General features: G+C 53.9%; 78 protein-coding genes and 5 tRNA genes (2 of these 83 cut by a window edge). 53 read left to right on the top strand and 30 right to left on the bottom strand.

Annotated features, from left to right (window positions below; translation table 11 throughout):
• Window positions 1–548, bottom strand: the 5' portion of a protein-coding gene (locus FUA23_RS07990) for a M50 family metallopeptidase (RefSeq protein ID WP_147930206.1). 649 nt of this gene lie to the left of the window's left edge; only the first 548 of its 1197 coding nucleotides appear in the window; its start codon is at window positions 546–548; its stop codon lies beyond the left edge, outside the window.
• Between the two features lie 325 nt (window positions 549–873).
• Here FUA23_RS07990 and FUA23_RS07985 point away from each other — a divergent pair, with 325 nt between their 5' ends.
• Window positions 874–2025: a S1C family serine protease gene (locus tag FUA23_RS07985; RefSeq protein ID WP_246144082.1), complete on the top strand. Its 1152-nt coding sequence runs from the start codon at window positions 874–876 to the stop codon at window positions 2023–2025.
• A 184-nt stretch (window positions 2026–2209) separates the two neighbouring features.
• Here FUA23_RS07985 and FUA23_RS07980 read toward each other — a convergent pair whose 3' ends face one another.
• Window positions 2210–3835: a M28 family metallopeptidase gene (locus FUA23_RS07980; protein WP_147930204.1), complete on the bottom strand. Its 1626-nt coding sequence runs from the start codon at window positions 3833–3835 to the stop codon at window positions 2210–2212.
• A 203-nt stretch (window positions 3836–4038) separates the two neighbouring features.
• Between FUA23_RS07980 and FUA23_RS07975 the strand changes: the two genes are divergently transcribed.
• On the top strand, window positions 4039–4893 hold the full coding sequence (locus FUA23_RS07975; RefSeq protein WP_147930203.1) for a hypothetical protein: 855 nt from the start codon (window positions 4039–4041) through the stop codon (window positions 4891–4893).
• Between the two features lie 48 nt (window positions 4894–4941).
• Here FUA23_RS07975 and FUA23_RS07970 read toward each other — a convergent pair whose 3' ends face one another.
• From FUA23_RS07970 to FUA23_RS07955, 4 genes are all read right to left on the bottom strand, one after another.
• Window positions 4942–5454 (bottom strand): GNAT family N-acetyltransferase, encoded by a 513-nt coding sequence (locus tag FUA23_RS07970; protein ID WP_147930202.1) that lies wholly within the window; start codon window positions 5452–5454, stop codon window positions 4942–4944.
• Between the two features lie 108 nt (window positions 5455–5562).
• A complete protein-coding gene (locus tag FUA23_RS07965) occupies window positions 5563–6378 on the bottom strand; it encodes a DUF3050 domain-containing protein (RefSeq protein ID WP_147930201.1) in 816 nt (271 codons plus the stop codon).
• Between the two features lie 88 nt (window positions 6379–6466).
• Complete coding sequence (locus FUA23_RS07960) at window positions 6467–6736, bottom strand: chaperone modulator CbpM (protein ID WP_147930200.1); 270 nt, start codon at window positions 6734–6736, stop codon at window positions 6467–6469.
• 23 nt (window positions 6737–6759) lie between these two features.
• Entirely contained in the window at window positions 6760–7659 is a 900-nt protein-coding gene (locus FUA23_RS07955; RefSeq protein ID WP_147930199.1) for a DnaJ C-terminal domain-containing protein, read from the bottom strand.
• A gap of 133 nt (window positions 7660–7792) precedes the next feature.
• Here FUA23_RS07955 and FUA23_RS07950 point away from each other — a divergent pair, with 133 nt between their 5' ends.
• The 3 genes from FUA23_RS07950 (at window position 7793) to FUA23_RS07940 (ending at window position 9922) form a co-directional block, all read left to right on the top strand.
• Window positions 7793–8185, top strand: coding sequence for a lipoprotein (locus FUA23_RS07950; protein WP_147930198.1), 393 nt, complete (start codon window positions 7793–7795; stop codon window positions 8183–8185).
• A 174-nt stretch (window positions 8186–8359) separates the two neighbouring features.
• Window positions 8360–8740 carry a hypothetical protein gene (locus FUA23_RS07945; RefSeq protein WP_147930197.1) on the top strand — a complete coding sequence of 127 codons (381 nt, stop codon included), beginning with the start codon at window positions 8360–8362 and terminating at the stop codon, window positions 8738–8740.
• Window positions 8741–8857: 117 nt separating this feature from the next.
• Window positions 8858–9922: an isoaspartyl peptidase/L-asparaginase family protein gene (locus FUA23_RS07940; protein ID WP_147930196.1), complete on the top strand. Its 1065-nt coding sequence runs from the start codon at window positions 8858–8860 to the stop codon at window positions 9920–9922.
• A 17-nt stretch (window positions 9923–9939) separates the two neighbouring features.
• On the opposite strand, the gene FUA23_RS07935 is transcribed toward FUA23_RS07940, so the two are convergent.
• Both FUA23_RS07935 and FUA23_RS07930 read right to left on the bottom strand, forming a co-directional pair.
• Window positions 9940–10302 (bottom strand): MmcQ/YjbR family DNA-binding protein, encoded by a 363-nt coding sequence (locus tag FUA23_RS07935; RefSeq protein ID WP_147930195.1) that lies wholly within the window; start codon window positions 10300–10302, stop codon window positions 9940–9942.
• Between the two features lie 435 nt (window positions 10303–10737).
• Window positions 10738–11097 (bottom strand): hypothetical protein, encoded by a 360-nt coding sequence (locus tag FUA23_RS07930; RefSeq protein ID WP_147930194.1) that lies wholly within the window; start codon window positions 11095–11097, stop codon window positions 10738–10740.
• 91 nt (window positions 11098–11188) lie between these two features.
• Between FUA23_RS07930 and FUA23_RS07925 the strand changes: the two genes are divergently transcribed.
• The gene (locus tag FUA23_RS07925) at window positions 11189–12475 is read left to right on the top strand and encodes a metal-dependent hydrolase family protein (protein ID WP_147930193.1); all 1287 of its coding nucleotides are present in this window, start codon (window positions 11189–11191) and stop codon (window positions 12473–12475) included.
• A 142-nt stretch (window positions 12476–12617) separates the two neighbouring features.
• On the opposite strand, the gene ftcD is transcribed toward FUA23_RS07925, so the two are convergent.
• Entirely contained in the window at window positions 12618–13604 is a 987-nt protein-coding gene (ftcD, locus tag FUA23_RS07920) for a glutamate formimidoyltransferase (protein WP_147930192.1), read from the bottom strand.
• Window positions 13605–13635: 31 nt separating this feature from the next.
• On the opposite strand from ftcD, the gene FUA23_RS07915 reads away from it, so the two are divergent.
• The 17 genes from FUA23_RS07915 to FUA23_RS07835 all read left to right on the top strand — a co-directional run bounded on the left by FUA23_RS07915 (window position 13636) and on the right by FUA23_RS07835 (window position 31025).
• Window positions 13636–14745: a tetratricopeptide repeat protein gene (locus FUA23_RS07915; protein WP_147930191.1), complete on the top strand. Its 1110-nt coding sequence runs from the start codon at window positions 13636–13638 to the stop codon at window positions 14743–14745.
• Window positions 14746–14983: 238 nt separating this feature from the next.
• A complete protein-coding gene (locus tag FUA23_RS07910; RefSeq protein ID WP_147930190.1) occupies window positions 14984–15892 on the top strand; it encodes a tyrosine-type recombinase/integrase in 909 nt (302 codons plus the stop codon).
• Window positions 15893–16134: 242 nt separating this feature from the next.
• A tRNA-Thr gene (locus FUA23_RS07905) sits at window positions 16135–16208 on the top strand.
• A gap of 56 nt (window positions 16209–16264) precedes the next feature.
• A tRNA-Tyr gene (locus FUA23_RS07900) sits at window positions 16265–16346 on the top strand.
• A gap of 78 nt (window positions 16347–16424) precedes the next feature.
• A tRNA-Gly gene (locus tag FUA23_RS07895) sits at window positions 16425–16500 on the top strand.
• A 51-nt stretch (window positions 16501–16551) separates the two neighbouring features.
• Window positions 16552–16623: transfer RNA gene (locus tag FUA23_RS07890), tRNA-Thr, on the top strand.
• 189 nt (window positions 16624–16812) lie between these two features.
• Complete coding sequence (gene tuf / locus FUA23_RS07885) at window positions 16813–18006, top strand: elongation factor Tu (RefSeq protein WP_147930189.1); 1194 nt, start codon at window positions 16813–16815, stop codon at window positions 18004–18006.
• A gap of 250 nt (window positions 18007–18256) precedes the next feature.
• Window positions 18257–18329, top strand: a tRNA-Trp gene (locus tag FUA23_RS07880).
• 55 nt (window positions 18330–18384) lie between these two features.
• Window positions 18385–18576, top strand: a complete 192-nt coding sequence (gene secE, locus FUA23_RS07875; RefSeq protein ID WP_147930188.1) for a preprotein translocase subunit SecE — start codon at window positions 18385–18387, stop codon at window positions 18574–18576.
• Between the two features lie 13 nt (window positions 18577–18589).
• The gene (nusG, locus tag FUA23_RS07870; protein WP_147930187.1) at window positions 18590–19135 is read left to right on the top strand and encodes a transcription termination/antitermination protein NusG; all 546 of its coding nucleotides are present in this window, start codon (window positions 18590–18592) and stop codon (window positions 19133–19135) included.
• Window positions 19136–19278: 143 nt separating this feature from the next.
• A complete protein-coding gene (rplK, locus tag FUA23_RS07865) occupies window positions 19279–19725 on the top strand; it encodes a 50S ribosomal protein L11 (RefSeq protein ID WP_147930186.1) in 447 nt (148 codons plus the stop codon).
• Between the two features lie 195 nt (window positions 19726–19920).
• A complete protein-coding gene (rplA, locus tag FUA23_RS07860) occupies window positions 19921–20613 on the top strand; it encodes a 50S ribosomal protein L1 (protein WP_147930185.1) in 693 nt (230 codons plus the stop codon).
• Window positions 20614–20636: 23 nt separating this feature from the next.
• Window positions 20637–21167 carry a 50S ribosomal protein L10 gene (gene rplJ / locus FUA23_RS07855; RefSeq protein WP_147930184.1) on the top strand — a complete coding sequence of 177 codons (531 nt, stop codon included), beginning with the start codon at window positions 20637–20639 and terminating at the stop codon, window positions 21165–21167.
• Between the two features lie 153 nt (window positions 21168–21320).
• Entirely contained in the window at window positions 21321–21698 is a 378-nt protein-coding gene (rplL, locus tag FUA23_RS07850; protein ID WP_147930183.1) for a 50S ribosomal protein L7/L12, read from the top strand.
• A gap of 339 nt (window positions 21699–22037) precedes the next feature.
• Entirely contained in the window at window positions 22038–25862 is a 3825-nt protein-coding gene (gene rpoB, locus FUA23_RS07845) for a DNA-directed RNA polymerase subunit beta (protein WP_147930182.1), read from the top strand.
• A 219-nt stretch (window positions 25863–26081) separates the two neighbouring features.
• A complete protein-coding gene (gene rpoC / locus FUA23_RS07840) occupies window positions 26082–30458 on the top strand; it encodes a DNA-directed RNA polymerase subunit beta' (RefSeq protein WP_147930181.1) in 4377 nt (1458 codons plus the stop codon).
• Window positions 30459–30746: 288 nt separating this feature from the next.
• Window positions 30747–31025, top strand: a complete 279-nt coding sequence (locus FUA23_RS07835; RefSeq protein ID WP_147930180.1) for a transposase — start codon at window positions 30747–30749, stop codon at window positions 31023–31025.
• A gap of 308 nt (window positions 31026–31333) precedes the next feature.
• On the opposite strand, the gene FUA23_RS07830 is transcribed toward FUA23_RS07835, so the two are convergent.
• Window positions 31334–31909 (bottom strand): CvpA family protein, encoded by a 576-nt coding sequence (locus FUA23_RS07830; RefSeq protein WP_147930179.1) that lies wholly within the window; start codon window positions 31907–31909, stop codon window positions 31334–31336.
• A 115-nt stretch (window positions 31910–32024) separates the two neighbouring features.
• Window positions 32025–33452 (bottom strand): TonB-dependent receptor, encoded by a 1428-nt coding sequence (locus FUA23_RS07825; protein WP_147930178.1) that lies wholly within the window; start codon window positions 33450–33452, stop codon window positions 32025–32027.
• Between the two features lie 448 nt (window positions 33453–33900).
• On the opposite strand from FUA23_RS07825, the gene FUA23_RS07820 reads away from it, so the two are divergent.
• Window positions 33901–35091, top strand: a complete 1191-nt coding sequence (locus FUA23_RS07820; protein ID WP_147930177.1) for a flotillin family protein — start codon at window positions 33901–33903, stop codon at window positions 35089–35091.
• 93 nt (window positions 35092–35184) lie between these two features.
• On the opposite strand, the gene FUA23_RS07815 is transcribed toward FUA23_RS07820, so the two are convergent.
• Window positions 35185–36084 (bottom strand): hypothetical protein, encoded by a 900-nt coding sequence (locus FUA23_RS07815; RefSeq protein ID WP_147930176.1) that lies wholly within the window; start codon window positions 36082–36084, stop codon window positions 35185–35187.
• Window positions 36085–36295: 211 nt separating this feature from the next.
• Between FUA23_RS07815 and FUA23_RS07810 the strand changes: the two genes are divergently transcribed.
• The 7 genes from FUA23_RS07810 (at window position 36296) to FUA23_RS07780 (ending at window position 45420) form a co-directional block, all read left to right on the top strand.
• The gene (locus FUA23_RS07810) at window positions 36296–36814 is read left to right on the top strand and encodes an RNA polymerase sigma factor (RefSeq protein ID WP_147930175.1); all 519 of its coding nucleotides are present in this window, start codon (window positions 36296–36298) and stop codon (window positions 36812–36814) included.
• Between the two features lie 255 nt (window positions 36815–37069).
• On the top strand, window positions 37070–38029 hold the full coding sequence (locus FUA23_RS07805) for a FecR domain-containing protein (RefSeq protein ID WP_147930174.1): 960 nt from the start codon (window positions 37070–37072) through the stop codon (window positions 38027–38029).
• A 6-nt stretch (window positions 38030–38035) separates the two neighbouring features.
• On the top strand, window positions 38036–40639 hold the full coding sequence (locus tag FUA23_RS07800; protein ID WP_147930173.1) for a TonB-dependent receptor: 2604 nt from the start codon (window positions 38036–38038) through the stop codon (window positions 40637–40639).
• 81 nt (window positions 40640–40720) lie between these two features.
• Window positions 40721–41419 (top strand): M15 family metallopeptidase, encoded by a 699-nt coding sequence (locus FUA23_RS07795; RefSeq protein ID WP_246144080.1) that lies wholly within the window; start codon window positions 40721–40723, stop codon window positions 41417–41419.
• A 135-nt stretch (window positions 41420–41554) separates the two neighbouring features.
• Entirely contained in the window at window positions 41555–43054 is a 1500-nt protein-coding gene (locus FUA23_RS07790) for a BCCT family transporter (RefSeq protein ID WP_147930172.1), read from the top strand.
• Window positions 43055–43208: 154 nt separating this feature from the next.
• The gene (locus FUA23_RS07785) at window positions 43209–44180 is read left to right on the top strand and encodes an AAA family ATPase (protein WP_147930171.1); all 972 of its coding nucleotides are present in this window, start codon (window positions 43209–43211) and stop codon (window positions 44178–44180) included.
• Between the two features lie 160 nt (window positions 44181–44340).
• Entirely contained in the window at window positions 44341–45420 is a 1080-nt protein-coding gene (locus tag FUA23_RS07780) for a DUF4837 family protein (RefSeq protein WP_147930170.1), read from the top strand.
• A 197-nt stretch (window positions 45421–45617) separates the two neighbouring features.
• On the opposite strand, the gene FUA23_RS07775 is transcribed toward FUA23_RS07780, so the two are convergent.
• Entirely contained in the window at window positions 45618–46553 is a 936-nt protein-coding gene (locus FUA23_RS07775) for a hydrogen peroxide-inducible genes activator (protein WP_147930169.1), read from the bottom strand.
• A 321-nt stretch (window positions 46554–46874) separates the two neighbouring features.
• Here FUA23_RS07775 and katG point away from each other — a divergent pair, with 321 nt between their 5' ends.
• The 3 genes from katG (at window position 46875) to FUA23_RS07760 (ending at window position 53414) form a co-directional block, all read left to right on the top strand.
• Window positions 46875–49106 (top strand): catalase/peroxidase HPI, encoded by a 2232-nt coding sequence (gene katG / locus FUA23_RS07770; protein WP_246144078.1) that lies wholly within the window; start codon window positions 46875–46877, stop codon window positions 49104–49106.
• Between the two features lie 404 nt (window positions 49107–49510).
• Window positions 49511–49810: a T9SS type A sorting domain-containing protein gene (locus tag FUA23_RS07765; protein WP_147930168.1), complete on the top strand. Its 300-nt coding sequence runs from the start codon at window positions 49511–49513 to the stop codon at window positions 49808–49810.
• A gap of 178 nt (window positions 49811–49988) precedes the next feature.
• Window positions 49989–53414 carry a HEAT repeat domain-containing protein gene (locus tag FUA23_RS07760; RefSeq protein ID WP_147930167.1) on the top strand — a complete coding sequence of 1142 codons (3426 nt, stop codon included), beginning with the start codon at window positions 49989–49991 and terminating at the stop codon, window positions 53412–53414.
• Between the two features lie 247 nt (window positions 53415–53661).
• Here FUA23_RS07760 and FUA23_RS07755 read toward each other — a convergent pair whose 3' ends face one another.
• Both FUA23_RS07755 and FUA23_RS23080 read right to left on the bottom strand, forming a co-directional pair.
• Window positions 53662–54015: a TM2 domain-containing protein gene (locus FUA23_RS07755; RefSeq protein ID WP_147930166.1), complete on the bottom strand. Its 354-nt coding sequence runs from the start codon at window positions 54013–54015 to the stop codon at window positions 53662–53664.
• Window positions 53990–54289, bottom strand: a complete 300-nt coding sequence (locus tag FUA23_RS23080; protein ID WP_147930165.1) for a DUF2752 domain-containing protein — start codon at window positions 54287–54289, stop codon at window positions 53990–53992. Before FUA23_RS23080 ends, FUA23_RS07755 begins: the two co-directional genes overlap by 26 nt.
• Before the next feature lie 168 nt (window positions 54290–54457).
• Between FUA23_RS23080 and FUA23_RS07745 the strand changes: the two genes are divergently transcribed.
• From FUA23_RS07745 to FUA23_RS07710, 8 genes are all read left to right on the top strand, one after another.
• The gene (locus tag FUA23_RS07745) at window positions 54458–54973 is read left to right on the top strand and encodes a CIA30 family protein (RefSeq protein WP_246144077.1); all 516 of its coding nucleotides are present in this window, start codon (window positions 54458–54460) and stop codon (window positions 54971–54973) included.
• A gap of 17 nt (window positions 54974–54990) precedes the next feature.
• Entirely contained in the window at window positions 54991–55956 is a 966-nt protein-coding gene (locus FUA23_RS07740) for a nucleoside hydrolase (RefSeq protein ID WP_187270932.1), read from the top strand.
• 39 nt (window positions 55957–55995) lie between these two features.
• Window positions 55996–56514, top strand: coding sequence for a GNAT family N-acetyltransferase (locus tag FUA23_RS07735; protein ID WP_147930162.1), 519 nt, complete (start codon window positions 55996–55998; stop codon window positions 56512–56514).
• Window positions 56515–56601: 87 nt separating this feature from the next.
• Window positions 56602–57063: a low molecular weight protein-tyrosine-phosphatase gene (locus FUA23_RS07730; protein WP_147930161.1), complete on the top strand. Its 462-nt coding sequence runs from the start codon at window positions 56602–56604 to the stop codon at window positions 57061–57063.
• 187 nt (window positions 57064–57250) lie between these two features.
• Window positions 57251–70720, top strand: coding sequence for an HYR domain-containing protein (locus FUA23_RS07725; RefSeq protein WP_147930160.1), 13470 nt, complete (start codon window positions 57251–57253; stop codon window positions 70718–70720).
• A gap of 463 nt (window positions 70721–71183) precedes the next feature.
• On the top strand, window positions 71184–71954 hold the full coding sequence (locus FUA23_RS07720) for an HNH endonuclease (RefSeq protein ID WP_147930159.1): 771 nt from the start codon (window positions 71184–71186) through the stop codon (window positions 71952–71954).
• Window positions 71955–72046: 92 nt separating this feature from the next.
• On the top strand, window positions 72047–72445 hold the full coding sequence (locus FUA23_RS07715; RefSeq protein ID WP_147930158.1) for a (deoxy)nucleoside triphosphate pyrophosphohydrolase: 399 nt from the start codon (window positions 72047–72049) through the stop codon (window positions 72443–72445).
• On the top strand, window positions 72445–75333 hold the full coding sequence (locus tag FUA23_RS07710; RefSeq protein ID WP_147930157.1) for a DUF3427 domain-containing protein: 2889 nt from the start codon (window positions 72445–72447) through the stop codon (window positions 75331–75333). Before FUA23_RS07715 ends, FUA23_RS07710 begins: the two co-directional genes overlap by 1 nt.
• Before the next feature lie 6 nt (window positions 75334–75339).
• Here the strand turns inward: FUA23_RS07710 and FUA23_RS07705 are convergent, their stop codons facing one another.
• Window positions 75340–76764 (bottom strand): amidohydrolase, encoded by a 1425-nt coding sequence (locus tag FUA23_RS07705; RefSeq protein ID WP_147930156.1) that lies wholly within the window; start codon window positions 76762–76764, stop codon window positions 75340–75342.
• 479 nt (window positions 76765–77243) lie between these two features.
• Between FUA23_RS07705 and FUA23_RS07700 the strand changes: the two genes are divergently transcribed.
• The 4 genes from FUA23_RS07700 (at window position 77244) to FUA23_RS07685 (ending at window position 81287) form a co-directional block, all read left to right on the top strand.
• Window positions 77244–78383 (top strand): methionine aminotransferase, encoded by a 1140-nt coding sequence (locus FUA23_RS07700; RefSeq protein ID WP_147930155.1) that lies wholly within the window; start codon window positions 77244–77246, stop codon window positions 78381–78383.
• 50 nt (window positions 78384–78433) lie between these two features.
• Entirely contained in the window at window positions 78434–79216 is a 783-nt protein-coding gene (locus tag FUA23_RS07695) for an amidohydrolase (protein WP_147930154.1), read from the top strand.
• A gap of 334 nt (window positions 79217–79550) precedes the next feature.
• Window positions 79551–80060 carry an RNA polymerase sigma factor gene (locus tag FUA23_RS07690; protein ID WP_147930153.1) on the top strand — a complete coding sequence of 170 codons (510 nt, stop codon included), beginning with the start codon at window positions 79551–79553 and terminating at the stop codon, window positions 80058–80060.
• A gap of 126 nt (window positions 80061–80186) precedes the next feature.
• A complete protein-coding gene (locus FUA23_RS07685; protein ID WP_147930152.1) occupies window positions 80187–81287 on the top strand; it encodes a tryptophan 2,3-dioxygenase family protein in 1101 nt (366 codons plus the stop codon).
• Window positions 81288–81736: 449 nt separating this feature from the next.
• Here FUA23_RS07685 and FUA23_RS07680 read toward each other — a convergent pair whose 3' ends face one another.
• Window positions 81737–83860: a thioredoxin domain-containing protein gene (locus FUA23_RS07680; RefSeq protein WP_147930151.1), complete on the bottom strand. Its 2124-nt coding sequence runs from the start codon at window positions 83858–83860 to the stop codon at window positions 81737–81739.
• Between the two features lie 299 nt (window positions 83861–84159).
• On the opposite strand from FUA23_RS07680, the gene FUA23_RS07675 reads away from it, so the two are divergent.
• On the top strand, window positions 84160–85668 hold the full coding sequence (locus tag FUA23_RS07675; RefSeq protein ID WP_187270931.1) for an alpha-L-fucosidase: 1509 nt from the start codon (window positions 84160–84162) through the stop codon (window positions 85666–85668).
• Window positions 85669–85690: 22 nt separating this feature from the next.
• On the opposite strand, the gene FUA23_RS07670 is transcribed toward FUA23_RS07675, so the two are convergent.
• Window positions 85691–86512, bottom strand: a complete 822-nt coding sequence (locus tag FUA23_RS07670) for an MBL fold metallo-hydrolase (RefSeq protein WP_147930149.1) — start codon at window positions 86510–86512, stop codon at window positions 85691–85693.
• Window positions 86513–87079: 567 nt separating this feature from the next.
• On the opposite strand from FUA23_RS07670, the gene FUA23_RS07665 reads away from it, so the two are divergent.
• Window positions 87080–92659 (top strand): T9SS type B sorting domain-containing protein, encoded by a 5580-nt coding sequence (locus FUA23_RS07665; protein WP_147930148.1) that lies wholly within the window; start codon window positions 87080–87082, stop codon window positions 92657–92659.
• 19 nt (window positions 92660–92678) lie between these two features.
• Here the strand turns inward: FUA23_RS07665 and FUA23_RS07660 are convergent, their stop codons facing one another.
• From FUA23_RS07660 to argE, 7 genes are all read right to left on the bottom strand, one after another.
• A complete protein-coding gene (locus FUA23_RS07660) occupies window positions 92679–93935 on the bottom strand; it encodes a LamG-like jellyroll fold domain-containing protein (RefSeq protein ID WP_147930147.1) in 1257 nt (418 codons plus the stop codon).
• 238 nt (window positions 93936–94173) lie between these two features.
• Entirely contained in the window at window positions 94174–94572 is a 399-nt protein-coding gene (locus FUA23_RS07655) for a thiol-disulfide oxidoreductase DCC family protein (RefSeq protein ID WP_147930146.1), read from the bottom strand.
• Between the two features lie 59 nt (window positions 94573–94631).
• Complete coding sequence (locus FUA23_RS07650) at window positions 94632–95588, bottom strand: ThuA domain-containing protein (protein ID WP_147930145.1); 957 nt, start codon at window positions 95586–95588, stop codon at window positions 94632–94634.
• A 129-nt stretch (window positions 95589–95717) separates the two neighbouring features.
• Window positions 95718–96161 (bottom strand): HIT family protein, encoded by a 444-nt coding sequence (locus FUA23_RS07645; protein WP_147930144.1) that lies wholly within the window; start codon window positions 96159–96161, stop codon window positions 95718–95720.
• 54 nt (window positions 96162–96215) lie between these two features.
• A complete protein-coding gene (locus FUA23_RS07640; RefSeq protein ID WP_147930143.1) occupies window positions 96216–99362 on the bottom strand; it encodes a PVC-type heme-binding CxxCH protein in 3147 nt (1048 codons plus the stop codon).
• A 1134-nt stretch (window positions 99363–100496) separates the two neighbouring features.
• Entirely contained in the window at window positions 100497–100961 is a 465-nt protein-coding gene (locus tag FUA23_RS22250; protein ID WP_187270930.1) for a M23 family metallopeptidase, read from the bottom strand.
• A 418-nt stretch (window positions 100962–101379) separates the two neighbouring features.
• Window positions 101380–102573, bottom strand: a complete 1194-nt coding sequence (argE, locus tag FUA23_RS07630; protein WP_147930141.1) for an acetylornithine deacetylase — start codon at window positions 102571–102573, stop codon at window positions 101380–101382.
• Window positions 102574–102938: 365 nt separating this feature from the next.
• Here argE and FUA23_RS07625 point away from each other — a divergent pair, with 365 nt between their 5' ends.
• Together FUA23_RS07625 and FUA23_RS07620 are read left to right on the top strand one after the other, a co-directional pair.
• A complete protein-coding gene (locus FUA23_RS07625) occupies window positions 102939–103214 on the top strand; it encodes a hypothetical protein (RefSeq protein WP_147930140.1) in 276 nt (91 codons plus the stop codon).
• Between the two features lie 268 nt (window positions 103215–103482).
• Window positions 103483–104064: a hypothetical protein gene (locus tag FUA23_RS07620; protein ID WP_147930139.1), complete on the top strand. Its 582-nt coding sequence runs from the start codon at window positions 103483–103485 to the stop codon at window positions 104062–104064.
• A 172-nt stretch (window positions 104065–104236) separates the two neighbouring features.
• Here FUA23_RS07620 and FUA23_RS07615 read toward each other — a convergent pair whose 3' ends face one another.
• Together FUA23_RS07615 and FUA23_RS07610 are read right to left on the bottom strand one after the other, a co-directional pair.
• A complete protein-coding gene (locus FUA23_RS07615) occupies window positions 104237–105511 on the bottom strand; it encodes a 1-acyl-sn-glycerol-3-phosphate acyltransferase (protein WP_147930138.1) in 1275 nt (424 codons plus the stop codon).
• Between the two features lie 119 nt (window positions 105512–105630).
• Complete coding sequence (locus FUA23_RS07610) at window positions 105631–107151, bottom strand: S8 family serine peptidase (RefSeq protein WP_147930137.1); 1521 nt, start codon at window positions 107149–107151, stop codon at window positions 105631–105633.
• A 355-nt stretch (window positions 107152–107506) separates the two neighbouring features.
• Here FUA23_RS07610 and FUA23_RS07605 point away from each other — a divergent pair, with 355 nt between their 5' ends.
• Entirely contained in the window at window positions 107507–108454 is a 948-nt protein-coding gene (locus FUA23_RS07605; protein WP_147930136.1) for a hypothetical protein, read from the top strand.
• A 227-nt stretch (window positions 108455–108681) separates the two neighbouring features.
• Complete coding sequence (locus FUA23_RS07600; RefSeq protein ID WP_147930135.1) at window positions 108682–110718, top strand: BatA domain-containing protein; 2037 nt, start codon at window positions 108682–108684, stop codon at window positions 110716–110718.
• A 75-nt stretch (window positions 110719–110793) separates the two neighbouring features.
• On the opposite strand, the gene FUA23_RS07595 is transcribed toward FUA23_RS07600, so the two are convergent.
• Genes FUA23_RS07595 through FUA23_RS07585 form a run of 3 tightly spaced genes read right to left on the bottom strand, consistent with a single transcriptional unit; the run spans window position 110794 to window position 114195 of the window.
• On the bottom strand, window positions 110794–111435 hold the full coding sequence (locus FUA23_RS07595) for a class I SAM-dependent methyltransferase (protein ID WP_147930134.1): 642 nt from the start codon (window positions 111433–111435) through the stop codon (window positions 110794–110796).
• Window positions 111436–111440: 5 nt separating this feature from the next.
• Window positions 111441–112667 (bottom strand): DUF3419 family protein, encoded by a 1227-nt coding sequence (locus FUA23_RS07590; RefSeq protein ID WP_147930133.1) that lies wholly within the window; start codon window positions 112665–112667, stop codon window positions 111441–111443.
• Entirely contained in the window at window positions 112642–114195 is a 1554-nt protein-coding gene (locus FUA23_RS07585; RefSeq protein ID WP_147930132.1) for an alkaline phosphatase D family protein, read from the bottom strand. Before FUA23_RS07585 ends, FUA23_RS07590 begins: the two co-directional genes overlap by 26 nt.
• Window positions 114196–114511: 316 nt before the next feature.
• Here FUA23_RS07585 and FUA23_RS07580 point away from each other — a divergent pair, with 316 nt between their 5' ends.
• Window positions 114512–115343: the 5' portion of a DUF547 domain-containing protein gene (locus FUA23_RS07580; protein WP_187270929.1), read on the top strand. The gene runs 827 nt beyond the window's last position; the window shows 832 of its 1659 coding nt (coding positions 1–832); its start codon is at window positions 114512–114514; its stop codon lies beyond the right edge, outside the window.

The following is a 115343-nucleotide window of genomic DNA, read 5'->3' as shown; positions in this document are numbered from 1 at the left end:
GCCAACAGCAGATTTACTCCGAGGGAAATACCCAGTACCTGGTCCAGTATCCCGGGCTGAACAACAATGTTGCCCGAGAGCCGCAGGAAATAAGCAATCAGCAGATCGCCATCGGGCCGCAGCAGCAACGCGATCCAGGCAAGCAGGGCTACAAAAATATTGGCCAGGGGGCCAGCGGCGTACACCAGGACTTCGGCCCAGATTTGTTTGGGCTGTTCGGGGAGATAAGCTCCGCCACCCAGTGGGAAAAGAATGATTTTTTCTGCTTTGACGCCCCGGTCGCGCGCCACCAGCGCGTGGCCGAGTTCGTGGATCAGGATAAAAGTGAAAAGCAGGGTAGCAATGGTACTCCACCAGGCTGCGGCCTGCCAGTTCATCCCGTATCCGGGCGTGTACGCAAAGTATAAAATGGCAGTAGGCACGAAGACAAAAGTCCAGTGCAGATCGGTTGGTACACCGAAGATTTTACCAATGCGCCAGGAGTAATTGATACCGTTAATAGCTTTTAGTAGTTGGGGGATACGGGCTACGGGATGAATAACGTTCACGGCCAAGGGTTTGGTTGTACAAATGCGAGAAAATGCATTTTTGATGGTTGCCCGGGTGAAATTCGTCCATCGGCGCTATCTCTGGTTCCGGCTACCTTCGTCTGCGATGAAGAGTCGGCAGAAGCGACTTTAAGTCGTGTAAAGAACAGGGCGCGTCGTATTCGTTTTGAGGTGGAACTCTTTCATCGGGCACCCCTGTGGCAATCAACAATCACCGAACCTCAACCAAGACCATTGTGTATTCCTCTTAGCGTTGACAGACCACGCGGCTGTAAACTGAAACCGTAGGTAAAAGCGTTATATCGACACCCTAACAGAAATCCCCGTGAAAGCAACAAACTTCCTTTTCTCCCTTCTCATCGTCGTTGCCGCATTTGCTGCCGGTCGCTATGCTTTTCCAACTTCCTCTGCACCTGCGGCCGCGCCCGAGGAAATAGCAGTGAAGACCACCGAAACACCAGTTGTTAGCCGTGCTGACAGCCCGGTCGCCGGCTCCATTTCCGCCGAGGACGCCCTGGCCTACACCCCGTCCGAACTGCATACCATCCGCTTGTTCGAAAACGCCTCTCCTTCGGTCTGCTACATCACTACCAAAACCCAGCGCCGCAGCTTCTGGACCCGTGATGTAAGCGAAGTACCCGCCGGCTCTGGTTCCGGCTTCGTCTGGGACAACCAGGGCCACATCATTACCAATTATCACGTCATCCGCGACGCCAGCCGTGCAATCGTCACCCTCGCCAACGGCGAGGATTACGACGCTAAACTTGTCGGTATCGCTAAAGAGAAAGACCTCGCGGTACTGCGCATCGAAGCGCCCGCCGGTGCCCTGGAGCCCATCCCCGTCGGCACCTCGCAAGACATCCGCGTAGGCCAGGCGGTATACGCCATCGGTAACCCCTTCGGCCTCGACCAGACGCTGACGACCGGTGTCGTCTCCGCCCTCGATCGCGAGATCAATAGCCAGGCAAATGTCCCGATTCGGGGAGTGATTCAGTCGGATGCAGCGATTAACCCTGGTAACTCCGGCGGCCCGCTGCTCGATAGCCGGGGAATGCTCATCGGTGTGAACACCGCTATCTACAGCCCGTCTGGTGCATCGGCAGGAATTGGTTTCAGTATCCCCGTCGATGTGGTCCGCTACGTTGTACCCGACCTGATTCGCTACGGCGAAGTGCGCCGTGCCAGCTTGGGGGTCGACTTCTACCGCTACTGGCGCGGGACAGGATTAGCCATTGAAGAGGTTGTTCCGCAGGGGCCGGCGGGGAGCCGCGGTGTCCGCGGCCTGAGCCAGGACGCCCGTGGCAACTGGGTGTTGGGCGATGTGCTGGTGGGCATCAACGGCAAAGCCATTAAAACGAGCACTGATTATTTCCTCGAAATGGAAAACTTCGAACCCGGCGAACGGGTGACGCTCAACCTGGTTCGTGACGAGCGGAGAATCGAAGTAGAAGTGGAGCTTGGAAGCTCGGTGGAGTAGCTCAACTCGCCAGTCGAGTTGGGCGTCAACCCTACCGAACTCGCCAGGCGAACTTTTTTACTTTAACAATTATGGTGTTTTACGATTAGGCTTCGATCTGTACAGCCCGGAGAAAGTTTGGCTTAAGGTATTCAGGCCAAAGAGAATTCGACTGGCGAGTTCCAGCCCTCCCTGCGGCCGCGGGTTAATCCCGCTTAAACTCAGAACTCTCTTTCCACTTCGGCCACATCTCTCCGTTAGCCAGGCGTAGGCCAACCTGATAAAGTAACTCCCCGTCCTGTACCGCGCCACCCAGTGGCCAGTCGCCTGAGTTGTACTCATCCGCAGGCTGGTGGTAGCGTTTTGCGACGAAGCCGTCGCGCTGTTCCTGGGCGTATTCCTTGCCTTTCGTGGCGTGCTCGTAGCCGCCGGCAGCGTAGAGCGCGGGGACTCCTCCCTTGGCGAAGTTGAAGTGGTCTGACCGGTAGAAGTAGCCTTTTTCTGGCTCAGGATCAGATTGAACGTAGCGCCCTTGCTCTTCAGCGACGGTGGTGGCCAGGTCGTCCATTTCGCTGTGGCCGAGTCCGGTGATGGTGAGGTCTTTTGCTTCGCCGATGGGGTTGATGCCGTCGATGTTGATGTTGGCGACCGTCTTGTCGAGCGGGTAGACCGGATTACGAACGTAGTAATCACTGCCCCATAGACCTTGCTCCTCGGCGGTGACGAAGAGAAAGACGATGGAGCGGGCGGGAGGGGTTTCCAGTTTAGAGTAGGCTTCGGCGATGGAGAGCAATTGAGCGGTGCCGGAGGCATTGTCGAGTGCGCCATTGTAGATCGAGTCGCCATCCACTGCGGGGCCAACGCCGATGTGGTCCCAATGGGCGGTGTAGGCTACATATTCGTCCGGGCGTTCGCTACCGGGCAGGGTTGCGATGATGTTGTAGGATTTGTCGAAGCGGAGGTCGTTATTGACCGTGTTCGTGAAGGTGGTCTTCAGTGGTACGGGCTCGAAGTCTTTGCTGGCGGCGTCGGCGAACCAGCCGGTTCGGTCGGCATCGGTGATGGTGAAGAGTTTCTTGGCGGCGTCGAGCGCGATCCAGCCCGCAATGGCTAGCTTGGGGCTGCCGTCGTCTTCCAGCGTCAGGCGGGTGCCGGACCACGAGCTCTGGACGACGAACCAGGGGTAGCCCGCCGCGCCGGGCTCGTGGATGATGAGGCAGGCTTCGGCTCCCTGGCGGGCGGCTTCCTCAAATTTGTAGGTCCACCGGCCGTAGTAAGTCATCTCCTTGCCCTTGAACATCGTCTCGTCTTCGGTATAGTAGCCAGGATCGTTGACCATCACAACGACGGTTTTGCCCTTCACGTCGAGCCCTTCATAATCGTTCCAGCCGTACTCTGGTGCTACGATGCCGAAGCCGGCGAAGACCATTTCTGAATTACCGACCGAGACGGCTTCGACCGGGCGTTCGGAGTAGGTGACGATTTCTTTTTGCTGGTTCCAGTTCATTTTTTCGTTCCGGCCCAGGCCAATCACGACGGGCGTCGGCTTACCGGTTATTTCCACCATTGGCACTTCCTGGCGGTAGCTACTGCCGTTGCCGGCTGCGAGGCCGAGGGCTTTGAGCTCAGTTTCGAGGTAGTCCAGCGTCAGGGCTTCGCCTTCGCTGAAGGGGAGGCGACCGCCGTATTTATCGGAGGCCAGTTCGGCCAGGTGGCGGTCGATGGTCGCGGAGTCAATCAGTGGCCCCTTTTCGTCGCCAGCGTTTTCGGGGGCGCGGCCGCAGGATGCAAGGGTGAGGATGAAGGAGCAGAGTAAAAGTAGCCTTGGCATGGTGGTGTATTTGAAACCAAGTTACAAATAAAGGCGAAGTGGCTTAGCGACAATGGGCTGAAAGCGAACGTATGCTCTCTGGAAGAACTTAGGCTCTCCGCTTACGGAGGCGACTTGTCAGCTCACAAACTCAAGCCCGTAACTGACACATTGCACCCGCGGCCGCGCCTGATGATGCTCTAAATTGTGTGAAAAGTACGACTATGAAGCTCATCATAATAGCCACCTTTTTCATATTGTCCTATCTGGTTAATCCTACGGTTCCTACACCATTTACGGGGACATACGAATCAACGTCAAAAGAGAATAGCATCTTTAATCCTTACGTTTCCTACGCGTTGGGTGATGGGGTAATTTCGTTTAACCAGGTAGTTGACCTGAATCGTACGACCTGGCAAGGACTTTATACGGTACAGGATAGTTTGATTGAAGTGCTGGTGTTTCGTACGCTTCGCCAGTCACTCAACGCGGGGTTCACTTCCCGGTATGTGCGCCAGCATGAACGGGTGTTGACAATTGGGATGAACGACGGACGCTATTTGTTCGAAGATACCCTGAAGTCTCGTCCGGTTCAGATAGGAGGTCCGGAGTCTGTTTTAAAGCTCTTTGTTCCAGAACCTGTTCAATTTGAAGTCACCGCAGATACCGCTAAGCATAATCGATTTCCTGTAATCAATTGTTTGGGCTACTGTGGGGTAGGTTCAAATGGATTCTTCGCTTCTCAAAGAAGTTGGAAGTCTACACAGGACGCTGAAAACAGAATATTAGGTAAGCTCGCGAAGGAGCTTAACAAGGCTTTTGCCCCTGTTTCCTCCGAACGTTCTACGAATTGCCGAAATCCACACCTCTCGGCCTTAATCCCAACTAAAAATAGTATCCCGTTCAAAAAGCGTAAGGTGATGATCATCGACAATTCCACCTCTTTGAATACCGAAAGGGTAAAGGCTGTACTGCATGAGTTCTATTTGAAACAATCGCTCACCGATGCTCGGCTGCAAGAGTATCTCCTGGTTGAATTGACTGTCGTGGATGGAGAAATTTGTTTGGTATCTCCTTGAGGTAGTTTCCTGTCTCACATGTCAAGATAAATGGAACTCCTCGACCATTTAGACCTCCCACCGCAACAACACCAACTCCTCATCATCCCCCGGTAACTGAATCAACTCCCGCTCCCGTTCAAAACCGAGTTTGCTGAGTAAAGAAAGGCTCGGCTCATTCGTTGGCAGCGTGATGGCCAACAGCTCCTTGTGCCCGTGCGCAACGGCATAGGCCATGTTAGAGATCGATGCTTCGTGAGCAAAGCCCTGGCCGTGGTAGGCTTCCAGGAAAGCGAAGCCGAAATCCGGCGTGTCGAGTCCGGGGCGCCTATACACTCCGGTGTTTCCGATGATGGTACCGTCGCTTTTCAGGGTGCAGAGCATCGGGCCGCAACCTGGTGTATTATAAGCCGGAAGGAGTTTCTCCGTGATGTACCCGCGCGCATCGTCGAGGGTGTGTACGCCCCGGTCTCCGATGTTCTCCAGCCAGCTTTTACTGGTGAGCAACTCAAGGATGAAAGGGGCGTCTTCGGGCGTGACGGGGCGAAGACGGAGGCGTTGGGTGGGGTGAGGGATATCCATATTGTTCGGCAGTCTTCAGGCTGCTATTTAGCAACCTTCAGGTTGCCAGTTTGAGTGTCCTTCAGCCTGAAGGCAGAAGAACAGCAGATTAAAGGCTGCCGAACAAATTTACTCCGCGGTAGCTGGTTCAGCAACCTGGGCCTCACGAATAGCACTGGCGATCCCGTTCCACAGCGCAATGCGCGCCTTCAGCGCATCTTTCGCGACTTTTTCCGCTTCGGCCCATTTTTGCTCGTCCTGGCCACAGAGTTCTTCCACCATCATGAGGCTCAGCGGGCCGTGCTCATCGCCGTCCACTTCAATGTGCCGTTCGATGTAGTAGAGGAATTTAGGGTACTTGGGGCTGCTTTCCCTGCCTTTCGTTTTACCGAGAATAGCAAGGAAAAGATCTGGGATCAGGTCTTCACGGCCGAAAGTAAAGGCCGCCGCAATTTTGTGGTCTTTCCCTTCACGGATGAGACCGAAGGTAAAGTTGAGGAAGTCCCGAACGGCTGGGTAGACTCCGCTGGCCCAGGCTGCCCGATCAATGTCGGCAACGCCTTTCAACTCAGAAAGGAAGTGCTCGATTTTTTCGGTGGGTGCCCCTACTTCGCGCATCGCTTCGAGGTACATCTCGAAATGGCTGGTAGGTTCTCCCTTTTCGTTTACGTCGGATTCTTCGCCCCAAACGATCTCGTTGATAAACCGGGCAAGTGCCGGGTTAGCGGCCGGCCGCCAGGGTAGGGTAGTGGTAGTCAGGCAAGATTGCAAAGATTTGAGCAACGACATGAAATCCCACACTGCAAAAACGTGATAGGTCGAGAAAACGCGGAGGTCTTCGATGCCGTTCAACTCTTCGTACAGGGGGTGTTGCCGTAACTGTTCGCGAAGAGATGCAGTGCTTGCTTCGATACGGTCGAGGTGGATGTTCTGGGGGCTTTCCATCAGTGTAGCAGATTTTAAAGAATAACCCAACCGGCTGCTCAATGATTGGTACGACCGTTTGATTTTACATTTTTAAGACAGAAGCCGATCAGAAATCTTCGACTACCGAAGGCTTCCGCTCTTCTTCCAGCCTGTCCAACAGGTTCAGGATGATATCGATGCCTGCAGCATTAACTCCCAGGTCGGCGTATAGCCGGAGGGCTCGTTCCAGGCGGGGAACCTGGGGGGTAGGAATTACAACAACTTCGTTGCTGCTGTCTGCTTCGCAGATGCCATGGTCGAGGAATTCTTCAATAACGAGGGTGTCGCACTGATGAAAAGTACAGAATTGCTGGATGGTGATGTAAGAAACAGACATGGATCGATGCGTTAGGCGAGGATTTATTTCAATTTTTTAAAAAGTTCGCGTTGCTCGTTGGTCAACGATGTGGGCAGCTGGGCCAGGAGGTCGAGGTAAAGATCGCCGCTGCCGGATGCTTTGTATTTTGGTAGTCCCTTACCCTTCAGGCGGATGCGTTTGCCGTTTTGGCTCAGTTCTGGGATGGGGACATTCACAGCGCCGGTGGGCGTCTGTACCATCACCTTGCCACCGAGAACCATCGTCGCGAGCGGAACGTCCTGCGTTTTGTAGAGGTCGGCTCCCTTACGGTCGTACTCCGGCGGGGTGGTTACCCTGAAGGTGATGTACAGGTCTCCGGCCGGTCCTCCACCCTGGCCGGGGCTTCCCTGGCCACGCAAACGAAGCGTTTGCCCGTCGTCTACCCCCGCAGGGATGGTTACGCGCAGTTGCTTGTCACCAACGGTGATAACCTGCTTATTGTCTTCCAGGATGTCGGTGAAGTTGACGGTGAGGGAAGCCTCGATGTCCTGGCCCTTGAAGGAAGTCCGCCGCTGCCGGCCTCCGAAGGAAGCGCCGCCTCCGGCGCCGCCAAACATCTGGCTGAAGAAATCGGAGAAATCTGCCCCTCCGGCTCCGCCGGAAGTGTAAGTGTAGCCTCCTCCGCCGAACGGATTACCTCCCGCCCGGCCACCGGCCCGCTCGTAGGCTTCGGCGTGTTCCCAGTCTTTGCCGTACTTGTCGTACTTCTTACGCTTTTCGGGGTCGGAGAGTACCTCATTAGCCTCATTGATTTCCTTGAACTTACGTTCAGCAACTTTATCCCCCGGGTTAACATCCGGATGGTATTTGCGGGCAAGTTTGCGGAAGGCTTTTTTAATGGCCTTTGCATCAGCAGATTTGTCTATGCCCAAAGTTTTGTAGTAGTCTATGAAGTTTGCCATACTGTAAATATTACAACCATCAATGCCGGCCGGTTCAGTTCTTCATTCCTTAAAATTGATTTATAATGCCAGGAATACCAACACCAATGGATGGATTTACGACTAACGTGTCGTAAACCCGAAATTCCTTTTTATGAAACAGTTTTTTGTCTTCGCCTGCTTCGTCTTCGCACTAACCTCCTGCCAGGATGATGACGACATGAGCGCCTTTACCTGCATCTCCGATCAGGTCGGGGACACCATCCTGCTGCCCGATGGTTCGGAAGGCCTCACCATCGATGCCATCTACCAGGACAATCGCTGCCCCTGCCTTACGCCCTGCCTCGTTGCCGGAGGTGTCGGAATACGGCTGCTGTCTCCTACCAGTGATACCTTGCTGATTGGGGTAGGAGACAGCACCGCGCCTGACTCAACCCTTACTTACAATGGTTTTAATCTGCGTTTGCGCTCAGTTACCCACCGTGAGGTCTGTGACTATTTGGAACTCACACAGTCCGATTACTGTGCTGAGTTCATCTGGGAATAAGGGCCTTGCTTCAACAACTATTGGTTTGCACCTGCGCTCGCGCCCAAAAACATCGCTTCCGCCAGAGCCGGCACTAAGAGCTTGTTCGGGCTTAACACTTTGTCAGCAATCATCCAGATGGCAAAACCCGAGCAAGCTCGAACAGTTTCGTTATCTTCAGATACAGCCAACACTATGAAATTCCTGACTTACCTGATCTTCTCTTTGCTCTTTCTTTGCTCTGCTTGTAAAACGGATGTAATGGAGATCAACAGTACCTGTGCCGAAGGAGTCCACCTCAATGATCTTGTCCCCCTCCCGGACGGCACTGCGCTACGCGTCATCGAAGTAAACGATAATTATTGCCCCTGCGGTGTGATCTGTATCTGGGCCGGAAACCTGGAAGTAATCGTTCAGGCTGAAGGTGCGAACCGCGGACCTGACACTCTTGGCTGGCAAACCGGCGTTGCCACCTACGGAAACTACACTATCTCTCTGGGCGAAGTCTACAATAAGCCAGAATGCGGAGGGCGCCTCAACCCCGAGGATTTCTGTTTTGAGGTAAGGGTAGAGTAAGGAATGCAGATTTTGATCAAAGGCAGCCTACCTTCGCCTTATTCGTCCTGGCTTCGCGCTGATTGTCCCCAGGTGGCCCGGGCCGTAGTATAGCTTCGGTATTGTACCTTAGTCCCCATGAAAAACATACTTCTTCTCTGCCTTGCTCTCGCACTTTATGCCTGCGGGACCAACGATAATGCCACCATGGACTCTTCCTCTGCTAAAGCTTCCGCTCCTGAAAACAAAGAAGCCCCTGAATACGCGATGGTCATCCACGGCGGAGCCGGAACCATCCTGAAGGAAAACATGACGCCCGAGAAAGAATCCGGCATCCGTGCCGCGATGAACGCTGCCCTCAATGCAGGAGAAGAAGTGCTGAAAGCCGGCGGCTCCGCCGCCGATGCCGTAGAAGCCACCATCTGGGTGATGGAAGACAGCCCGTACTTCAACGCAGGCAAAGGAGCGGTATTCACCAACGCTGGCATCAACGAAATGGACGCGAGCTTCATGACCGGCCACGACCAGAACGCCGGCGCCGTCGGCGGAGTTACGAACCTGAAACACCCCATCAGCGCCGCCCGTGCCGTACTCGAAAAATCGGAACACGTTTTGCTCTCCGGCAAGGGTGCCGAGGAGTTCTCTGTCCTTCAAGGCCTTGAGACCGTTGATCCCAAATATTTCTTCACCGAGTTCCGCTGGACGGGCCTGCAACGTGCCCTCGAAGGGGAACGGGTGGAACAGGAGAATATGGAGGGCAGTCGCGTCATCGAGGAGATCGACCGCAAATACGGTACCGTAGGCTGCGTTGCCCTCGATAAATCCGGTAACATCGCCGCCGGAACTTCTACCGGAGGGATGACGAACAAGCGTTACAACCGCCTTGGCGACAGCCCCATCATCGGCGCCGGTACTTACGCCGACAATGCGACCTGCGGTGTGAGTTGTACCGGCTGGGGTGAATTCTTTATCCGGTATGCAGTTGCGTACGACGTCCACGCCCGCATGGCCTACGGCGATGCTTCCGTTCAGGATGCCGCCGATGCGGTTATCAATAAAACCCTCGTCGAAAAAGGTGGAACCGGCGGACTCATCGCACTCGATGCCAAAGGCAACGTCGCGATGCCATTCAATACCCCTGGAATGTACCGTGGCTACCTGAAAGCCGGGGGAGAGCGGGAAATCCTCTTTTATGAGGAGTAGGTAACCAGTAAAGGGTTCTAAACGTCCAGTCCGTATTCTGCCCGAACTTTCTTCGTCAGGCTTTTTACGACCAATCCGTAGCTGTGGTCAATTAACTCCCGTATCAGGTCATCGCGGAGGTCTCCATCTTCGATGTATACGGTATTCCAGTGTTTCTTATTCATATGCCAGCCCGGTTTGATTTCCTCGTGCCGCTCGCGCAGGTCTACCGCGTAGTCAGGGTCGCACTTCAGGTTTACGCGGAGGTCCGTCTCATCGAGACCAGTAAGAGCGAACATCTTATTGGCTACCTTGAAAACCAGGGTGTCGGGCCCAAAAGGAAGCGTTTCTTCGGTAGCTGGTTTGGCGAGGCAGTATTCGCGCAATTCATCGAGGTGCATAGGCTTGAGCTTTATGGTTTACGGGTAAAGATAAAACGGTCCCCGGCACCATGCCGAAGACCGTTAGCCGAGGCCCGGAGGGCCGTTTCTCGTAGCGAGGGGTGTAGCGTGCGACCTTCAGGTCGACACGCAACCCCTCGTTTTCGTTGTGTCAGGATTGCCCTTAACCCCTCGTTTTCGATGGTTTGGATTGTTTGCACCCTCCTCCAGGGCTGACGCATAGGATTCGATTTTAAGCTTTTAGCTCGAGATCATAGTCACCGCCTAAGAGCTTGCATCCCAAAACGCGTAGCGTTTTCACTAGCCCCTCCCCCGTGGGTTGGGGTTGGGGTGGGGGTTTAACACGGCTTAACTAGCCTATGCGTTAGCCCTGACCCTCCTCCCTCGTTTTCGATGGTTCGGGGCGGCGGCTCACGCCTCGCCTGTCGTTGGAAATCAGTCCGTCACGCCCGAAGTCCCATCCGTCAGCGACGGGTAAAGCAGCGCTGCTCCTGCGTAAAGCAAAGTGTTCAGAATGACCCCAACAACAGGAAACGCCTGCCCTTCGATGAGCCACTGAAAAGCAATGACGCCGCCAAAATAACTGGCGGCAAGGATGATACCCAGTTTACGGGTCTTCGGGATCACCATAGCAGCCACAATCAGGAATTCGATGATGGCCATGATGGGAAGCATACTGATCATACGTTCAGACATGCTGGGTTCGGGCTCCGCAAAGAGTTTACCTGCCCCACTGCCAGCAAGAGCAAAAGCGGCAAGGCCGAGAAGAATCAGTCCGATGGTTTTCTTTTTCATAACGATGTGTTTTGATGAATGGAAGAAGCTTTTCCACTCAAACATACTATTTAATGTAGGTACATCCATATTCTGTGGCTATCTTTTCGGGATGAAGCTGAATAATACCTTACTTTTTGTTCTTTTGCTCTGGTTCATACCCGCCATGATCGGGGCACAGACCACAACGTATCTCCATTGCGGCCGCATCATCGACGGAACCGGCGGTGTGTTAACCGACAAGACGATTGTGGTGATCGACAACAAAATATCTTCCATCCAGGATGGCTTCGTGGGCGCGGCCGCAGGCGCAAAAACGGTTGATCTAAAGGGTAGTACCGTAATGCCCGGGTTTATCGATCTTCATGTTCACGTAGAGTCCGAACTGAATCCGAAGGCCTACAGCGAGAAGTTCACCATGAACCCCGCCGATGTGGCGCTCCGCGCCACCACCTACATGCAGAAAACCCTGATGGCCGGCTTCACGACCGTCCGCGACCTCGGCGGTTCCGGCGTCAACATCTCACTGCGCAACGCGATCAACGCCGGCTACGTCGAAGGACCACGCATTTTTACCGCCGAGAAAGCCATCGCCACCACCGGGGGGCACGCCGATCCCTCCAACGGCCGCAGCAAGGAACTCTCTTTTGATGCCGGCCCCGACGCCGGCGTCATCAACTCTGCCGACGAAGCCTGGAAAGCCGTTCGTACACGCTACAAAAACGGCGCCGACTGCATCAAAATCACCGCCACCGGCGGTGTTCTCTCCGTTGCCAAAGATGGACAGGGCGCCCAGTTTCGTGATGCCGAGTTGGAAGCAATTGTAGCCGCCGCCAAAGAGTACGGCATGCACACCGCTGCCCACGCCCACGGCATCGGCGGAATGCAACGCGCCATCCGCGCCGGCATCACCACCATCGAGCACGGTACCCTGATGGACGAAGAAACCGCCGACCTGATGATCAAGCACGGAACCTACTGGGTACCGACCCTGAGTGCCGGCAGCTACGTAGCCGAAAAGGCCAAAGAACCTGGCTTCTTCCCGCCCATCATCGTCCCCAAAGCCATCAGCATTGGTAGCCAACAGAAGGAAATCTTTACCAAAATGTACAAAAAGGGCGTCAAAATTGCCTTCGGAACCGACTCCGGCGTCTCTCCCCACGGCGACAACGCCAAGGAGTTCGGTTACCTCGTTGAGTGTGGCGTAGCACCGATGGATGCGATTACTTCTGCCACCAGCACCGCCGCGTTCATCCTCGGCCAGGAGAAAACCCTCGGACAACTCAAACCCGGATTCACCGCCGACATCGTTGCGGTAAACGGAAACCCCCTGGAAAAAATCACGCTTCTGGAGCATGTTGGGTTTGTAATGAAGGGTGGTCGGTTAGTCAAAGAGTAGCATCGGGTCGCCGCAGCCTCTGGCTGCAAGCGGTCTGTGCGCTCTCGGAGCGCGCAGCCAACCACGCGCCGCAGGAGGTAAATCTTATTGATTAATATTTTTTATTTGGTAGGCATTGAGTTGGAATGTCGTGAACATCAATTTACGAATTTAGCCTGCCCCTTTCATCTAGTACCCTAACCCGCCAGTCAAAAGGCCCAAGGTCGTTCAACCCAAGCACCGAAACCGCGGCCTCCAATTCCTCCTCCCGATCCCCGCCGAAGCAGAACGACTTACCCGCCCGCCGCAAATACTGCTCAGGAATCAAGCCAATCAACTCCGAGCCGGTAACTTTAGCCCCGAGAGCATCCGCGAGGCTGACTGCGGTGAGGTAGACTTTCGCTAAGTCCGTAGCCTCCGCATCCACCACATTACAACTGATCTGGCAACGGCCGAACTCGGGGATGTGCCAGCCGATGGCCTTGAGGCCGGGAAACAAACCCGGCTTTCCCTTGCGCCCACTACCCCGAAGCTTGGCGGCGAGGTCTTTAGCGACTTCCACCGGCACCTCAGGTGCCAGGTTGATGTTCCAGGCGATGAGGAACGGGCGGGCACCAAGGACGGTAGCACCGAACTTCGGATTTAGTTTGGGGCCATAGTCGGGTTGCCAATCGGGGTTATCAGCGCGGGCGGCGAGGCCTTCGTATTCACCTTTGCGGATGGCGGCCAGGTTTCTCCGGTGCGGAGCCGAGGCACTCTCTTCGTAAAGGAAGACCGGAATGCCCAACTCTGCTCCCAAACGCTCACCCAGCACCTGCGTCCGCGCCACCAAATCCGCCATTTCAATACCACAAATGGGGACGAAGGGACAAACATCCACCGCGCCAATCCGCGGATGCTCCCCCTGGTGCAACTGCATGTCGATCCGCTCCGCAGCAACCTTATATATACGGTAGGCCGCTTCAAAGACCGCCTCCGGCGGTCCGGCAAAGGTGAAAACGGTCCGGTGCGCGCCAGCGCCCGTATCCTGATGCAATAATTTACAGCCGGGAACAGACGTAATTGCTTCGGCAAAAGCCCCCAAAACGGCTTCATCCCGACCTTCTGACACATTCAGGATACATTCAACAAGCGGAGCGACGTTAGACATGGTACTTTTGTGGTGTAATTAAAAAATCCGGATGCTTCACAGCCTTTCGGGCAGAGCCAGCATCCACGCCTGTCACAACTGCCCTGTTTCTTCTTCGGGAGGCTACGGGGACTACAAAGCTAATCACCTTCGCCAAATGATCAGAAGCTCCATCATATCTCTACTGTTACTCTTACTTTATTCCTGCAATGGAGAAGCTCCGCCTTCCGAAGATGTCGTTACGGCTCCCAGCCGGGATCCGGGTATAGCCCGCCTTACCGAAGCCATTAACGCCGATCCGACCAATGCGGACCTGTACGCTCAGCGTGCTTCGATGGAGTACGACAAAAAAAATTACGATGCGGCGATCGCCGATATGGCAAAGGCGCTGTCCATCGACAGCACGAATATCGAGTACCACTACAATCTGGCCGATGTCTATCTCGACTATTACCGCAGTCGTCTGGCTCTACGTACCCTTGAGCGTGCCTCCAGCCTGGAACCCAATAATGTGGAGACGATGCTCCGCCTGGCCGAAACAGAACTAACCCTGAAACAGTACGATGACGCCTTAGTCACTCTAAGCGAAATCTCTAAAATAGACCCCCGGAATCCGGATGTTTTTTATCTGCTGAGCCAGACCTTTCTGGAAACCGGCGATACTGCCCGGGCTATAAATTCGGTAAAAGAGGCCACGGAGATCGATCCGGATTTTACCGATGCTTTTATCAAAACCGGACAACTTCTTTTTGCCAAAGGTCTTCCCCGCGCAGGTCAGTATTTTGATGCAGCCGTGGCCATCGACCCCGAAGACCCCATTGCGCTTCACGCCAAGGCGGATTACCTGCGGGACAATGACCAAATCGGTGAGGCTATCAAAACTTATCGGGCAGCAAGCCTTGCCGACCGGCAGTATGTAGCCGGCTATTTCAACGCTGGCCTGCTGTACCTTGAACAGGACAGCCTGCAACCTGCCCTGAGCGAATTCAACCTCGTGATCAAAAACGACCCGGTCCATATTCGCGGCTTTTTCTTCCGTGGCTATACGCACGAGCAACTTGGCGATCCCGAAGCCGCCTGCAGAGATTATGATGTCGCCCTGCGCTTTGCGCCGGATTACCAACTCGCCATGGATGGCTACGCACGCCTGGGCTGCAAGTAAGTATTGGGCGCGGCAGCCTCAGGCTGCAAGCGGTTGCCGCGACCTTCGGTCGCGGGGGTGAACCGGCTGCTCGTAGCCGGCGGTTACATCAACTTCTCGTAGATAAAGACTTGCTTTTTCAGGGCGCGGCCGCAGGTGCAGGGAAAGGGTAAAAGGGCAAAGTCAGGTGAACCTCAAACGATAACGCCTTAACTTCATACCACGATACCAACGTTCCAACGAACCAAAACACCAACCAGTGCACCATCAGTTTCTTGCCCATCTGACCCATCAGCGTCGCCTTAGCGAGCATACGGTCGCTGCTTACGCGAACGACCTGAAGCAATTTGCTGCCTGGTGCCTCGGGGAGCACGAGATTGCTACTACTTCCGCTGTCACCCGCGACCACGTGAAAGGTTGGCTGGCCAGCCTGATGGCGTCTGGCCTTGCCGCAGCCAGTATTCGTAGAAAGCTGTCGTCTTTGAAAGCCTTCTACAATTACCAGCAGAGTAGGGGACTCCAGCAGGAAAACCCAACTTTACGCATCCCTATTCCCAAGTTGTCTCGTCGTTTACCCGTTGCGGTAGCGGAGAAAGACATCAAACGACTTTTTGATTCCTTCCCCGATCCGCTTACTAACGATCACTTCCCGCTACTAAGAGACCACCTGTTGCTGGCCTTGCTCTATCAGTGCGGAATGCGCCGTGCGGAACTCATTGGGCTGAAACAAACGGATGTAGACCTGAATCACCGCCGCCTCTCGGTATTGGGTAAGGGAGATAAACAGCGCCTGGTACCCTTCGGCCCTAAGCTGGCCGAACTCCTGGAGTGCTACAACGAACTGCGTGCGGGTACATTTCAGGAAGAAGAAGTTGCTGCGCTGCTCCTCACTGACCGGGGGAAGCGGATGTACCCTAAATATGTTTACAATAAAGTCACTGAATACCTGAAAGACTTCAGTACGGAAGAGAAGAAGAGTCCGCACGTACTGCGGCACACTTTCGCTACCCATCTGCTCAGCGAAGGGGCCGACCTGAACGCCGTAAAGGAACTATTAGGCCACGCAAACCTGGCGGCAACGCAGCTTTATACCCATAATAATATTAAGAGGCTACAGGAGGTCTACCGCCAGGCTCACCCGGAAGGAAAGGAGCCTGACGATTCCTGAGTCGGATTTCAGCAGGTCAGCAGCAGCGGGGAGTTGGTCGGGAGTGCAACTTTAAGAAATTTTGATCACGTTATCCTGCCGGAACGCCCGTATTTACTCACCTGGCTAGGCTGATGAGAAATATTTTTAAGAAATTTCTTTAGAGTGTTTTGTGAATTGTAGGAAAGAGCTTACCTTTGCAATCGCTTTGGGAAAATGACCTGAAGGAACATTGAAAATTAGGTTCAGATTACCAGTAATAAGCCGATATAGCTCAGTCTGGTAGAGCAGCTGATTTGTAATCAGCTGGTCGGCGGTTCGAATCCGTCTATCGGCTCACTTTAAACGATTTCCAAGTCGTTACCAAAAGTGGTAATCTGAAAACATGTCACCGGGGGTGCGCTACAGTTGGAGAGGTAGGTTGGACTGTAAATCCAATGTTTCGGCTGAGTAGGTTCGAATCCTACCACCCCCACACGACAGGTTTTAAATATTCAAAGATTAGAATCAGGTTTTCCTGAATTCTGAAATTTGTGTTTTAAAGCCATCATTTGCGGAAGTAGCTCAGTTGGTAGAGCATCAGCCTTCCAAGCTGAGGGTCGCGGGTTCGAGCCTCGTCTTCCGCTCCAACAAGAAAGAATCACAACGGTGGCTTTTTCCATTTCTTGAAATCACCATTTGCCGACGTAGCTCAGGGGTAGAGCACTTCCATGGTAAGGAAGGGGTCGTGAGTTCAAATCTCACCGTTGGCTCAAGTTCGTGATGAACTTGGGAGTGCATTTAGCTATGACTATGTTTCTCAACATGGTCATTTCTTGTTTTTCCCACCTTCATTGCCAACAATTCAAACTCTTCGGGTATCCACCGGAGAAGGGGCGGCCGGGGTGCGGTTCGCACCCATGTCCTAACTCGTTTTTTAATCCCCTAAATACTTACCTGTAATGGCTAAGGAAACATTCCAAAGAACAAAGCCGCACGTTAACATCGGCACCATCGGTCACGTTGACCACGGTAAGACGACCCTGACTGCTGCAATCAGCACTGTTCTCGCTAAAACTTCTGGTGGAGAAGTAAAAGATTACTCTTCTATCGACTCTGCTCCCGAAGAAAAAGAGCGTGGTATCACCATTAACACTGCTCACGTTGAGTACGAAACCGAGAACCGTCACTACGCACACGTTGACTGCCCCGGCCACGCTGACTACGTAAAGAACATGGTAACTGGTGCCGCCCAGATGGACGGTGCTATCCTTGTAGTAGCTGCAACTGACGGCCCTATGCCGCAGACCCGTGAGCACATCCTCCTGGCTCGTCAGGTAGGTGTACCTAACATCGTAGTATTCATGAACAAGGCTGACCTTGTTGATGACGAAGAAATGCTTGAGCTCGTAGAAATGGAAGTTCGCGAACTTCTCTCTTCTTACGAGTACGACGGCGACAACGCCAGCATCATCATCGGTTCCGCTCTTAAGGGCCTCGAAGGTGACGCAGAGGGCGAAAAGCAGATCCTCGAACTCATGGCAGCAGTTGATGCTGACATCCCTGAGCCAGAGCGTCTCGTTGACCTCCCATTCCTGATGCCAGTAGAGGACGTGTTCTCTATCACTGGTCGTGGTACCGTAGCTACGGGCCGTATCGAGCGTGGTGTTGTAAACGTAGGTGATGCTGTTGAAATCATCGGTATGCAGGAGCCAGGACAGAAACTGACTTCTACCATCACTGGTGTAGAAATGTTCCGCAAACTCCTCGATCGTGGTGAAGCTGGTGACAACGCCGGTATGCTTCTCCGTGGTATTGAGAAAACCGCCATCAAGCGTGGTATGGTTATCTGTAAGCCAGGTTCCGTTAAGCCACACACCAAGTTCAAGTGTGAGGTTTACGTTCTCTCTAAAGATGAAGGTGGTCGTCACACACCATTCTTCAACGGCTACCGCCCTCAGTTCTACTTCCGTACCACGGACGTAACTGGTGACGTGAAGCTTCCTGAGAACGTTGAAATGGTAATGCCAGGTGACAACGTGACTCTCGAAGTTACTCTCCTCGCTGAAATCGCAATGGAGAAAGGTCTCCGCTTCGCTATCCGCGAAGGTGGTCGTACCGTAGGTGCCGGTCAGGTTACCGAAATCCTCGAGTAAGAAAAATCTAAAGGCTTAAAAACCTTCCGATTACAACCTTTTGTGAAAGTTAGGTACCCTCTTTTGGGTACTTAACTTTCACTTTCTTAGGATAATGCTTACTTTTGCAGCCGCTTAGGTGAATTTACAAGATGCAACTTAAATCAAATTGCATTCTTTTCAGTACTCACAGCAGCGGTTACGAATTGTAAGATTTAACCAGGGGCTGGGTCCCAAAACCTGAACGAAGGTTTTAAATTTTAATACACACACGGGCGTAGCTCAATTGGTAGAGCACTGGTCTCCAAAACCAGGGGCTGGGAGTTCGAGTCTCTCCGCCCGTGCACAGATCTGAGATTTTTGAGTCGTAGACTCCATCATCTCATTAACTGAATAACAATGAACAAAATAGGACTATACCTGAGGGAAAGTTACAACGAGCTGGTTCACAACGTGACCTGGCCAAGCTACTCTACCCTGCAGACCAACACCATTCTGGTACTCATCGGGTCCGCGCTTTTCGCGTTCACGATCATGGCCATGGATTTTGTCTGGAAAAACCTTGTAGAATTCATTTACAAGTTAGGTTAACCGACAAATAGCAATGGCAGTAACTAAATGGTACTCTCTCCGTGTAATTAGCGGCAAAGAGAAAAAAATCAAGGAACGGATCGAGAAAGAGATCGCGATCAATGGCTGGGAAAACCACGTCATGAAGATCATCGTGCCTACCGAGAAGGTTTATAAAATCCGCGGTGGCAAGAAGGTTATCTCCGACCGTAACATCCTCCCCGGATACATTCTGGTGGAGGCTGATCCGTATGCACTGAACGGTGAAGTCCTTGATTCTATTACCGGACTGCCCAACGTGATTCACTTCCTCGGTAAGAGCGAACCCATCCCGATGCGTGATTCTGAAGCCAACCGCTTGCTCGGTAAGGTTGACGAAAGCCTGGAGGCTGGTGACACGATGATCGAGCCCTTCATCGAAGGAGAAACGGTGAAAATCATCGACGGTCCTTTCAACGAATTCGTCGGCGATATTCAGGAGGTGAACGAAGAAAAGAAAAAGCTCAAAGTCATTGTTAAGATTTTCGGCCGTGGTACTGAAGTTGAACTCAACTTCATGCAGGTTGAAAAGCAAGGATGATCTCAATATGTTTCCGTCGCTCCGGGCCGCTCAAAGGCCGTGGCGAAACATTTTTGAATACTTACCCCAATTAATTTAAAACTAACTGGTCGGAGAGTGACTCAGGTATTTGTCATTCGTCAGTACGACATAAATAAGCTATCATGGCTAAGGAAGTAGAAGTACAAATCAAACTTCAGGTCCGCGGTGGCGGAGCTAACCCAGCTCCTCCCGTCGGTCCCGCACTCGGTGCGAAAGGTGTGAACATCATGGAATTCTGTAAGCGCTTCAACGCGCAGACGCAGGATCAGCAGGGCAAAGTTCTGCCGGTGATCATTTCCGTTTACAAAGACAAGTCGTTCGACTTCGTCATCAAGACACCACCCGCAGCGATCCAGCTGCTGGAAGCCGCTAAGATCAAAAGTGGTTCCAAGGAGTCTAACCGTATTAAGGTTGCAAAAGTGAGCTGGGACCAGGTTCGTACCATTGCTGAGAGCAAAATGGCTGACCTTAACTGCTTCACCGTCGAAAGCGGCATGAAGATGGTTGCCGGTACCGCACGTTCTATGGGCATTACCATCGAAGGCGGCACGTCTCCGTACGACGCGTAACTGACCACTGATCAGGCGCGGCCGCAGGTGCCAGGAACGTTTTTTTAAGGGCTACTTACCGGGATGTTCCTATTTCGGTAACCAGGCTTTTCAACAAACATTGCACCAGCGTTGAGCGCCCTCCTAACATAAATTATCTCGCAGGGAGCACACCTAACCATGGTGTGCGTCATTTACCTCAAACATCATTTTATTATGGCTAAACTTAGCAAAGCGCGCAAAGCTGCCGAAGGTAAGGTCGACGCCGAAAAGCAGTACGCACTCAACGAGGCCATGGCCCTCGTTAAGCAGGTGAATACCGCTAAATTCGACGCTTCTGTAGATGTACACGTACGTCTCGGAATCGACCCCCGTAAAGCTGACCAAGCGCTGCGTGGTACCGTTACTCTGCCTCACGGCACGGGTAAGACCAAGCGTGTACTCGCATTCGTAACCCCGGACAAGGAGCAGGAAGCTCTCGACGCCGGTGCCGATTTCGTCGGTCTCGACGATATGGTATCTAAAGTAACTGAAGGTTGGACCGATTTCGACGTCGTAGTTGCAATGCCCCAAACAATGGCCAAGGTTGGTCGTCTGGGTCGTGTACTCGGCCCTCGTGGTCTCATGCCTAACCCTAAGACAGGTACTGTAACCATGGACGTTGCTCAGGCAATCTCCGACGTGAAGGGCGGTAAAATCGCTTTCCGTGTCGACAAGTTTGGTATCATTCACTCCAGCATCGGCCGCGTAGGTTTCTCTCCCGAGCAGCTGCTGGACAACGCCAACGAACTTCTTGGTACCCTGGTTCGCATGAAGCCTTCCAGCGCCAAAGGCACTTACATGAAGTCGGTTGTTGTCGCTTCTACTATGAGCCCCGGCATCAAGGTCGACCCGAAAACCATTGCTTAAACCGTCCCTAAACTAACTTACAAATGACTAAGACAGATAAAGCGGCGGCCATCGAGGCTCTTAAGGAGCGTTTCGAGAACAATGAGTTCTTCTACATCGCTGATGCCTCCACACTTTCCGCTGAAAAAACAACCGAACTGCGCGGTAAATTCTTTGAAAAAGGAATTTCTATGCAGGTCGTTAAGAACACACTTGCCCGCAAGGCCCTTGAACAGTTGCCCGAAGAAGGTAACTACAAGGCAGTGTTCGACGCACTGAAAGGCCCTACGGCCCTTCTTTTCACTGAGGTAGCAAACGCTCCCGCCAAAGTCATCAAGGAATTCCGCGGTGCTGATGGTGAGCGTCCTATCCTCAAAGCAGCCTATATCGCCAGTGCAGTTTACACCGGTGACGATCAGCTTAACGCACTCGCGAAGCTGAAGTCCCGCGAAGAAATGCTCGCCGATGTACTCACCCTTCTCCAGAGCCCAATGCAGAACCTGCTTGGTGCCCTCAACAGCGGAGGATCTCAGGTGGCAGGGCTGCTTAAGACGCTCGAAGAGCGGGAGGCGTAGCCTCCAAATAGTAAGTAGTGGGTAGAAGGTCGTACCCGTCCACGCATGTGTTGCAGGTACTACCTTCTACTGACTATTAACTACCCACTAATTTGGCTTCCAAGCTGATATACGCGATACTACTCGTAAATCATTTTTAAATACTTTTCTATTATGGCTGATGTAAAAACAATCGCCGAATCGCTCGTTAACCTGACCATCAAGGAGGTAACTGAGCTCGTAACCATCATGAAGGACGAGTACGGCATCGAGCCCGCTGCTGCTGCTGTTGCCGTTGCCGGTGGCGGAGCTGGAGGTGGCGAAGAAGCTGCTGCTGCTAAGACCGACTTCGACATCGAACTGCAATCTGCCGGTGGCAGCAAGCTGAAGGTGGTGAAGGAAGTTAAGAACCTTCTTGGCCTGGGTCTCAAAGAGGCTAAGGAAATGGTTGACGCTGCTCCTACCGTACTTAAGGCCGGTGTGCCGAAAGACGAGGCTGATAGCATCAAAGCCGCTCTCGAAGAGGCAGGTGCTACTGTTGAGCTGAAGTAATTCAGGTCACGTTCACCAACAAAAGACTAAGCAGGGGGCAATGCTCCGGTGTTGCCCCACTGCTTTTTCTTTCATAGCTGCTTTTAACGGCAGCTGGTACCTACAAAAGGCGCAAAGAGCGCTTTTTGCACGGCTTAGCGGACGGCATACGTCTTGCTGGGCTTTTTGCGTATAAAGAATTGCTGACAAAGCAAAACTTTTGGGGATCAAAAACTGTATTAATGATTCGCGATCCCCAATCCCCGCCCGGGTAATAGAACCCGGACCCCTCAAAATCCCCTCAGGGTTCGTTCACCGCGGACGAATGAACACTGGGCCAAATATAAAGGAAAACTGCTAATGACGTCAAACGGCCAGATCCTTAATGCTGAAGAACAACGGGTAAGCTTCGGTAAAATTAAGCTGACTGATCATTCCCCTGATCTACTAGAAATCCAACTCAAATCTTTCCAGGAATTTTTCCAGCTGGAAACAACCCCCGAAAATCGGGCGTTGGAAGGTTTGTACCGGGTATTCCAGGAAAACTTCCCCATCTCCGATACAAGGAGCATTTTTAATCTCGAGTTCCTCGACTACTTCGTCGATCCGCCTCGCTACACCATCCCTGAGTGTATGCAGCGTGGTCTGACCTACAGCGTCCCGCTGAAGGCCAAACTGCGTTTGAGCTGTAACGATGAAGAACACGTGGATTTCCAAACCATCGAACAGGATGTATTCCTCGGAAACATCCCGTACATGACACCTAAAGGAACCTTCGTTATCAACGGAGCCGAACGGGTCATCGTATCTCAGTTGCACCGCTCTCCTGGTGTGTTCTTCGGTCAGAACTTCCACCCCAACGGTACGGCAATTTACTCCGCTCGTGTAATCCCGTTCAAGGGGGCATGGATGGAATTTGCCACCGACATCAACACGGTGATGTATGCATACATCGACCGGAAGAAAAAATTCCCAGTTACGACTCTCCTGCGTGCCATTGGCTTCGACAGTGATAAGTCGATTCTCGACCTCTTCGGCCTTGCCGATGAAGTTGCGAACACCCGGGAAGCCCTCTCTGCTGCAATCGGACGTAAGCTTGCAGCCCGTGTGCTTCGCGCCTGGACGGAAGATTTCGTAGACGAAGATACGGGTGAGCTCGTGATCCTCGAACGTAACGAAATCATCCTCGAGCGTGACACTGTACTCACAGAGGACAACATCGAATTCATTCTGGAAGCCGACGGCATCGAGAACATCATCCTTCAGAAGGAAGATGTAGGAATGGATTACAGCATCATCTATAATACGCTGCAAAAGGATCCGTCCTCCAGCGAAATCGAAGCGGTTCAGTATATCTACCGCCAGCTTCGTGGAAGTGATCCACCCGATGAAGAAACTGCTCGCGGTATCATCGACAAGCTGTTCTTCTCCGACAAGCGCTACAACCTTGGCGAAGTAGGGCGCTACAAGATTAACCGCAAACTCAACGCCGGCACCGACGACGAAATCCTGGTACTTACTAAGGAGGACATCATTGCCATCGTGAAGTACCTCGTTGCTCTGATGAACCAGCGCGCCGAGATTGACGATATCGATCACCTGAGTAACCGCCGTGTTCGTACGGTGGGTGAGCAACTCTACGCTCAGTTCGGTGTAGGTCTGGCCCGGATGGCTCGTACTATCCGTGAGCGTATGAACGTCCGCGATAACGAGGTATTCACGCCGATCGACCTGATCAACGCCCGGACACTCTCCAGCGTAATCAACTCTTTCTTCGGTACCAGCCAGTTGAGCCAGTTCCTGGATCAGACAAACCCACTCTCTGAGATCACGCACAAGCGTCGTATCTCGGCACTCGGACCTGGTGGTCTGAGTCGTGAGCGTGCCGGCTTCGAGGTTCGTGACGTTCACTACAGCCACTACGGCCGCCTGTGTACGATTGAAACCCCGGAGGGGCCGAACATTGGTCTGATCTCCACCCTTTGTGTTCACGCAAAAGTGAACAAAATGGGCTTCCTTGAGACTCCTTACCGTGCTGTCGAAGACAGTAAAGTAGTAATGGACGGTGATCCGATTTACCTCTCCGCAGAAGGAGAAGATTTCAAAAAGATTGCCCAAGCCAACTCCGAGTTGAACGAACAAGGCGCTTTTGTCAATAACGAAGTGAAGGCCCGTGATCACGGTGACTTCCCAGTTCTTGCTCCGGAAGACCTCGAGTTCATGGACGTTGCTCCTAACCAGATTGTAGGTGTTTCTGCGTCTATGATCCCGTTCCTGGAGAACGATGATGCGAACCGTGCCCTCATGGGATCGAACATGCAGCGTCAGGCCGTACCTCTTCTTCGCCCGTCCAGCCCGATTGTTGGTACCGGCCTTGAAGGTAAGGTTGCGCGCGACAGCCGCATGCTTGTAAACGCTGAAGGCGACGGTGTCATCGAATACGTTGATGCCAACGAAATCATCGTCCGGTACGAGCGTTCTGAGGAAGACCGTCTGGTCTCTTTTGAGGATGATCTCGTCACTTATACCCTTATCAAGTTCCTGCGTACTAACCAGGGTACTTGTGTGAACCTCAAGCCGATCGTTAAGCGCGGCCAGAAGGTGAAAAAAGGCCAGATTCTTTGTGACGGTTACGCCACAGAAAAGGGAGAGCTTGCTCTTGGCCAAAACATGAAGGTTGCCTTCATGCCCTGGAAAGGGTACAACTTCGAGGATGCCATCGTATTGAGCGAACGGGTAGTACGCGAAGACGTGTTCACCTCTCTCCACATCGAGCACTTCGAAATGGACGTGCGCGATACGAAACTGGGAGAAGAAGAACTGACCAATGATATCCCCAACGTTTCTGAAGAAGCGACGAAGGACCTCGACGAGAACGGTATTATCCGCGTTGGTGCCTGGGTTAAGGAGGGTGATATCCTGATCGGTAAGATCACACCAAAAGGTGAATCTGATCCTACACCGGAAGAAAAACTCCTCCGCGCCATCTTTGGAGACAAAGCCGGTGATGTAAAGGATGCTTCCATGAAGGCCAGCCCATCGCTGAAAGGTGTCGTTATCGGTAAAGATCTTTTCTCGAAAACGAAGAAAGATCAGGCCCAGAAAGATGCTGAGAAGATCAAACTTCAGAAACTGGAGGATGAGCACAAAATCAACCTCAACAAGCTCAAGACGCTGTTGGTAGACAAACTTGACAAATTGGTACGCGGTCGCGCGAGCCAGGGTGTCAACACCATCTACGGCGAGTCTGTAGTGCCTAAAGGCGAAAAGTTCACCCAGTCTCTGCTGCGTGACCTCGACTACACGAGCATCGATTACAGTGGCTGGACCACCAGCGACGACCTTAACGGACTCATTGCCCGCCTGCTGCACAACTTCAGCATCAAGGTAAACGAGGAAGTTGGTCGTTACAAGCGCGAAAGCTTCAACATCAGTGTTGGTGATGAACTTCCGGCTGGCGTACTGAAACTGGCAAAAGTGTACCTCGCCAAGAAGCGTAAGCTGAAGGTAGGAGACAAGCTTGCCGGTCGTCACGGTAACAAAGGAATTGTATCCCGCATCGTTCGTGATGAGGATATGCCTTTCCTTGAAGACGGAACTCCTGTCGATATCATCCTGAACCCGCTTGGTGTACCATCGCGTATGAACCTTGGCCAGATTTTCGAGACGGTTCTTGGTTGGGCCGGTGAGAAACTCGGTATGAAGTTCGGTACGCCGATCTTCGACGGTGCAAGCCAGGCTGAGATCGAAGAATACATCCAGCAGGCGAAGCTTCCGAGCCTTGGCCAGACTTACCTCTACGATGGTGAAACGGGAGACCGTTTCCACCAGCTCGCGACAGTAGGTGTGATCTACATGCTCAAGCTCAGCCACATGGTTGATGATAAGATGCACGCCCGTTCCATCGGCCCCTACTCCCTCATTACTCAGCAACCGCTGGGTGGTAAGGCTCAGTTCGGTGGTCAGCGTTTCGGGGAGATGGAGGTATGGGCCCTTGAGGCCTTCGGTGCTTCCAACATCCTGCAGGAGCTACTCACCATCAAGTCGGATGACATTCAGGGACGGGCCAAGGCTTACGAGGCCATCGTCAAGGGTGACAACCTTCCGGAGCCGAATATTCCGGAATCGTTCAACGTACTTGTGCACGAGCTTCGCGGCCTGGCGCTTGACGTTAAGTTCGACTAGGGGAACCTCAACCCCGGCCCCTCGCCACAGGAGAGGGGAGAAAATCGCCCTTTCGATGGAAAGAGCGGATTAATTTAAAGACAGCTTTTTTTGGCGCGAACGCAGGTGCCGGGTCCGGTGAAAGGGTTTTCCCCGACGGAATTTGAAGTCAGGACAAAACTCCTCAACCGACTTTGCACCTGCGGCCCCGCCCCAAAAGGCCTCCTTATAAAACGAAATATGGCATTCAAAAAGACTAACAGCATCCAGAAGCAGGACTTTGACGCCATCACCATCAGCCTGAGCTCTCCGGACGAGATCCTGGAGCGCAGCTACGGTGAAGTGTTGAAGCCTGAGACCATCAACTACCGCTCCTACAAGCCGGAGCGTGATGGCCTGTTCTGTGAGCGCATTTTCGGCCCGGTCAAAGACTACGAATGTTACTGTGGTAAGTACAAGCGTATCCGCTACAAGGGGATTGTTTGTGACCGCTGTGGCGTCGAAGTGACCGAGAAGAAGGTACGGCGTGAGCGTATGGGGCATATCCGCCTCGTGGTTCCCGTTGTCCACATCTGGTTCTTCAAGAGCCTGCCTAACAAGATTGCTTACCTGCTCGGTTTTTCTTCGAAGAACCTGGAAAGCATCATTTACTACGAGCGCTACGTCGTGATCAATCCGGGTATCCGGGAAAGCGACGAGATCTTCCACAAAGCCCTCATCACGGAGGAGCAGTACCTCGACCTGCTCGAGACATTGCCACCCGAGAACCAGCAACTGGAAGACGGTCATCCGGATAAGTTCGTCGCCAAAATGGGTGCCGAAGCTATTCGTGATCTGCTCGAAGGTCTTCAGCTCGATTCGCTGTCCGATCAGTTGCGCCACCAGGCGAATACTGAAACGAGCCAGCAGCGTAAGAGCGAAGCACTCAAGCGCCTGCGCGTTGTGGAAGCTTTCCGCGATGCTCAGAAGCACATCGTGAACAAGCCGGAATGGACCATCATTCAGTACCTGCCCGTTGTTCCTCCGGAACTGCGTCCGCTGGTACCACTGGACGGTGGCCGCTTCGCTTCTTCTGACCTCAACGACCTGTACCGCCGGGTGATCATCCGTAACAACCGCCTCAAGCGCTTGTTGGAGATCAAAGCTCCGGAGGTAATCCTTCGTAACGAGAAGCGGATGCTTCAGGAGGCTGTAGACAGTCTCTTCGATAACAGCCGTAAATCCAACGCCGTAAAGGCTGAAGGTGGTCGTGCACTGAAATCGCTTTCTGATATCCTGAAGGGTAAGCAGGGACGTTTCCGTCAGAACCTTCTTGGTAAGCGTGTTGACTACTCTGGTCGTTCGGTGATCGTTGTAGGCCCAACTCTGAAGCTGCACGAATGTGGTATTCCTAAGGGGATGGCCGCCGAGCTCTTCAAGCCGTTTGTGATCCGTAAGCTCATTGAGCGTGGTATCGTGAAAACGGTAAAATCTGCTAAGAAACTTGTTGACCGCAAAGAGCCTGTAATCTGGGAAATCCTGGAGAATATCCTGAAGGGACACCCGGTAATGCTCAACCGTGCACCAACGCTTCACCGACTTTCTATCCAAAGCTTCCAGCCGAAGCTGATCGAAGGAAAAGCGATCCAGCTGCACCCACTCGTTTGTTCGGCGTTCAACGCCGACTTCGATGGTGACCAGATGGCCGTTCACGTTCCCCTGAGTCAGGCTGCGATTCTGGAAGCTCAGGTTCTGATGCTGTCCAGCCACAACATGCTGAACCCTCAGAACGGTACTCCGGTAACCCTTCCTTCGCAGGATATGGTACTGGGTCTTTACTACATCACCAAAGAGCGTACCGGCACTGAAGAGCGCCCCGTTCCTGGTGAAGGAAAGCGCTTCTACAGCCCGGAGGAAGTAATGATTGCCTACAATGAGGGCAAACTCGACCTCCACGCCAAGATCAGCGTTCGCGTTCCCGTTGAAGTATTCGACGAAGAAGGTAATGCTTCCCTGAAAGTTAAGCTTACCGAGACCACTACCGGTCGCGTAATCTTCAACAGCGCAATGCCAACGCAGGTACCATTCCAGAATGTTCTGCTGACCAAGAAGAACCTGAAGAAGGTGATCGGTGATATCATCGATCGCACCAGTTTCGCCGTTACGGCGATTTTCCTTGATAAGATTAAGGATATGGGTTTCCTCTGGGCCTTCAAAGGTGGTCTGTCCTTCAACCTCGGTGACCTGATCACGCCATCCGTTAAGGAAGACGTACTCGTTCAGGCGCGTGCCGATGTTGATGATGTGATGGACAACTACAACATGGGTCTGATCACGAACAATGAGCGGTACAACCAGATCATCGATAAGTGGACGTACGCTGACAACCAGATCACGACTACTCTTATGCAAGAGTTGGCTGAGCACAAGCAAGGTTTTAACTCTGTGTACATGATGCTCCACTCCGGTGCCCGTGGTTCCACGCAGCAGATTAAGCAGCTTTGTGGTCTTCGTGGTCTGATGGCCAAGCCGAAGAAGAGTAACGATGCCGGCCCCGCCGTAATCGAGAACCCGATCCTTTCGAACTTCGTCGACGGACTCTCCGTACTCGAATACTTTATCTCTACGCACGGTGCCCGTAAGGGACTTGCCGATACGGCCTTGAAAACGGCCGATGCCGGTTACCTGACACGTCGACTTGTTGATGTATCTCAGGACGTAGTTGTAATGAAGGAAGATTGTGGTACCCTCCGTGGTATCGACACTTCCGCTCTTAAGGAGAACGACAAAGTCATTGAAAGCCTGGAGAGCCGGATTGCAGGTCGTTTTGCGCTCGAAGACATCCTGCACCCGGTTACCGATGAGGTAATCGTGAAGGAAGATGGTTACATCGACGACAAGACTGCCCGTTACATCGAGCAGGAAGGCATCGAAGAGGTCACTATCCGTTCTGTGCTCACTTGTGAGGTAGAGCGTGGAGTTTGCCGTAAGTGCTACGGTAAGAACCTGGCTACTGGCCGTATGACGGAAGTTGGTGATGCCGTAGGTATCATTGCTGCCCAGTCTATCGGTGAGCCTGGTACCCAGCTTACACTGCGTACGTTCCACGTAGGTGGTACGGCCTCCGTAACCCGGGCAGAAAGCGAACTCGCTTCTAAGTTCAATGGTGAAATTGTCTTCGAAGACATCCGTACCGTTGAAGCGGAAGATGATATGGGCGATAAGAAAAACATCGTACTGTCTCGTTCCGGTGAGGTTCGTATCGTTGATCCCGAAACCCGCAAAGTTTTCACCAGCCAGCACGTTCCGTACGGTGGTACACTGTTCGTGAAGGAAGGCCAGTTGGTGAAGAAAGGTGACCCAATCGTAGAATGGGATCCTTACAACGCCGTTATCGTATCCGAATTCGAGGGTGTTGCTCGCTTTACCGACATTGACGAAGGAGTTACTTTCCGTACAGAGCGTGACGACCAGACCGGCTTCGAAGAGAAGGTAGTTATCGAAACGCGTGATCGGAAGAAGATTCCTACGATTACCGTTGTCGATAAAGACGGTGCTGAACTGCGTAGCTACAACCTTCCGGTTGGCGCCTACATCAGTATTTCCGAAGGAGACGCTGTGAAGGTTGGTCAGCAGATCGTGAAGCTGCCGCGTAAAGGTGGTAAGATTGCCGATATTACCGGTGGTCTGCCGCGGGTAACCGAGCTTTTCGAAGCGCGTAACCCGTCTAACCCGGCCGTTGTATCCGAGATCGACGGTATCGTAACTTTCTCTAAGAAGATCAAGCGCGGTAACCGCGAACTGATCGTTGAGGCCAAAGATGGCCAGAAGCGTAAGTACCTGATCAACCTGAGTAAGCACATTCTCGTACAGGACCAGGATTTCGTTCGCGCAGGTATGCCGCTCTCCGACGGAGCGATTGCGCCGCGTGACATCCTTAACATCAAAGGCCCGTTTGCCGTACAAACCTACCTGGTTAACGGCGTACAGGAAGTTTACCGTTCGCAGGGTATCACGATCAACAACAAGCACATCGAGTCCATCGTCCGCCAGATGATGCGCCGTGTACAGATTGTGGACCAGGGCGATACTACCTTCCTCGAAGGCGAAGCCGTTGAGCGTTACGAGTTCTTCAAGCAGAACGACTGGATCTTCGACAAGAAGGTAATCACCGATGCCGGTGAAAGCGAAACCTTCGCTCCTGGCCGCATCGTGACGATGCGCGAGGTACGTGAGGAAAACAGCCGCCTGAAGCGCGAAGACATGAAGATCATGACCTTCCGCGACGCACAAGCTGCTACCAGCTTCCCGCTGCTGCAGGGTATCACGCGGTCTTCCCTCGGTACGCCGAGCTGGATTTCTGCTGCATCCTTCCAGGAAACAACTAAGGTACTGTCTACGGCCGCCATCGCTGCCAAGCAGGATTACCTGGAGGGCCTGAAAGAGAACGTAATCGTAGGTAAGCGTATTCCGGCTGGTACGGGTATGCGTAAGTACGATCGCCTGTTCGTTACTACACAGGAGGCTCAGGATCAGTGGGAGGCCCGTCAGGCCGCTTTCGCTGAAGAAGAGGCTGCTGCACGTGCTGCCGAAGAAGCTTCAGCACTGAGTGCTGAGACCTCTGGTGAGGTTGAGTAGGCCCCCCGGCCCCCGAAGGGGGAGAGCCCCAACCCCCAAAGGGGAAGTTATATAGGCTATAGGAAACGCCCCGCTGACTTTGGTTGGTGGGGCGTTTTTTGGGGTTGAGCGCCTCTGGCGCGATCGGGGATAGGGCGATATTTTCGAACGTTTACCGTTGTTTCGCTATTGAGAAACATAGAGGCTACGAATTCTAATTCAGAGTAAAGCTGTTGCATTACCCGCGGTCACCTACGAATGAGATGGTCCTGAAATACCGGACAGAAATTTTTTGTAATTTTCAGTCTAATGAAACAAGAAGCGAATACAAAGAAGAAGTACCGAAAGTACGACGGGGCCTTCAAAGCGGAGGCAATCCGTCAGATAGAACAAGGTCGTTCCGTTTCGGAACTAGCCGCCTCCCTGGGTGTAGGTCAAAGTCTACTCCACCGCTGGAAGAAGCGGCCTAAAGGAGGATCCACGGGGCCTTCTACAGAGACTCTACAGCTTCGCAAGGAGATGAAGCGGTTGAAAGAAGAAAATGAGATTTTAAAAAAAGCATTGAGCACTTTCAGCCGTCTCGATTAGACCGCTACCAGTTTATTGAGATGCACGGAAATGCTTACTCGATCTCCTTACTTTGTGAGTTGATGCGGGTCAGCAGGAGGAGTTATTATGACCGTTTCGAACGCGTTTCGGTCACGTCATCACAAGGCGAAATAACCCGTAAATTGATCGCGGCTTTTCACTTTCACAAACGCAGATATGGTACCCGACGTCTGGTTTCGTAGAACCTGCAATACACCTGCGGCCGCGCCGGAGAAGGAAAAGAGGGGGACAAAAAAAGGAGTAAAGAGCACGCGCCCTTTACTCGTTTTTTCCTTTAGTCCTTTTTTTTACTCTTCCAGATCAAAAATAGAATCGCTCTCTCCTTTGTCGACGTTGTCGCGGAGGCGATCCATAGCGTCAACAGACTTATCGTAGAAGTCGCGGAAGATAGGGTAGAGGTCTTTGCCACGTTCCCAGACGGCGAGTCTGATTTGAGTCAGAGGTTTGTAGGTAATACTGCTGGCCCGGACTTCGTCGGTGATGATACGGCTTTGGTCGCCAAAGAAAACCAGGCCGGAAAAGATGAAGGTGAAGAACAGCCCGGAGAGGACACCACCCAGAATCTGATTGATGAAATTGATGTTGATATTTTCCAGGAAACTGGTCAGACCTTTCGCAACGATGCGGAAAAGGACGAGCGTCATAACGAAGACGGCAACAACACCAATAACGAAAGCACCTACGGAAGTGAGTACTGGTGCCCACCCGAAAACAAGGTCGCCCATGATGGGACCAAATTTCATTGCCGCCAGCACACCGAAGATGTAGCTGGTAAGGGACAGAACGGTAGAAATGATGCCTTTGCTGTAGCCGATCCAGAAGCCGTAGGCCAAAAAGATCAGGCAGATGATATCTATTGCCATGCAGCAAAGTTACTACATTTCATGGTGTCCTTTTTATAACATCGACGAATGCTGTTCATTTCAGGACGAGGAGGCAGGGAGGAGGGGCAAAGCTCTGGCGCTGGCACTCAATTCGTTAGTACTCGAAGGCGAGTTTTTCGCTGGGGTATTCAAACAGGTTCTCGGCCTTGATCAGTTTGGCAACCTTATCGGGCACCATTTTTTCCCAACCCTCTTCGCCGGCCTTGATCATACTGAGTACATTGCGGGAGTAAATATGAAGGTTTTCAGGTTGGAAGTTGTTGATGTCTACAATCTGACCACTATCAAGTAGGTGCTTGTAGAGGAACTTTACGCCTTCCGGGATAGGGACGTTTTGGGCCGTTACGAGTTCTTCAGCCCCTTCCTGCTGGGCGGGATAGACGTAGAGATTGACGTTGCGCATGAAAATCTCACCGAAGGCGGCAAGCAGACGACCGTCCTGATTATCGCGGTACTTAGAGGAGATGAGTTCCAGCAGATCGTTGACGCCCAGAACGATTCCGACGGGGCTCACTTTGTACAGGCTCAGGTATTCGATGAGATCCCCGTATTTGTGGTAGTTCGAGATGATCACCGTCTGGCCCAATTCATTGAGGAGGGTTGCACGGTGAAGGAAGTCGCGCTCGTTGAGCTCGGCGGATGACAGGAGGTTGTCCAGGGTGAGCTCGGTGAGGAGAAAAGACTTGGATGGTTCCAGTCCGCTTGATTCCCGGAACTGCTGGTAGCCGGCACGAAGCATGTCTTCGTTTACCAGGGTAATCGGGCGGAAGCTGCCGCGTACGATCATGACCGACTTGCGGTACAGGAACTCTGAAGGGTGAATAGAGCGGCCACGGGGATCGAACATCGTAACTTCCGTAAGACCATGCTTAACGAGCCACAGGCTCAGCAGTCGGTTGTCGAGGTCGGGGAAGTTTGCGCCTTCCAATACGATCATATCGATAGCAACCCGGCCCTTCAGGCCGTCGAGTAAGCTTAGGACGAGCGTTTCGGGGTCGTCATGATAATTGAAGGCGCCGTAAATCATGTTGACGCCGAGGATGCCGATAGCTTGTTGCTGCAGCTGGTTGTCGTTGTCGAGCATCCTGACGTGGAGCAATAGGTCGTTTGAGCTGCCGGATTCAGGTTCGAGTTGAAAGCGAAGCCCCATCCAGCCGTTGCCGGGGATGGTTCGGCTGTAATTGATGGCGGCGATTGTGTCAGCAAAAACGAAGAAGTTGGTGTCGGGCCGGTCGTGCCGGAGGCGATCAACCATCAGTTCGTATTCGTGGTCCACCATTTTATGAATCCGGCTTTCGCAGACGTAGCGTCCACTGGGCTCTACGCCGTAAATCTGGTCGGAGTACACCTTGTCGTAGGCGCTCATTGTTTTGGCAATGGTGCCCGCAGCGGCACCTACCTGGAAAAAGTAGCGGGCAACTTCCTGGCCGGCCCCGATTTCGGCGAAGGTGCCGTATATCTTGGGGTTGAGGTTGATCTCAAGGGCCTTTTGGTCGGTTTCCAGTAACTGTCTTTGTGGCATGGGGCAAAACATTTATTGACGCGAACGCAGGGTGCAAGGTAAGGAATATGGAGCAGAGCCCGCAGCAGGAGAAAACGATGGTGTATCACGAGATGCACTACTATCACGAACTTGCCGCTTGTCACGTCTCCCCTCTCCCGAGGAGAGGGGCCGGGGGAGAGGGGGATCCGTGCATCTCGTGATACACACGAAAACGATGGTGTGAATAACAGTGGTCCACTAAGGTTCTACAATGATCGTGCCCGATAGCCGTTGGGCTTTCGTAGCAGAAGATCGATATACATACGAATACGACACCCAACGCTGCAATTCCGGTGCCCCCCGAACCTTCCCCGGCACCTGCGTACGCGCCCATCGAACTTTCATCCTGTTTGGTCGAGCAAATGTGATAGTAATACTATCATGTCTTTAATATTGTGGTAACAAATAACCCTTTAAATACACCGTGATGAAAATCAGCACCAAGCAAATCCTTATCGCCGCAACCACAGTAGTACTCCTGTTGATGGTGGCCCTTTTCAGTCCTTTCGCCGTTAACGACCAAGGCTACCGAACGGTAGTGCAAGGCATTACCGGCGATGAATTCATCCGTTTCGAACCCGGAATGTACTGGGCGGGCTTCTTCAGTAAAACCACTGAATACGCCGATGTACTGACAGTACAGGTAGAGCGTTCCGAGAAGCGTAAAGACGACATCAGTTACTTCTCTGAGCCCATTCGCTGCCAGTTTGCCGATGGTACTTACGCCAATCAGGTTGGTTATTCCGTAAAGTGGAAATTGCCCAACAACGACGAGCGGATGCTGGCCATCCATAAAGACTATCGTAACCAGGGCCGCCTTGCGGCCAGCCTGGCCGATTATTCTAAAGAATGTGCCAACTACTCGTTCCAGCTCATGGACAGCGAGCGCCACTACTCCGGCGGAAAGTCGGAACTGGCCGAGGCCTTCAAGTTTCAGCTTCGTAACGGACAGTACATCATTGATCAGCACGAAGAAATGCGCGTTGATTCGGTCAGCGGCGAGAAGATCCGCAGCTACGAGAACACCCCGCGGACGAACCCGGACGGCAGTTTTATCCTCGCGAAAAGCGACGTCCAGCAGTACGACATTGTGCCCAACTTCGTTGCCATAACGCTGGTGGATTACGAGAGTGTAGTCAACGAAAAGCTGAAAGCGAAAGTAGAGCAAAGCACCCGTGAAGCCATCGCCAAGCAGGAACTGGTTACCGCCCAGCAGGAAGCCCTCACCGCCGAGATGCGCGGTCGCCAGAAGGTCGCCGAAGTTCGTGCAACCGAGGAAGCCGCTAAGATCGAAGCCGAAATTCGTGCCCAGGCAGAGACGGCCGTGAGTAAGGAGCAGGCCCTGCAGGCTAAGTTCCAGGCCGATAAAGCCCTGGCTGAGGGTAGGGCTGCGGCAGAAGTAGCCCGTCTCAAGGTAAGCGCTGGTCTTTCTCCGTTGGAGCGCGCTCAGATCGAGAAGGAAACCCGTATTGGAGTGGCCGCAGAGCTGGCCAAAGTACAGGTGCCCAAGATTGTCATTGGCGGCGGTGCTAACGGTTCTAAATCTGCTAACCCCATGGATGCTGTCGGTATTAACATGCTGATGGACGTGATGGGTAAGCTGGAAAAGCAGAACTAAGGCCAGACGTCGGAATTAGAAAGCGCGACCAGGAAGTGATTCCTGGTCGCGCTGTTTTTTGTTGTGGTCGGCGATGTCCACGGAGCGGCCAGGCTAATCGCAGAGTTCGCGGGCGGCCTCCCATTCGTCGTGGCTGGCAATTTCGATTTCTTCACCGGTTTCTCGGTTAACAATCGTGATGGGGTAAACGATGCTTACGTCGGCTTCTTCGGGGATGTTGCGTACTGCGAAGCGCCACCCGATGCGCCCGACGAGGGTGATTTGGTTGCCGTTGACGGTAATATCAAGAGGGAACATAAGACGGTAGCAGGGCAGGCCACGGTCGTCGTAGTCGCCGCGGTTGTGGCAGATTTGGCGCAGGCGGTAAAGTTCGCGGTCACCGTTGATGGTTACGACCCGGCCGCTTGCTGTATGGGTTACGTCGATAGGGTAAATGATACTGACACCGCGGGGGCGGAAATCCCGGTTTGCCTGTAGAAGCTCCAGGGCGTTGTTGACCGTGAAGGCAGAGTCTGCCGTAGTAACCTCGATGGGGTAGTTGATGGTGATGCACGGGGTGATATCGGCGTCATCGAAGTCACGGCAGGCGCGGTACAACCGGCGCAGGCCAAGAAAGTTATTAATGGTTACGGTTGTACCGTTAGCCATTTCAATGTCGAAAGGGTAAACGAAGTTGGCGAGGACGCGGGATGCAATGATCTGTTGGTGGGCAGCGCGCAGGTCTTCAGCGTTCTCCGCAGTGATGAGTTCACCGTTACGTATCTGAACCTGAATCGGGTAAACAAAACGGAAGCACAAGCGACGGTCGAGCTCTTCCGGGTCTGCATCGGGCGGAGGAGGCAGGGATTCGATGAGGAGGTCGGGCATTTCTTCTTCGGTAACGAAGTCGGGCGAAATGGCGTCTTGAGCAAGTTCATTGTCGCAGCTCATGAAGTTGAGCAGCAAGCCGAAGACGAGCAAGTAGAGAAGGGATGTTTTTGGGAATACGGACATGGAAATTGTATTGATGTACTGGGAAGGATAAATATCGATTTTGGCCTCCCCGGGTTAGATAGATTTTCCGCCTTTAAGCCACGTCGTTTTCAGGGTGATCAGTTCCTGTAGCGTTGTGGCCGCGGTTCGTACTGTCTAATTCTTAAACCCATTTTTACCCTACCTTGAGCAACGATAAAAAATAAAATCTTTCACGTTTGAACCATGAAATATGAAAGCGGATATAGCCGAAGGTGTTTGTGGAGACGTGGTGTATAAATCTGTTTATCAGGATCTTGCGCCTAAGCTTCGTAACTTTTTGTACTACCGTACGGGCAATGCTGAAAATGCCGGAGATATAGTGCAGGAATGTTTTCTGCGTTTGTGGGAGAACTGTGCAAAAGTGCTGCCGGAAAAGGCCGGTGGCTGGCTTTTTAAGGTCGGGGAAAATATTTTTTTTAAGCAGAAAGCCCGGGAAAAAGTAGCGTTGAAGTACGAGTGGCGACAGCAGGGGCCGGAGCCGGTTTATGCTTCGCCTCAGGAAGAACTGGAAGAGCGTGAGTTTCAGGCTCAGCTGGAAGCAGCACTGGAAGCCCTGCCCGACGGAGCTCGAGAAGTTTTTTTGATGAACAGAATGGACGGCCTGAAGTACCGGGAAATAGCTGAATTGCTTGGCATCAGCCAGAAAGCGGTGGAAAAACGGATGCACCGGGCTCTGGCTAGCCTCAGGGAATTGCACCCGGGGATTTGACGCGTTAAAAAGCTGGCCTCCGGGAAGCGTAAAAGAAATCTCATGAATATTTCAACCGTAGGGTAGGGTAAACGAGCAGGAAAGGGTTATAACCACATACTACTGGACATTTTTGATTTTCCACCTCACCCTCCGCCCTCTCCAGAAAGCTTCGCCTAAGGCGAAGCGGAGAGGGAACCAAACCTCGAAGAAGCCGCGAAGCGAAATGTCCAGTAGTATGGTTGTAAACACATATCAGAGCAACATCACGCAATTATGGCTACGCCAGACTTCAAGGATGATACCTTTCTCGCCCGCTGGCTGAGCGGAGAACTGTCTCCTGCTGAGCAGGAGGAGTTTCGGTTGAGAGCGGACTTTGCCGGTTACGAACGCATAGTTGAGCACCTGGGCCGGATGAAACCTCCGGCTTTTGATGCGGAAGCTGAGTTCGGGAAGTTGAAATCGAAACAAGCATCGCTGGCGAAGGGGGGAGCTAAAGAACGTGCTCTGCACCCGCGGCCGCGCCTGCTTAAGCGCATTTGGCCCTGGTCGGTTGCCGCAGCAGTTGCGTTGATTCTTTCTTTCTGGTTCCTGATGCGACCGGAGGCGGCCTCGTTTGTAACCGCAAACGGAGCCCAGCGAACGGCAGCACTGAAAGACGGGTCGACTGCCCAGGTTAACGCCGGGAGTGAATTCGGCTTCATTGTTACGGATACCCAACGAACGGCTTCCCTGAACGGAGAAGCTTATTTTGAAGTAGAAAAATCGACAATTCCCTTCGTTGTGAATACGAAGCAGGGCAGTGTTCGTGTGTTGGGCACCTCGTTCAATGTCTACAGCCGCGAAGACAGGTTAGCGGTGAGTTGTACTTCGGGAAAAGTAAGCGTCCGGTTCGTGGGCGATCCGCAGGATTATCCTATCGGCCCGGGGCAATCGGTTAGCCGGAGCCTGGGAGATACGGTCGTGCTGGCAGCCGCGACGGGCACCGAACAACTAGACTGGTTATCGGGTAAATCGGTATTTGTTAACCGGCCACTAAAAGAGATTCTGGACGAGCTGGAGCGTCAGTATGACATAACCGTGGATCGTCCCGCCGGGCTGGATGTACAAGAGACTTATACCGTCACGTTCAAGAACGATGACCTGGAACTCGCCTTAGAGCAAGCCCTGAACCCGATCCCCGGATTTGAATATGAGAGAGTAGGTGCTGTAGTAAGCTTTCGTCCCTTAGAATAAAAAAACATGCGCTTTGTCGCGATACTATTGCTGTTGTTGCTAACCTGTGGAGTATCTGCTCAGGACCTGCAGAGCGTACAGCTCAGCGTGGGTTTTTCTGATGTCCCTCTGCGAGATGCCATCAGCCATCTGGAGAAAAAGTTTGACCTCAATTTCTCCTTCCCGAACGCAGAAATTGAAGCGTGTACGGTCAACTGCCAATTCGATGAAGCCGGCTGGGCAGAAATCGAACAATGCCTGTTTGGGGCAAACAACCTGCAGGCTGCGGTTTTGGGCGAGGGCTACATAAGCCTAAAGCCGGTGCCGGCCAGTACCGAACGCAGCTGGGAGCTGGATTTTGTAGTGCAAAGCACCGACGGGCTGGCGCTTCCCTTTGTCCCCCTTCAGTTTCCCGGAAAAGCTGCAACCACCGATGAAAGCGGACGATTCAGAGGAGTAATCACTGCAGCCCCGGAAGATTTGGTTTACCTGGCTTACCTGGGGTATGAGAGTGAAGAGGTGCGGTTGAAGGATTTCGTGAGCGGTAATTCGCGGCGCATTTCGCTCCGGCTATCTGCGATCGAACTCAGTTCGGTGTTGGTGTCCGAATACCTGTCAGATGGCATCAGCGCGCCGGAAGACGGAGCTTTCATCCGGGTAGACCCGAGTCGGGCACCTGCGGTGCCGGGCTTTACCGGTCCGGAAGTATTTCGTACACTTTCTCTGCTGCCGGGCATTTCCAACACCGAAGAAACGGCTGGAGGCCTGAGCATCCGGGGTGGAAGCCCGGATCAGAACCTGGTACTTTGGGACGGGATTCCCGTGTATACCGGCGGACACTTTTTTTCGATGATTTCACCGTTCAGCTCAGAACTGATCGATGAGGTAAATGTGTGGCGGGGCGGTGTCGGAGCTGCTTTTGGTGGCAGGGTAGGCGGCCTGGTGGAAATAAATACGGACGAAAAAGTTGCGAAGACCCTGAGTGCCGGTGCGGGATTGAGTTTGCTGACGGCAGACGCCTTCGTGAAAGCGCCGCTGGCCGGGGGGAAATCCGACCTTCAACTGGCGTTTCGTGGCTCGCCCGGGTTCCTCAGCGAGGGGCCTGCCTACGAAGGTTACCGGGCCCAGGTATTCCAGGGAGATGTATTTGCCCGAATACTGAGGGCGGAGGAAAACAATCTGCCACAGCGGGAAGACTTCAACTTCAGAGAGTTCAACGGTCGGTGGCGCTACAACTTCAGCCCGGAGCAGACGCTCACGGTGAGCGGGTTCTCGCAGCACGATGATTTCGGCTATCTGATCGGGCGGGGAAACACGAACCGGTTCTTTGCGGAAGGCCTCATCGTTAAAAACGATGGAATAAGTGGCAATTACCGCCAGCCGTTGGGCAAGGGGGAGGTCTTGGTTCAACTGACGCTCTCCGCATTTAGTGGTAAGGGAGGCACTAGCTTTCAAAACGGCGGGGATGGGGTTTCCTCCCGCAGGGCCAGTGAAATCGAGGAAAGTTCAGCAAGGGTGGAATACGAACTACCGGTAGTTGGTCAAAGCACATTGCAGGCTGGGGTTCAGGCACAGCAGTTTCGGCATGAATTGGATTACCTGACGGAAGACTTACTGACCGATAGTCTCGGCGCGTTTTCGTTCAGCGGGGGGATGGCCAACGCAGTAGCCGCGTACGGAAACTACCACTGGCAGGGGAAAGAGCGGCTGTTTGTAGAAGCAGGGCTGCGCCTGCAGTACTACGAGCCAACCGGCGAAGTGTATCCGGAGCCTCGTCTCAGCCTGGGGTACCGGACAGGAAAAGACTGGCTGGTAAAGGCCGCTTACGGAGAGAGCCATCAGTTTACGCAAGAGATCGTGAACCTCAATGCGCAAAGGGTCAGTTCGATGGTCTCGTTGTGGACGCTGGCCGACAACGGCCGGCTGCCGGTGGCTGCCGGCAGGGAAGGAAGCCTGGGGATAAGTGGCGAGGCCGGCGACTGGTTTTTTGATGTGGAAGGTTATTACAAAAGGATAAATGGCATCACAACCATTAACACCCTGCTGTTGCGGGAAGGGTTTACGAAAGGGACATCCCGCGCACTGGGAGTAGATGTACTGGTGAAGAAACGTTGGGCCAATTGGAGGAGTTGGGCCATCTACACGCTGAGCAATACGAAATGGCGCTTCCCGGAGCTGGGGCCGGATTACTTCCCCGCCGACAACGACAGGCGGCACCAGTTACAGCTCATCCATACCTATACCAACAACGGCTGGTCGGCCTCTGTGGGGTGGAGAATTCACTCCGGAATCAGGTACACCGAATTCCGTAAGGTGCTAACTGAGGTCTGGCCGGGAAGCGACTGGTTGGTAAACCGCCTGGAAGTAGGACCGACCAACGAGGCCCGGTTGCCGGCCTTTCACCGGTTGGATTTCTCGGTGTTTCGAGAGCTTGTACCCACCGGTAAGCGCTGGTATGCCCGTGCCGGCCTTTCAGTGAGCAACCTTTACGGCAGGAGGAATTTACTGGAACGACAGTACCTCGTCAGTGCAACGGGGCTGCCGGCACCAAACCGGTATGACCTGGAAGAAGTAGACCGAACCGGTTTGGGGTTCACGCCCGATCTGAGTTTGCGGATAGGGTTCAGGTAGTACAACTGCGGCCGGAAGAGCGTGCTCCGGCGGCGGGGCGGTCTGTCTTCAGGTCCGGTACGATATCATTACCTTAGCCCCATGCCGATTCGTATCCTACTCACACTGCTCTCCGTAAGCTTCCTGCTTTGTACCTGCGGCCGCGCCCGGGAAAACACCCCGGTACTAGCCGCCGCCTTCCCCGTAGAAGTGCCACCGCCGCCACCACCGCCCGCTCCGGTTTACGATTATGATACGAGCCAGTGGACCGAGATGGTTACCCTTGACTCTACCATCCGCCTCGATATCCGGTACGCAACGGATAACAACTTTATGAAGCAGGTTATATACGACTGCGGCCGTTGTTTCTACCGGCCTCAGGTAGCGCGCGCACTACTGAAGGTGCACCACGACCTGAAGACAAAGGGGCTGGGCCTGAAAATGTATGATTGTTACCGCCCCGGGCCTTATCAACAGCGCCTGTGGGATGTTTTACCGGACCCGCGTTACGTCGCCAACCCCAAACGAGGAAGCCTGCACAGCCGGGGCGCCGCGGCTGATTTGACCATAGTACAGCTCGATACGGGCGAAGAATTAGACATGGGGACGACCTACGACTTCTTTGGTGAAGAAGCCTATACCACAACAACTAATTTACCCGAAGAAGTACTGGCCAACCGGAAGCTGTTTCAAGCAGCCATGCGTAAGCACGGCTTTCTTACCATCCGGACAGAATGGTGGCACTTCAACTTCGGTGGAGCGCGGTTGCCGCTCAGCGAATGGGTATGGCCGTGTTCCTGAGTGGAAGGCCAGAAATTTTGATTCTCTGTTTTTGATTTTACGCTGCGGCCTAAAGTCCGTTTGCAGTAGCCGTGGCCTGAGCCGTAGGCCTACGGGCAGGCTGGTGTTACCTTTACCGGAGAGAGAACCAAACACATAGCTCCTATCCGTTTACGAAGATCAGTACTGTTTCCGCCTTTGTTGCCGTTGCTCGCTGCTGCCGTTTACGGTCTGGCGGCTCCGGAAGAGATGGTTGTGTTCCTGAAAGGTTGTTCGGATTGGCTGATGCTGCATTTCGACTGGCTCTTCAACTGGTCGATGTTTGCCTGTCTGTTTGTTGTGACCGCGGCGTACGTCAGTCCGCTGGGGCGGGTTAAGATCGGAGGCCAGCAGGCAACGCCCTTGCTGAGCCGGTCCCGGTGGTTTGCGGTTACGGTTTGCACGACGATAGCTACGGGCATTCTGTTTTGGGGAACGGCTGAGCCAATTTACCATTACAGCGCCCCGCCTGCGGCGGGGGCCGGTGAGCCATCCGTTTTTGCGATGAGCACCATGCTCTTACACTGGACGATAACGCCCTACGGAATGTACACGCTCGGGGGCTTGCTTTTTGCCCTTGTTTTTTACAACCGGCAGCAGCCCTTCGCGCTAAGTTCTTTGCTCGAGCCGGTATTTGGCGGCCGGATACATCACCTCGGAGGTTCGCTCATCGATTCGCTTTGTCTTTTTGCGTTGGTTGCGGGCATGGCTGGCGCGTTGGGGGCGGGGAGTTTATCGTTGTCGGGAGGTTTGGGACTGGGGCGGTCTCCGGTGGTACTCGGGGGCATAATTGGCGCCATCGTTTTGGCGTTCAGCATTTCGGCGGCGAGCGGTTTGCAGCGGGGGATTCGTTTGCTTAGCAGTATGAACATGGTTGGTTTCATATGCCTCGCATTATTTGTTTTTCTGGCCGGGCCTACGCTGTCGGCGGCGGGGCTTAGTCTGGAGGGCGCGGGAGACTACATCCTTAGTTTTGTTCCACGGAGCCTGGGGCTCGACGAAGGGATCGACGCGGCCTGGGGCCGCGCGTGGACTTCTTTTTACTGGGCGGGGTGGTACGCCTGGGCGCCGGTAACGGCCTTGTTTCTGGGGCGCCTGGGTATAGGCTACACGGTAAGGGAATTCATCAGGGTTAACCTGCTGTACACTTCACTGTTCGGTGCATTCTGGATGATGTGTTTCGGGGCCATTGGCCTGGTGACCGATGAGAGCGGCCTCCTCACTGCCGCGCTGCAAGAGAGCGGGCCGGAAGCGATCATTTACGTCCTGCTGGAGACCCTGCCGTTGGCGGAGGTTACGCCGGTGTTGTTCCTTGTGCTGGTGTTTTTGTCTTACGTTACGGCGGCAGATTCCAACGTGTCGGCGATGAGCGCGCTTTGTGTTGAGGGCATTACGCCGCAACATCCGGAAGCTCCCTTGTGGGTAAAACTGTTGTGGGGAGGTGTTGTGGGAGTTGTGTCCTGGACGATGGTTGCGTTTGCGGGAATAGACGGCATCCGGCTCATCAATACGCTGGGCGGATTTCCGGCGATGTTGTTGTTCATTTTGGCGGGGGCAAGTCTGGTTAAGCTGATTTGGACATCATCGGGGCGCGGGCGCGGGTGCAAAGAAAGTTGAAAGAGCAATGCGGCGGCGGAACGGGAAACCACCCGAAATACAGCCCGAAAGAGAAATACTTTAGCTCAATCCGGCTAAAACCCGATCTGGAGAACAACAATTAGACATTGTCCCGCATTTTAACGACTTTTGGAGCCTTATTCGAAACAACCCCATGGCACAACCCAACTTTAAGTCCGACGTAGAAGCCGTCGATGCATTAGCTAAAGCTTACCAGGACCTGCGCGCCGAGATCGGCAAAGTCATTGTAGGTCAGGAAGACGTAGTAAAGAACGTTCTGATCTCCATGTTCGCCAATGGTCACTCATTGCTGGTGGGTGTACCCGGGCTGGCCAAGACCCTGCTCGTTTCCACCATTTCCGAAGTGCTTGACCTCGACTTCAAGCGCATTCAGTTCACACCTGACCTGATGCCGACGGATATCACCGGTTCTGAAATCCTGAACGATCAGAAGAAATTCGATTTTGCCGAAGGCCCGATCTTTGCCAACATCGTCCTGGCCGATGAGATCAACCGTACGCCTCCCAAAACACAGGCTGCCCTGCTGGAAGCGATGCAGGAGCGCTCTGTGACCGTCAACGGTGTCCGGCACCTGCTGCCGAGCCCCTTCTTTGTACTGGCCACCCAGAACCCTATAGAACAGGAAGGAACTTACCCGCTGCCCGAGGCCCAGCTTGATCGCTTTATGTTCAACATCCCGCTGGATTACCCTACTTACGAGCAGGAGCTGGCCGTAGTGAAGGGTACTACCGGAGTCAGTAAATCTGAACTGAAGACAATCCTGACGGGCGAAGAAATCGTGTATTTCCAGCAGCTTGTCCGCAAGATTCCCGTTAGCGACAACGTAGTGGAATACGCCGTTGGTCTGGTGTCTAAAACCCGGCCGAACACCGAGCGCGCAACCGCCAACGTCAACGATTACATCAGCTGGGGTGCCGGCCCCCGGGCGAGTCAGTACCTCGTTCTTGGTGCTAAGTGCCACGCGGCCATCTCGGGTAAGTACAGCCCCGATATCGAGGATGTACAGGCCATTGCCAAGTACGTGCTGCGTCACCGGATCGTGCGTAACTACAAAGCAGAGGCCGAAGGAATCACCGAAGAGCACGTTATCGAAGCGCTGTTCTAAGGACCGGAAGTCAAAAATTGAGAAGTCAGGAATCAGGAAGGTGAGAACAAGGGGTCATTCCCACGTTTTCAATTTCCTGATTTCTTGTTTCTCCTCTTCTCCTCACACGCCAGAACTCCGGGCAATATCATCTGTTCAGTAACTGAATAGAACCAATTTTATGAATTTTCGCTTTCTGAACTACTTACTCGCCGGTCTGCTGGGATTGAGCATTTTTTCCTGCGGCTCCGAAATGACGAGCAATCTTAGCCCCACGCCTGCGGCATTCGGCAAAATCAACAGCCTGTATGTGATCGCAGACAGTACACTGTGGCTCGATGGTGCTCAGGATTCGGTGGCCTTCTTTTTCGAATCGCCCTATCTGATCTTACCCCAGCCCGAGCCTATTTTTGACGTGCGCCACATTGAGCCCTACAACCTGCGGGAAGAGCCTACGCTGCAGCAGCTGCGGAACTATGTCGTTTTGGCTGATCTGAGCCAGAAAGAAAGCCCTACCACCAAAATGGTGGTAGAAGACCTTAGCGACGCCAGAATACAGCAGGTTAAGGAAGAAGGTTTCGGTACCGCCGTAGCGCGTAACAAATGGGCCACCGGCCAGCAACTGATTTATCTTATGGGCCGCAACCAGGCCGAACTGCTGGCGGGGATGAGCACAGCCTACCCGGCTGTGGTGAAACGGATCGCGGAACGGGAAAACGAACGCATCAAGATCACGACGTACTTCCAGGGCGTTAACCGGATGCTGGGCGAGAAAGTGGCAGAACGTACGGGAGCAACGATGGACATCCCCGGCGGCTACGATATGGTTCCGGTAGAGTCCGATGATTTCGCATGGCTTCGTAAAAAAACGAAGAACGGAAGCCTCAACATTATGGCCACCCGCGTGCCCTACGAGGACCAGTCTCAGTTGACCAAAGAGGGGCTTATCACTATCCGCGACCAGGTGGGGCGGGAATACCTGAGCACCACTCTGGACAGCACTTTCATGAAGGTGAACGACCGCGACTTGCCTTTCTTCGTGAGTACAACCGAACTCAACGGCCATTACGCGCTGGAGGGTCGGGGCATCTGGGAAATGGAAAACGATTTCCTCGGCGGCCCGTTCGTGTCTTATCTCATCAACGACGAAGCGCGCAGGCAACTGGTGCTGGTCGATGGTTTTGTCCTGGCTCCCGGGCGCAAGAAGCGGGAGCTGATGGAGGAATTGGTACAAGTCTTACAGACGGCTAATGTTAAGTAAGGGTAAGCCTGGTCTTTGCCCCGTTTTGAAAGCCCCGCAGTGACTTCGTCGCTGCGGGGCTTTTGAGTTTTGAAACCCAGACAGATATCGCTAGACGTGACTTTTGGCGCGGTCGCAGGTACAAAGAAGGTTCTCTGGAAGAGCTGTGTCCGAAAACCTCCTTTGCACCGGCGGCTGCGCCCTGGTTTGCGAAGTGCTTACCGCCAGGCAATCCCTACGTAACGCTCGTTCTTCCGGAATCGATCCGGTACCACCGCCAGAATTGCTTTACGAAGCTCGGCAATGAGTTGCTCGCGGCTGAAGGCTTTGCTTACCACCAGGCTCACTTCCCGGGCAGGTTGGGGATCGGCGAACGATTTGACGTAATCTTTGTCCAGGTTCGGGTGGACGCTCATTTCGGGGACAATCGTGTAGCCCAGGTTGTTGCGTACCATGTTTTTCAGGGTTTCGATCGAGCCGGCCTGAAAGGTAATGGCCCGGTCCGGGCTCGGGCTGTCCGATTTGAAGTTGCAGATATTGAGTACCTGGTTCCGGAAACAGTGGCCTTGTTCCATGATCCACAATTCTTCCTGGTTGACGTGCTCCGGCAAGAGCGGAGTTTTGTCCAGGATTGGCTCATTGGGAGCGGCGTAAACCTGCAGAGGTTCGTAGAAGAGGATGATTTCCCGGAGTTGTTTGTCCTCCAGCGGAGTGACGAGGAGGCCGAGATCGACCTTGCCCCTTTTCAGCCCTTCCATGATCTCCTCAGACTGCATCTCGCGGATGACGAGGTGGACGTCGGGGAAGCGTGACGTGAAGGACTGCAAAAAGAGGGGCAGGAGGTAAGGCGCCAGCGTTGGGATGATTCCCAATACGTAGGTTCCCGCCAGACTGCCGGTTTCTTCCCGCAGGAGGGCCTCCAGGCCGGCAACGTCTTCCAGAATGATGCGCGCCTGGGCGATCACCTTTTCTCCGATCGGGGTGGGGCGTAAGGGGTTTGCCTTACGGTCGATGAGCTGAACCCCCAGTTCGTCTTCGAGCTTTTTCAGTTGGGTAGTAAGCGTAGGCTGAGCAACGAAGCAGTGTTTCGCTGCGAGACTAAAGTGGCGTAAATCGTCGAGAGCCAAAAGGTAGCGGAGTTGCTGGAGAGACATAGAGGGGCAGTATTTGACGGCCGAGAACGGTGGATGGCTCGATCGCTCTGTCAATAAATAACCGGCGGTTATTATAGTTTTAATCTATCGTAAAGAAATTTAATCAATTTTGATGATAGTTGCGTGAGGCCTACTTTTGTAACTGCTTAAAAGGAGGTGGCAAACTTACCCGGCGGCGGTCTTGAAATCGGACAAGATTACCGGCTGTTACTTAAACCTTTGCGGGGTTGCTTTCCTTCTCAGTTAGTAAACAGACTAAGAACCAGCGGGAGGTTATTCTCTTGCTGCGAACATAATATAACCGATCAAAAAACTTAACTTATGGACCATATGAAAAATGGTGATGGTACCCAGGCATGGGACGTCAACGATTCAAGCAAATGTCCCTTTCTCAGCGGGAATCCACACAAAACCGGCGGTGACGGTACCGGAAACGAAGACTGGTGGCCAAACCGCCTGAAGCTGAATATCCTGCGTCAGAACTCTGAGCTGTCGAACCCGATGGATCCTGACTTCGATTACGCCGAAGCCTTTAAGAGCCTTGATCTGGCTGCAGTGAAGCAAGACATCGCTGCTCTGCTGACCGACTCTCAGGACTGGTGGCCAGCGGATTACGGGCACTACGGTCCGTTCATGATCCGGATGGCATGGCACAGTGCCGGTACTTACCGTATCTCCGATGGTCGTGGCGGTGCAGGTTCGGGTAACCAGCGCTTCGCGCCACTGAACAGCTGGCCGGACAACGCCAACCTCGACAAAGCGCGCCTTCTCCTCTGGCCCGTGAAGCAGAAATACGGCAAGAAACTCAGCTGGGCTGACCTTATGATTCTGACCGGAAACGTAGCCCTGGAAACGATGGGTTTCAAAACCTTCGGTTTTGCCGGTGGCCGTGAAGATATCTGGGAGCCGGAGCAGGACGTATACTGGGGATCTGAGAAAGAATGGCTCGGTAACCAGGAGCGTTACGCAAACGGAGACCTCGAGCAGCCACTTGCTGCTTCGCACATGGGGCTCATCTACGTAAACCCCGAAGGCCCCAACGGCAACCCTGATCCTGTTGCTGCAGCGATCGACATCCGTGAGACCTTTGGTCGGATGGCTATGAACGACGAAGAAACCGTTGCGCTGATCGCTGGTGGACACACCTTCGGTAAGACCCACGGTGCTGCCGATCCTGAAAAGTACGTTACTGCAGAACCTGCCGGTGCTGCCATCGAAGAGATGAGCACTGGTTGGAAAAACAGCTTCGGGAAAGGAAATGCAGAAAGCACCATCACTTCCGGGCTGGAAGGTGCATGGACCACCACCCCCGCCAAGTGGAGCCACGACTTTTTCAATCACCTCTTCGGGTTCGAGTGGGAGCTTTACCAAAGCCCCGCCGGTGCCCACCAGTGGCGACCAAAAGACAATGGTGGAGCAGGAACTGTGCCCGATGCGCATATTGCTGGTAAGACCCACCAGCCATTCATGCTGACTACTGACCTTGCGCTGCGCGAAGACCCTGCTTACCGCAAAATCTCTGAGCGTTTCCACAAAGACCCCGATGCCTTTGCTGATGCCTTCGCTCGTGCGTGGTTCAAGCTTACACACCGTGATATGGGACCAAAAGACCGTTACCTCGGTCCGGAAGTGCCGGCTGAAGAGTTGATCTGGCAAGACCCTGTTCCTGCAGTGGATCACGAACTCGTCAACGACGAAGACGTAGCTAAACTGAAGCGTATGCTGTTGGCTTCCGGCCTGAGCGTATCTCAGTTGCTGACTACCGCATGGGCATCTGCCGCGACTTACCGCGACTCCGACAAGCGTGGTGGAGCCAATGGCGCACGTATTGCACTTGCCCCGCAGAAGAACTGGGAAGCAAACAACCCTAAAGAACTGGCTTCAGTACTCGAAGTACTGCAGGGCGTTCGTAAAGAGTTCGCCAACGGCGGCAAGCAGATTTCACTGGCCGATATCATCGTTCTCGGTGGTTGTGCTGCCGTGGAACAGGCTGCAAAAGATGGTGGATTCGACGTTACGGTTCCTTTCACTCCGGGACGTACTGACGCTACCCAGGAGCAGACCGATGTGGAAGCTTTCCAGGCACTGGAACCTAAGGCTGACGGATTCCGTAACTACTACCGGACTTCGGACGATATTACCCCTGAAGCCCGTCTCGTGGACCGTGCTAACCTCATGAAGCTTACCGCTCCTGAAATGACCGCTCTCGTTGGTGGTATGCGGGTAATCGGCGGTAACTACGATGGCTCTGCCAACGGAGTCTTCACCGACCGCCCCGGAGTACTCAGTAACGATTTCTTCGTCAACGTACTCGATCTGGGTACTGCCTGGAAGGCAGTTGAAGGGACCAACAACCTCTTTGAAGGTTCCGACCGTAAAACCGGTACCGTTAAGTGGACAGGCACCCGTGCTGACCTCATCTTTGGCTCCAATACCGAACTTCGTGCCATCGCCGAAGTATACGGTTCAAGTGATAGCGAAGAGCGCTTCGTGCGTGACTTCGTTGCCGCCTGGGATAAGGTGATGAACCTTGATCGTTTCGACGTGAAGTAAGGTCTCATAATCAGGTTTCCTGTAAGAACCCCGTTGTCTGTAAAGGCAACGGGGTTTTCTTTTAGGGGAGAACCCTTCCGGAATGGGGCAGTGGGAGGGTTCATGAATCGCTTACGGATGGACAAAGAAACAATGGCTTACAAACTACAGAAGTACTGATCTTTATATTCAGGCAATCTTGTTGATGATATTTAGTCACTCTAAAAAGAGTGTTAAGGGCCTTTAAGTTGTCGGATAACTTGTGTTTTGACTGAATTTCGCGAAATTCGAATAAAAATCAGTTTTTTTCAGAAAAAGGCATTTTTCTTGTGCACCACCGTGAACAGGGTGAGTTGAAGGGGTAAATAAGGTCGCAAAACAGACCTGAATCATTACTCTCTTAATCGGAATTGAATCACTCTATCATGAAAAACGCTCTACTCTTTTGTCTTTTCTTCACTCTTAACTTCGGCCTTTCTGCTCAGGCACCTGCGGAGGATCTTCGCATCTTCCCCAACCCCGTAACCACGACCTTCGAGATTGGGTACAGTGATCGCGTGAAAGACGTTCTGGTCATCAACATGGTAGGCCGTGAGGTTAAAGCTTTCGACTTCGGCGCGAAGAAGAAATACGACATCGCCGATTTGCCACAGGGGATGTACCTCGTACAACTTAAAGACGCTGATGATAAGGTGATCCATACCCAGCGGGTTAAGAAGAACTAACAAAGTTCCTGGCCTGAGGGGGCGGCAAGAAAACCTTCTCTGCACCTGCGTGTGCGCCCTCAGAACCTGTAAGCCTGAATCCATTTCTGGTGTCGGATCGTAATTGTCCGATATTCAAGGGAGATTTTTAGGTAGGTGAACAGTATCTTTCGCCAACTCAAATAAAGTCGAAATTATAATGCGAAAGTTCCCAGTAAGAATTCTTCTTGCCCTTCTGGCTATTGCCGGAATCGTTTATGCCTGTGCTCCGGAGGTCAATAATAAATACGAAGCGAAGTCCATCTCACTAGACCCGGAAACGGCGGCAAGCGAAGCCGCTAAAATCCGCAAGGAGATGAACGTTGAAATTCTGGACGATCTGAAGCTTGATCTCTGGGCGGCCGATTCTATCGTACAGGATCCGATCGCCATCAGTGTAGCTCCGGACGGAAGGATTTTCTACACCCGTGCTTCCCGCCAAACGAGTTCCGAGTTCGACATCAGGGGCCACATGGACTGGACGGTGGCTTCCATGTCGTTCGAGACAGTAGAAGACCGGCGGGAATTTCTCCGCAAAACCTTTGAGGCCGACAACGATCAGTCAATGGCTCACCTGAAAGACCTGAACAACGATGGCGTTCGCGACTGGCGGGACCTCACGGTCGAAAAGGAAAACGTATGGTACGTAACGGACAAAACCGGGGACGGCGTGGCCGACTACACACAGCGCTATCTGGAAGACTTCGGTGAAGAGATTACTGATGTGGCCAACGGTATCGAGTACCACGACGGCAATGTTTATGTAGCCGTAGGCCCTGATCTGTGGAAAGCATCCGACGAAAACAACGATGGCATCGCCGATGGTACGGAAGCTCTTGCGCATGGCTTTGCAGTCCATATTGGCTTTAGCGGCCACGGTATGAGTGGCGTTACGGTAGGGCCCCAGGGCCGCATTTGGTGGGGAATCGGAGACATCGGCTCCAACGTAACCGATAAAGACGGCAAGAACTGGAAGTACCCCAACCGGGGCGTTGTTGTCCGGTGTGACCCCGATGGTTCCAATTACGAAGTATTTGCGCACGGCGTGCGCAATACCCATGAATTTGCTTTCGATCAGTTCGGTAACCTCATTACTGTCGACAATGATGGCGACCACGCCGGAGAGCGTGAACGCCTGGTTTACCTCATCGATGGTTCAGATACCGGCTGGCGGATAAACTGGCAGTTCGGCAAGTACACCGACGACAAAAACAATGACTACAAAGTATGGATGGACGAAAAGATGAGCCTGGCCCGCAACGACGAACAAGCCGCCTACTTCTTGCCCGCTATCCAGAATTTCGTAAACGGCCCCACCGGGCTGGTGTACAACCCGGGAACCGCCTTGTCTCCTGACTACTACGACCGCTTCTTCGTCGCCGAATTCCGGGGTTCACCGAATAATTCACCCATCCATTCCTTCAGCATGAAGCCCGACGGCGCGGGCTTTGCCCTTGCTGATCACGACACGATCGTGAAAGGCCTGTTACCAACCGGTCTCGACTTTGGTCCCGAAGGCTCCCTCTATTTCGGCGACTGGATCAACGGCTGGGGGACGAAAAACGAGGGCCGCATCTGGAAATTGGATGTAGGCGCGGACGCAGGTGCAGAAACGGAGTTGAGAAAAGAAGTCGGCGAACTGCTGACAAGCGATTTCTCACGGAATGACGAACCATCTCTCGCCGAACTCCTCGGCCATCAAGACCAACGTATCCGTTTCAAAGCTCAGTTCGAACTGGCAAAACGAGCCGAAAACGGATTTGAGGCCTTCCGCGAAGTTTCTGCCGGATCAAAAGAGCAGCTAGCCCGCATCCACGCCATTTGGGGCATGAGCATGATGAATCGCCGGGGCTACGAAGAAGGAGAGGGCGCTTTCGCTGAACTCCTTCTCGATGCCGACGCGGAAATCATCGCCCAGGCCGCTAAAATGATCGGAGACCTCAAACAGAGTGGCCATGCAGAAGCGCTCATCGGCCTGCTTGGTCATCCTTCTGCGCGCGTTCGCTTCTTCGCCATGGAGGCCCTTGGCCGAACCGAAGAGACTGCTGCGGTAGAGCCAATTGTAGCTATGCTGCGCGAAGACGATGGCCAGGACCCGTGGCTTCGCCACGGCGGCATGGTTGCCCTCGGCCGCATCGGCGATGCCGTTGCCATGCGCAACCTGGCGGCCGATCCTTCCCGCAACGTTCGCCTGCTGGCGGTGGTAGCACTCCGCCGTATGGAATCTCCGGAAGTGAAAGCTTTCCTTCAGGATGAGGACGAATACGTTGTGGCTGAAGCCGCGCGTGCCATCAACGATGACTTCACCATCCCCGGAGCAATGTGGCCCCTGGCGAGTACACTCAATGCCCGCGCGTGGACGAGCGAACCACTCATCCGGCGCGCCATCAATGCCGCAGTCAACGTCGGTAATGATCGCGCAATTGACGAGTTGGTGAAGTACGTCGATAACACATCTAATCCGGCCCCAATGCGGGCCGAGGCCCTGGCTGCACTCGGCACTTGGGCCGACCCGTCGGTATTTGACCGCGTAGACGGTCGCTACCGGGGAGTACGGAAAAAGAGCGCTGTTTACGTAACGGAAAAGCTCGGAAGCATCATTCCTGAACTGATCGCGAAAGGCGAGGCTGGTGTCCGTAAAGCTGCGATCAGGGCGTCTTCTTCGCTAGAGCTCAAAGGAACTACGGACCAGCTTGCCACCATGATGACCCAGGACGGCAATCCTGATATCCGGGCGGAGTCTCTGGTTGCACTCGACAAACTTCACGCGCCCAACCTGGAGCAATTACTACGTACGGCCCTCAATGATCGCAACGATCAGGTACGTCGACGCGCGCTGGAACTGTTGCCTGCATCTACTATCGAGCCTGCTTCTGCCACTAAGCTTTACCGCGACATCATTGTGGAAGGGACCGTTGGCGAGGCCCAGTCAGCACTTGCTGGATTGGCGAAACTCCCGGGCGCCGAAGGGGAAGCGCTCCTTGGCGAGTTGATCGGCCAGATGGCAGCGGGCAAACTCCCGGCCGTTATTCACCTCGACCTGGTGGAGGCTGTTGAAGCTCATGATGGCAACACAGAACTCCAGAAACAACTGTCTGCCTACGAGGAAGAGCTCATGAAAACAGATGATCTGGGGCTGATGGCCACCGCACTGGCTGGCGGAAACAAGCGGGCTGGTTACCGGGTGTTCTACCGGAATACTACCGCTCAGTGTACCCGCTGTCACGCCATCTTTGAGTACGGTGGCAACGTTGGGCCGAACCTGGCCGGGGTCGGGCACCGCCTCTCACCCCGGGAACTGCTGACCTCAATCATCCGCCCAAGCGAAGCACTTGCGCCTGGCCACGAGACCGTGTTGGTGACCCTCAATAACGAAGAAATGCTTTCGGGCATAGTGGTGAGTCGTACTCCCGAATACCTGGAGGTGAAGACAGGAAAGACGGAGACAAAGAAGATTCCCCGGGCTGATATTGCGGAAGAGGAAACCCTGCCGTCAAGCATGCCTTCTGTGGACGGGAAGATTTCCCGTCGGGAAATTCGCAACCTTGTGGCGTTCCTGACGAGTCTGAAGGGGGAGGAAGGTTAGATCTACCATCTCCGTTTTTTCAGGCGCGGCCGCAGGTGCAAAGAAAGTTGAGGGAACCATTCCGATACAAAGGTATGAGCAGGCGGGCCTGCGATTTGGTGGCTTTTTCTGGCAAACCAAATACTGGCTGTCGTGATGCTATTTTGCTTTTATACCTCTTGGCATATCCTCTCATTACGGTGAGACAGAAGGGCAGAGGTGAACCCCAGAGTGGGACTCAAACACCGCCTAAAGGATGCTACCTTCTCTACCGGTTCATGATTACCAGGGTTTCATTCATCATGCGCTGGTTGTGGTTGTTGGCGATCTTCTTGTGGAGGATGGCGTCAACAATGGTGGCGATACCACAGAAGCCACCCGTGAGGAAGTAAACAATTCCAAGGACTACATCTCCTGTGACGAAGCGGTGGACACCGGCAAAACCAAGAAAGCCTAAGAGTGATAACAAGAGTACCGTCTGCGGATCCTTGCGCCGGTTGGCGTAAATACTGATGAACTGGGCGTGCCGGTCTGCCGGAACATTGGCCAGGGTGGTTTCCAAACGCGTCTGCTCTTCGAGGTCAAGACGGGGAAGGCTAGAGAGTAGATTGGGCGAAAGCATGGTATTCTTGTTTAATAGAGGTGATGAGGTGAAAAAGAAGTACGCCTGATACAGGCACACCGAATGGGTGGGCAGCGAACGATGCCGCTAGGTGACCACGAAACAGGTGCGAGATCGAGGTGCCAAGTCCGCAACCCGGGCAGTGGCTCAGCCCCGCAAACCGAAAGAAACAAAGCGACTGACCCTTTACTTCCGGCGAGTTAAGCGCCAGGGCCAGCAGAGCGGCTGACCAGAAGAGGATTTCGGGGCGGTGGTTGAGTATTCTAACGAACATACATCTACAAAACATCACCTGGTTATCAGGGTTGACGCCCGGAAATGCTGTTCGTCGATGGCTTTCTTCGTTTAGTCGTTAAACTAAGTAGGGCCCCGGCTTTTCTATGGCTTAAATGCGGTAACAACCAAAAAGCCCCTCTGCCGTTAGGCCTCTATGTACATCCTTTTGCCACTACTTTTACTCTTTCAATTGCCACCGATGATTATTTTCGATTTTACTCCTGATGCTGATCTCACAAATTGGCGTACTGTAGATGATACCGTTATGGGAGGAGTTTCGGAAGGAAGCTTCGGGCTCAGCGAAGATGGTCACGGACTGTACACCGGCCATGTCTCTCTGGACAATAACGGAGGCTTTAGTTCCCTGCGCTACCGGATGCCGGGTACCCGGATTGACGGTTTTACCAAAGCAGTAATACGCCTGAAGGGCGATGGCAGAGCATATCAGTTCCGGACAAAAACGAACGAAGACCACCGGCACAGCTATGTGTACAACTTTCAAACCTCCGGAGAATGGGAAGAAGTGGAAATAGAGCTTCGGGCAATGAAGCCCCAGTGGCGGGGGCGCCGTCTTGACCGGGAGGATTATCCGGCGGAGGTACTCTCCGAAGTCGCCATTCTGATCGGCAATAAACAAGAGGAAGACTTTAGGTTAGAGCTTGATTGGATTCGGTTGGAATGATCCGGTATATTTGCCCAATGCGAACCGTCATCCTTCTGCTCCTCCTAACCATTCTCTGCACCTGCGCTCCGTCGCCCGCAACATCAGACGCTGAAAAAGCAGACCTCCCCGAAGCTCCGCGCCACGAATGGCCACGCGAGGCTCCCGTAAAAATGATTCTCGATTCCGATACTGCCAATGAAATCGACGACCTGTTTGCCATCGCGTACCTGGTAACGGAGGATTACCCCGGCTTTGAACTACTGGGCATCAGTTCCGCTCAGTGGTTTCACGTCTGGAGCGGAGACAGTACGGTCTACCAAAGCCAGCAACTGAACGAAGAACTACTCGACCTCGCCGGGCGCTCCGATCTGCCCCATCCCCTCGGGGCCGACCTCATCATGGGGAAACCGTGGGGCGATTATGACCCGCGCGACAGCCCCGCAGCCCAGTTTATCATCGATGAAACCATGGCGCTGAACGATGACGAAAAACTCGTGGTGATGTGTATCGGCGCGGCAACCAACCTGGCCTCCGCCATCGCTCTGCAACCAGAGATCAAAGACCGGATCGTTGCCTACACCCTCGGCTTTCGCTACGACTTCGACGGCGGGTTCTGGAATAAAGACGAGTTCAACATCCGCCGGGATCTCAACGCTGCCAATTACCTCCTCAACGCCGAAGGGCTCGAGCTGCACGTAATGCCCATCTCGGTGGCCATCGAGTACACCTGGGACAGAAACGAAACCTTCGGGCAACTCGGCAAAGCAGGTGAAATCGGCGCTTACCTGCGCAAGCGCTGGGAAACCAGCGCCGGTCCTGACGCCACTAAATGGACGATGTGGGACGTAGCCCTGCTGCAAGCCTTCCTGAAGCCTGAGCAAGCTTCCGAAATCAGCGTGCCCACGCCACCCGAAAACACCCCGCGATCCGTATGGATGTACGAAGATATTGATCCGGAAGCGATGGCGGAAGATTTTTGGCTCCGGCTCAATAAGAAGTAACCAGCAGTCATCGCCGGAGGCACTAAACTTCTACTCTCTATGAATATCCGTCTTGCCCTTCCTGCCGATGTCGACGACGTTTACCGTTTGTACGATGAAGCTCGTTCTCACCTTCGCAGCCAGGGAATCTTTCAGTGGCCAGACAGTTACCCATCGCTGAACGTGGTGTCCCGCGACGCAAACAACGAAGAACTCTACGTTTTTGAAACCGACGGCCTGATTGCCGGAGCCGTCTGCCTGAATGAGCAGCAGGATGAAGCCTACGCGAGCATTGATTGGAAGGTGCCGGATCTGTGTCCGCTGGTAATTCACCGTTTGGTCGTTGCCCCCAAGTTTCAGCGAAAAGGAATCGCCCGGAAAATGATGGACTTTTCGGAAGACCTCGCAGAGAGAAATGGCTATGCGTCTGTTCGTCTGGATGCATATACCGGGCACGAACGTGTTGGCCAGTTCTACAAAAGCCGGGGGTACATTTGCCGCGGACAGGTTCGCTTTCCTGAACGGGAACTTCCCTTTTGGTGCTTCGAGTTGGAGGTAACGGGTAACCAGGCCATTTGAATATATGGGCAGCAAAAGATCGGGGCTTTGTTCTAACCGGATACTGGTATCTTCACTTAAGTTTTTCCCCTGAAAGTAACCATTAATATGAAAATTATCGCCGTCTGTCTGGGTAATATTTGTCGCTCCCCCCTCGCCGAAGGCCTCTTGCGCCGCGAGGCCGAATCCAGAGGACTTGACTGGGAAATTGCCAGCGGAGGTACTGCCAACTATCACACAGGAAACCCGCCTGACCCCCGTAGTGTAGCCGTAGCGCGCGAGCACGGCATAGACATCACTACGCAACGAAGCCATCACGTATCGGAGGAAGACCTGGAATACTACGACCTGGTACTGGGCATGGACCGGCAGAACGTGGCGGACCTAAAGGCCCGCGCGCAGACGCAGGATCAAAGGGATAAAATCCATCTGTTCCTCGATTATGCAGGCCTGGCAGAGAGCGACGGCCCCGACGTTTTCGACCCTTATTATGATGATCGGGCGTATGCCGGCGTGTACCAACTCGTGGAGAAGGCCGCGATGCGGGTGATGGACAGATTGGGCGACTAACACGACTACGTAGCCTGTTTGTAGCAATTGTTCTTCGGCGGTTTGGTGCCAGTTGCAGTTAATTGCCTGGATTTCAAGTCTTAAAACATTGAGCGCATGATTACTGCTTTCGCTTAGGAAACCCATTGATTGCGTACCTTTACATAGTTTTCCGTTTTGCGATCTCACGAATAAAAGACCTTCATCCTTGTTACTCTCTCGTCTCTACATTGTTATCGTATTTCTATTGTGGCTACCGCAACTTGCTGCCCAGGAAACTGCCTGTGGGGATGGCATTGATAATGATGGTGACGGACTGATAGATTGCTATGATGGAGATTGCTCGGGGGTAGCTGGCTGTGAAGATTTTTTCTTCGGGCAGCCTGTCCCCGATTGTGGTTTCACCCCGCCGGAGTTGGAAGAGATCGAGCTCAACCTCTTGTATCAAACGGATGAGATGTTGTACCCAATTGATCAGCGATCAGGCGTGGTAATTGGAGATATGAACGGAGACGGCATACCGGATCTGGTAAGCCGGGACAATAACCCCTCCCGACTCCACATTTTCAGCGGAGACGATGGAAGCATCCTGCAAAGTATCGTCACCCCAAGAACCCACCCCTTCGGCCAGGTCGCCATTGCTGATGTGGATGAAGATGGCCTGGGAGATGCCTTCCAGATTGAATATACCGGCGTACTGGCCCGCTACGAATTCGGTAACCCGAACCCGGTCTGGACAACGGCGACTAACATCGGAGACGACAACCTGGTCTCTACCCCACAAATTGCTGACATTAATCAGGACGGAGTACCTGAAATATACGTCGGTGACCGAATCTTCAATGCCATTACCGGCGAACGCTATGTAGATGGAGACGCCAGCGTCAACGTTGGTGGCTATGGTACCGGTGGTAACTCCGATCGTTACCCCATCTACTTCGACCTCTACCAGCCGGGGGACCCCCGGCCAGATGGAATGGGAACTTTCGGCCCCGAAGCTGCCGGCATGGAATACATTGCCGGCAACCAGGTATGGACCGTCGACTTTGACCCCTCCGGAGGAATGGACAACGGAAGCTACCAGTTGGCAGCGGAGTACAGTGGGCCCACTAATTTGCGCGACGGTTTTACCTCCATCGCCGACATCAATGGCGACGGACGGATGGACATTGCCGTCATGGACGCAGGAGATGTGTACGCCTGGGACCCTTACACCAATGAACTTATCGGACCAAGTTACCAGGTCCCCAGTACGGCCGCAGGAGGCCGCATCAACATCGGTGATTTCGACGGCGACGGCGACGTGGAGCTGGGCTTCGCTGGCCGGAACATCTATATCGTCCGTAACTATATCGACAACGACGGAGATGCCGACCCGAACAACGGAACATGGGTTACACTGTGGCAGCATACAGGTCTCGATGACGGCTCGCAACGAACCGGTTCGACCCTTTTTGATTTTGACGGCAACGGAACGGTGGAAGTGGTCTACTCTGAAGAGGAGAACCTATTCATCTATGACGGTGCAACGGGGATGGAGCTCTTCCGTATTCAGAGCCGGGCCGGTACCCGGACAGAATACCCCATCGTTGCCGACGTCAACGGTGACGGAACGGCAGAAATAATCGTTACGGCTCAGACAGGTAACGGCCCGGGTGCCTCCGGAACGGACTGGATCAGTGTCTACGAAAGTGCCAACCAACCCTGGGTGCCCGCCCGCCAGGTCTGGAACCAGCACGGCTACAACGTCACCAACATCAATGATGACCTGACGGTGCCTCAGTTTCAGCAGAATAACCTGAACCCGGCGCTCGGGCAGCGATACAATAACTTTTTGGTACAAACCTCTGTGGGAGGAGGGCCCGAGGCGGTCATCACATACCCTGCACCGGATGCCATCATCATGGTGGAAATTGGTGGTGACGGCTTACCCGTCATCGACTTTTCCGGATGCCCCGACGAAATTCTGGCGACTCTTGTGATTGAGAACGCAGGTTCGGCACCATTGCCGGCTTCGACGCCTATCTCTTACTATATCGATGATCCACGGGTTACAATGGCGACCCTGATCCAGACGACCTCGCTGCCCGTGCAGGTAGAAGCAGGCGATCAGACGACGGTACAGGTCACTATTCCCATTAGTGCGGTTCCCGCGGGTGCTTTCATTTACCTGAGCGTAAATGACCCGGGCTTTGCTGCAGCTGACCTCCCTTTTCAGGACAGCGATTTCCCGCTGACCGGAACGCCGGAATGTGACTACTCGAACAACGTCAACTTCCTGGGCAATGCCCGCTGTGGCGAAATCTGTAACGATGGAATTGACAACGACGGAGACGGCTTCATTGATGAACCGAACCTGACCCAGTTTGAAGACACCGGCTGCCCGGGAGACGTACTGCAGGCCATCACGGCTGATGTGCCCAACGGCGTTTGGAGCGTTGTTGGTGGCAGTGCCATCGGAACTACGGTCGATCAGAATGGTGTGGTTACTTTGGGAAATAACTTTACGGGTGCTCCCGTAACGGAAACGATCCGCTACGATGACGGTATCTGTGTTGGCGACGTAATGGTGACTACCCTGGATGATGTGCCGCCAGCGGTGCAGTGCCCGGGAGATGCTGTTGTAGCCGTTGATGCGGACTGTGAAATTACCCTGGCAGACTATACTGCCAATGCACAGAGCAGTGATAACTGTACGGCGACCAACGACATCGTCATTACCCAGTCTCCGGTGGCGGGAAGTACCCTCAACATTGGCGCGAACACCGTCACTATTACGGCTACGGACCAGAGCGGCAACGCCAGCAGCTGTACGTTTACGGTAACGGGCGAAGATCGTATTGCGCCAACACTTACCTGCCCGGCAGACACCGATGTAACGGTGGATCAAAACTGTCAGTACCAGATTCCGGACCTGACGGGAGACGCTACCGTAACGGATAATTGCTCGATGGGCGCGGGCATTACTTTGGCGCAAACGCCGGTGCAGGGTCAGGTTAGAAGCAATGACGGGACGAACGTGTTGGTCACCATCACCGCTACCGACGAAGCCGGTAACGTGAGCAACTGTACCTACACCCTCACGCTAGACGACGAAACCCCACCAACCATCAATTGCCCCGGTACCCAGACCCGCAATGTATCTTCCAACGACTGCTCAGTGGTAGTGCCTGACTTTACCGGCCAGGCCGGTGTGCAGGATAACTGCTCCCCCGGCAACCAGATTACGGTGACGCAAAGCCCCGCCGCAGGCAGCATGATCACCTCCGCCACCACAACTCAAATTACTCTGACTGCTACCGACCAAGACGGCAATAGCAGTAATTGTACTTTCGACCTGATAACGGTAGATCGGACGCAGCCAATGATCACCTGTCCGGCTCCCATCACGGTAGATGCCGATGCCATCAGCTGTGCAGGAACGGTCACCGATGTAACGGGCCTCGCTTCCGCTACGGACAACTGCGGTGCTGCGGGCATCACCATTACGCAATCGCCCGCCGCCGGAACGACCTTTACCGCAGCAACCCAAAATGTAACCGTAACGGCTACTGATGCAGCTGGTAACAGCAGTCAGTGTAGCGTTACCTTCATCAAAGAAGACGTAACACCACCAGTTCTCAACTGCGTCGGGCCCCAAACTCTGGTCGTAGACGCGAACAACTGCCTGGCCATCTTGCCTAATTATATGAACGGGGTGGCATCTGACGCCTGTGGCGGCGTCTCCGTCGTCCAGACGCCCGGGCCGGGAACCAATATCTCCAACGACCTGACGGTAACGATCACGGCGACGGATAATGCCGGACTGCAGACGAGTTGTACCATTGACGTTACCGTCGTGGATCAGACCCCTCCCGTCATATCCTGCCCCGCCCCTCAGACCATCGCCGTGGACGGCACCTGTGAGGTGCCGCTGCCTGACTACGCAAGTCAGGCTAGTGTATCCGACAATTGTGACCCCCGCAAGGGGCCGGTTGCTGTTGTTCAATCCCCCGCCGCGGGCACGATGTACGACATCAACGATAGCCCCGTAACGGTAACGCTTACGGCCACCGACGCTTCGGGAAACACGGCCAACTGTTCGTTTCAGGTAGAACTGATGGATAACCAGCCGCCGATGATTACCTGTCCGGTGAGCCCGCAACTGGATCAGTTAGACGCTAATTGCCAGGCTCTGATTCCTGATTTCCGGGGGGCAACGATGGTGAGCTCTACCTGCACAATGGATGGCTTTACGCTGGTACAGAGCCCGGCTCCCAATACTGTAGTGAGCGGAGAACAGGTGATTCAGATTACCATCACAGCCTCGGATGTGAATGGCAATTCGATCAGCTGTATGTTCGATTACCAAACCGAGGACGTAACGCCACCAACCCTGACCTGCCCTGCTGACCAGACCGAAGCAGTAGACGGAGCTTGTAGCTTTACAATTCCAGATTACACAGGCATGGCGGTCATCGAAGACAACTGTTCTTCCCTTGCACCTGCGCCCGCGCCTAATCTTACCGTAACGCAAAGCCCCGCCGCCGGAACCGTAGTGACGGGAGACGGAACGGTTACCACCATTACAATTTCTGCCACGGATGCTGCGGGCAACAGCGCCAGTTGCGATTTTACCCTGACGCTGGAGGACGATACCGATCCCGTAATTACCTGCCCGGCAGATCAGGCACGCGACCTGAACGCATCCTGCTCTTACGGCCTCGAGGATTTCAGTTCGCTGTCTACCCAAACGGACAATTGTAGCATGGGGGCAGCCATTGCGGTGACGCAAAGCCCAACCGCCGGCAGTCTCACTTTTTCTGCACCCGGGACCCAAACTATCACCCTGACGGCAACCGACGAAGCGGGGAATACCGCAAATTGTGCATTTGTCCTGACGGTCTCTGACGTAACTCCGCCCGTTATTACCTGCCCTCAGCCGGTCACTCTGAATGTAGATGCAAGCTGTATGGCCACCGTGCCGGACCTGACCGCCGCCGCAGGAGTAACGGATAATTGTACGGCAAACGGTTTGCCGACGGTAAGCCAGGACATCGCCGCGGGAACCACCCTGACCGGAGACGGAACCACCCAAAACGTAGTGCTCACCGCTACCGATGCCAACGGACTTACCGCCACGTGTACCGTAGTAATTACCCTCGATGACGTGACGCCACCTTCGGTAACGTGTCCGCCGGCTCAGGATTTAAACTTGGAAATCACCGGTTGCGAAGTCGCACTTTCGGATTTCACCCCTCAGCTAAGCCTGTCGGATAACTGCGAAGCCCCTGCGGCATTAACCGTGCAACAGATGCCCGCTGCCGGAACCATCGTTATGGGGGCGAATACGGTAATCCCCGTTACTTTTGACGTGAACGACGGCAACGGGAATTCTGCCAGTTGTCAGTTCAGCGTAACCCTTAAAGACATTACCGACCCCACGGTCAGTTGTCCGCCCTCATCGTCCTTAACGTTAGACGGAGATTGCTCGATCAGCCTACCCGATTATACCGGGCTGGCAACGGCCTCCGATGATTGCGTCATGACGGGAGATATTACCCTTACCCAGAGCCCGGGGCCGGGGACTAACCTCACCTTCGACGGAGACCAGCGCATGGTCACCATCACCGCCGACGACGGAAACGGAAACACGACCAGTTGTACATTCACCGTAGTGGCCGAGGACACAGAGATGCCAGCCATCGTCTGCCCGGCAGACCGTGATGAACCCGTAAGCGACAACTGCGATTTCGAAATCCCGGATTATACCGGCGAAGCAACGGTAATGGATAATTGTTCGGAAGCGGCAGCCATAACCGTAACTCAAAGCCCGGCCGAAGGAACGATTATACCTCAGGCACAGCTCAACCTTCCGCAAACCATCACCCTTACGGCTACCGACGCAGCGGGCAACGTACAAACCTGCTCCTTCGTAATAACCCCGATCGATAATACCCTGCCGACCATCGTTTGCCCGGCCACCCAGACTATTCTCCTCGATGCCGCAAATTGTGACGCCGTACTTGGTGACTACACCAGCGCGGCTACGGTGATGGACAATTGTTCCGCTCCGATCGACATCGTCGTTACTCAGGATATTATGTCGGGAACCGTATATAATGGTCTTGTGCCACCCCAAATTGATGTCGTACTCCGCGCCGAAGACGAAAGCGGTAACGCCGACAGCTGTACTATGACCGTTCTGATCCGGGACGAAATAGACCCGACGGTAGATTGCTCGGCGGCGAACCAGACGATTGCGTTAGATGGAAACTGTAACGGAGAAATCCCAGACTTGATTCCGGTTCTGGTAACCGATGACAATTGTTCCGCTCAGGCCCTTACCATAATTCAGAGCCCCGCGGCGGGAGCACAGTACGGTGGTGACGGTACAGCTGTTGACGTGACCTTTACGGTAACCGATGCGAGCGGGAACACCGTAACCTGTATCGCAACGGTGACCTTTGAAGATCAAACCCCGCCCAATACTGTCGTTTGTCCGGTGGATCAGGACTTAAACGTAGACGATATGTGTGCCGTTCCTTTTCCGGATTATACGGACGGCATAACCGTGCTCGATAACTGCCGTGCAGAAGACGGTATCATCATTACTCAGTCGCCTTCGATCGACTCGTTGGTGACGGGCAATGGAACCGTGATAACCGTTACCCTGACCGCCGACGACGGAAACGGCAATACAGCGACCTGTACTTTTGATGTAACCCTGGTGGATGAAAGTGCACTTGACCTCACTTGTCCTGGTGGCCAGATCGTGATTGCCAGCAGCGACAATTGCGACGGCGTGTACGATGACTATACAGCGTTGGTAGTCGCCTCGAACCAGTGTATGCAGCCTGCTGCTGGTGTAAGGTTCGTTCAAAACCCGGCGGCAGGAACAGTCTTACTCCCGACGTTGCTGGATGTTCCGCAGCCGGTTACCATCTCTGCTATTGACCTGAACGGCAACGTATCGACGTGTACGTTCGACGTAACGTTGGTGGATACACTGGCACCGGTGATCACCTGTCCTCCGCTGCAGGAAGACTTCTTCGACGAAGCGTGTGGCTTCGTCGTCGAGGATTACCGGGCGTTAGCCACGATCGATGATAACTGTGCTCCCCTGAGCGAGCTGACGATCACCCAGGACCCAATGCCGGGGAGCGGCTTCAACGGTCCGGCGGTAGATCAGAACGTGACCATTACCGCAGTAGACCCGAGTGGGAATCTTTCTCAGTGCTCCTTTATACTTGCAGTACGCGACAGCACACCACCGGTAGTGACCTGTCCTGCGCCAGATACACTCCTGACCAATGCAGACTGTGAAGTAACCATTGGTGACTATATTGGTATGGCCGTGGCACAGGACAACTGTACGGAGCAACAAAACCTCGTTATTACCCAACTCCCTGCTCCGGGAACGGTCATCAGTGGGCACAATACAACGGAAATGGTGACCATTTCGGTAACCGACGGAAGTGGAAATACCGAGACCTGTACCTTCTCCGTTACGGCAAAAGATGAAATCCCGCCCACAATTTTATGTCCGGGCGATCAGGTTGTTAACCCAGACGCTAATTGTGATGCGCTGATTCCGGACTATCGGGCAAGCGTGAAACGGAGCGACAACTGTACGGCAACCGGGGCCATTACCCTGACCCAGCGCCCGGCGCCGGGAACCGTGCTTAGTGGCCAGGGCGACGCCCTGGACGTGACGATGATTGCCGATGATGGCAACGGCAATATCGATAGCTGTACCTTCATCGTTACGTTGGAAGACAACGTGCCGCCGTCGATCAGTTGCCCCGCCGATAAAACCATCGACCTGGACGCAGACTGTAGCTACGACTTAGAGGACCTGGCAGCGCAGGCCGCGGTCGCTGACAATTGCACTACTACCGACATGATTATCGTGACCCAGAACATCGGGATAGGACAAACCTTCACCGGCGACGGGACGGAGATCGTCGTTACCCTGACGGCTGATGACCGCAACGGGAATACCGCTCAGTGCCTGACAACGATCATACTGGAGGACAACACAGCCCCGACCATTACCTGCCCGGCAAACCAGGAAATATTTGTTGATGATGCCTGTAATGCAATGGTGCCGGATTACCGTTCGGCAACGGTAAGCGACAACTGTACTGTGCCGGAAGCTATTGTGGTTACTCAGGTTCTTGCTGCGGGAACAACCTTAAGTGGAGACAATACTTCCACGACGATCACCCTGACGGCTGATGACGGAAACGGGAATACGACCGACTGCTCGTTCTTACTCGTGCTGCAGGACAATACCGCGCCCACGATCACCTGTCCCCCGGCACAGGAAATATTTGTAGACGGGAACTGTACAACCACCCTCCCGGATTACACGGGGCTTGCGTCCACTGCCGATAACTGTTCCCCTGCACCTGCGCTCTCGCAAAGTAATGCGCCAGGCAGTCCCCTAAACGGACTGAGCACCGAAACCGTCACTCTGACGGCCGACGACGGAAACGGCAACACCACTGACTGTACGTTTATGGTTACCGTGAGCGACAATACGCCGCCGGCGTTGACTTGTCCGCCGTTAAGTGTGATCGCCGCCGACCCGGCCTGTATGGTCACTATTGCCGATTACCGCGATAGTATTACCGTGACTGATAACTGTGGTCCGCTGAGCGTTCAGGCAGGGGCGCTGACGCTGGTGCAAAGCCCGGTTCCGGGAGCAACGATCTCCGGTCTTGGCGCAGAACAGGTCGTCACCATCATCGCCACGGACCCTTCCGGAAACTCGACCCAGTGCATGATTACCGTTGAACTGGAGGACGTTACGGCGCCAACAATTGCATGCCCTGCTGATACAACATTGGTGGTCGATGCTGCCTGCGCCGCCCTTATCCCGGACTACACCTCCTTACCGGAAGTAGCCGATAACTGCGAAGGCTCCGGGGCCGTAACTGTGACCCAAAGCCCGGCTCCCGGAACGATGGTGAGCGATGAGGCAAGCCTGATTACCATCACCCTCACTGCAACCGACGCCAGCGGCAATGCTGCCAACTGTGACTTCGACGTTCAGCTGATCGATACCATCCCGCCGATGATTACCTGTCCGGCTGATGACGTAATCAGCGTAGACGGCAACTGCCAGATATTACTACCCGATTACCGCCCCAATGCAGGTCTGGCAGATAATTGCTCGGAACCCGGAGATATCGTCGTTATGACCCAGCGGCCCCTTGCCGGAACCCCGCTCAGCGGGGATGGGCTGACCCTGGAAGTCACGCTCATCGCTACCGATGAATCCGGCAATCAGGACAGTTGCACAATGATGGTTACGCTGGAAGACAGCACCGACCCGATGATCACCTGCCCGGCCGATCAGGAACTGACCGCCGACGGTAACTGCCAGCAAAGCATACCTGATTATACCGGAGAGGCGACCGCGAGTAGCGCTTGTGAGCAAAGCAACATCACGATAACCCAAATGCCGCTGCCGGGAACCACCATCAGCGGACACCTCGCCACCGAAACCATTACCCTGACCGCTACCGACGGTAGCGGAAATTCGGTGTCCTGTTCCTTTGAAGTAACCCTCTTTGACCGCACGCCACCAACCATTCCGGTTTGCCAGAACGATACCCTCGGCGTACTTACCGCAGCTTGTGATTATACCGTGCCCGATTACTGGGACATTGGACCTGCGACCGCGCAGGATAATTGCCGTCCCACCGGAACGACCTCAACGTCGGCAACAGGAAATCAGATCGTGTATACCCAAACGCCACCGCCCGGCTCCGTTCTTACTCCCCCTCTGGGGGGCGGGGGGCTCACCATCACGCTGACAGCCGACGACGGCAACGGCAACACCGTAAGCTGCGACTTTGAGCTGACGCTGACCGATACCATCAGCCCGACGATTACCTGCCCGGCTGACACAGTAGCTAACCCGGATGCCGGCTGTGACTTCGCCCTCGAAGATTACACCAGCCGTGCAATTATCGCTGATAACTGCACCGATCCGGCAGACCTGGAGGTGACGCAGTCTCCGCCCGCGGGAACCGTGATCAGCGGCCAGGCTTTCAGCCAGGATATCACCCTGACGGTGGAAGACCTGAGTGGCAACACAACCACCTGCATATTTAACCTTACGCTGCAAGACACGATTTCGCCGAGCATCGTTTGTCCGGCCGATAAGGTGGAAAATCTGACCGCCGATTGTGAATTTACCGTGCCCGACTACACCCCTGAGGCCGTTACCGACGACAATTGTACCGATCCGGCGGCCATTACAGTAACCCAGGACCCCGTAGCCGGAACCGTCTTTGCCGCACAGAACGAAGGTGGTAGCTTCACGGTAACCCTGACGGCCGACGATGGCAACGGAAACACCACAAGCTGTGACTTTGTCGTTCTACTCGACGACGTAATCCCACCGGTCATCACCTGCCCGGCCGACTCGACCATTTATGTAGATGCAAACTGTGAAGCCTCCTTACCGGATCTCGTTGCCGTAACCACGGCGACCGACAACTGTGCCGACGTGAACGGAGGAAGCAGAATCACGATAACCCAGGCTCCGCTGGCTACTACCGTATACAGCAGCGACGATACGCAGATAACGGTTACGCTAACCGCCGACGATGGTAACGGCAACACCAGCGATTGTAGCGTGATGGTCACCCTGCAGGATACCATCAGCCCGATGCTCACCTGCCCGGCGAACGAAGTGCTGCTGACCGATGGAAACTGCGAGGTAACCCTACCGGACTACCGCCCCCAGGCGGTGAAGTCGGATAATTGTACAACGAGTGGTAACATCGTAATGACCCAGGACATCGCTCCCGGAACCGTTTTCAGCGGCGAAGGAACTACACAAGTCATTACCCTGACGGCCGATGATGGCAACGGCAATACCTCCAACTGTACGCTGGAAATTACCGTAGACGACAACGTTCCGCCCACCATCGTCTGTCCGCCAACCCAGACCCAGTTTACAGATGCTGACTGTATGACCTCCATCGCTGACTACACCGGTCTGGCTGTAACGGACGACAACTGTAACTCCAACCTACTGACTTCCGGTGCGGCTAATATCACCGTAACTCAGCTGCCGGCAGCCGGAACGGACTTCACGGGTGTTCAAAACGTAGTGGTAACCCTGACGGCCGATGACGGCAACGGCAATACGACCGATTGCCAGTTTACCTTCTTCGTGCGCGACAACACGATACCGCAGGTAGTGTGCCCGCCGACACAGCAGGTTACGGCCGACGTAAACTGTTCTGCGCCCGTTCCCGATTACCGTGCGCTGGTTGCCGCCACCGATAACTGTTCAGTTCTTGGTGACCCGAACGGCAACGGCATCGACCTGGCGCAGGCAGGCCCGACGATGGTGACTGGCTACGACCAGGAAGTGACCATCACTATTACCGCAACCGACTCCAGCGGCAATTTCAGCAGCTGTGATTTTCAGGTGGAGTTGATTGATGAGATCGATCCGACGATCCTTTGTCCGCCCGCCCAGACGCAGTTTGCCGATGAAGGATGTGACGTGGTTCTGGATGACTTCCGTGGCCTTGCCGTCGGGATGGACAATTGCGACGACGGCACCTCCGATCTGACCTACGTACAAACGCCAGCCGCCGGCCTGCCGCTGAACGGCGACGAGACAATGCAAACCGTAACGATTGAAGCAACCGACCGCAGCGGAAACAGCGTGAGTTGCGACTTCGTGGTCACGGTACAGGACACTGTTTCGCCAATGATCATTTGCCCGCTACGCGATACTATCAGTGTGGATGGTTCGTGTGCCGTCCCGCTTGGAGATTATACCGATCAGGCAACCGTAACCGATAACTGTACGGCCAGTAGCAGCATTGTGGTAACCCAATCACCACCCGTCGACACAATGGTGATGGGCGACGAAACCGAAATCCTGGTTACGCTCACCGCCGATGACGGCAACGGCAATACCACCAGCTGTATGTTTACCGTAGAGTTGCAGGATACGATCATCCCTACGATCATCTGTCCGGGCCGTCAGGTACTGATGACCGATGCGGCCTGTAGCGCGGTGATCCCTGATTACCGCAGCCTCACTGACGCAGCGACGCAGTGTGATATGGGAGTGATTACCCTGACGCAGGATCCGCTGGAAAACACGGAGACGATCACTGGCGACAGTACCATCCGCGTGGTGACCATCACGGCTACCGACGATGCGATGCCGCCCAACGTGATCAGTTGCTCGTTTGAAGTGATTCTGGTGGACGATACCCCGCCTGTAATAACGGTTTGCCCGCCGGACGAAACCATATTCGTCGACGAAGATTGTAACATCGCATTGCCCGACTTCCGCCCGAACCTGATGGGAACCGATAATTGTGAAGCCTTTGTGGACATGGAGGTGGCGCAAACGCCGGTGCCAGGTACGGTATTCAGTAATGATGATACGGAGATCGTTGTCACCTACACGTTGGACGATACCAACGGAAACAGCGTTAGTTGTACCGCAACGGTAACGTTGCAGGACACCATCAGCCCGATGATTACCTGTCCGACCGATCAGGTTATCTTCACCGACGGCAGCTGTGAAGCTGCCTTACCGGATTATACCAACGCTGCAGTGAGCGACAACTGTACCGGACAGGCCGCACTCATCACCACTCAGGTGAATCCCCCGGGAACACTACTGAGTGGCTTCAACGATACCGAGACCGTTACCCTGACGGTTGACGATGGTAACGGACAGACGACCAGCTGTAGCTTCGTCGTTACCCTGGACGATGATGACGATCCTGAAATCGTATGTCCGCCCAGCCAGGAAATAGACTTGGGAACAGACTGTCAGTTTGTACTCCCCGATTACCGTTCTCTGGCCCTGCTGGACGACAACTGTGCGATGAACCTGCTGACCGTCGTGCAATCACCAAGCCCGGATTCCATCATTAGTGACCTCAATACCGTCACTGAAGTAATCCTGACCGTTACCGACGCAAGTGGTAACAGTGCGAACTGCCGGTTTACGAGTACGACGGTAAGTCCAACACCTCCTCCGGCACAAAACACGGTGATGCTGGCCGTCAACGAGCGGCCCACCGGTACCGGAACGGTTAACCTCTTCGACGCCTTCGACAATATGGCCGTCTCCAACCTCAGTAACATCGACCTTGACGGTATGCTGGACCCTGATTCCGATCCTTTCATCGTGAGCTTCTACCTTAGTATGGAAGATGCTGCTGCGGAAACCGGGGCCATCCCCGCCGAAGACTATGACCCTTCCATCCGCGGAGAAGTGGTGATCGTCCGGATCGAAGATCCGGCTACGGGTTGTTTCACCCTCAGTCAGATTCTCCTGGAGCCTCGTACGCCTGGTACCAGCAATGCGGCCGATGCCGTACAGTGTAACAGGCCAGGCACCTCGGTGAAGATTGACGGTTTGCCGGTCCCCGGCGGTATGGGTACAATCATTGCCATTCACCAGTGGCGCATTGTATCGCCGGGTACCACCCGTATCACGGACGCTAACCTCATGCAGGCCGACGAGCAAGTCCTGATGGTTAATACCTCCGGTTTGCGCTCCGGCACGATCATCTTCGAGTACCAGTTCTTCGAAGACTACGGAGACGGTGCTCTGGTTCCTTCCGTTCCCAAACTGGTCGAATTGGAACTGCAGAACGTTGGTAGTGGGGAATTCTTCTGGGATGGGAATTAGGGGGGAGAATTACCATACAGTACCGGAGCAGTTGGGTGGACCCTCCCCAAACCATTGTTTTTGAGCGTGAGAAGGTGAAATTTATCGTTTTTCACGGAACCATGTTTGGAGACGAGGATGTAGATGTTTACGGCTTGATTGATTTTGCTGGAGGCCAACGCTGGGTTTGTACGCACTACTTAAGTCAAGTAGATTACACTACTTTTACCTCATGGCTGGAAACAAACTTTGATGTTGTTTCAGTTTTGAATGAGGGTAGTGCTCCGTTCGTTATTTGGCCCTCCGAGTATGCAGGTTACTTTTTCTTCGAGAAGTCTCTTTGGGGAAGGGACGTCAGTCCTCTAAGGACTTTCCCTGAATGCTATGAGAGGCGAAGTGTCGTACAGGAATTTTTCTAGGGTATGCTAGAAAATGAGATTGCTCTCTGAATAATTACCTTTGATTCTACCTAAACCACAAGGAAATGGCCGGGAGGAAATGGACGAAAGACGAGTTGGTACTTGCGCTGAACCTCTACCTAAAGTTGCCATTCGGCAAAATGGACCAGAGGACACCGGAGGTGATTCGATTGGCAACGCTTTTAGGGAGAACACCTGGGGCAATTGCAATGCGCCTTGGGAACTTCGCTAATGTTGATCCTTACCATCAAGAACGGGGCGTGCACGGATTATCCGGTGGCAGAAAACAAGTTGAACCCATCTGGGAGGAGTTCGCCAAAGACAGAGATACCTTCCTTTTTGAGAGTGAAAAATTGCTAGCAGAGAAAGATCATAAATCGATAGAGGATAGGTTCCCTTCCTTGCGCTACGAGACGGAAGGCCTTGTGGGAGCAACGAAGGAAAAGTTAGTGAAAACGCGGGTGAATCAGTATGTCTTCAGGGATATAGTGATGGCCAATTATTCGGGCAAATGTGCCATCTCAGGAATTGATGTTGCCGAACTGCTGGTCGCAAGTCATATTCTCCCGTGGTCTAAAAGCGAAGCTGAACGGTTGAATCCAGAGAACGGAATCTGCCTCTCCGCGCTGTACGATCGAGCGTTTGATCGTGGCTTGATCGGTTTAAAGACGGATTACTCCGTAATCGTATCGGATGCTCTAAGGCAGAGAGCGAGTAAGCCGTACTACCAGCAGTATTTCTCGCATCTAGAAAATAAGACAATCGAACTTCCCACTAAGTATCGATCCAAAAAGGAGTTTTTGGAGTTTCACTTGAAAGAGGTGTTTTTGGGGTGATTAGTTGTCTTTTCTTATTAGAAAAACTGATTGCTTTGGATTGTGTAGCTCAGTGTTGATGGTTTCGGTTAGATTGTTGTATAATGTCAGCGATGAAAGAGATAGAAGTTGTCGCTGCTATAATTTTTGATGGTGAACATGTTTTATGTGTGCAGAGAGCGCCCAGTAAATACGCGTATACCTCCCTGAAATATGAATTTCCGGGTGGTAAGGTTGAGGCGAACGAGACCCAAAAAGAAGCACTAGAACGTGAGATTAAGGAGGAACTGTCGATGAGTATAATCGTCGGAAGTGAGTACCTTACCGTCAGGCATTCTTATCCTGATTTTACAATTTTGATGCACAGCTATTTATGTATTGCAACGGATAGGAGCCTCGTTTTACACGAGCACGTGGATGCAAAGTGGCTAGAAATCGAAGAGTTCAAACAACTTGACTGGGCTGCGGCAGACGTACCTATTGTCGATAAACTGATGGAAGAAAAGGCATAATGGATTTTCTCGATAGACTATCAGAAAGCTTCAGAACTGGGTTTATTGACCACAGAATAACCTCTACCCGAGAATTTAGGCCAGAACTGGTCACAAACGACAAAAAGGCTGGGAAGAAAGTACTTACTACGATACTGAGAGAGCTCGAGTTATGTGATGAGTTTTGGTTTTCAATCGCTTTTGTAACTACCAGCGGGGTTGCCGCTTTGATCAATACATTCGTAGAGTTAGAGCGTAGAGGAGTGAAGGGGAAAATACTAGCTTCTCAGTATTTGAATTTCACTCATCCCGAAGCGCTCAGGCGAATCAGGCAGTTTAGTAATATAGAGCTAAAAATTGATGTCCTCAACCGTAGTCATTCCAAGGGGTATTTGTTTCGGAGAGGTGAAGCTTTTACGCTGTTGGTGGGTAGCAGCAACCTTACGCAAGCTGCCCTTAGCGTCAATAAAGAATGGAACCTAAAAGTTTCCGCGACGAGTGAAGGTGAAATAGTTAAATCTGTTTTAGCGGAGTATCATAAGGATTTTGGTGCTGCGACTTCTGTTACCGATGCATTTCTGGAAGGGTATCAGCGAGTTATCGATTCCTTAAGGAGGTCTAGCCAGGAAGCTCAGGAGGAACAAAATGCTCTCAAGGAGATTCGGCCAAACCAAATGCAGGAAGAAGCTTTGTCGAATCTCCGAGAACTAAGAGCAAAAGGATGTAAAAAAGCACTATTGATTTCTGCCACAGGAACAGGGAAAACCTACTTGTCCGCTTTCGATGTTTTAGAGTTCAAGCCTAAGAAATTCCTATTTGTCGTTCATCGGAAAAATATTGCCTTAGCAGCCATGAAGACTTTTGAAAAGCTACTGGGCGATGATATTAAAATGGGGCTGTATTCCGGAAACCTGAAAGAGCTTGATTGCGATTTCTTGTTTGCGACCGTCCAGACTATTTCGAAAAGGGAGCATCTCGATTTGTTCGACCCCACCTACTTCGATTACATCGTAATTGACGAATCTCATCGGGCAGGAGCAGCGTCTTATGGCCGAATCTTGAATCATTTTCAGCCAAAATTTATGCTGGGAATGACGGCTACGCCAGAAAGGACAGATGGACTCGACATTTTTAGCCTCTTCGATCATAACATAGCTTATGAAATAAGGCTCAATAAAGCGCTTGAGGAAGAAATGGTTAGCCCATTTCACTATTACGGAGTTGCTGACATATCAGTGGATGGTGAAGCAATCGGTGATTTCGCCGAGTTTAACTACCTCACGGTTGAAGAACGAGTCAATAGGATTATTGAGAAAACTCGCCTGTATGGTTGTGATTCAGGGGATGTCCGCGGACTGGTTTTCTGCTCCCGTAAGGAAGAGGCCAACTTCTTATCCTTAGAATTTAATCGAAAGGGATTGAGAACGATCTCCTTGACAGGAGAAAGCCCAGAGGAGAACCGATTGGATGCGATTGAGAAATTGGAAAGCGAAAACGAGCAAGAGCGACTTGATTACATCTTTACGGTGGATATCTTTAACGAAGGAGTAGACATCCCTAAGGTCAACCAAATCGTAATGTTGCGTCCTACACAATCGGCAATCGTGTTTGTCCAGCAAATGGGACGCGGGCTTCGGAAACACAATGAAAAAGACTATCTCACTGTAATCGATTTTATTGGTAATTACCAAAACAATTACTTGGTCCCCGTTGCGCTCTATGGTGACTATTCATACAACAAGGACGTTCTTCGAAAACTAATCACTTCCGGAAGCCGCTTCATTCCGGGATGCTCAACCGTTAACTTCGAACGGATTGCTAAAGAGGCTATTCTTCAATCGATCGATGCGAAGAACATGCAGCTGGCTAAAGATTTGAAAAGAGACTATGATCTCTTAAAGTTTAAGCTAGGGCGCATACCGATGATGGTAGATTTCTTAGAGAATCAATCCAGAGATCCATTCCTGTTCGTCAAGAAAGAGAAGTCATACTTTGAATACGTTGCAAAGGCTGAAAAATGGGGCGACGGAGTTATGGATGCTATGAGCATCAAGTTGCTCAAGTTTTTTGCAAATGAGATCAATAATGCAAGGAGAGTTGAAGAAAGTGTGCTGCTCAAGCTCCTATTAGAGAGACACGCTGTAAGTGTCGATGCTTTCGACCAAGTTCTTGATGATGAATACGGGGTTAGAGCTACGTCCACTTTACTTGACTCTTTAGTCAATAATTTGAATTTTCAGTTCGCAACAGAAACCAAAGGGAAACGGAAGTCTATTGGAGATATGTACAGTCTCAATCTTATAAGGATGATGGGCGACCAACTCTCCATGACCGCTCAGCTGGTTGGCTGCCTTGAGAATGATACGTTCAGGCGGTTTTTAGTGGACAACACAAATTATGCGATAAAGAAGTACAAGGGCATCTTCAGAGAAGATTTATATGTGAACGGTTTTATCCGGCACCAAAAATACACCAGGAAAGACGTTTTTCGTATCCTCAACTGGCAGCAAAATCCTATGGCACAAAACGTAGGAGGCTATATGGTAAGCAAGGACAAAACCAACTGCGCCATCTTCGTGAATTACCACAAGGCAGATGATATTTCCGGCACAACCAAGTACGATGACGGCTTCATCTCTCCAATTGAGTTCAAGTGGATGTCTAAGTCCAAACGAAAACTTAGTAGTCCGGATGTTAAGTCAATCCGCTACGATAAAATGCGCCTTCCGTTATTCGTGAAAAAGCACAACGACGAAGGAGACGATTTCTACTTCATGGGCGATATGACTCCGATCGATGAATCTTTTGAACAGTCAACACTGAACGGAGCCTCTGTAGTGAAAGTCCGCTTCAGCATGGATGAGCCAGTCGGAGAGGAAATGTACGCGTACATCACGGATGGATTATAGCCCCCCTCACTCCCGATAATCCAACGCTGGCTTCCGCCCCCCCAGTAAGGCTTCGTATTTGAACCCGGGGCCTCGTCGGCGCTCGAGCTCTGCTTTGGCGTCTGCCAATAACTTCGGCGATGAGAACATTTCCACCCCGGCGAGGGTCATGGTTTTGGCCGCCAACATCATTCCTTTCGTGGCGATGGAGGTGCCGCCGCAGGCAACGGCCTGCCAGGAGTGCGGAGACGTGCCCGGAACCCAGGTGGCGGTGCGCAGGGCGGTTGTCGGGACAGTCCAACTGACATCGCCCACATCGGTCGAGGCGGGGTAGGGCTTCTCGGGAGCGGAGAAGGGGGCGACCAACTCGGCCGTCGTTATGGGCTTGCGCTTGCTGTCGGGCAGTGTTTCGGATAGGGTTTCAGCGAAGGCTTTTTCTTCGGCAGTATAGGTTACGCCGCCGACCAGTTCCAATTTCTCATGGACCATCCGGGTGAGCGTCTCGTTGGGCATCAGGTTAAAGGAACCGTGAATCACTTCGTATTCCATCGTGGTACCGGTGCCAAGGGCCGCTCCTTCGGCGGCTTTTACGATGCGGTTGAAGATGTCGCGGACATCCTGCATTTGCGGGTGGCGGACGTAGTAAAACACCTCGGCGTAGGCCGGTACAACGTTCGGAGCCTCGCCACCGCTGGTGATGACATAGTGGATGCGGGAGGTCTCCGGTACGTGCTCGCGCATCATGTTGACCATGTGGTTCATGGCTTCAACCCCGTCGAGGGCGGAGCGGCCGACTTCAGGCGCCGCCGCCGCGTGAGAGGCTACGCCGTAGAAACGGAATTTGGCCGATTTGTTGGAGAGGGTGGAGCCGGCGGTTGCTCCGTTGTGGTCGGATGGGTGCCAGTTGAGGACTGCGTCGACATCATCGAAGAGACCTGCACGGACCATGTACACCTTGCCCGCACCGCCTTCTTCGGCGGGTGTGCCGTACAGCCGAATGGTGCCCGATCCTTTGTTGGCTTTCAGCCAGTCTTTCAGCGCGATGGCGGAGGCCACCGAAGCAGTGCCGAACAGGTGGTGCCCGCAGGCGTGGCCGTTGTTGCTGCCGTCCCTGGCTTGTTTTTCGGGCACAGCCGCCTGGGATACACCGGGGAGCGCGTCGAATTCGGCCAGTACGCCGATGATCGGTTTTCCGCTGCCGTAGCTGGCAACGAATGCCGTTGGAATCTCCGCAACACCGGCTTCAATGGTGAAACCTTCAGACCGCAACTCCTCCTGAAGGAGCGCCGTCGACTTGGTCTCCTGGTAACCCAACTCCGCCAACTCCCAAATCTGTTGCGCGACTTTGGCGTAGTGCGGCGTTCGGTCGTCGAGCTGTTGGAGAATGGTTTCTGAACCGGATTGAGCGAAACAAAAAGCCGGGAAGAACAGCAGGAAAGTAAGGTAGCGCATAGACAAGAAATTTTGGCTTAGGCTCAAGGTAAGAAGGATGATTGAGAGTCTTAAAAGGACTCCAGTCTCTGATTCTCAATCCGGGGGCAAGCGGACCCCAAAACCTTCCCCGTACCCGCGTCCGCGCCTTCATAATCATCAGGCGATCAATACGGCGCTGACGCAGGTGCAATGGAAGCGCTTGTGGCAAAGTAGCCGTAGGCAGAATTGCCGCCAGTCTTCGAGCGTCCGGTTCTTCAAAACGCTCATACTACTGGACATTTTTGATTTTCCACCTCACCCTCCGCCCTCTCCAGCAAGGTTTGCTTCGCAGTACTTCGTGCTCGCCTAAGGCTCAGCGGAGAGGGAACCAAACCTCGAAGAAGCCGCGAAGCGAAATGCCCGGTAGTATGGAAAACGCTACGCGTTTTATGTTAAAACTGCCGGTCTGTTTACCATTAAACTACACACCCTGGGTTTAGTAGTATCTTCCCCTCTCCATGCAACTCCGATCAAAGCTCCCCCACATCCCGACCACCATTTTCACCGTAATGTCCCGGCTGGCGGCAGAATGCGGAGCCATCAACCTCTCGCAGGGTTCTCCGGACTTCGAGGTAGATCAGGAATTGAAAGACCTCGTGAACCACTACGTTCAGGCAGGCTATAACCAGTACGCACCCATGACCGGTGTGAAGGCCTTGCGGGAAGCCATCGCTGCTAAAAAGCAGCGGCTATACGGTTGCCATCTGGACCCCGATACTGAGATCACCGTTACCAACGGCGCGACCGAAGCCATCTTCAGTGCCATTTCTTCGCTCGTTCACCCGGGCGACGAAGTGATCGTCTTTGAGCCTGCCTACGACAATTACGTTCCTACCATCAGGCTGAACGGCGGAGTAGTGATCCCGCTACGCCTTAAAAGCCCCGACTACCGGATTGACTGGGACGAGGTCAGGTCGAGCCTCAGCCCCAGCACGAGGATGATCATGATAAATACGCCGCATAACCCTTCGGGTACATCGTTACGGCCGGAAGACATGGCGGCGCTGCAGGAAATCGTAGCTGATTCCAATATTCTGATTCTGTCCGACGAGGTCTACCAACACCTTGTGTACGACGGCAGGCAGCATGAGAGTATTTTGCGCTACCCGGAGCTGTACCGCCGCGCCATCGTCACGATGTCGTTCGGGAAGACCTTCCACGCAACGGGCTGGCGGGCCGGCTACGCGATTGCTCCTCCGGAAATCACCGCTGAAATCAGGAAAGTACACCAGTTCAACACCTTCAGCATCAACCGGCCGCTGCAGCATGCGCTGGCCGATTACCTTGCCGAGCCAGCGCATTACCTCTCTCTGCCCGGCTTCTTCCAACGTAAACGTGACTTGTTCCTGAGCGCCATGGCGGGTACTCCCTTCGAATTCCTCGATTGTGCGGGAACTTACTTCGCTCTTGCGTCTTACCAGCGAATCTCCGAAAAGGGAGACCAGGAATTCGCCCGCTGGCTGACCCGCGAAAAAGGGGTGGCGGTCATCCCCATTTCATCGTTCTATACCGATGGCACGGACGAGCGGATTGTCCGCTTTTGCTTCGCAAAAACGGATGAAGCGTTGTTAGCCGCTGCGGAGAAGTTGCGGTGGTAGCTCCCAACGGTTTACGCCAGAAACCTATTCGACCGCTAACTTTACTCCCCATGACTGACTTAACCGTAACCCTCCTCCAAACCAACATCGTCTGGCAGAATCCGGAAGCCAACCTCAGCCACTACGCTGAGCAGATCGCCAGTATCGGTCAGGCAACCGACCTGATCGTCCTGCCCGAGATGTTCACCACAGGATTTACCATGGATCCCGCTAATAACGCCGAGGCGATGGAGGGCCCGGCAATGCAGTGGATGGCGGAGCAGGCCACGGCAACCGGAGCGGTCGTCACGGGAAGTCTGGTCATTGAGGACGAGGGGAAATACTACAACCGGTTGATCTGGATGAAGCCCGACGGCACATACCTTATGTACAACAAGCGCCATCTCTTCGCGATGGCCGGAGAGCACGAACACTACGCTGCAGGCGCTGAGCGCCTGGTTGTGGAATATAAAGGATGGCGGATTTGTCCGTTGGTCTGTTATGACCTGCGCTTCCCGGTCTGGTCACGAAACGATGGTGCATATGATCTGTTGATCTACACCGCCAACTGGCCGGAAAAACGTGCGTACGATTGGAACACCCTGCTGAAGGCAAGGGCAGTAGAGAACCAATGCTACACCATCGGTGTGAACAGGGTAGGGGAGGACGCAAACGGGCACCGCTACAACGGCGACAGTTGTGTGATCGATCCGGGTTGGAGGAAAACGCTCTTTCACGTCGAGAAGAAAGAAACGGTTCACTCCGAAGTATTGTCTGCCGCGCATCTGGCTGAAGTGAGGGCCAAACTTCCTTTTCTGATGGATCGGGATGGGTTTACGGTTTCAGGTTTATAGAAACAGGTAGATGGTTGAGAAGTCCGGGTTGGTATGTATCGGAGTGATTTCTTGTGGCTACGGTGCGTTTGTCGGCTTTTTAAGGCCGTTTGATGATCTTTTATGGCTGTTGATGCTTAATCGTGAAGCCTTTACCTGTGATAGCGTTAATATGAATGCAGGAAAAGTCGTGTGCCTGAAAACATACTTTAAATGCGATAATTTGATTAAATATAAACATTTTAAATTGAAGCAGTTTAAAACGTTAACACTGATAATCAGTTAGTTATGACTTTGGCACGCTATTTGTATTAATGAGAGCAGTTGATTTTAACACAATTAAAAAACAGGTATCATGACTAGCCACGAATTCACAGCAAAGACCAACGAACTTAACAACCTTCTTTACGCTTTCGCACTCCGCCTCACCCGCAGCCGCCAGGACGCAGAAGACCTCATGCAGGAAACAGCGATCAAGGCCTACAAGTACCGTAACAACTTCGCCGAAGGAACCAACTTCAAAAGCTGGATTTCTACCATCATGCGGAACACCTTTATTAACCAGTACCGTAAAGCGAAGACCCGCCGCCACCTCAACCAGCCAACTACCGAAGTAACCCAGAACATCGTTTCGAAGAACGTTGTCGCCAACTCTGGTGAGCAAACCCTCCGCATGCAGGAAATGCAACGGATGCTCGACAGCATCGGTAGCCTCTACTCTGTACCGTTTCTCCTTTTCTATAAGGGTTACGAATACCAGGAGATCGCCGAGCAAATGAACATTCCGATCGGAACCGTCAAGAGTCGCATCTTTACGGCCCGCGTTAAAATGAAGCAGATGATCGGAGAGCGTCGTGGAGCCTAGTTCAAGAATTCCAAATACCTAAGTGAAAATCGCCCCGGAGAAACTATTGTTTCTTCGGGGTTTTATTTTTCGGAACGTTCAGGTAATTACCCCTCCGCGAAAAGCTGAACGCTGTACCTTAGCCCCATGTCCGACCAGAAATACTCTACGATACACTACCACAATTACCTGGAGATCGATAAGCTCCTTTCGATCCAGAATACCCGCAGCGCTGCCCTCGGTGATGCGGCGCACGATGAAACGCTCTTCATCATCATGCATCAGGTGTACGAGTTGTGGTTCAAGCAAATCATGACGGAGCTGGATTCAGTATGTATCCTCTTTCGTGAGGAGCAGGTGAACGAAGACAACATGAATACCGTCTTGCTGCGCCTCAAGCGCATTTCAACGATTGTGAGCCTGATGGTTGAGCAGATTCACGTGATGGAAACGCTGACCCCGTTAGATTTTCTCGACTTCCGTGATTACCTCTTCCCCGCTTCCGGGTTCCAGAGCATGCAGTTTCGGATGATCGAATCAACCCTTGGTCTGCGCGAGGAGGATCGGATGACGTACCACGGCAAATCTTACAAAATCGTCTTCAACGAAGAGCAAAAAGCCCGGTTAGAGGGCATCGAATCCGGAGGTAGCCTCTTCGAACTCGTCGAGCGGTGGCTGGAGCGGACGCCCTTCCTGCGTTTCGAGGGCTTCGACTTTCTCAGTTCTTACAAAGAAGCCGTAGATCGTATGCTGCACAAAGAGCAGGCTTCAATCTCCGGCAGCGAATACCTCGACGAGCGGATGAAGGCCATGCGGCTGAAAATGCTGGGCGACAGCAACAGTTACTTCAAGCACGTCCTCAGTAAGGAAGAACACGAACGCATGATGGCAGAAGGCGAATGCCGCCTGTCTTACGAGGCAACCATCGCCGCCCTTCTCATCAACCTTTACCGCGACAAGCCCATCCTCAACATCCCTTTTAACCTGCTGACTGAGCTGATGAATATCGATGAGTTGCTGACTACGTGGCGTTACCGCCACGCCCAAATGGTAATGCGAATGATCGGCAATAAGATCGGAACGGGCGGATCCTCGGGGCACGATTACCTGGCCGCAACGGCCGAAAAGCATAAAATTTTCAAAGACCTGCACAACATCAGTTCGCTGCTCATCCCGCGTTCCGAATTGCCGGACCTGCCCGAAGGCGTGGAGCGAAACCTCGGTTTCTATTTCAGCGGGAAAAAGTAAATCCTTCGAATCACCAGACCAACCCGCAGGCGCGGCCGCAGGTGCAAGGTGAGGGGATATTTATTTGGCTATGCCCCGGGAAGAGTGGCAGTGCCGGGTTGGAGCGTGCACGGCTTCAACAATGAAACCGGTTCAAAGAAAATGAGTGGTCCCCGCCAAAGACGGAGCCACTCCAAAAATACTCGAAAAGTAGTGTGTATGAAGTACAAAGATATGGCTTGTTTCCTAAACGAACACTCCTGAACCCAAGAGTCTGCTCGCTGAAATATAATTTTTTGGCTTTTTTGCTAAACTTTTTCCAACGTAGTTTGCCCTGAAATAAGCCGTTGCACCATCAGCTGGAGGGTTTTTGTCCCCCCAATATTTCGCTGGTGGCCAACAACCAGAAAACAAGGGGGGGGGGGAGAGCATCAGGGGAAAATAGTTGGTGGCTTTGGCTGCCTTCAGGGTCAGCGAAGCTGACCGAGTGCCAGCTCGGGATCGTTGACGGGCAACTGGCAGACTTTTTCCAGACAAACATAGATCGTCGTTTCGCCGGGAACCAGCTTGTTGGTCAGCAGTTCGAGCTGGCCTTCACTATCTCCTCCCAGGTAGAGGGCATTGGGGTGGTAGCCCTTGCTCATATGTCTCCGCATTGCACCTGCGTCTGCGCCCAGAATAGCCACTTCGAAGGTCGGCTCCGTAATTTCCGTGCCCAGGCGTGCCCAGTTGGCGTAAAAGCGGGGTCCGTTGTTGTGCAGAGCCGGGTAGACCAGCGCCATCATGTTGCGGGCCCGTTCCTGCAGCTCATCCTCAGCGAGGAGAATTCCGAGTTGGTGCAAAGCACGCGCCATGATGGAATTCCCGCTGGGAATTACCTGATCATCGACCGGGACGTTGCCGCTGATGAGCGCCGGATCGAGATCGGAGGTGTAGTTGTAAAGACCGGTTTTTTCGTCGTAGAAATGAGCTCCGGCGTACTCCACCAGTTTTTCCGCGGTGGTAAGCCAGGCTTCGTCGAAGGTGATCTGATAGAGGTCGATACAGGCCTGAGCGAGCAACGCGTAGTCGTCCAGAAACGCGTTGATCGCCGAGTTTCCGTCTTTGAAGTTGCGGTTCAGCCGCCCGTCGGAAGACATCATTTGCTGGCGCAAAAAGTTGCCGGCTTTCACCGCCCGGTCGCGGTAAGCCTCGTCGCCCAAAGCCCGGAAAGCATCGGTGTAGCCGGTAATCATGAGGCTGTTCCAGGCGGTGAGCGCTTTGTCGTCGAGCCCCGGCTGGGGACGAAGTTTGCGGGCGGCGAGCAGTGTTGATGCAGCCTTCGTCATGGCTTCCTTCAGGTCGTCCGTGTCAGCAAAGCCGTGTTTTTTGGCGATGGAAGCGGCGCCCTTGCTGCGGTGTAGGATGTTCCTTCCTTCCCAGTTCCCGGTTTGGGTGACCGAGTAGTATTCGCTGAAAGCATCGGCCAGTTTATCGTCGTTGAGGGTGGCGTCGATCTCGGCGCGGGTCCAGACATAAGTGAGGCCTTCCTCGCCTTCGGTATCCGCATCGAGGGAGGCGTAGAATGCGCCATTGGGGTCGGAGAGCGCGTCTTCCACGAACCGGATGGTCTGGCGCACAACGTCGGCGTACCGCTCGTTGCCGGTAGCCTGGTAGGCGTGGGCGTAGAGGCTCACGAGTTGTCCGTTGTCGTAGAGCATCTTTTCGAAATGAGGGACCTTCCAGAGCGAATCGGTGCTGTAGCGGGCAAAGCCACCGGCGAGGTGGTCGTAAATTCCGCCATCGGCCATCTTATCCAGGGTTAGTGTAACGGCGGCCAGCGTTGCTTCGTCGTGGGAGTAAAAGTGTTGGGCGAGCAGGAATTCGTAGAGGACCGGCATCGGGAATTTAGGGGCGCCGGCGGCGCCTCCGTTTTGGAGGTCGAGCGTACCGATCAGCTGTGTGGCCAGGGCGCTGAGTTCTTTGCGGCCCAGTGGCAACTGCTGTTTATCGTCGGGCGAGAAGTTGTTCAGTTTTACGAGCTCGTTGGTCAGGCTGGCGGCGTACTCCTCCATTTTGGCGGGGTTGTCGGTCTGGAGGTCACGGAACTGACCCAGGAGCCTGAGCCACTGCTCGCGGGGGAAATAGGTGCCGGCCCAGATGGGCCGGCCATCGGGGAGAGCCACTACGTTGAGGGGCCAGCCGCATCCGCGCTGGTTGCTGAGTTGGCAGGCAGTCATGTACACGTCGTCTACATCGGGGCGTTCCTCACGGTCTACTTTAATGCTCACGAAGTGCTCGTTCATCACGGCGGCTACGGTGCTGTCTTCGAACGATTCGTGCTCCATCACGTGGCACCAGTGGCAGGCGGCGTAGCCGACGCTGATGATGAGCAACTTGTTTTCGTCCGCGGCTTTGGCCAGGGCTTCGTCTCCCCACGGGTACCAGTCTACGGGGTTGCGGGCGTGCTGGAGGAGGTAGGGCGATTTCTGGCCGGCCAGGTGGTTCATGACCGGAGCGGTTGCGGAATCGCTTCCGTCATTTTGGGCGGGGCCGCAGGTGCAGAAGAGGGTTGTAAGAGCCAGGGAAATGAAGGTAAGCAGCTTGCTGTTCATGGGGCTAAGGTAATGCGTTGGCGGTGCGCTTTAGTGCCACGTTCGTGCATAAAGGTGCCGCAAACGATTTCGGAGTTGACCGGGTAAGCCGACAGGCCTTACTTTGTTACCGATTCAGAACCAAAGTGGTTTGGGACTTTATCGCTTGTTATCGCGGCGTCTGGCAGCGTTGCTGAAAACCTTACCTGGCTCAGGCCAGGCGCGGCTTTCAGCGCCTTACCAGCCACCACGCTAACGGCGCGCTAATTGCCCCAAACCACTTCGTTTCCGGTATATTCAGAACCCAACCCGTCATGATTATGCGCTATTGCCTCTCTTTGCTCCTTGTCCTTTCCCTTGCATCCCGCGTCAGCGCCCAAACGGAATATACTCCGGAATGGGAAGCGCTGAAAAAGCACCAGGCAGCTCCGGGCTGGTTTGCCGACGCAAAGTTTGGCGTTTACTTTCACTGGGGCGTCTACTCCGTACCCGCCTGGGGCGGGGAGTGGTATCCCCGCTGGATGTACGTACCCGACCGCGTTGGGTGGGGCGAGAAAATATACGGCTACCACCAGGAAACCTACGGCAATGACTTTCATTACCACGATTTCATCCCGCTGTGGAAAGGTGCGCAGTTCGACGCCAGAGAATGGGTGGATGCCTTCGCAGGCTCCGGCGCGAAAATCATTGGTGCCATCGCCGAGCACCACGATGGTTTCAGCCTGTGGGACAGTAAGGTGAACCCCTGGAATTCGGCCCGGATGGGCCCGAAGGTGAACGTCGTGAAAGCCATTCAGGACGAAGCAAAGGCCCGTGATCTGAAGTTTATGACCACCTTTCACCACGGCTTCAACCTGATGTTTTACCCCAAACCGGAGAACAGCTGGACCCGCCGCAGCAGTAACCTCAACATCGTACAGGACGAATGTAAGGTGCCGCAAGACCCGCAGTACCGTAAGCTCTACGGCCTGATGAACAACGACGAGGCCAATGATTTCTGGCTCGCCAAACTGGATGAGGTGATCAATGAGTACGTACCGGATTATATCTGGATGGACTTCGGTCAGCGCTTTATCGAAGAGAATCACCGCAAACGTTTCCTCGCCAATTACTTCAACCGGGCGGCTGAAGCGGGTAAGGACGTTGTTGTGAACACCAAGGGCGATTTTTTCCCGCAAGACCTCGCCATCGTCAATATTGAACGGGCTACTATGGCCGACATTCAGCCTGAAGTATGGGTGACTGACTTCATCCTCGGTTCCGCCTGGAGTTACGACAAAACCCGCCGGACGGCCATCGATCCCGCCAAAGCCATCCGCATCCTCGCCGAGGTCGTCAGTAAAAACGGTGTGATGCTGCTGAGTGCAGGCCCCACGCCCGAGGGGACCATCCCCGAAGAGCAATTGGCCACCCTGAAAGCAATGGGAGAATGGCTCGGTGTAAACGGAGAAGCGATCTACGGTACCCGGCCGTTTGTCTCCTATGGGGAAGGAACCACTCTGCTGACCAACGACGATTCCGATGCCTGGAAAGAGTTCGGTGCCCTGAAGAAAGGAATCTGGGACCTCAATGCCGGAGATGTACGCTACACCCAAAACGGAAAAACCCTGTACGCCATTCAGCTCGGTTGGGCAGAAGGGCAGGACGGACGCCTGCTCTCGGTGTTCGGCAAAGAAGCAAAGGGGATGAAGGTGCGCAGGGTTTCCGTCCTCGGCTCCGAAGAACGGATCACTTACCAGCGAACACCGATGGGCCTGACGGTAAATATGCCCCGCGAGAAACCCGCGCACGCAGACATGGCGCTGGTCTGGAGAATTGAGCTGGAATAACTCGTGTTGGTGGCACTGTCCGTTAGCTCGCTTTCAGCTCCTTTTGGGCCAGGGATACGTTTTTATCGTGAAACTTCCGCATGATGCCGGGGAAGGAGTAACGCCCGACGAAGGCCTCGAAATCGAAATCAGTTCCTGATTGCACGGATGAGGTGAGCCCGTCCAGATAAGCACGACTGTCTGCAATGCGCTGCACCATCTCTGCCTGCTTCGTGGTGTGGTCTCCGTGGCCGGTAATCAGGATGTTGACTTCCCCCGATGCTACGAGTGTCTCCAGCGTGGTGAGCGTGGCCCGGTAGTCGGCAAATGAGTGGTAAACGTAAGGAAACTCGATATTGCTCAGGTAGTCACCCACAATCAGGATGCCCCGGCTTTTGTTGAAGGTGATCAGCCCGTCGTAGTTGTGGCCGGGCGCCTGGTGGAAGACATATTCGTCTTCACCGATCCGCATACCCTGCCCTTCGTCGGAGATAGGTTGACCGATGCCGGGGTAGGAGAGGGGATACTCCCTTTGGATGTAGTATTCATCGTCCCAGGCAAGAGTCTGTTCCAGCTGTTTGCTGGCCTCCGGGTTGTCAACGAAGCGTTGGCTGGCGATGGTCGTGAATCCGGGGAACGCTCCGTAACCGATGATGTGGTCGTAATCGGAGTGGGTGAACAGGAGATATTTCTCTTTTCCCTTTCCGTGCTCCTCGGCGAACTCCCGGATGGTACTGACCTCGGAAGGCAGCCAGTTGGGATCAACGATCAGGATGTAATCGTCGGTCACCACGCAGGTGCTGGTGGTCCGGAACAGCTCGGATTCGAAGATTATTAGTCGGGAGGTAGACAATTGACGGCGCATACTGGCAAAGATAGAAGGCGTATAATTGATTGGTTATTGCAGTAACTGCGGCTTCAGCCGCTGACTTGTCAATGTAAGAGCGTTATGATAAGGTGAAAGTGATATGGAGGTGGCGATAAGCGACAAAATCAGCCCGAAAAGCGAGACGCAGCTAAAACGCGTAGCGTTTTGAGGCTACCTCCTTGCAGCCGTGTGTATCACGAGATGCACTACTATCACGAACTTGCCGCTTGTCACGTCTCCCCTCTCCCGAGGAGAGGGGCCGGGGGAGAGGGGGATCCGTGCATCTCGTGATACACACCCTGCAGCCAGGGGCAGGAGAAGGTTACTTCTGATTTCTTATCTTTACAAGACCCTCCAGAAAACATTACAATAAACTACCGCAAACCCGGACGTAAGGAGAAAAATTCTCCATGATGTTTATCAGTATCACCCGCTATGCCGGGTGAGTCTTCTGATGGTCATCATCCGGCATGGACTTTGCCCACCGCTGGTGGGTGATTACCTGATGTAATCATCCAGGAAGGATTAAACCCGATCGTTCGGTTGCCAGGGAAAACTCACTGAATGAAAGCGCTCTTCTTCGTCCTGTCTATTATTTGTACTGCTGGCCTGATGGCTCAGATCGACACGAAACCAACTTTCGAGTTGCAACAAATTCACAACGAGCCTTTTTGGCCTTCTCCCACCAAAATGCCCTGCGATAACGCTGCAAGCCCCATCTCGATCGTTAGTTGCAATGGAGAGGACAGCAGTGACGGAGACAACAACCCGGTCAATGGTGCATTCATGACCTGGTTGGCTACCGATGCAAATAATTTTTACTACAGCCGGATCTACAATGGTCTGGATACCTTTCAGATCGTACGAACCGGAACCAGTTTCACGGTGTATTCGCCCAGCGAACCGGACGGAATCTCTTACATGGCTACGCTCGCTATCGGTGGGAACTCCTCCAACCAGTGTCTTCAGCCAGGTACCTGGACCGTCCAGGTGTGGGATGTATTGGATGATGACGGAGATTTACTCCCCGATCGCGACGGTAACGGAAATATCATCGGCTGCTTCGTGGAGTGCTCCTTCGATTTCTACCCATCCTGCCCGCCGAATGACGATACACGCTTCAACGTCGACGTCGAAGCAGTCGGCTGTAACGGTGATGGTTCCATCACGCTGACAAACTTTACCTCCCCCAGCCTCTACTGCGTAGAAAGCAATGGTGGCGGAGCCACCTTCTCCTGGACCGGCCCCAACGGGTTCACCAGTTCAAGCCGGGTCATCACTGGCCTGGAACCCGGAACCTATACCGTAGAAGTCGCCGACTTCTATGGTTGTATCTCCCGTTGGACGGGCGACGTCAACAGCCTGCCACCCCTGACGATCGACTGTTCTGCACTCACCACACCACCTACCACCGTAGGTGGTTCAGACGGGATGGCCGATATCAACATCACCAGCGGAACGGGCGATTACTCTATTTCCTGGACCGGCCCGATCGGCGGGTCCATCAATAACGCAGTCGATGGCATCAACAACATCACGGGGCTGCGCCCCGGAACCTATACATTTACCGTCACCGACGATGAAAGCGGCTGTACGGAAATGTGTACCATCGTGGTAGAAGAGCCACCCTGTGAAATCGATTTTACGGTTACACTGGATGCCGATCGCAACATCGTCATCACGGTGCTGGGCGGAATACCGAACTTCAACCTCGCCTATGTGGGGCCTACCGCCAGCCCTCCGTACGGTTCTTTTGGCTATGAAGGAATTGTGGTGCCTGCCGCAGACCTCGAGCCGGGAGACTATGAGTTTGTGCTCATCGAAGAAGATCGCTTCGGTTGTATGCTATCGGTATTCTTTACCATCGACCCAATAGATTGTTCTGACCTTCAGTTCTCCGTCGTCGACCTCCGGTCACCGGAGTGCGGCGGAACGGATGATGGCCTGATCGACATATTCTACGAGGGCGACTTCTCACCCGATCTGGTTTGGGATGGCCCGGGCGTAACCGGTATCCACAGCCCGCGAATACCAGACCTTGGCCCGGGGACTTATTCCTTTGTCCTTACCGATTCGCGTGGCTGTATGCGTGATTCCAGCTTCACCCTTACCGCACCTCCCGAACTGTTCTTCGACTGCGGAGCCGTAGACGAAACGCTCGCTACGCTGAACAACGGCAAAATCGGATACCGGGTTACCGGAGGAGTAGGCCCGTTCAGCCTGAGTTACGTGGCTACCGATCCCGCCGGTAACAGCTTGCCCGGTGGCGCCCCCCGGCCTATCGCTATCCAGGATACACTTCGTGACCTGGAAGCGGGAACTTATGTCATCACGGTAACCGATATGAACGGCTGTACGAACGAATGTACGGCGGTGGTATCTGAGCCGAACTGCTCCCTTGCGCCCGCGTGTACGGTTACCAATCCGGTTACCGCCGGTGGTACTGGTAGCGTAATGCTGGATTTTGACGGTAACCCGAACTGGGACGTCACCATTACGGGAGCCAAAGACACGAGTTTCGTAACGGGAGCAAATATGACAACCCTCGGCAATTTGCCCCAGGGTGATTATACCCTAAGCGTGTTCAATAGTGATGGCTGCGTGGGAAGTTGCGACTTTTCGGTTATGGGCCCGATGTGTGCGCTCAGTTTTACCGGAATGGTCGGGAACCCTTCCTGCAACGGTAGCACGGACGGAACGATCACACTCTCCATCGAGAACGCCGCCCCCGGACTGATGATAGACTGGAGCGATGACGCTTACGACGGTATGACCGTGCTCAGTGGCCTGGGGGCAGGATCGTATTCGGTCACCGTAACCGACCAAACGGGGTGCGCCGTAGCACCTCAGAATTTCACCTTAACCAATCCTGCTCCTTTAACCGTAGAACTGAGCATGACGGAAAGCATTCTTTGCCACGGAGACAGTACTGCGGCAATTTCAGTATCGGTAACGGGAAGCACCGGGGTGCTGAGTTATGAGTGGTCGGTGGACTCACTGCCGGATGCCCAACTTGCGACTGGTCTTGTAGCTGGCAGCTACCACGTGCTGGTAACGGATGAGAACGGCTGTACCGGCCGCGATACCATCGAAATCGTTCAGCCCGATTTGCTGGGGCTTTCTTGCTCAGCATCCGGAGAAACTGCAGCTGGTGCCACCGATGGTACCATCATGCTGAGCAATGCGGGCGGGGACGCAGGTGCCGGGGGAGTTGTGCGGCTTAGCGGCGACCTCGGAGATCATCTTCTCACGGCGGGTACTGATACTACCTTCACCGGGCTGGCTCCGGGAACCTACACATTCACCATTACCGACGCCAACGATTGTACCGCCAGCTGTTCGGCTATCGTCAGCCAGGGCGGTTGTGAAATTGCAGTGAACATCATGCCAACCCAGCCAGATTGTGATGATGCCACCGGCAGCGCCACCGCGAACGTTACCGATGCCAACGGCACCGTAGACTATCGCTGGAGCAACGGAGCCATGACCCAATCGGTTACCAACCTCACCCCGGGAGAGTATGCAGTCACAGTTACCGATGCCCTGGGCTGCGATGCCCGTGCCGACGTAACGATCCTGCCTTTTACCGATTTTCCGGTGTTCGAAAACCCGATGCTGTCCAGTGTGTGCGACGACGCTTGTACTACCCTGAGTTACTCGATCACCGGAACGGCACCTTTCGAATTTCAGGTGCAGGTCGAACGAAACGGTAACGTTTTTGGGATCACCACCTTCACCTCGTCGGCAGAAGGAGCCGGTACATCGGTTTTTTGCTCTTCCGATTTCGGTTATCCGAACCTGGAAGGATTTGCAGTAACAATCATCGACGTTACCGACGCTAACGGTTGCTCCCGGAACGTAGGCACAGAACTTGATGCTGACGTCTTTCCGCAAGCAATTTCTTTTCTCGACACAACGATCTGTTCTGGTGAGCCACTCAACTTCTTCGGCGAAGTCTTCGACGCCAGCCGGACGACGGGCGATGTGGTGGTACCCACACCTTCGGTGAACGGTTGCGACAGTACGGTGAGGGTAAACCTGACCTTCTTCGCTCCGGCTACGAGCGTACTGGACACAACAATCTGTACCGGTGAGCCACTCAACTTCTTCGGTGAAATTTTCGACGCCAGCCGGACGACGGGCGATGTGGTGGTACCCACACCTTCGGTGAACGGTTGCGACAGTACGGTGAGGGTAAACCTAAGGTTCTTTGCACCTGCGTTCAGCGCCCTCGACACGACAATCTGTGCCGGTGAGCCACTCAACTTCTTCGGCGAAGTCTTCGACGCCAGCCGCACGACGGGCGATGTGGTGGTACCCACACCCTCCGCTAACGGCTGCGACAGTACGGTGAGGGTGAACCTAACGTTCTTTGCACCTGCGTTCAGCGCCCTCGACACGACAATCTGTACCGGTGAGCCACTCAACTTCTTCGGCGAAGTCTTCGACGCCAGCCGGACGACGGGTGATGTGGTGGTACCCACACCTTCGGTGAACGGTTGCGACAGTACGGTGAGGGTAAACCTGACGTTCTTTGCACCTGCGTTCAGCGCCCTCGACACAACGATCTGTACCGGAGAACCACTCAACTTCTTCGGCGAAGTCTTCGACGCCAGCCGGACGACGGGTGATGTGGTGGTACCCACACCTTCGGTGAACGGCTGCGATAGCACGGTGAGGGTGAATCTGAGTTTTTATCCCGAAGTAGTTGGCGTGCTGGATACCGCAATTTGTGCAGGCGATACGTTCCGGTACGCTGGTCAGGTTTTCGTTGCGGCGGTAATGGATGAACTCGTTACGCTTCCCGGACTGGCAAGTTCAGGCTGTGACAGCCTGGTGTCCGTTTCGGTGGCGGTTATCGAATCATCGGAACTGATCATCTCCGGCAATAGCGTGATCTGCGCCGGAGAAAACCTGAATTTCACCATCGAAAACACCGGAGACCTGCCGGTTGAAGTGGTGCTGAGCACCAGCCCGGAAACACAAATATTGCCTCCAAACAGCATTACGCCCTATACACTTTCAGTTGTTGCAGGAACAGTGGTCGATATTATCTCTGCTGATAACGGAACATTTTGTCCGCCGGAAGTGAGTGGCGCTTTCGTGGTGTCGGAATCAGATTTAAGTGTGAGCATCGACGTGCTGAGTGGCGATGGTGTCTTCGGTGTGAACTGTGCCGGCGATGACGACGGAGAACTGCTCGCAGTCGCTTCCGGAGGCCAGGCTCCCTACGATTATCAGTGGAACACGGGAGTTGACGGGGCAAGGCTTTCCGGAGTGCCAGCCGGCCGTTACACCGTGATGGTGACGGGCGGAAGCGGATGTACTGCCGAAGCCCTGATGGTGCTGGAAGAGCCCGATGCACTGGTGGCAGCTATCGCTGAGGTTCCCGCCGATTGCCGGGATACCCTGCCACGACTGATCGTTCGGGATGTACAGGGTGGGGCAGGACCTTACCTGTACCGCACCCAGGAGGGTGCGCCGTTCGTGCCGGTGACCAACTTGCCCGATACGCTAATCGCCGCAATCGGACGCAATAATTTTGCGCTGGAGGACGCAAACGGTTGCCGCCTGGACCAAACCTTTGACCTCGCTGGTCCGCCGGAAACAGAATTGGTTATTTCTCCGGCCCGGGCGGTAATACGACAGGGCGACAGTATTGAACTCCGCCTGTGGACCGATCTTGATGTTGCCGGATTTGTGGTCTCGCCAGGCCCCGAAACAGGTGTTACGGGCAACAGCCTGTTCGTTGCGCCCACCGAGACAACAACCTACTTCTTCAGCATTGCCGATTCCAGCGGCTGTGCCGCCAGTGCTCAGGCGCAGGTGCTCATCGATGATTTTGTCCCGGTCTATTCCCCCAATGCCTTCTCCCCGAACGGGGATGGAACCAACGATGTATTCCGGATTTACGCCGCTCCTGCGGTAGAGTCTTTCAGCAGCTTCAGCGTTTTCAACCGCTGGGGACAGCAGGTGTACACGCAAGCATCGGCAGGCGCTGGTGTTAATGAAGAATGGGGCTGGGACGGCCGCAACGCCGACGGCAAAGCTCACCAACCAGCGGTCTACATCTACAGCGTAGATGTGAACCTGAGGGATGGCCGGGTGATTACGGTAAAAGGAGACTTCGTTCTGATGCGCTGATTCTGTGAGCGCTCGTCGTTCATCGTAGCACCATTACACTACCCGAAATCACGAGTTCTTCGCCTTCGCAGCGGTGAACAACCCGCCAGACTGCCGGGCCGGGCTGAACCCGGTCGCCCTTGAAGGTGCCGTCCCACTTTTCGAAGACGTCGGTGGTTTGGAACATCCGGGAACCGTACCGGTCGTAGATCTCGAAACTGATGAGTTCGGAAATCGCGAAAGGGTTTGAAATGCCGAAGGTTTCGTTGACCTGCGGGCCAATTCCGTTGGGGGTGAACGCCTTCGGAAGGTAAACCTTGGCGCAGTCCAGGGTGCTGGGGTCGATCACCTGAAAAGCGATGCTGTCGGTTGCCACACAGTTGCTCTCGGCATCGGTGATGCGGACGGTGTAAACCTGGCGTCCGGCAGAAGCAGGTGTGATGGTCGGCTCCGCATCAGTAGAAGAAACAACGCCATCGGTTGGCGTCCATTCGTAGGTTATTCCGCAGTTGCTGTTCAGTTCGATCTCTGCCGACTCGCCGAGGAAGAGCCTGGTGGTTTCGTTGAGAATCTGGTCGGGAGCAAGGTAAAGCCTGCGGACATCCGATAGCTTCAGGGCACTAACGTATATCCTGACTTCGTCGATCAGCCCGTCGAAGGGCACTTCACCGTTGATGCGGCACTGGGTGGAGCCGATGAGTAGCTCGCCGTCGTTGGTGATGTCTACCCGGCTGGAAGTAGAAGTTTCGCCCACCTCTTCACCGTTGATGTACAAGCGGACGCGGTTGCCCTCGCGCAGCACGACAACGTGTTGCCAGCAATTACCGTTGCGGATCGGGTAGTCTATTCTTGCTTCCTGGTTGTTCTGGCGCAGCGTAACGGAAACTGTCCGGTTACTGGGCAGGTAGCGTACCGAAAAGTACTGCTGGTTGTTACAGTTGGTGTCTCGTTTTGAAACGAGGTACTGGGTACCGTTGAAACCGATGGGCTTGAAGTAAAAGCTGAGGGTGAAATCCTCTGAACTGAACAAGCGGTTTACGTTGTTGGTGTTCCCTCCGGGAATACGGATGAAGTCGTTGCCGCCATTCAGGGCCATACTCTGCCCTAGTACACCACAACCAAACTCGGGGACACCGCTGGCGATGCCGCCGTTGGAGCTGTCTCCGGTCGCGTCGGCGAAGTTACCGTCAAGTGGGTAGTACGCAACAAGGTTGAGTTCAGGAGGGTCTCCCTGTCCGAATATTGCACCTGCGTTCGCGCCTAAAAAAACAATCAATAAAAGTAAAGTAAATCGCATAGTCCGGGATTAAGAGGGCGCAAAGGTAGGGGTTTGTGCGCCCGAAATAAGGAACGTAACCTTCGGGGGAATCATTGCAGGCGGGGGGGGAGTTGGTAGAAAGTAGTGGGTCGCGCTCCGCGTGGCAATGCCCGCTCTGCGCGAGTGGCTTCGCATTCGTGGTCATTTTAGCACAAAAAGGGGACGTACGAGCGGAGCATACGTTGTTGTGCGCTGAGCTCTGTCTGCTCTTCTTCGTCTACTCCAGAAACCGCTCCTTCCATTCAGGGCGTGGAAGCATGCAGGAATCTTTTTTACCGAACCATCGGTACCGGTTGCGGGAAATTATACGGTAAACGCCGTCGCGCAACCAGAGCGGAAAAATCCGTAGCGCGTTGCTGATGGTGCCCTGCAGGCCACCGAGATAAGCATCGGCCCGGAGTGCGCCTTCGCTGCGTAAATACGCTTTATTGCCCTGCACGAAAACCAGACTGGTCATATCTTCGGGATCTACTCCGAGTTGGGGAAGCAGTTCTTTTGCGAGGTCTGACTGAAGGCTTGCGAAACGCAGCTTGCCCTCCGTGTCCCGGCGGATAAACACCTGAACCGCCTGATTGCAGAGGTTGCATACACCATCGAAGAAAAGGATTGGGGGCATCGTCCGGAACTTTAGACCGGGAGCAAGAAATGAGCTTCTGGTGCTCCGGCTTTGGGTTTTTAGAACGCCTCCGGCTTTCGTCCTGTTTTGAATTTTTCCCCAAAACCGGAATTATTTGGTTGGTAAACGCCGTTGATTTCCGGATTCAGACCTGAAGCCGGGATTTTATCTGCTTTGCCCAGCGCCCAGGCGATGCCATTGAGCGCAAGTTTTCTCATGTTGGGGTTCTTCCAGTCGTAGGGGTGGCCGAGCGTGGTGAAGAAAACGGGTGCACCTTTGTAGTCATTGGTCCACGCAACGGGGTTGGAAAGGGGGAACTGGTCCAGGCGACCTGCTTCCTGGTGTTTGCTACGCAGAGAAGTGCCTTTCAGTAAGGGGCTTGCGTTGGGGTTGATTGTCCATTTACCGCCGTCGACGTGGTACAGCCACGAGTAGGCCGGGAAGCCGTTGACGCCGTTGAGGATCGGGCTTTCTGCCTCCGGGAATACCTCAACTTCGGTCATTGGATCGTGGCCATCGGCGAAGTGACCGTGATGTGTGATCCACTGCTGGCCAAAGACGGCGGCGGGCCATTCGTTGTTGAGGTGCTGGCGCAGCGTGTCTTTTTTGTACATAAACGAATGGGTACTGGTGCGGAACCCGGCCATTGGTTTGCCGCTTTCGGCAAAGTCCAGAATGTGCTTCGCCTGGTCGTCGGGCAGGTTGCGCCAGCGCAGGAAACAGACCATCATGTCGGCCGAGTCCAGTGCTTCGAGGCCGGGAATATTGTCGGTTATGTTGGGGTTGATGTAGCCGGCCGAGTCGAGGGCGTAAAGCACTTTCGTTCGTGCCCCCAGTTCTCGTTCCACCAGCCGGGCGAGCATCGGCATGGATTCCTCAGAACGGTATTCGTCGTCTCCGGTTACGAATACGATGTACGGCTTATCTTCTTCTTCGGGCGCGGCCGCAGGTGCCGCGGATGGGTTACAGGAGCAGAGTAAGAAAAGCGTTGGGATTAGCGAAAGGAGAAATTTCATAGCTGCAATTATTGGTATGGTCGGTGTTCATCTGGTGGTTGAACCAAGGGGTTGCTTTCAGGTGGCTGTACCGGACCGTAGCGTGAGTGGTCTCGTTTTTTCCGGAAGTGAGGAGCGTTTGACGAGGTTTCACAGTAATTCCCGGAGCTCGAGGGCAATAGCGTCCATTCGCTCCCGATCGGTTCTAATAAAATGCTGACCCTTTACGTGTCGGAAACCAAAACCATCTCCTTTGAACCGTGGGTATACATGGAGATGACAGGGAAAGACCTCCTGCCCGGCAGCCTCTCCGTCGGCCATAAAGAGATTTACCCCCTCGCAGCGATAGCTGGATTTGCGTAATGCCTTGTTCATCCGTTGGGCCATTCTCATCATGTAGGCCAGGGTGTCCGGTGCTACGCCGGCCATCTCCGGAGAATGAACTTTTGGTATGATGAGCAAATGACCCTCGTTGATAGGGTTGAGGTCAACGATGATCATTACAAGTTCATCTTCGTGGATCATGCTGACCGGTAGTTTTCCGTCACGGATTCTACAGAAAGGGCATTTGTTGTCAGGTTTGTCTTGTGTCATAAGGGGTATGTTTCGGAGGACATGCCGGTTGCAGGAAGGGAATGCTCCGTAAAGTTACTTTTTAGAAGGCTCATTCAGTTCCTCCACCCGGAAGTATCCCTCGTGGCCGGAGGCTTCGATCTTCGCCCTTACGTCTGCGACAAACCCCGGGGTGATCACCGAGGCCCGGTTGCCGAAGGCGTTGCGGACGTAAGTCATCACCTTGGCGATTTCGTCGTCGTTGAGCAGGTCTTCGTAGGGCGTCATGGGCACCTGGCCGGGGTAGTCTTTACCCTTTACGGTGATCGGACCGATGAGGCCTTTGAGCAGTATTTTAGCGAGCACTTCCGGATCGCCCTTTACCCATTCGGAACCCTTCAGCGGAGGGAAGCCGGAGGCGGTAAGGCCTTTTCCGGTTTCCTGGTGGCAGGTGACACATGATCCGTCTTTGTGGTAAATCTCTCCGCCCGCCGAGAACTGCTTCAGGTCAGCCCCTTTGAGGTGCTTCGCAACTATTGCTGCGTCTTTGGGGCGGTCGAGTCCTTCGCCGGTCAGGAATTTGGGGGCTGCTTCGTTGAATTTTTTCATCCAGTCTTCCTCCGGGTGTTGGGCTGCAGTAGCGAGAATCATCCGGCCGGCATCTTCGGGTAGCCAGGTGGCGGCGGTTTGGGCCATGATCCGCACACGCGGGTGCTCATCGCCGGCGGCGGTGTTCAGCAGGCCGGTATGGTTGCTCACCTGGTGCCTGCTGTAACGCAGTACCTGAACCGCAGCCGCACGCACGCGGTAGTCTTTGGCCTGCAGTGCGGTTTCGAGTAAATCCTGGTCGACTTCGTTTTGGCCCCAGGTAACCCAGAGGGCTTCCATCAGGAGCTTCTCGTAGTTGGGCGCGCTTTTTTCCTGGTCGGCAATCCAGCTTTTTACAGCGGGGATTACTTCGTCGGAAGGTCGGCCCCGGAGTTCACGGTGTGTCCGGTAGCGGGACCGGTATTCGGGTAGTTCGAGGTTACTGAGCAGGGTTGAGATGGAAGCTCCGTCGATCTCGGCGGGCTCCACGAGCGGGCGCTCGAGGTAGGTGATGCGGTAAACCTTACCGTGGACGTGGTCGCGCAGGGGATCACGGGCATTATGCTGCATGTGGCCAACCAGAACGTTGTGCCAGTCGATGAAGTAAAGGCTCCCGTCCGGAGCAAACTCCATATCCACGGGCCGGAAGTTGGTGTCGGTTCCGCTGATCAGGTCTTGCCGCCATCTCGTGCTGAAGTTCCCGCTTTCGTTGTCGATCATCTCGTGCTGCTTCATCCCCAGAAAGCCGATGGTATTGTTTATGAGCATATCTCCCTGCATTTCTTCGGGGAAATGACGACTGGAAACAAATTCGAGGCCGGAAGTCGGCCGCACTTTATGGTCTTCTTCGATCAGTTGTGAAGCAAGCGGAGCCTGGGTACCATACTGGTTTTTGACGGTGCTGGGCAGCATCCAGTGCACGGCGGGGCCTGAGGTCTGAGCAAAGAAAGGCTGGCCGAAGTCGTCGTGGGCGATGCCCCACGGGTTGGGGATCGGGATTTGGGCGGTGCGCTCCAGGTGACGGCGTTGCGGACTGAACCGGTAGAAGCCGCCATTGGCGGCCCGGACGGTACCGTAGGCGGTCTCCACGTTAGAGTGGAGGAAAAGGCCTTCGCCCATAATGATCGCTCCGGAAGGATCGGAAGTGAAAGCGCTGATGGTGTGGTGGGTGTCGTGGTCATCGAAACCCGACAAGATGATCTCTTTTTCGTCGTAGTGGTCGTCTCCGTCGGTGTCTTTCAGCAAGACGAGGTTGGTGCCCTGAGAAACGTAAACGCCTTCGGGAGCCAATTCGAAGCCAACGGGGACGTGGAGGCCATCTGCGAAGACGGTTGATTTGTCGGCTTTGCCGTCGTTATCGGTATCCTCCAGAATGAGGAGTTTATCGTTGGGGCGTGAGTCGCCCGGTTTGTAGTGGGGGTAGGTTGGCATCACGGCAACCCACAGCCGTCCCTTATTGTCGAAACTCATCTGGCAGGGGTTGGCGAGGTCGGGGAACTCTTCCTCGGAGGCGAAGAGCTCGAGTTTGAAGCCGTCGGCTAAGGTGAAGGTAGACATCAGGTCTTCGCCGTAGAGGTAGTCTACGGTTCCGTCTTCCTTGACCAGGGAGTAATTGGACTCGACGGGAGGGAGGGTAAAGGTTTTAGCGTCGGCAGCGGCGATGTCATATTCCTGGCCACGAAGGGCGGACCAGATTGCGGTGTCCCGAATCATGGTCATCTCTCTGATCTTTTTGATTTCCATCGGGTAATTGTCGGGCCCGAACGGGTTGTGTCGGCGGCCGTAGACGTGTACGCCGTTGGGGATTTTGAAATCGTTGTGCCAAAGCCAGTTCTTGTCTTCAACCAGTTTATGCACCTGCGTTCGCGCCTCTTCTGCAGCCTCGCCCCCAAAGAGGCGGTCTGCCAGCCAGGGCGCCAGTTTCTTGTAAGCTTTTTCGGAGAGTTGTGCGCCGTCGGTGGTCATGTCGGTATTGCCGGCAAACCAGGCTTCGGTGGGCGCAAAGAGGTCAATGAAGGGGACGCCCGCTTCGGTGGCGACCTCGCGTATGGCCTCGGCGTAGAGCCGCAGGTTTTCGTTTTCGAGGCTGCCATCGGGGAGGTCCATCACCGCAGACCGGTCCTGAAAAGCGGCGGGCGACACCAGTGCGATCTGAGGAGAATCGTTGCCGTTGTAATCGGATAGCGAAGTATAGTCTAACCACATTTTTAGCTCTGCCTTGAAGTTGTCAACGCCCGCGGGGCCGCTGAAGGACTCGCTGTATCCGAAAAAGCCGATGATGATATCGGCCTCCAGGGTGGTGAGCCACTCGTCGGGTGTCGGGAAGAAGCCTTCAGAGCGGGAATCACGTGCAAGGCCATCGTGCTGATGGAATTTCTCCGCGCCCGGAAAAGCCCAGGGATCGGTGCGCGCGGAATGGGGCTGAAAGCCCGGCGTGTTGCCGCCGTCGCACATATTGCGGATGAAGAGCTGGTGCTCAGGGAACCTTAGTTGTACCTCTGTCTCTAAATGGTTGTAGTCCATCATTCTTGAGCACAGGTTTCCTCCAACGAGGACGATGTGGTCGTTGTTTTCTAAGGTAAGTACGGGGTCGGGGAGAGGCGCAGCACACTGGAATAGCAGTAGTGCGAGGCTTAAAATAGCGATTGGTTTCATGTTTCGACTTTACTTACGGTTAAGGTAAGGTAAGTCTGGCGATCGGGAGAGTAGGTTTGTGGGAGGAGAGGTTTATCCTTGAGCGTGGTTTGCTCAATTTGATTCATCAGTACCCCTAATTAGAGAATTATAGCGCGCTTAAACTGCGCCGCCAAGGCTTCAATCATTCTCATATACCCCTCCAACTGGGCCACCCAAATATTACTGAACGGTTCACTGTTCTTCAGCCTTCAGGCTGAATGGAGACGACGGACGCCGGGATGCCCAGGCTAAAGCCTGTGGAACGGTAGCCCAAATATTACTGAACGGTTCACTGTTCTTCAGCCTTCAGGCTGAACGGAGACGACGGACGCCGGGATGTACAGGCTAAAGCCTGTGGAACGGTAGCCCCAATATCGCTGAACGATTTACTGTTCTTCAGCCTTCAGGCTGAATGGAGAGGGACGAAGGGATGTACAGGCTAAAGCCTGTGGAACGATAGCCCAAATATTGCCGAACGATTCACTGTTCTTCAGCCTTCAGGCTGAACGGAGCCGGACGCCGGGATGTACAGGCTAAAGCCTGTGGAACGGTCGCCCAAATATTACTGAACGGTTCACTGTTCTTCAGCCTTCAGGCTGAACGGAGCCGGACGCAGGGATATCCAGGCTAAAGCCTGTGGAACGGTAGCCCAAATATTACTGAACGTTTCACTGTTCTTCAGCCTTCAGGCTGAACGGAGACGGACGCCGGGATGCCCAGGCTAAAGCCTGTGGAACGGTCGCCCAAATATTACTGAACGATTCACTGTTCTTCAGCCTTCAGGCTGAACGGAGCCGGACGCCGGGATGCCCAGGCTAAAGCCTGTGGAACGGTCGCCCAAATATTGCTTAACGGTTCACTGTTCTTCAGCCTTCAGGCTGAACGGAGCCGGACGCAGGGATGTACAGGCTAAAGCCTGTAGAACGGTAGCCCCAATATCGCTGAACGATTCACTGTTCTTCAGCCTTCAGGCTGAACGGAGCCGGACGCAGGGATGCCCAGGCTAAAGCCTGTGGAACGGTAGCCCAATATCGCCGGTTCACTGTTCTTCAGCCTTCAGGCTGAATGGAGCCGGACACAGGGATATACAGGCTAAAGCCTGTGGAACGGTAGCTAAAAGGATTTGGTGCGAATCAGATTCTCATGCCGGCCTCCTCTCTTGAAGTCCGATCCGGAGATAAGCGTTTTCTGTCTGAATGTGGCTGGGACTGAAACCCGTTTCCCTTCTATCCATCGTACTACATTGAAGTGTAAATGCGGTTTGCTCGTCCAGCCGGTTGCCCCTGATATACCTATTGCCTGGCCCGCTGCCACCCGGTCTCCGACTTCCACAAGACTTCCGTTTTTTTTCAGGTGAACGTATTGAGTGTATACATTCTTAGTGGGATGGTAGAGGTTGATGAAGTTAGCGTAGTCCATCCATTTGCTGTCGTTACCACCTTTTTCGTAACCTTCGATCACGCCGACTACGTAGCCATCTGCGGCCGCGCAGACCGTATCACCTACCGAAAGCGCAAAATCGATGGCGTACCGGGCTCCGTCGTTATTATGAGAGAAACTGCCATGATAGCTCTGCATGATGGAGTGGGTTCGTCCGTAGGGATAAGGGAGGAAAAATGAATCCGCCTGAATCGTATCAGGTGTGTGTGCGTAACTTATACTCCAAAGCAACCGGGACTTTCCGTTTGTACTGTCGCCCCTCAGCTGTAGGATGGTATCCTGTAGCATTGGTGGCAGGTAAATCGGAGAAATCTCTGACAACTGTACGGACAGGCCCGCTGAGTCCTGTTCTGAACTAATTGTCACCAAAAGCGGACAGTAAATAGGGTTGCTCAAGCTAATCTCTACGGTAGAGTCTTTTACGTAATTGCCCTTCGGGCTAAACGTAAATAAATTGTAGCGGTCCTTTGGGAGTGTATTACATCCTAAAATAAAGGAGAGAGAAAATAAAAAGAGAAATCGCATTTTTAAAGAGGTAGTTTGCTGTTCAGCAGCCTTAAAGGCTGCTGAACGTGGCCAGTCGCTCAATCATTTCCATGCACCCTTCCAGTTGCTCTACCGCGCAAAATTCATTAGCCCGGTGCGCCTGCGCGATGTCGCCGGGGCCGCAGATGACGGCCGGAAAGCCGGCGTTAGAGAACTGCCCCGCCTCGGCGGCGTAAGCGACGGTGGATACATCTGTCCGGCCGGAGATCTTCTTGATCAGGTCTACGATCGGCTCGTCCTCCGCCGTGTCGAGCGGCGGAACGGGCGGGTGCATCGCGGAGTGGGTGATGTTGAAGCCGGGGAAGGTTTTGCGGCGCAGCTCGATTCGTTCGGCACAATAAGCCTGGAAATCGTCGATGATGGCCTGGGCATCGTCCATGGGGATGTTGCGGAAGTCCCAGTCGAAACTGCATTCGTTGGCGATGATGTTGAAGGCGGAGCCGCCTTTGATCGTGCCTACGTGGATGCTTGTATGGTTGGGGTGGAAGCGGTCGTCCGTCCGTCCGGCGGCGATGAGGGCGTCCATCTTGTCTTCGAGCCAAACGATGAGGCGGGCAGCTTCGTGGATCGCATCGACTTCCTGCTTTACCCGGCTGCTGTGCCCCTGGCTACCGTGCACGGTGGTGGTGTACACCATGATGCCTTTCTGGCCCACCATCGGCTGCAGCATCGTGGGCTCACCGATGATGGCACCTCCGGGCTTTTCGTCGTAGAAATCGCGGATGGCTTCCGCGGTCAGGTCACCGGCCATGCAACCGATTTCCTCATCGAAGCTGAAGGCAAAGTAAACGGGCTTTTTCAGGCGCGAACGCAGGAGCAGTGGAACGCTTGCCAGGCAACAAGCAAGGAAACCTTTCATGTCGCAGCTCCCACGGCCATAGAGCTTATCTCCCTTCAACGTAAGCTCAAACGGATCAGTATCCCACGGCTGACCAACCACCGGTACCACATCCATATGCCCGCTCAAAATGATTCCACCGTCAACGGCAGGGCCGATGCGGCAGTGGATAGCTTCCTTCGTCCCGGTTTCGTCGGGTACGGTTTGGTAGGCAACGCCGTATTCGTCCAGATAGGCCTTGATCCAGTTGGCGATGGCGTGGTTCCCTTCTCCGCCGAGAACCGGGAAGGCAACGAGTTGGGTTAGGATTTCGGTTACGTTTGAGCTACGCTGCTGGCTGAGGCGGTGGGGCTTGGTTGTGGTCATAGGGCTAAGGTAATGAGAAACATAAAGGGTGCAAACCAGATTGTCGCTCAACCCCCTCCCAGCCTCCCCACACCGCTGCGCTGGGGAGGAGCAATCGCGACAATCTGGTTTGCGCCCAATATAAACGAACCGGGAAATCGCGTGCTGAGATCGTTGTTTGATCTACTTTCTGCTATGCGGGTTTGTGTTTTTCCTGGTTTTCAATGGAGGGGGGTAAGCCTTAAAGAGGTTGTTAGATGACTTTAAGGGTTGTTTAGGAGAATTTTAGAGATGACTGTGTTAAATGTCATGTTTTTTTTTACAAATGTATTTTGCCCCTTAATTTCGGGTATCACCAATTTTTTAACCCAAAAACATTCCTCATTATGAGATTTGTAAAACAGTTTTTATTAGCTGCACCACTCGTTTTTTTCACGGCCTACCTCAATTCAGCAGCTAGTTGCGAGTGCGGCACCCATTCTGGCGGTATTACCGCTTATACTGTTTCAGGAACTGGTTGTTGTTCTGGTGACGTAATATACCGGAACCAAAGTGGTTTGGGACTTTATCGCTTGTTATCGCGGCGTCTGGCGGCGTTGCTGAAAACCTTACCTGGCTCAGGCCAGGCGCGGCTTTCAGCGCCTTACCAGCCACCACGCTAACGGCGCGCTAATTGCCCCAAACCACTTCGTTTCCGGTATAGGAAGCGGAGTCGTTCACACTTACGTGGAGAATGAAGGAGTTTGGCAGGTTGATGACTCCACCATTGTCGATGCACAAACTGCTCAAAGTAATTGTTGCGACCAAGTTCCTCCCGTAGGTCCGGTATAGGAAGCGTGCAAGCAACTAAAATGTGACTTTATATGCTTCAGACTCATTGGTTGTTATGCATGTAGGGCCACAAATTTCCCAATTTAAATTCATATTCTTATGTTTAAATCTACTTTATTCCATATGCTCATTGTGAGCATTATCGCCATCGGCTTCCTTTCATGTGGAAATGAAACTCCGATAACTGAAGGGACCAGTCTTTCAGATGATATTTCTCCCGTGTTGAATTTCCCGGAACGTATACCAGCAGATGCACACATCAATACCTTGATAATGACCAATGAGAGGGACTGGACGGTATACGACAAATACTATCAAAACGAAGTGCTGGCACAGCATGATGAAGTATTCTTTAGCAACCTGCAATGGTCAACTATTTCCCACCTTGTGCGAAATACCGATTTCCTCCAAAATTCTGAAACGGAAAATCAGCATTACTATCTTAGTGAAATTTTGGACCGTGATTACATCAACAAGCCAGAAGTCGTAGTAGCCATTTTGAATGAAATGAAGGCTGATGTAACCGAAACTTCCGAATTGGCACGCATAGCTCGACTTGTACTGGATAAAAACACGAAGTTTCTTAGCCAGGATAATTTCAAAAAGCATAAAGAAAGAAATCAGGAGGCTTACCAGGCACTCTTTGACTTCGGTTATGATAGATGGGCCCAGGAAAGGTAAATAAGAACTTGGCCGATTTCAGAACCAGGGTGCTCAGAGATGGGGACCCTGGTTTTTTGCAACTATAATTATGCTTGAGAAAAAACAAAGTAGTGTTTCTGTTCTCGCTTATACTCTTAAACCAGGCTTGCCTGTTTCGGACCCTGCACCCGCGTTCCCGCCTGTAATAATTCTAAAGCCACTCTCCGGGCACAGCTTCGAGCATTTTTTTTCGCAAAGCCTTCAACTCCTCGTCCTTAGCCGAAGACCCTGAAAACCGCCCTTTCCAAAAGGCACGGTAAGTGATCCAGTACTTGAGCGCGAACAAGCCGGATACGGGAAGTGAAATAGCGTAAAGCCAGCCCCAGCTTTCCGGGAAAACCCAGTTGAAAACCAGAATTTGAATCAGGTAAATGATCGGCAGAATGATCCAGCTGCCAAGGGTTTGCACCGTCGCTTTGTAGCCCCGGTCAATGCCGAGGGCTTTCCAGATGCCGTTGATGGCCAGCAGCCAGATGCCGTGGTTGAGTAAGCCGTAGAGATAAAGGGGGAGGCCCAGAACCGTTCCGGCGTGCAGTTTGCGCTCGGGGTGGTTGCTGAATTCGATGTCGAGCTGGCCGGTTTCGCGGAGGCCCTGGTCGTAGGTGGTGGCGGTGACCCGGAGCGCTTCGCGCTCCTCTTCGGGCAGTTCGCGCAGCCAGGCAAGGATGCTTTGTGTCCGGTAGTGGTGCTTGCTGACCGTAAGGGGCTTCTCGTTCTGGATGGCCCGCTCGATCGGGCGCAGCAGGTGTTCTTCGGCTTTGTTCTTAGTTTGGATGAGCAGTGCCTGCATCCGGTCGGTCAGCTCGTTGGTGAGCGCGCGGATGGCGCGCATCGGGCTGGTTTCGTACTGTTCGCGGAAGGGGGTAATGTCGATCGGCTCTCCGTAGCGAACGAAGGCGCGGCTGAAACAAGTGGTTGGCGACTCATAGTTTACCCCAACCGGCTGAACGGACAGGCCAAGGTTCCAGTCGTTGCGCTTTTCGGCTTCCAGGGCCATGCTCGCTGCTCCGCCCTTGAGGCGGCGGAGCTTGCGCTCCAGTTCGCTGGCGCCTTCGGGGGCAATGTACACCACGCTTCCGCTCTCGAGACCGCTGAAAGTACGGTTGAAGATTTCATCGGTATCAACGCCTTTTGTCGCTCCTTTTTCTTTGTCCTGCGGGCGCGCCACAGGGATGCAAAACGGATCGATGAGGAAGGCCATAACCGGGTTGATCCACATGGCGGCGTTGGCCAGGAAGTAGGTCTGGTAGTCGAGGTGAATGCCTACAATGAGGGGGTCAATGAGCGTATTCGGGTGGTTGCCGCAAAGAAGGGTAGGGCCGGGATGGTTGGCATGCTCGCGTCCTTCAACCTCCATTCCCGGGTAGAAAATGCGGAGCATCCAGCGGCTCATAAAGTGAAATATCCAGAATACTATTTTCGACATAGGGGCGAAGGTAGGGAATTGGATCGTTGGATCGTTGGTAATTTGGGCCGTTAGCTTCAGCGGCTCAAATTACCAACGAATAACGAATCAAATTACCAACGATTCAACTGGTCAACGGACTACTGCACTGCCTGTGCAGCATCGATGATCCCCCACCCGAAGTTGCCGGAGCGCCCTGGGTAGATAGATGCAGCCTGCTTCATCCGGTTCAGTACCTGGCTGCGGCTCTGACTCGGGTTTGTGGCCCACACGAGAGCGGCAATTCCGGCGGTGGTGGCCGTTGCTGCGCTCGATCCGCCCACGTAGCCGGGGCTGTCGTTGTAGCGGCTCAAGGTAAGGCTGGTGCGATCGGTGTTGCTGGCGCGTTGCATTACGGCAACGAAGTCGACGGCGCTGCCGTCGTGGCAGGTGTTACAGCGTTGGAGTGAGCTACCGTCACGTACACCCGTTACGGCGGTGGTTTCGCTCATGTTGGCGGGGAAGATGACGCCGTACCAGCTGGTCCAGCTCAGGGATGTACCTGCGGCACAAAGGATCAGTTTGCCGCGGTTGTTGGCGTAACGAATACCGTCTTTAACGGTGCCACTGCTGAATACATCACCGATGCTCATACTGATCACTTTAGTGCCGGAGTGGTTCCCGGAACTTACGAGTGCATCCTTCACGCCACGCTTCTCGCGGCTGTTGTTCACAATCACGTCGCTGGTAGCGCGGTAGACACGAAGGTTGGCTTTATAAGCCACACCTACGGTAGAGCCGTTGTTGGTCCGTGGTGCAGCGGCGAGGCCAGACATCTGCGTGCCGTGGCCACACTGATCGTTGGGGCCGTCGGTGCGGCTGCTCCACCAGTTCGGTGCGTAGGTGCCGTACTTAGTGATGCTGCGGCCGGTACTCCAGTCGCTGCTGAACTGGCTGCCCAGTTTGTTTTGCTCGGGGTAAACACCGGTGTCGATGATGGTGATGCCGATGCCCGCGCCCTGGCTGGTATTCCAGGCGGAAGGGATATTCATGTAAGCATAGTTCCAGGGGAGTTTGGCTCCGGGACTAATCGTCGTGTAATCAGCAGAGTAAAGGCTGCTCGTCGGAGCTTCAGAGCAACCGGAGCCGGAACGAAGTTCAAGTTCGCCGCCGCTGTAATTGCTGGGCTCGAAGTAGCGCACGTCCGGGCGGCTGCGGAACTCAGCGAGCACTTCGGGGTGGAGTACTTTCACTTCCAGAATGGGCAGTACGCCATCTTCGGGAGCAACGAAGAGTTCTTCTTCGGTGATGTCTTCCCCGGTGAGGCGAGCGGTTGCTTCGATCAGGTCACTGACCAGTTCGTCGCGGGTGGTTTTCCACTCGCCGGCGTTAACGTCGATTTCATGGATGGTTTCCGGCAGGTTTTCGTAACCGGCGGGCTGGTAGCCAAGCGCAGCTTCGTTCTGGCTCAGCTTCAGGGCACTCCAGATGACGTGATCGGTGGTTTCGTTCCAGTCGAAGACGTCGTTGGTAGCGAAGAGGTGAGCCTCAACGAGATCGTTCAGCTCGGCCCTGGTCAGCGGGTCCTGCGCTTCGGCGGGAGTACCTTCGGTGAGGAGAACTTCGTCGTTACACGCGAAGAGTGAAAGCGCAAGGGCGCCGCAGAATAATATTCTTTTCATAATAGTGTGTGGTTAAAAAATCAGAAACGGTTATGGGCTCGGCAGCAGGTGCAGAGAAAGTTGATGACCTTGCCCTCTCCAAAGAAGAGAAGCGTCGTTGGTTTACTGTAAGCTTCTGCTGCAGAAGTCAGAATTAATTTTATGAATGTGGTGGACAGTGTGGTGGTTTGTGGCGTGAATATAGTTAAATTCAGAATTTTTGCGAAATTTCGCCCGCAGGAATTCACCGATAATTAATATACAGGAAATATCAGGAGTCAGGTTTTTTCGGGCATTTCTACGCGTACCGATGAAGGCTTATCAGCCTCCGGTACCGGCAAACCCTATTTTTGCAGAAACCCTGTATCCCTTAGCTATGATTATATCTTCTTTGCCGCTTACTGGTGCGGTCTTCAACGGTAACTACCTGTGGTCGGTAGCCATGAACCTGGCCTGGAATGAACTCGTAGAGCACCAACTTGGTGGCTCGGCCACCATCAAAACGGAGGACCCCGCTCTCCGCCAACTCGTTGACCGCCTGAATACCGCCGTATTCAACCAGGATTTGCTGGATCCCGCCGCGTACTTCGTTCGCTCCGGTATCGGGCAAAAGGACGTGCTTAAAGCCCGTGAAGATCTTTTACGGGAACGGGACGTCCGCCAGTCCCTCCTGAATGATTTAACCCTTCAGCCGCTCGATATTTTCAGCTATGCCCGCTTCGGGAAAAAGCTCAGTTGGAAATCATCCTTTTCTCCTTACTCGGGGCGCTTCATGGGCGAAAGCGTAGGAGCTTTCCGCGCCAAAGACGTCACGGCACCGGGATTAGATTTGCTCGATTACGACCCCTCCAATCCGGAAAAGACTGTTCTGCGGTTGCATAGCGATAACGGGCAAGACGAGGTTTACCTTCTGGGTGGCTACACTCCGGGCCGCGAAGCAGAGATGACAGAGCGGGTCAGGCGCAGTGAATGGCCCAACGCCCAACGGCTAAATAGGATTGATGCGGTTTGCGTCCCTAACATAAGTTTCAACGTACACCGTGAGTACTCTTCTATGGTCGGTCAGCAACTGATCAATCCGCTGTACCCGGATGCGATTATCGCCAGAATGGAATCCGACACCTCCTTCACCATGAACCATGAAGGAGCCAGGGTGGAAGACGAGGCAGTTATCACCCTCAGCCGGTCGGCAGCTCCCCGGATCAGGAAGGATATTCGCTTCGAGACGCCCTTTATGGTTGTTGTCAAACAGCAAAATAACGATCTTCCCTATCTGGTGCTGGGCATAACGAATACGAGGTTCCTTGAACCGGAGGAAGGGTAGTGCCCGGGCTTCGACCTGCTTCGGGAAAACCTCCTTTGCACCTGCGTCCGCGCCCTCTGGAGCCTTCATACCCAAAAACACCCGAAGAATCTTCCCTGAACCCGCTTGTTAGCTGCTTCTTTACAATAGGGGTACGCTCAAACGACCAACGAACCAACATACCAAAGTACCTTTACCTTGCCCCCCGTAAAACATTCCCCCGCCCAAGTTCGTCTTCTTCCCTGACTATGCAATTTTTATATCCTTCTTTCCTCTGGGCCCTGGCCGCACTTGCCATCCCGATCATCATTCACCTCTTTTACTTCCGCCGCTTTAAGAAAGTGGCTTTTTCGAACGTAAAGTTCCTGAAGGAAGTGAAAGAAGAAACAAGCATGCGCAGTCGCCTGCGCAACCTGCTCGTGCTGGCCGCCCGCTGTTTGGCGCTGGCCGCGCTGGTGTTTGCTTTCGCTCAGCCGTTCATCCCTTCCGCGCGCGAGGTGCTTACCGGCCGCAAGGCCGTCAGCCTTTACGTAGATAACAGCTTTAGCATGGGGGCCGAGTCCGACAGCGCTCCACTGCTGCAGATTGCCAAGGATCGTGCCCGGGATATCGTGAATGCCTACGGAGTTGAAGACCGCTTCCAGGTGGTCGATAACGATTTCAGAGGCCGGAACCAGCGCCTGGTTGGTCAGGAAGAAGCGCTGGAACTCATCGAAGACATAAAAGTGGCCCCCGCCAGTCGCCGTCTTTCGGTGGTGAACGGCCGCCAGCGTTCGGCGCTTCGCACCGAAAACATTGAGAATAAAATCACTTACCTGGTCTCCGATTTTCAGCGTAATGTGGTGGACCTCTCCGCAGAAAAACTGGAGACTTCCGTGCAGGTAAACCTTGTGCCGCTCACCAGCGTCCGGGAACGCAACGTCGGGATCGATTCGGTATGGTTCGAGGCTCCGGTGCCGCAGCTGAACCAAAACAACCTGCTGCTGGTCCGCATCCGTAACTACGGAAACGAAGACCTCGACAATGTGCGCCTCAGCCAGAACTACCTGGGGCAAAGCAAACCGGAAGGAACACTGAGCATCCCCGCCCGCAGCTACGTCACCGATTCGGTTTACCTCAATATCTCCGAGCCTGGCATCGGACGCGCAGAACTTCGGATCACCGACTTCCCCGTTCAGTTCGACGACGTCTACCACCTCACTTTTCGTACCGCCGACAAGGTGAAAGTGCTCAATATCGACGACGACGGGCAACCGCAGCGCAACCTGCGCGCAGCGCTGGGCGGGCTCTCCGTCTTCGCGGCCAACTACGTCGGTAGCCGTAACATCGATTACGGATCGCTGGCAGAAAACGACCTGATTGTACTGACCGATCAGGTTTCGGTCGGCTCCGGCCTGGCCGAGCAACTGAGGCTCTACGTGGAAAACGGTGGTAACATCCTCATCTTCCCGCCCGCAAACGCTGATGTGAACAGTTACAATACTTTCCTGACCCGCGTTGGCTCCGACCGGCTGGATGCATTCGTGGAGCAGAACCGCGAAGTGAGCGGACTGAACCGCCGGGAATTCATTTTCCGTGACGTGTTCCGCAACCGCTCAAGTGCACTGCGGTTGCCCGCAACGACGGGCAATTTCCCCATCGGGCGCGTAGGAAGCCGTCAGCAGGAATCATTACTGACCTACCGCGACGGCTCTACGGCACTGGCCAAGTATACGCTCGGCGAAGGAAACGTTTACCTTTCCAGTGCTCCGCTCGATAACGAGATCAACAACCTCGCCCTCAACGCCGAAATCTTCATTCCCATGCTCTACAAAATGGGCATCAGCAGCGGACGCAGACGTCAGGCCGCTTACACCATCGGGCAGGACGAGGTAATCCAAACCAGCAGGCGGGGCGCAGGTGCAGACATCGTTTTCAAATTGCGCGGTAAGAACGGAGAGTTCATCCCCGAGCAAAGAGTGGTGGATAACCGGGTACTGCTTAGCCTCAACAACCAGGTGCCCGAAGCGGGCACTTACGACCTCGTTCTGGGCGATGAAATAGTGGATGCTTTTGCTTTCAACTATGACCGCAAAGAATCCGATCTTTCTTACCTCGATGCGAATGAACTGGCCGAACTGGCCAGCATCCCCAACGTTGCGCTTCTCGATGCCGACAACCAAGCCAGTCTGATCGGCGACATCCGGGAACGAAACGAAGGAACCCCGCTTTGGCGGTACTTCATCTGGGGCGCACTGGCTTTCTTCCTCGTGGAGGTTCTTTTGCTTCGCTTCTGGCGGGCCTGATAAAAAAGCGAAGTCCGACAGCTTAGATCTGCCGGACTTCGCTTTTTCCGTATCGTTCGTAAAGTGAGCTGAGGATTAACTTCTCCGGCGGCCAACAAAAGAGAACCAACGCCATACGCCCTGGTAGGCGCGGTGTTCTTCGGCTTTGTCTTCCTGCAGGTGCGACCTGAGCTTAGCCAGTACGTGGCCATCCATACGGACGTGGTGGCCAGCCATGTGTTTCTTGAAGGCGGGTACCGCACTGTCGTGGAAATCCACCGCAACGAGTACACCGTTGTCGCGCAAAGAAGCGGTAGCCACCTCGATGAGGGTGTCCCAGCCGGGATTTACCATCGTGAGGCAGTAACTGAACAGTACGACATCGAATTGTTCCCGGAAACTGTCGCTTCCGAAGGCCCCGTGAACAATGCTTACGCGCCCGCCGAACCGGCGGAGTTTCTTGCGGGCTATGCTCAGCATATCCTGTGAAAGGTCGATGCCGGTTATTTCGGCAGCAGGGAAGCGTTCGGCGAGGGAGACGAGGTTGTGGCCGGTTCCGCAACCTACTTCCAGGATGCGCAGGTTGTCGGTTGCAGCAAATGGTATTTGCCGAATGGCGTACCTGCGGCCAAAGAGGAAGCTCCAACGCGTCAGGTCGTAAATGCGCGACTGGAATTTGTAGTAAGTGCTAAGCGGATGCTCTGTCTCCGGGCTTAGAATGGATTGATGCTCGCTCATTACGGTTATTTAGTTACCTCAAGTAGGAATACTCCGGCGTAGGTGCCTACCCGGTCGAGCTTCGCTTGTGGGGCGGTCAGGTCATTGCGGAAGCGGCAGCGTTGGCGGACAAAATCAGGTACGGTTTCGGGCCGTGAGGCCGCTGACCGCAGCAAAATTCTGGTTCCCGGGCGGCTGTTGGCCATAATGAGTTCCCATTCTTCCTGCAGGGCTGCCGGAGCGTTGGCGGCCAGCCAGTCCTGGTGGTCCAGCAGAATAAACTGCGAGTAAGCGCCGGGTTGTTCCTGCAGGAACCGGGTGATGGTTGTGGTGTGGAGATCGATGCGGTCGGAAGCGGCTCCCAGTTGCTGGAAATTCTCTTGCATCAGGTAGTCGGGGCAGCAACTGGTGGTGTATTTGCCGTGGAGGTAAAGGCGGTAGAAGTAGTTGTCGGCAATGGGCAGTTCGGTAAATACCTGGCGGAAAGCGGCCCGTACGTATCCCGCACATCCTTCGTGTTCCTGATCGATGAGTTCACGCTGACTGGCGGGAACACCGACGAGGCTGAGACTTACGTTCTGCCGCCATTTACCGCCGAGCAGCCGCTTGAGCAAGCGATCTTCGAGCGCGAAGTACCGTTCGCGCTGTTCGGTCAGATCCTTTGCGTCGAGCAAGCGATCAATATCCTTACGGAGCGACCCGCCGATGCCCAGCAGCCGGCTGGCGCACCAGGCAAACAGACCGCTGCCGCCGTGAAAGTACAAACCCGCACGGGCGCCTTTGGGATTGAAGTAGTGCTGCTGCCGGTCCCAGTACTGCTGGCTCTCGGGCCTCAGGCCCGGCCGCAGGTGGCGGGTGTACAAGCCGGGGAAATCCGGCTGGCGGCCTTCACCGAAAAGCTGAAAGAAGTTGGGCCAGTCGAGTGTTTGCAACGCAGCGATTTTGAGCTCCAACAGCGCGTTTTGCCGGGGATTGACGTCGATGCAGTTGATTCTTTTGGGGCCGTCGAGCAGGTAAGCCAGGGCGTTGTCTCCTGCGCTGGTGATCATCACTACGTCACTCTCCGCGTTCAGGTCAAGCAGCGCCCGGTCGCAACGAGGATCTTCCCAGCAGGTGTTGTACACGAGTTTGTTGCCGTGTACCTTCTCGAAGAGCCAGTCTTTCATGACAGCGGTGCGCTTGCGGGGAGGATAGGCCGTTGGGGGAGAAGTTTGGGTGCCGGATGGATTAGCGGGCGGAGCGAGGGTAGTCATATGGTAGATTGAATGTTTTCACGGACCTTTCCTTGTCGGTTGAATAGCGTATGCTCTCACTATAGTGGAATTCGGCAGTGGTGCCCTCAGCCTTGAGGTCTAAGAGCAGGTAGCCGTGGTCTTTGATGTTGGTATAGTTGAGGTGGTCGTTATCGCGGTACAGGCGGTAACGTGCTACGGTGAGGGTGTCCCACCCACCGATGAGCTCATCGTAATTTGCGCTGCTGACGCTCGGTGTTGCGAGTTCATAAGCGAGGTGCTCGTCGTCTTTCTCGATGTCGAAGTACCAGCTGCAATGCGTGTCTCCGGTCAGGAAAATGGTGTTGGGGTTGCCGTAGGCCTTCAGGCTGTCCTGAAGCCGTTGCTGTTCGTACGCGTACCCATCCCAGGCATCGAGGTTGACGGCGTACTGGGGGAGAATCTTACTCAGGTCGAGGCGGGCAAACAAAACCTGATTACCGAGCAACTGCCAGCGGGCATCGCTGGTAGCCAGTCCTTCGCACAACCAGTTGAACTGTTTTTCGCCCAGCATCCGGCGGGAGGTGTCGGCCAGTTCGGTGACGTCGAAGCTGGTGGCGGGCGCATCGCGGCCGGCGAGCCGCTCGTCCAGCATGTGTAACTCGGCCATTTCCCCGAAGCGGAAACGGCGGTAAATGGCGCCGTCGCCGGATTCACGAATGGGCATCCAGTTGTAGTAAACCTGTTTGGCGGAAGTCATCCGGGTCAGGTAATCTCCTTCTTGTTCGGGGTTGTGGTTCTCGGCTCCGCTGAGGTAGCTGTCGTTGGCTACCTCGTGGTCATCCCAGACACAAATAAAAGGATGTTGCTGATGAGCAGCCCTTAGCTGGGGCATTCGGCGGTACTGGGCGTACCGTGTGTGGTAATCGTCGGCGGTGACGATCTCGTGGCGGGGTTCGTGAAAGCGGCCGAGAGTGGTGTCTCCGTAAACTCCGCTGGCGTATTCGTAGATGTAGTCTCCCAGGTGAACAACGGCGTTGAGATCGTTCCGGTCACTAATCCGGCCAAAGGCATTCATGTATCCCCACTCCAGCGCGTTGCAACTCACTACGGCCAGTTTTACATCTCCCGCGTCGTATTTAGCGGGGAGGGTTCGTGTCCGGCCTGTTTCCGACCACCTGCCGGCATTCATGAAACGGTAATAATAATAGGTATCCGGTTCGAGGCCGGTAACGTCTACTTTAATGCTGAATCGGTTGGCTGTACGTGCGGTCAGTTTTCCGCTGGTTGGTTTCTTGAAGGCCGGCGTTTTACTCATTTGCCAGACAACGAGACTGTCTTTTGCCGCGGCCGCTGTATCCAGCATACTCCAGATGATGACGGCATCAGCAAGGGGGTCGCCGCTGGCGATGCCGTAAGGAAAGTTCTCCGAACCAACCTCTGCTGCGGGGAGGAGGTCTTGCGGAAGCATAAAAGCTCCGGAAGACAACACGCTGATACTGTGGGGCGCGCGAACCGACGGACATCCGTCAAATACTACAAAAAGGATAGGAAAGAAATACCACCGCATCGTCTGTTACGCTTTACCCCCCAAAGGTCCGCTCTGTATTTTAAGCCCGTGCCAAGCCACTCTTAATTCATCTCACCGTGGCGTAATCATATTGTTAAGCATGAGGGGCCTGTTTGAAGTTTAGGTTAAAAACGACCTTTATCGTCACCTACGGTGCCAAATGTCAGAGGTCGACCAGAATCGTCCTGAAATGATGTCTAAAGGGAGAGAAGAGGTAAAATTGATAAACCTTCGGGATAAATTTGTGAGGTTTGCCATTCCGATAACCCCCAACTTTGCTGCGTCAATAAGACAGAACTATAGAATTAATCCAACCATGTTTAAATCCTTTCTAACTTCAATCCTGATGTTCTTCATGTTCGGTACGATGCTTGTGGCGGGCAGCCCCGAGCGCCTGCAGGGCGATTTTATTGCCGATACCGATGCCTTACTTAAGCGCTACGTGAAGCAGGGGCGTATCGATTATACCGGTATCAAAGCATCTGATGACCTGAAGCCTTTGATCAGCAAAATTGCCCAGACTGACCTGGCTTCTTTGAAGGGGAATGCTAAAAAAGCCTTCCTTATTAATGCTTACAATCTGCTGGTGATCAATCAGGTCCTGGAGAACTACCCTCTGGCGTCGGTGCTCGACGTAAATGGCTTCTTCGATGCTAAGAAGCAGACGGTTGGCGGCCGCAAGGTGACCCTGAACCAGTTAGAGAAAGACCTCTTGCTGAAAGAATTCAAAGACGCCCGCCTTCACTTTGTACTCGTCTGCGGGGCGCTTGGCTGCCCCCCGATCACCAACTTCGCATATACTCCGGACCGACTGGAAGCCCAGCTCACTAAACAAACTCAACTGGCCCTCAATAATCCTTCTTTCCTGCGGGTGAACGGAGACAAAGCCGCGTTGTCCAAAATATTCGAATGGTACGCCAGTGATTTCGGCGGTAATAAAGCAGCCGTAATCGCCTTCATCAACAAGTACCGCGATGAAGCAGTGCCAGCCAACGCGAAAGTAAGCTACTACGAGTACGACTGGACCCTGAACAAGACCTCGGGCCGGGCCGCAGCGGAGAAGAAAGAAAAGATGGAGGCCATCGACGCGATGGAAAAAGAAGCACTTGCCGAAGGCACCGAAGGGCGCGGTGAAATGGACATGGAGG

The organism is Neolewinella aurantiaca (genome assembly GCF_008014675.1).
GTDB classification, from domain to species: domain Bacteria; phylum Bacteroidota; class Bacteroidia; order Chitinophagales; family Saprospiraceae; genus Neolewinella; species Neolewinella aurantiaca.
This window is presented reverse-complemented; position numbering and strand designations above follow the sequence as displayed.

Coding starts and splice junctions, on each gene's coding strand:
- FUA23_RS07980 (WP_147930204.1), bottom strand. CDS start 3,835: ATGCCAAGGCTACTTTTACTCTGCTCCTTCATCCTCACCCTTGCATCC.
- FUA23_RS07975 (WP_147930203.1), top strand. CDS start 4,039: ATGAAGCTCATCATAATAGCCACCTTTTTCATATTGTCCTATCTGGTT.
- FUA23_RS07970 (WP_147930202.1), bottom strand. CDS start 5,454: ATGGATATCCCTCACCCCACCCAACGCCTCCGTCTTCGCCCCGTCACG.
- FUA23_RS07965 (WP_147930201.1), bottom strand. CDS start 6,378: ATGGAAAGCCCCCAGAACATCCACCTCGACCGTATCGAAGCAAGCACT.
- FUA23_RS07960 (WP_147930200.1), bottom strand. CDS start 6,736: ATGTCTGTTTCTTACATCACCATCCAGCAATTCTGTACTTTTCATCAG.
- FUA23_RS07955 (WP_147930199.1), bottom strand. CDS start 7,659: ATGGCAAACTTCATAGACTACTACAAAACTTTGGGCATAGACAAATCT.
- FUA23_RS07950 (WP_147930198.1), top strand. CDS start 7,793: ATGAAACAGTTTTTTGTCTTCGCCTGCTTCGTCTTCGCACTAACCTCC.
- FUA23_RS07945 (WP_147930197.1), top strand. CDS start 8,360: ATGAAATTCCTGACTTACCTGATCTTCTCTTTGCTCTTTCTTTGCTCT.
- FUA23_RS07940 (WP_147930196.1), top strand. CDS start 8,858: ATGAAAAACATACTTCTTCTCTGCCTTGCTCTCGCACTTTATGCCTGC.
- FUA23_RS07935 (WP_147930195.1), bottom strand. CDS start 10,302: ATGCACCTCGATGAATTGCGCGAATACTGCCTCGCCAAACCAGCTACC.
- FUA23_RS07930 (WP_147930194.1), bottom strand. CDS start 11,097: ATGAAAAAGAAAACCATCGGACTGATTCTTCTCGGCCTTGCCGCTTTT.
- FUA23_RS07925 (WP_147930193.1), top strand. CDS start 11,189: ATGAAGCTGAATAATACCTTACTTTTTGTTCTTTTGCTCTGGTTCATA.
- ftcD (WP_147930192.1), bottom strand. CDS start 13,604: ATGTCTAACGTCGCTCCGCTTGTTGAATGTATCCTGAATGTGTCAGAA.
- FUA23_RS07915 (WP_147930191.1), top strand. CDS start 13,636: ATGCTTCACAGCCTTTCGGGCAGAGCCAGCATCCACGCCTGTCACAAC.
- tuf (WP_147930189.1), top strand. CDS start 16,813: ATGGCTAAGGAAACATTCCAAAGAACAAAGCCGCACGTTAACATCGGC.
- secE (WP_147930188.1), top strand. CDS start 18,385: ATGAACAAAATAGGACTATACCTGAGGGAAAGTTACAACGAGCTGGTT.
- nusG (WP_147930187.1), top strand. CDS start 18,590: ATGGCAGTAACTAAATGGTACTCTCTCCGTGTAATTAGCGGCAAAGAG.
- rplK (WP_147930186.1), top strand. CDS start 19,279: ATGGCTAAGGAAGTAGAAGTACAAATCAAACTTCAGGTCCGCGGTGGC.
- rplA (WP_147930185.1), top strand. CDS start 19,921: ATGGCTAAACTTAGCAAAGCGCGCAAAGCTGCCGAAGGTAAGGTCGAC.
- rplJ (WP_147930184.1), top strand. CDS start 20,637: ATGACTAAGACAGATAAAGCGGCGGCCATCGAGGCTCTTAAGGAGCGT.
- rplL (WP_147930183.1), top strand. CDS start 21,321: ATGGCTGATGTAAAAACAATCGCCGAATCGCTCGTTAACCTGACCATC.
- rpoB (WP_147930182.1), top strand. CDS start 22,038: ATGACGTCAAACGGCCAGATCCTTAATGCTGAAGAACAACGGGTAAGC.
- rpoC (WP_147930181.1), top strand. CDS start 26,082: ATGGCATTCAAAAAGACTAACAGCATCCAGAAGCAGGACTTTGACGCC.
- FUA23_RS07835 (WP_147930180.1), top strand. CDS start 30,747: ATGAAACAAGAAGCGAATACAAAGAAGAAGTACCGAAAGTACGACGGG.
- FUA23_RS07830 (WP_147930179.1), bottom strand. CDS start 31,909: ATGGCAATAGATATCATCTGCCTGATCTTTTTGGCCTACGGCTTCTGG.
- FUA23_RS07825 (WP_147930178.1), bottom strand. CDS start 33,452: ATGCCACAAAGACAGTTACTGGAAACCGACCAAAAGGCCCTTGAGATC.
- FUA23_RS07820 (WP_147930177.1), top strand. CDS start 33,901: ATGAAAATCAGCACCAAGCAAATCCTTATCGCCGCAACCACAGTAGTA.
- FUA23_RS07815 (WP_147930176.1), bottom strand. CDS start 36,084: ATGTCCGTATTCCCAAAAACATCCCTTCTCTACTTGCTCGTCTTCGGC.
- FUA23_RS07810 (WP_147930175.1), top strand. CDS start 36,296: ATGAAAGCGGATATAGCCGAAGGTGTTTGTGGAGACGTGGTGTATAAA.
- FUA23_RS07805 (WP_147930174.1), top strand. CDS start 37,070: ATGGCTACGCCAGACTTCAAGGATGATACCTTTCTCGCCCGCTGGCTG.
- FUA23_RS07800 (WP_147930173.1), top strand. CDS start 38,036: ATGCGCTTTGTCGCGATACTATTGCTGTTGTTGCTAACCTGTGGAGTA.
- FUA23_RS07795 (WP_246144080.1), top strand. CDS start 40,721: ATGCCGATTCGTATCCTACTCACACTGCTCTCCGTAAGCTTCCTGCTT.
- FUA23_RS07785 (WP_147930171.1), top strand. CDS start 43,209: ATGGCACAACCCAACTTTAAGTCCGACGTAGAAGCCGTCGATGCATTA.
- FUA23_RS07780 (WP_147930170.1), top strand. CDS start 44,341: ATGAATTTTCGCTTTCTGAACTACTTACTCGCCGGTCTGCTGGGATTG.
- FUA23_RS07775 (WP_147930169.1), bottom strand. CDS start 46,553: ATGTCTCTCCAGCAACTCCGCTACCTTTTGGCTCTCGACGATTTACGC.
- katG (WP_246144078.1), top strand. CDS start 46,875: ATGGACCATATGAAAAATGGTGATGGTACCCAGGCATGGGACGTCAAC.
- FUA23_RS07765 (WP_147930168.1), top strand. CDS start 49,511: ATGAAAAACGCTCTACTCTTTTGTCTTTTCTTCACTCTTAACTTCGGC.
- FUA23_RS07760 (WP_147930167.1), top strand. CDS start 49,989: ATGCGAAAGTTCCCAGTAAGAATTCTTCTTGCCCTTCTGGCTATTGCC.
- FUA23_RS07755 (WP_147930166.1), bottom strand. CDS start 54,015: ATGCTTTCGCCCAATCTACTCTCTAGCCTTCCCCGTCTTGACCTCGAA.
- FUA23_RS23080 (WP_147930165.1), bottom strand. CDS start 54,289: ATGTTCGTTAGAATACTCAACCACCGCCCCGAAATCCTCTTCTGGTCA.
- FUA23_RS07740 (WP_187270932.1), top strand. CDS start 54,991: ATGCGAACCGTCATCCTTCTGCTCCTCCTAACCATTCTCTGCACCTGC.
- FUA23_RS07735 (WP_147930162.1), top strand. CDS start 55,996: ATGAATATCCGTCTTGCCCTTCCTGCCGATGTCGACGACGTTTACCGT.
- FUA23_RS07730 (WP_147930161.1), top strand. CDS start 56,602: ATGAAAATTATCGCCGTCTGTCTGGGTAATATTTGTCGCTCCCCCCTC.
- FUA23_RS07720 (WP_147930159.1), top strand. CDS start 71,184: ATGGCCGGGAGGAAATGGACGAAAGACGAGTTGGTACTTGCGCTGAAC.
- FUA23_RS07715 (WP_147930158.1), top strand. CDS start 72,047: ATGAAAGAGATAGAAGTTGTCGCTGCTATAATTTTTGATGGTGAACAT.
- FUA23_RS07710 (WP_147930157.1), top strand. CDS start 72,445: ATGGATTTTCTCGATAGACTATCAGAAAGCTTCAGAACTGGGTTTATT.
- FUA23_RS07705 (WP_147930156.1), bottom strand. CDS start 76,764: ATGCGCTACCTTACTTTCCTGCTGTTCTTCCCGGCTTTTTGTTTCGCT.
- FUA23_RS07700 (WP_147930155.1), top strand. CDS start 77,244: ATGCAACTCCGATCAAAGCTCCCCCACATCCCGACCACCATTTTCACC.
- FUA23_RS07695 (WP_147930154.1), top strand. CDS start 78,434: ATGACTGACTTAACCGTAACCCTCCTCCAAACCAACATCGTCTGGCAG.
- FUA23_RS07690 (WP_147930153.1), top strand. CDS start 79,551: ATGACTAGCCACGAATTCACAGCAAAGACCAACGAACTTAACAACCTT.
- FUA23_RS07685 (WP_147930152.1), top strand. CDS start 80,187: ATGTCCGACCAGAAATACTCTACGATACACTACCACAATTACCTGGAG.
- FUA23_RS07680 (WP_147930151.1), bottom strand. CDS start 83,860: ATGAACAGCAAGCTGCTTACCTTCATTTCCCTGGCTCTTACAACCCTC.
- FUA23_RS07675 (WP_187270931.1), top strand. CDS start 84,160: ATGCGCTATTGCCTCTCTTTGCTCCTTGTCCTTTCCCTTGCATCCCGC.
- FUA23_RS07670 (WP_147930149.1), bottom strand. CDS start 86,512: ATGCGCCGTCAATTGTCTACCTCCCGACTAATAATCTTCGAATCCGAG.
- FUA23_RS07665 (WP_147930148.1), top strand. CDS start 87,080: ATGAAAGCGCTCTTCTTCGTCCTGTCTATTATTTGTACTGCTGGCCTG.
- FUA23_RS07660 (WP_147930147.1), bottom strand. CDS start 93,935: ATGCGATTTACTTTACTTTTATTGATTGTTTTTTTAGGCGCGAACGCA.
- FUA23_RS07655 (WP_147930146.1), bottom strand. CDS start 94,572: ATGCCCCCAATCCTTTTCTTCGATGGTGTATGCAACCTCTGCAATCAG.
- FUA23_RS07650 (WP_147930145.1), bottom strand. CDS start 95,588: ATGAAATTTCTCCTTTCGCTAATCCCAACGCTTTTCTTACTCTGCTCC.
- FUA23_RS07645 (WP_147930144.1), bottom strand. CDS start 96,161: ATGACACAAGACAAACCTGACAACAAATGCCCTTTCTGTAGAATCCGT.
- FUA23_RS07640 (WP_147930143.1), bottom strand. CDS start 99,362: ATGAAACCAATCGCTATTTTAAGCCTCGCACTACTGCTATTCCAGTGT.
- FUA23_RS22250 (WP_187270930.1), bottom strand. CDS start 100,961: ATGCAGAGCTATCATGGCAGTTTCTCTCATAATAACGACGGAGCCCGG.
- argE (WP_147930141.1), bottom strand. CDS start 102,573: ATGACCACAACCAAGCCCCACCGCCTCAGCCAGCAGCGTAGCTCAAAC.
- FUA23_RS07625 (WP_147930140.1), top strand. CDS start 102,939: ATGAGATTTGTAAAACAGTTTTTATTAGCTGCACCACTCGTTTTTTTC.
- FUA23_RS07620 (WP_147930139.1), top strand. CDS start 103,483: ATGTTTAAATCTACTTTATTCCATATGCTCATTGTGAGCATTATCGCC.
- FUA23_RS07615 (WP_147930138.1), bottom strand. CDS start 105,511: ATGTCGAAAATAGTATTCTGGATATTTCACTTTATGAGCCGCTGGATG.
- FUA23_RS07610 (WP_147930137.1), bottom strand. CDS start 107,151: ATGAAAAGAATATTATTCTGCGGCGCCCTTGCGCTTTCACTCTTCGCG.
- FUA23_RS07605 (WP_147930136.1), top strand. CDS start 107,507: ATGATTATATCTTCTTTGCCGCTTACTGGTGCGGTCTTCAACGGTAAC.
- FUA23_RS07600 (WP_147930135.1), top strand. CDS start 108,682: ATGCAATTTTTATATCCTTCTTTCCTCTGGGCCCTGGCCGCACTTGCC.
- FUA23_RS07595 (WP_147930134.1), bottom strand. CDS start 111,435: ATGAGCGAGCATCAATCCATTCTAAGCCCGGAGACAGAGCATCCGCTT.
- FUA23_RS07590 (WP_147930133.1), bottom strand. CDS start 112,667: ATGACTACCCTCGCTCCGCCCGCTAATCCATCCGGCACCCAAACTTCT.
- FUA23_RS07585 (WP_147930132.1), bottom strand. CDS start 114,195: ATGCGGTGGTATTTCTTTCCTATCCTTTTTGTAGTATTTGACGGATGT.